The organism is Neobacillus phoenicis, from assembly GCF_047302305.1.
Lineage (GTDB): Bacteria > Bacillota > Bacilli > Bacillales > Cytobacillaceae > Neobacillus.
In genome coordinates, this window is the sequence record NZ_CP154847.1 from 4,611,906 (window position 1) to 4,727,248 (window position 115,343).

Sequence of the window (115,343 nt, forward strand, 5' to 3'; positions counted from 1 at the left end):
GATAGTTCAACAAGGAATTCACTTGCTCAGAAACGAACAGCGCTCTATAGACTTTCGTGTTCATACGAATAAAGACGAATTTGGGAAGTGGCATATGACTGCGATTGCTGCAAAAATTGCTGGGCCGGGCAGCGTGACAACGCATACTAGGAGTGGCGGAGAAATTAAAACAATGGAAGAGATTTTTCCGAAAGAAGAATGCAATTTATACACAGAAAAGTTGTCTACCGCCGCTCTGATGCTCAGTTCTGCCCTTGATCAAGTAATAGAAGGAATAATTGGTGAGATTGGATTTGATTTAGGGATTGATCGGAATGGAGAGGTTTGGCTTTTTGAAGCAAATTCAAAACCAGGCCGTTCCATTTTCAGTCATCCTGAATTAAAGGAGTTTGATTTGCTAACTAGTAAGCTTTCCATTGCATTTGCCGTTTTCCTTACCGAACAATCCTTATTACACCCTGAGGAACTGTTCAAATGATTTCTAAAAATGAACGTCCACTGATTGGAATTATGACTGCAAAGAAAGCAAATGGAACGTTAGCAGGTAATGGACTCCTTTTTATAAAATTACAAAAAAAGCTTATTTCATTAAACGGAATAAGCTTTGTTTTTACTCCTGAAGATGCAGATGAAGAACAAATCATTGGCTATTCCTACTCCCCTGATAAAAAATGCTGGAGAAAAGAAACATTCCCATATCCAGATCTGGTTTATAATCGTATTCCCTTTCGAAAATCAGAACAAGAATTATCAAGCCAAAGATTTTTTTCTAGGTTAAAAGAAAAAAAAATTCCGTATTTTAATCCTTGTTTTATTGATAAGTATGAGCTCTATGAGCTATTTAAAAATCATGATGTCCTTCGCGGCTACCTTCCACAAACTATGCAGGTCAATCACAAGAATGAATTGGCTTTATTCTTAAACAAACATACAAGCATTTATTTAAAACCAGCACAATCTGCTAAGGGTAAAGGCATCTTTCGCTTAAAACGGATTGACTCGGAACAGCTTCAGCTTGATTCCGTCCAAATGACAGAAAACTTAAGTTCCTTCGACGACTTTTGGGAACAATGGGGTAAAAAACTGCTAGAAAAAAACTATTTGGCACAGGAAGAAATACAATCTGCGAAACATGAAGGGGCTCGTTATGATTTTCGTATTTTAGCCCACGCAGAATATGATAACTATATCCTTACTGGGGTTGGCATTAGGCAATCCTACAAACAAATCATTACCACGCATATACCATCAGGAGGAAAACTCCTTCCATATAAGTTACTGCAATCAGATGAACATGATCAATTCTTTCAACTGATTGTCCCTTTTATTGGTAGCGCATTGTCAACCAGGTTTGGCTATTTTGGTGAATTTTCTATTGATGCCTGCATCAGTGAAGATGGTGAGTATTATATTTATGAGGTAAACTCTAAGCCGATGAGTTTCGATGAAATCCATATTGAAGATAGAAAAATAGAACAGCTTTGCCGCCTATTTCTCCAGTTGATAAAAAACTAACAGAAAATTTTATTTAAATACTCATTCAATAGAGGTAATCTATAATTAAGGGAACTTTAATGAATGGGGGCTATTAGCTTGATTATGCACTTTCAGTTCAAACCGTTATTTGAAAACAAGAATATTCCTGGTTGGAATTTTTCCTTTTACTATAAAAAACAAAGATATTCTGGTATATATCATCAGACAGGAAAGATAGAATGGACGACAATGACTCCAGAACAAGAAGAGATTGAGTCCCTAACGAGCCAAATTCATGAGTTAATGCTTTATCATGTGTACGAATAATTCTGTATGAAAATGTTTCCTTTCCATAAACTATTGTTAGAAATGTGGAAGGGATTGGTGAAAATGAAAGGAAGAAAAAAGAATCCAGCAGACCAGGGTTCTGCCTATGAAGGTCGAGATCAGGCATTTGTTGATGTAGACCGGATGATTAATGAGGGGCTCTCAGGTGGGTCCGTGCATTCTCGCTATGAATCAACCAATATTGAAGAAGCACGTGAACTCCCTGAAGAACAACCACCATATGAGTGCGAATAAATTAGAAAAGCGCAAGCGCCTTGTTCAGCCCCGACAGGCAAATGTTCTTCTGCAAGAAAAGTCGCTCTTTGACTTTTATTGCAGAAGGTTATTTGACCCGAGGGGCTAGGCGCTGGAGCTGGACAATTCTCGAAGTCGAATTTTATACATTCTCATTAAATGAAAGAAAAAGCTGACCTGACATTTAATTAGGTTCAGCTTTTTTATTGTCCAGCTCCCTTTGATATAATAGAAGGAATGAATAGAGAAAAAATTTAAATAAAGGGAACTATACTATGTTGAAAAAATTATTGTTACTTTATGAAAATTCCATTCTGTATACTGAAAATCCAGAGACATCCCCTGAACATTTATATGTTTTTTATCATGATGCGGAGAATGAATGGATTGGGATTCCTAAGACTGAGGTTAGCGAAAAAGAATTAACTTTATTAAAAACTATCTATACGATAGTGGAGGAACAACCTTCCATTAGCTCGTCGTCTACGAATGGTTGGTATGATTTTTTATTGTTAGACGGACCACCCCCAAAATACCCTTCTGATTCTCATTTTCGTTTGATTCAATTTAATCTTAACAAGAATGATGCAAGCCAAATTGAAATGGAATCAGCATTAAAAGGATTTTTCACAAAAGAAGTCAGTATCATTTGGGAAAGCAGCAGGCGTGGAATTGTCATTGAAGAAAAGAAACAGGTATCTTTATCAGAAGATGAATTAATATCTATGTCTGAAACATTGGAAAGTGATTTTTATGTAAAAACCTCTTTCTTTATTGGGAAATTCCACCCCATTTCAGAACAGCTCCGGTTAAGATTTCTTCAGGAGAAGGAATATTTTTCTTTTGGAATGTCCTATTTAGGAACACAAGATATCTTTGCTTTTGAGCATATTTTCCCAGCGTATTTAGCTGCCCACTTGCCAATTGAATTGAAGAATAGAGGCATTCAAGGAATCTCAGATGTATTTACTGAAGACCAAGACTTGTTCTCGACTATAAAAGTTTTTCTAGAAAGCAATTTAAATGCGAGTTTGACGGCAAAAAAATTGTATATTCACAGGAATACGCTCCAATATCGTATCGATAAATTTCACGATAAAACAGGGATAGGTTTAAAGGATTTTTATGGTGCCTTTACGGTTTTCTTAGCCTGCCTCCTTTTTGAACAAAACCAAAAATCTTAACAATGTGCCTAAAAAAGCGTTTTCATCTTTGTGCAACTTGTCTATTCTGAATTATTCATTTTACCTGTAAACTAGGTTTATCAATAGTACTAGGAGGAATCACTAGTGGCAGAACTTAAATTAGACCATATTTATAAAATTTATGATAACAAAGTAACCGCAGTTCAAGATTTCAATTTACACATTGAAGACAAGGAATTTATCGTATTCGTTGGACCATCTGGTTGTGGTAAATCAACTACACTTCGAATGATTGCAGGACTTGAAGATATCTCTAAAGGTGATTTTTTCATTGATGGAAAAAGAGTTAACGACGTAGCTCCAAAGGATCGTGACATTGCGATGGTTTTCCAGAACTACGCTCTTTATCCACACATGACTGTATATGATAACATGGCGTTCGGTTTAAAGCTACGTAAATTCCCTAAAGATGAAATCGACCGTCGTGTCAAAGAAGCAGCAAAAATTCTAGGATTAGAAGCTTACTTAACTCGTAAACCAAAAGCTCTTTCAGGTGGTCAGCGTCAGCGTGTTGCTTTAGGTCGTGCGATTGTACGTGATGCGAAAGTATTCTTAATGGACGAACCATTATCAAACCTTGATGCAAAGCTTCGTGTACAAATGCGTGCCGAAATTGCAAAGTTACACCGCCGTTTAGATACAACAACTATTTACGTTACTCACGACCAAACAGAAGCAATGACAATGGCAACAAGACTAGTTGTTATGAAAGACGGAATCATTCAGCAAGTAGGTTCACCAAAAGAAGTGTATGAAAAACCTGAAAATGTGTTCGTAGGTGGATTTATCGGTTCTCCTGCTATGAACTTCTTTAATGGTAAGCTTGAAGACGGTAAGTTTGTTATTGGAAAAAATACAATTGCTGTTCCAGAAGGAAAAATGAAATTCCTTCGTGAACAGGGCTATGTAGGGAAGTCAATTACCCTTGGGGTTCGCCCAGAAGATATTCATGATGAGCCAGTTTTCATTGATGCATCTGCTGGTACAAAAATCTCTGCAACAATCGATGTAGCTGAATTAACAGGAGCAGAGTTAATGGTTTACTCAAGTCTTGGTGACCAAGACTTTGTAGCTCGCCTGGATTCTCGTGCAGATGTTCACCCTGGCGATACAGTAGATCTAGCTTTCGATTTAAATAAAGCTCATTTCTTTGATGCAGAAACAGAAGTTAGAATTCGTCCATAATGTTATATATCAGGAGGCTGACTCATTAGGGTCAGCCTCTTATTCTTTTATGAAAATAAGTTCATCGTTATCACAAACTGGACACCGGTATAGATGAGGGCATTTCTGTCCAGAATGGGAATCGGGGTACCCATCTTCCATTTTCATTAAATCTATCTCCATATACGGGCTATAATCATCGTAATAATCACTTAGCCTCCCACTTTCCATCATTGGATTTCCACATTTTGAACACAGTAAATAAACATCCCTTAAGCCATTACACACCGGGCAGATCGACATATGCTTCACCCTTTTGATTATGAATTAATCTTAGTTTGCGTTAGATTAATCACCCTATGTAGTGGAATAAATTACTAATTAATATTTCGAATAAGTCCTTAAGAATGATTCATAATAAACATTACAAAGCAACACAAACACAGCAGTTGATGAAACAAACAAACATTTCTAATATGGGTTAGGCCTAAGGTGGCAATTATATGGTTCAATTCCATACTGACCCCAAAATTATTAAGAGGAGTGTTATTCAACTATGGCAAGTAACAACAACTCTAATCAACTTTTAGTACCAGGCGTAGAACAAGCATTAAGTCAAATGAAGTATGAAATCGCATCTGAATTTGGTGTAAACCTTGGTGCTGATACTACTTCACGTGCAAACGGATCTGTAGGTGGAGAAATCACTAAGCGTCTTGTAGCAATGGCTGAATCTCAACTTGGCGGATTCCAACGCTAATTTTTTGTAAAACCAAAACAAATTAATAATATGGCTAAGCCCTCTCCTTTCTGGAGAGGGCTTTCACGTTATTTTAAACCATATTTTCAGGTTTCATCCATTCCTCAAACTGTTCTTCAGTGACATAGCCTGTTCTAATTGCAGCTTCTCTTAAGGAGCTATTTTCATTAAAGGCAAGCTTGGCTATTTCTGCCGCCTTTTCATAGCCGATATGAGGGTTTAAAGCGGTAACTAGCATAAGTGATCGCTCTACATGTTCCTTTATAGCAACTTCATTTGCTTCTAGCCCAACCACGCAATTTTTGTTAAAGGATCGAAGCCCATCGCTCAGCAGCCTGATGGATTGGATTACATTATAGATAATTACTGGCTTAAATACATTTAATTCGAAATTCCCTTGGCTTGCTGCAAAGCCAATTGTTGCATCATTACCAAATATTTGGCATGCAATCATAGTTAAGGCTTCACTCTGAGTAGGATTTACTTTTCCAGGCATAATCGAACTCCCTGGCTCATTGGCTGGAATGCTGATCTCCCCTATACCACTTCGTGGCCCACTTGCCAGCCACCGGACATCATTGGCAATTTTCATTAAGTCGGCTGCTAAAGCTTTTAAAGCTCCATGGACAAATACAATTTCATCGTGACTAGTTAAGGCATGGAATTTATTTTCTGACGAACGGAATGAATATCCTGTTAGTTGTGTTAGCTGCTCAGCTACCAACTGACCAAATTGAGGGTCTGCATTAATTCCCGTACCTACTGCGGTACCTCCTACTGCTAAGTCAAGCAAATATTGATTTGCTTCCTTAATCATCTTTTCGTTTTTCTCAAGCATGAATCTCCATCCACTAATCTCTTGCCCTAATGTTAATGGGGTTGCGTCTTGTAAATGGGTTCTGCCAATCTTAACGATCTTTGCAAAAGCTTGTTCTTTCTCTATTAATGTATTTTTCAGTTCAATTATAGTCGGTAAAAGCATCTCGGTAATCATCAAATAAGCAGCAATATGCATGGCTGCAGGGAAAGTATCGTTTGAACTTTGTGACATGTTAACATCATCATTTGGGTGTATTTTCTCTAGGATTCCGTTCTCTTCTAACCACTTGTTCCCAAGATGAGCTATTACCTCATTAACGTTCATGTTGGATTGAGTTCCGCTACCTGTTTGCCAAACAACCAATGGAAAATGTTCATCATAAGTGCCTTTAAGTATTTCATCACATACATAACTAACTGCTTTTTGTTTTGCCTCGATAAGCTTTCCTAACCTAAAGTTGACCATTGCTGCTGCTTTTTTAATAAAAGTGAGCCCATAGATTTGTTCTAGTGGCATTTTCTCGTTACCAATTTTAAAATTTTCTTTGCTCCTTTGTGTTTGAGCCCCCCATAACTTTTCAACCGGGACCCGCACTTCACCAAGTGTATCCTTTTCTATTCGGAAATCCTCCATTACCTTCACCCCTCTATATTTACTCTTCCATTATGTATACCCAATTTTACCCAGTTTATTATCATAAAAAAAACTGCGAACATTTAGTTCGCAGCCTATGCTTTATAAATCGTATATCCGATATAATAAGAAAGAATTAAAAAACTACCAATTAATAGTACAACTGAATACTCACCCATATCCATCCCACCTTACATAATAATTTACATACCTAAACATTTTTAAGTTATCATAGAAATCCGGTTGAACAAGTGATAGAAGTTACACTTTAGTGAATAAGGAGTGAATTTTTTGTGAACATTTGCCTTTTAGGTGCAACAGGTAGAGTTGGATCTGTAATTCTGGAGAATGCCCTGGAAAACAAGTTATCTGTAAAAGTACTCGTTAGAGACCAATCTAAATTACAAGTAACGTCTGACGGCTTTACTGTGAGGGAAGGAAATGTTTTAAATGAGAAGGATCTTGCCTTAACCATGATGGGAAGTACCGTGGTTATAAGTGCATTGAATACAGATAAAAGTACAACTCTTTCAGAATCGATGCCACTAATTATTAAACAAATGAAGCACCATGGAATTAAGCGAATAATCACAGTTGGTACTGCTGGGATTCTTCAAGCACGTTCTGCTCCACATCTCTACCGCTTTCAATCTTCTGAGTCCAAGCGAAAGAGCACTCGGGATGCAGAAGAACATCTGAAGGCATACTTATTACTCAAGGATTCCGGCCTTGATTGGACCATTATCTGCCCTACTTATTTACCCTTAGGAGAAAGGGTAGGACAGTACAGGTATGAACAGGACTTCCTTCCGGAGAATCCATCTTCCATCTCGATTTATGACACCGGGGATTTCACCTTTCAGCAGCTTTTTTCCAATGAATTTATTGGAGCACGAGTTGGACTTACCTATTAAGAAAAGCGCAAGCGCCTTGGTCAGCCCCTACAGGCAAATGTTCTTCTGCAAGAAAAGTCGCTCTTTGAACTTTTATTGCAGAAGGTTATTTGATCCGAGGAGCTAGGCGCTGGAGCTGGACAATTCTCAAAGTCGATTTTTATACTTTCTGATTAAGTAAAAGAGGAGTAACCAAATTTGGTTACTCCTCAGATTCACGAGAAAAGGTATTTCCTCAGCAATTTTTATATTTTTTGTTTAAATCTAAATTACTGATTTATTAATAACTACTTGTACCTGCTATACGGTCTGTTGATTTCCGCACCGAACACTCGCTTTCCGCAGTAGAAACGAGAAGTTCAATCAAGCGTAATAGGTGATTATATGGAACTAATTCACCTTTAGAAACAAATTCATATTCATGTCTAGACTCTTTCGGCTTAGACATTGAATAGAAGGGCTTTATTTGGACACACCTGTTGATTGGCGCGGAAGGCACGAAGACTCCTGCGGGAGTACGGGGCAGGGGAGACCCCGCAGGAGCGCAGCGACGAGGAGGCTCCCCGGCACGCCCGCGGAAAGCGAAGTGCCTGGAGCGCCAATCAACAGACTTGTTAAAAAACAAATATTATTCTAACAAGTTAACGCGGTGATTTATTAATGAAATTGAATAAAAAAAGGATATCGATGGTTTTTCGACAGCCTGAGGAGAAACTGACTTGGTTACTCCCCCTTTACTTATGTTATCCTGCTAATTCCGAACTTCCCTGTTGAAGTTGATACATCTGATAATATTTCCCTTTACTTGCCATCAACTCATCATGGTTCCCTTTTTCCACAATGACCCCTCGATCTAATACAAGAATCTGATCGGCATTTCGAATGGTTGATAGACGATGCGCAATGATAAAGGTTGTTCTTCCCTTCTTAAGGACATCCATTGCTTCTTGAATGAGTGCTTCCGTTTCAGTATCAATACTTGAAGTCGCCTCATCAAGGATAAGAATGGCGGGATTAAATGCTAATGCCCTGGCAAAGGATATTAACTGCCGCTGTCCACTTGAGAGAGTGCTTCCCTTTTCAATCACTGGTTCATCAAAACCATGTTCTAGATTTCTAAATACTTTATCCGCACCAACATCTCTAAGCGCTTTTTCCACCGTTTCCCTTGAAATGTAAGGATCGTTTAGGCTTACGTTTGAAGCAATAGTTCCAGTAAACAAATAAGGGTCCTGTAGGACAATCCCCATATGATTCCTAATAGTTTGGCGAGGAATAGTCTTAATATCCTTCCCATCTATAGTTATCTGCCCTTTCTGAACATCATAAAAGCGGAATAGTAAGTTCATAATGGAGCTTTTTCCGGAACCTGTATGACCTACTAGGGCAATCGTTTCACCTTGGGTTGCCTCGAAATCAATGCCTCTTAATACATATTCACCTTCTTTATACCCAAAAGAAACATGATCGAACTTTACATTTCCTTTAAAGCGGTCAGTCCTCTCCTTGCTAACATCTTCCCCAGATTCATCCATTAATTTAAATACCCGTTCTCCTGCAACTAATGCCTGTTCTAAGTTTGCTAACTGATTGACAATCCCTTGAACTGGCTGGAACAAACGGTTAATGTAATCAACAAAAGCATATAACATCCCTAAGGAAATAACGTTGGCTGGGAGCAGTGCTTGTGCACCAAAATACCAGATGAATGCCACAAATACTAAATTCCTTAAAATCCCGACTAAATTATGTGAGGTTAAGCTATTCAAGCTTAATAATTTATTTTGATAGTGAAAATGCTCATGGTTAAGCTTTTCAAAATCTTCTTTTGTATCCCTTTCTTTACTAAATGCTTGAATGATACTCATTCCCTGGATAGATTCATTAATCATCGCATTTATATCACTATTTCGAGATCGTATGACACGGTTATATTTAGAAGCATACTTTCTGTAAAGAATTGTCCATGCATATAGGATAGGTAATAACAATAAACAAATCGCTGCAAGCTTCACGTTCAGGATGAACAAGGCTGCATAAATACCTGTAATATAAATGGCACTTGTAAAGAATGTAGCTAAAACCGTGACGTAAAGCTCTCTGATGGCTTCTGTATCATTTGTAATACGTGCCACCACTTTACCAGCTGGAAGGGTATCAAAGTATTGAATAGGTAATCGTTGAATCTGCCCAAAAACATCCTCACGCATCTTTTGAATAATACGGTTGGCTGATTTTTTCAAAAAATAGCGTTCACCATATTGAAAAATAGCTGAAAGTACTAAAAGACCAAAATAGAGAGCTAATAATTGAAAAATACTTGGAATTTCTGGCTGATAAAATGCTAATAGTTCTGAGCCATTCAGGATAGTCGCTTGATATTCAGCCTTTTTGCTCCCTTTTTGAATAGTAAGCAATTCTCCCTTTAAGCTTCTTTTTCCATCAAATTCAAGCTTTTGGTCTACAAATACAAATGTTGAATTCACCTGCAAAATACGAATTGGTTTCCCTTTTTCTTGATTGTCAGTGTGGTATTTTTCTCTTATATAATATTTCCCATTATATTTGACAGCCTTTGTGCCTGCTTTTGTTTCATACCAGGTGGATTCAATCCCTAAAATATGCTGATCAATTATATTCTTTGCAATAAATGGTCCAGCCAGATCAGTTACAACCGAGATGGTCAGCATAAACAAAGCAGCAAAAATAATCTTCTTATATCCCATAGCATAATTAACTAAACGACGTCCCGTTGTCATGCTGACACCTCACTCTCTACTTTACTTTCAATCTGCTGGCGTAAAAATTGCTCCTTATACCACCCGTCTTTTTCTAAAAGCTGTTCATGTGTTCCTTCTTCGATAATCCGGCCTTCATCCAAGACTAAAATATGATCGGCATGCTGTACTGCTGACATTCGATGAGTAGTAATAATAGTCGTTTTTTCTTTTCTTACTTTACGTATATTCTCTATGATTCTTTTTTCGGTTTTTGCATCTACCGCTGACAAGGAATCATCTAGGATAAGAATTTCTGGATTTCTAATTAATGCCCTCGCAATGGAAATCCTTTGTTTTTGCCCACCAGATAAAGCCACTCCTTTTTCACCAACAAGAGTATTTAGACCATCAGGAAGCATATCTAAGTCTTTACGAAAGGCTGCTAAATCTATGGCAGTTTCTAAATCTTGCTCACTCGCCTCTCTTCTTCCAAAAAGGATATTTTCTTTCACGCTTTTTGAAAAAAGTACATGATCCTGAGGCACATAGCCTATCCAATGGCGAATCTGGTTAAGCGTTTGTTGCTCTAACGAAACATCGGATATGGACAACTCCCCTGCCCCTAACGGGTATTGCCGTAATAATTGTTTAATAAAAGTGGTCTTTCCGCTACCTGTTTTTCCAACGATTCCTAGTGTTTGCCCTTGGAACAGCTGAACATTTACATTGATAAGATTAGCTTCCTTAGAAGATGGATAACGGAACGTAACCTCTTTATAGTCAATCCGACTAGGTTTTGATACTTCAACCGCTTGAACTGGATTTTCCACATCCTCTTTGTAACTGAGCGTCTCATTAACACGATCCAGCGAGGCATTTCCACGCTGCATGACATTAATTAACTCTCCTATTGCAAACATCGGCCAAATTAGCATTCCTAAGTAAACATTAAAAGAAACAAGATTTCCTAATGTAATCGATTGGTGGAAAACTAGATAGGCTCCAAACCCAAGTCCAATTAAATAACTAATTCCAACAAGCACTTTAATGGTTGGATCAAACAATGAATCAATCTTTGCTACTCTGATATTTTTTTCATACACATCTTCCGTTAATTGGTGGAATCGCTCACAATCAGCCTTTTCTTGAACATAAGCCCGAATCACCCTTACTCCAGCGATTGATTCCAGGACACTGTCATTAAGCTCACCAAAAGAATCTTGGGCTTCCATAAAGCGAGTATGCAATCTTTTTCCATACATTTTCATCAATAGTGCCATTATGGGGAGTGGAATAATGGCGGCTAATGTTAGCTTCCAACTAATCATAACTCCCATAGTGATAAGCAGAGTCAACATCCAGACACTCGAATCAACAAGAGTTAATATTCCAAATCCAGCTGTAATCGAAATGGCCTTTAGGTCATTAGTAGCACGTGCCATTAAATCACCTGTACGGTTTTTTTCATAAAATGCTGGTGTCATCTTTAACAAATGGTTCATAAATCGGGACCTTAGCTTTCGCTCAACTAAAAAGGCTCCCCCAAACAACTGATACATCCATATATAGGTAATTGCATAAGAGCTTACCATGATGACTAGAAGAATCGTAAGATAGCGTAAGATTTTTTCTTTATTCATTACACCGATATGAATGTCATCGATTGCCATACCAATTATTTTTGGCGGTATTACGTCTAGAAGACCTACTAAAATCAATAGCGTAACAGCAACCACATATCGTTTCCAATTCTCTTTAAAGAACCAGCTTAATTTTTTTAATACCGAAAACATTTTCGATTTCCTCCTTTTGATAAACTATCCGCCTTCTGTCTCCTTTATTGTGTGTGCTAGTCTCACTTCTGAAATGATTAACATCGTTCATTCCTCCTATAGATTAATATTTATAAAAAAAGGCATACTGCAAATGGTGCAGTATGCCTCCTTTAAAATGGGACAAAAAAACACAAGTTGCGCAGCGAAGTAAACGCAACCTGTGTTTGGTTTAATCAGGTCAAACAGAAAATAATTAACAAATAACGTTTGATGGTAAGGTTACATTCACATATTCAGTTGTTGAATTTAAATTGTTCTTTTTCATGTTGTAACCCTCCATTTCCTTTTTTTCTTCTTTGTTAGATTATCATCGACGCTTTTTAAAGTCAATTCCCATTTTTCAGAATCATTTAAATTTCTGATTAATGCCCCTTACCTTTTCCTTTATGCTTGTTCTTTTTATCCCACTTTTCTTTTTGTTTATTCCATTTATCTTCCCATTTTTGGACTTCATTATTAAACTTCTCTTGGATTCCCCGTTTACTCTCTTCTTCTTTCTTCTTCTTCTCAATTAAAGTAGAAATATGGGTAACTTTAAAGCTTTGATTAGGTTGGTTGCTAAGTGCATCTGTCATCACTTCACGGAATAACACCGCTGAACCAGTACCGCTTGTTGGAGTTATATAATGGCTGGCATCTGTTTTGTCATAGCCAACCCAAAACGCTCCAACTAATTGAGGGGTATAGCCAACGAACCATTGATCTTTCAGACCATTGATCCCTTTAATTGGCACCTGAGTAGAACCTGTTTTCCCTGCTGTTTCCCTACCAGGTATTTGAGCCGCTTTTCCTGTTCCTTGTTCAACTACACCCAGGAGCATGGTTGTCATATTATCCGTAACTGATTTTGTTGTCACTTTCACTTTCTTTTCTTTCCACTCAGCAACAACCTGACCATCTGCATCAACAATTTTTTTGATTACATGTGCTTCTATACGGACGCCATTGTTAGGGAACACCGAAAAGGCTTCCGCCATATTGAGAGGTGAAACACCCTTATGCAATCCACCAAGAGCAAGTGATAAATTACGATCAGCTTTATCCAAGGAAATGCCAAACTTTTTGATTGAATCCAACCCTTTTTGAATCCCTAATTGATTTAGAAGCCAGACCGCAGAAACATTTTTTGATTCTTTTACTGCCTCATACATAGGTACTTCGCCTTCATATTGATGGTCATAATTGCTCGGCTGATAACTTCCGAACTTCATAGGCTCATCCTTTAACATATCAGTAATTTTCCAGCCTTCTTCAAGTGCAGGAGTATAGACTGCTAAAGGCTTAAATGAAGAACCTGGCTGTGCTTCCAATTGTGTCGCACGATTATAGCCTCTGAAAGTGTGTTCTCCTCTTCCACCAACAAGTGCCCTCACACCGCCAGTTTTTGGATCAACGATAACCCCTCCACTTTGAACAAAACGATCGTTTCCTTTAGGGAAGAAAGTATCATTTTCATAAGTCTTCTCCATAACTGCTTGCACTTTGGGATCAAGCTCCGTGTAAATTCGGTATCCCCCTGTTAATAAATCATCTTGTGATAAACCATATTGTTTAATCGCTTCTTCTAACACTTGATCAACATAATAAGGGAATTTGCCACGAAACGGATCTCCACCCTTATCATTTAAAACTACTTCCTCATGTAATGCTTGTTCATATTGCTTACTCGAAATGTATCCTTGTTTTTTCATTTGTAATAAGACGATATTACGACGTTCCGTTGCACTTTTCATGTGGTCATACGGATTTAAAGCAGAAGGAGCTTTAATTAAGCCTGCAAGTAATGCAGATTCACTAACTGTTAAATCTTTCACCTCTTTAGCAAAATATTTACTCGCTGCTTGTTTAATTCCATATGCTCCATTTCCAAAATATATTTGATTTAAATACATTTGGAGGATTTCTTGTTTTGAATATTTTCTTTCAACCGCAAGGGATAAGAAAACTTCCTGTATTTTTCTGTTCAATGTTTTTTCAGATGTAAGTAGTGTGTTTTTTGTTAATTGTTGGGTAATTGTGCTACCCCCTTCAACCATTCCGCCTGCTTTAAGATCCCGGAAGAGAGCTCTCGAGGTACCTATCAGATCGACACCATTATGTTGATAGTATCGATGATCCTCGATGGCAACAACAGCATTTTTCATTGACACGGGAACTTCCTTGATAGGAACTCCTTCATTCTTATTAGCTGAAACTTTACTTGCCACTTTCCCGTTAACATCATAAAAAACGGTTGGCTGTGGAAGCTCATTTTTCAATTTTGAAATATCTGCACTGTTTGCAAAATAGGAAATCAGTCCAAAAAAGCTCAGGATTATTATCAAAACAAATAAGACGATAAATTGAAGCAGATGCCACTTTTTCCAGTTCTTAAAAATATCTTTGAGTATCATTTGATGACTTCCTTCTCTGTAAATTATGACAGGTATAATTTTCGATGATTGCTTCATTTTTATGACGGTTTCTAAAAAATAAGCTGTGTTTAACAAGTCTGTTGATTTCCGCTCCAGGTGCTTCGCTTTCCGCGGGCGTGCCGGGGAGCCTCCTCGTCGCTTCGCTACAGCGGGGTCTCCCCTGCCCCGTACTCCCGCAGGAGTCTTCGCACCTTCCGCTCCAAACAACAAATGCAAAAAATCAACATTATTCTATAACATAGCCAAAAAATAAAAAAGATGGGCGTGTGCCATCTTTTTTCATTCGTCCGTATTACTAGCTTTTTGTTATTTCTTTAAACCGTTGTTTGCTATGCTTTTCATCGAAACTACTAAAAATCCTATAGTTTTTCTCATCTAGTATTCGAAAATGTTTACTAAGTATATTTTGTTGAAGAATAAATCCATTCTTCTTATTTACTACTTTCCACCAAATACGGCCGCCGAGCGTCTTTGTTTTGCGAAAATCTATTCCTTCCCGTGCGACAGTTTCCAATACTTCCAGAGGCTCATTTCCAAATAAGAATTGAACTGTTTCCGTTTCACGAAAAAGAGCACAAATGGAAACAGCTGTGGACCAGTTGGCAAGAACTCTTCCCTTCTCAATTTGTACAAGTGTTTTTTTGGAGACACCGATAATTTCTGCCATTTTATCCTGAGTATATCCCGCTTCCGTCCGAATCAGACGAAGCTTTTCAGAAACCTGCATAATAATTTCATCCCTGGTCACATTAAGCCCTTCCTTCACTAGCATCTAGTGTAATTTTACACAACTTCCGTCTCTCGTTCAAATATTATGAAAAAAACTGCTATCCATTAGACAGATAGCAGTTTTTTAATAGGCTATGTTAAACGTGCCTGTTGTTTTCCACTCCAGGCACTTCGCTTTCCGCGGGCGTGCCGGGGAGCCTCCTCGTCGCTTCGCTCCTGCGGGGTCTCCCCTGCCCCGTACTCCCGCAGGAGTCTTCGTGCCTTCCGCTCCAATCAACATTGTCTATAAAACAACATAGACCTTTAACACAGCTTTTTCATAAGTTATTTAATTATTTATTTATGTTTGGCGGAAGCCCGCACTGACTAGAACAGGAATTTTTAAGTTCACATGCTGCACATTTCCCTTTTTTGGATTTATTTATGAACTTTACTAAAGCCCATGTTGCATATCCAAAAATCGCTGCACCAATAATAATATTGGCTATCATAGCTTTTCACCTCTTTTTAAAATTAACCAATCCCCAACAGCAAACCACCTTGGTATATGATTAATGACAATACATAAGCAATGACAAAGGCATAAATCATTGAAAAAGCTGTCCATTTTTTGGAGTTTGTTTCTTTGTAAATAGTGGCTACTGTTGCTAAACAAGGTATATAGAGCAAAATAAAGACCATGAAACTATACGCAGCAAGCGGCGTATAATAATTAGACAGTAGTGCTTGCAAGCCAGCATCATTCGGAACAAAATAAATGATATTCATCGTTGAGATAATTGCTTCTTTTGCTAGAAATCCAGTAATTAACGATGCCGAAGCCTGCCATGTTCCAAATCCAATAGGATCAAAGATTGGAGCAATTATGTTTCCAATGGCTGCTAAGAAACTATGATCCATATCTACATTTAGTCCTTTTGGACCCGCATAAGATAACAACCAAATAAATACAGAACCTGCAAAAATAAATGTTCCGGCCTTTCTTACAAACCCTTTTCCTTTATCCCATGTACTTCTCCAAAGAGATTGAAACTGTGGCAACCTATATGGTGGCAGTTCAATAACAAACAAGGAAGTTTCAGATTTTAGTAAGGTAGTAGAGAATACTTTCGCCAATACTAAAGCCACAACAATCCCTAGAACATAAAGACTTAACACAACAAATGCTTTATGTGCCGCAAAAAATGCTCCGACAAATAACGCATATACAGGTAATCGTGCAGAACAAGACATTAACGGGGTGAGCAGGATCGTTAATAACCGCTCACGTGGTGTTTCAATTGTCCGTGCGGCCATGATTCCAGGTACATTACAACCAAAACCAATCATCATCGGAATAAATGCTTTTCCGTTTAGTCCAACCGATTCCATAATTCGATCCATTACAAGTGCAACACGAGCCATGTAACCAGAGTCCTCTAGTAATGATATGAAAAAGAAGAGAATAAAAATTTGTGGTACAAACACAAGTACCCCACCGACACCTGCTACCAAGCCTTCAATAATTAAGGCATGGATAAACGCAGATGCATGAATGGCTCCTAACACTTTCTCAAAGCCTGCAGTTACAGGTCCAGTTAATAATGTATCTAAAGCACCTGATAATGGAGTACCTAGCCAATCAAACGTTAGCATAAACATAAAATACATTAATAATAAAAAGATTGGCATTCCAAGGTATCGATTTGTAACGATAGAATCTATCTTTTCAGACAAAGGTATAACGGTATTACTTTTTCTAGCCACATCAGCAATGATTTTTTCAATAACTTCTTTTCTTTTTAGATAAATAAAGTTTGTTAATGATTTAAAGTCGGTCTGCTTTTGTAACTTCGATTCTAATTTCTCCAAAATAGCTTTAAGCTTTTGGGGGTTGGTTAGACCATTAACATAGTTTTTTACATATTCATTGCCTTCAAAATATTGGATTGCTAGAAACCGTAGAGAGTGATTTGTTTTTCCATTTAACTCCCCTGAAAATGCAGTTATGGCTTCCTCGAGCTCTTTACCATAATAAGTAAGATTCTTTTTAGTCGGTTGGATGGATTTCGTTCCGATAACATCTACAAGCTTATCGCACCCTTTCCCACTTCTTGCCACAACAGGTACCACCGGAACACCGAGAATCTCCGAAAGTTTCGTATAATCAATTTGAATGCCTCGTTTATTAGCTACATCCATCATATTTAATCCGATCAGTGCAGGCTTTTCAAACTCAAGCAGTTGGAGAGTTAAATGGAGATTCCGCTCCAATTGTGAGGCATCTAAAATATTCAATAAACGATCCACAGATTCATTTAAAAAGAAGGAAGTGACAACCCCTTCATCTTTTGACAATGGGTTAAGTGTATATACACCAGGTAAATCTATTAAATGTCCAAGGTTTTTCTTAAATAGTCCAACCTTTTTTTCAACTGTTACACCGCTCCAGTTCCCAACATATTCATAGGAACCTGTTAAGTTATTAAACAATGATGTCTTTCCTGTATTTGGGTTACCTATTAGAGCAATTTCCATTAGATTCTTTCCACCTCAATTTGAACAGCTTCCTTGCGGCGGATTCCAACGCATTGTCCGCAGGACTCTATCATAATTGGACCACCGAATGGCATGACGCATTTTACACATACTTCCGAGCCTTCTGTGATTCCTAAGTCAAGCAATCGTCTTTGAACTAGGTGACCAACATGAGAAAGATCTAATATTTTCCCTTTATCTCCCGCTTTTAATGAACCAAACATGTATATCACCCTTATCTAGGTTAATTGAGAATGATTATCTTTCTATATTGCCATTTTAACACTTTTTTTAGGTAATAAGCATATTAAATTTGACAAAGTTTCGAAAAAATTTCATAAAAAAAAGGAAAAGCACCTGTTCTTTTCCTTTTTTTGGTTCTTGTTTATTTTGTTGTATAGGCTTTTTTTAAATTGCCCGTTAATTTCCGCTCCAGGCACTTCGCTTTCCGCGGGCGTGCCGGGGAGCCTCCTCGTCGCTTCGCTCCTGCGGGGTCTCCCCTGCCCCGTACTCCCGCAGGAGTCTTCGTGCCTTCCGCTCCAACCAACGGGTGTTTCAAATCAACATAATGCTTTTACGTTGTCATTATCTAAACAATCTTTTTGGTAATGCACTGATAACTAGAATAATGATAATGGCACTGATAATGAAGCTTGGGAGCATATAGGTTCCATTGTATAGGAGAGAGTAAACAGCTACTGGCTGCCCTTTTGGAGCATATTCTCCAAAAAATACAATCCCAGATACGACATGGCAAAGGTAACGAAGAACACTTCCTAAGAAAGCTCCAAATACTACGTAAGTCATCCATTTTCCTTTATTCTGTTCATTAATTGCATTCTTTATTTGTGCTGCAAAAATACCAGCGAAACCTACAACAGTAAAGGCAATAAAGTAATCAATAATTCCTTGAATCAGGGTATAAATTTGTGAATATCCAAGAATAAATTGTAACAGGCCTAGTAAGAATCCTGTAAGGACCCCACCTTTAATTCCCCAGCGGTAAGCCATAAGAAAAACCGGGACCATGGCAATCGAAATTGATCCCCCTTGGGGCCAAATTTTAAATGAAAGGATATTCCCAACATAATCTAATAAATAGGCAAGTGCGGTAAACACCGCTACTTCTGTAATAAAAAGCGTGTTACTCCTGTTCTTGTTCATTTCTCTTTCCCCCTCTGATTTGTAAAGGCAATAAAACAATCCACAAAAAAAAGCAATGCATGACAATTAGGAATGTCTGCATTGCTTTGCTATCGGCAAACCACATCCCTACGCTAGCGTTAACTAACAGGTTCATAGGGTCAGAACTCTACCGTTCACTCTCAGCCGCACAAAAGCAGCTCCCCCTGTGGAAATATTCTATTGTTTCCATACAAAATATACTACTCTCTACTTATTTTTACAAGATATATTTACACGTTAACTAACAAGAGAAAAATCCAAACAGTATAGAAATTATTGGAAAATATTTTTTATTCATTTTTTAGAGGATTTTGGCCGTTACCCTCGAATTTACTTGTTAATCAGTTTTGTTAATACCATAGGGGGAAACAAGAATGTTTACGGGAGAACAAACGGATTTAGTTGCTTTTTTTCAAAAGAATAAAAAGAAATTAGTACAAGAGTGGGAAGATTCCATTGTGATTAATCACGAGGACCCCTTCAAGTTGAAAATTAGGGAAAATGGGGAAGCCCTACTTAATGTAATCCTTTCTATGCATAAGGTATCTAGTGAGGAACTTATAGAAATCGTAAAAAAGATTGCCATAGAAGTTTCAGAAGAAAGGGTACTGGCTAATATCAATATTGGTGATTTTGTCTATAATGTTAATCTCGGTCGGACCATTCTATACAGTTATCTGAGTAAAACAGGAATTTCTTGGTCAGATTTGCAGGAGTCCATAAATAAAATCAATTTTTGTTTTGATAAATTTTTATACTATGCGGTGTCCCATTATTCAGAAGCTAAAAACAAGATTATTGAAGAAAAGACGATGTTCATTGATTCTACACATCAGGACCGATTAACCCTTCTCGGTCAAATGACATCAAGCTTTATTCATGAATTCAGGAATCCGCTCACTTCTGTACAAGGATTTATCCAATTGCTTAAGGCAGATTATCCAAATATGAGATATTTAGATATCATTTCAGGTGAATTGGACCAACTTAATTTTCGAATATCACAGTTTCTTCTGCTTTCAAAAAAGGAACTGATAGGGAAAGAAAAAATTAATTTCAAATTAAACCAACTCATTGATGAAGTATTAAATTTCCTCTACCCAAGTATACTGGATGGAAAAGTGAAAATTAAAAGAGATTTGAGCAAAGATTTCACCTTGAATGGTTATGCTGATGAAATTAGACAAGTCTTTATTAATATTATTTTTAATGCAATTGATGTTCTAAACCATCATGAAGTGGATCTCCCTACAATAGAAATAAGCAGCTGGTTGGAAAATGAAGAGTTGATTAAAATCAGTATATCTAATAACGGACCTGCCATCCCGGCGGAATTAAGAAAAACCATTTTTGAGCCTTTTTTTACAACTAAAAAGCTAGGTACTGGTCTTGGATTATTTGTTTGTAAAGAAATTATTGAGAAACATAAGGGAGAATTAACGTGCGATTCCTCAATGGATAAAACGACTTTTTCTATCTGCTTACCTATACAGTCTTAATAGGAACCGACCCTACCTCCTTTCAAATCCCACTTTTAAAAAGCAGGGATTTTTTTATATCTTCCAAATATATATCTTCCGCAATAAAACCAATTTGCATATGATGTACTAAAAATTTTGGGAGACTAGACGCATGTTTACTTTAAAAGTTGATAATGAAATTGAACTTCAGTTGTTTCAACACCATCACGCTCTAAAACTTTATCAGCTGGTTGAACGGAATCGAGACCATTTACGGGAATGGTTGCCTTGGGTGGACACCATGAATTCCTCATATCAATTTGAATCCATTATCCCAATCTGGCTTAACCAATTTGCTGAAAACCAAGGATTCAACGTTGGAATTCTTTTTAAAGGAGAACTCGTCGGTTCTATTGGCTTACACCAGATTGATTGGCATAACAGAACGGTTAGTATCGGCTATTATCTTTCCAAATCCGCTGAGGGATATGGCGTCATGACACGATCCGTTCAAGCTTTACTAAATTATGCTTTCTTCGATTTGGGGTTAAATAGGGTGGAAATACGCTGCGGAGTAAATAACAAAAAAAGCCGTGCCATCCCTGAAAGGCTTGGTTTTAAAAAGGAAGGCACAATAAGAGACGGTGAACAACTGCGCGGTAAATATCATGACCTCATTTGCTATGGCATGCTTGCTCGCGACTGGAATGGTTTGATCTCTAGTTAGGTTGTTCTCTTTATGGATTGATTCACCTTAAAAAATAGACAAATTAAAATAATTTGGACAATCGGATAAAACGGAAAAGAATAGAAAATCATATATCCTTCTCTATAATGATATACACCAAGTTCATGGGCGAACCATTCAAGCGTAACCCCAAAAAGTGACCAGCAAAGAATGTAGAAAAAGCAATATTTGAATGGGATCTTAAACCTGTCCCAAAGATAAATAAAAAAATATGAAGAAGGGCCAAACATAGTATAGGAGAAAAAATCAATCAACTGAAAGGAAGAATTATCATTTACATTGTAAAAATTGAAAGGTTCAATACTAATGGTATGATCGAAAAAGAAACCAACAAAAATTCCAAATAACACTAAGAAGAGGCTTACACTAAATGAAAAGCGCTTCTTCATCAAAAAAATGGCCCCGAATCCAACAATATTCATAATGATGACAAACCATTCATTTTGATTGAATGAATGATCATATGTGGTCATATTTCCTCCTCACTTTCTTTATACTCAAGAAATTTAAGAACATAAACCAAGATGACAAAAAAACTGGAGTAAAGAAGTACAGATAATATCAAATGCCAATGTATATAAACTAAAAGCTTTGCCCTAATGGCTGTAAATTCAATGACAAAGAATGAAGCTAACATCCCTAAAACGAGGAGTGTTTTCACCTTGTTTTTTTTTATTTGTTTATAAGCATTAAGAAATATTAAAAAAAGGAGTGGAAATACCCCATCACGAAAGAGAATAAATGCAAAGAATCCTTCCTTTTGTTGTGTATATTCAATAAAATGCTTATTTAACGAAAGGATAGTCATTGAATTAATCAGCAGCATCGAAGAAAGTAAGAAAAGATTAAACTGATTCACAAAGGATATTTTTTTCGATTGAAAGGTAAAAATAGAAGCTAAAATTAAGGTCATTAGTGTTGTAAAGAAAATAATCATTTTGCCCCCACTTGGCACTAGAAAATTTCCTTTATTATTCCACATTGTAAAGAATTTAAGCATAATAATATTCCACGGGAACCGATTAAAAGTTTATTGCCTCTCCTCAAGTAGAAATACTGAGTTAGGGTTATAATGAAAGAAAAGTAATCGTAAGTGAGGTGGCAACCCTTACTATTGTAAGGTGAGATATGATTGGGATAAATGTAGGGATTATTGTTATCCTAGTTGCTTTTACCGCATTTTTTGTGGCCTCTGAATTTGCAATGGTAAAGGTACGAACAACAAGAATTGATCAATTAATCGCAGAAGGCAATACAAAAGCAGACAAAGCGAAGAAAATACTCTCCAATTTGGATGGATATTTATCCGCTACCCAAGTAGGAATTACTATTACCTCCTTAATACTCGGCTGGCTGGGGGAGCCAACCATAAGAGTATTACTTAGTCCCCTATTTGAATGGATTCAATTACCCTTTTCAATTAAACAGATTCTCTCGTTTATAGTGGCCTTTGGTGTTATCACTTATTTTAATGTTGTGGTTGGAGAACTCGCTCCTAAAACATTCGCTATCCAGAAAGCGGAACAAATCATTTTGCTATTTGCTCCAGCACTTATTTTGTTTTATAGACTAATGTATCCTTTTATTTGGGCCCTCAATAGATCAGCACGCTTTGTTACCGGTCTTTTCGGAATTGACCCAATCTCTGATCAAGATATGGTTCTTTCCGAAGAGGAACTAAGGATGATCCTTTCCCAAAGCTATGAGAGTGGAGAAATTAATCAATCAGAATATCGCTATATGAACCGAATTTTCGAGTTTGATAATCGGATTGCGAAAGAAATTATGGTACCAAGGACAGAAGTGATTACCCTTTCTAAAGATGCTTGTATGGAAGAAATTATTAATATTGTAAAGGAAGAAAAATATACAAGATATCCATTAATTGATGGGGATAAGGACAATATTTTAGGAGTAGTAAATATTAAAGAAGTACTAACGGATTGTATCCAGCAAAAATGCAGTGGGAAGGAGCCCCTCCTTCCATACTTGAAACCAGTCATTCATGTGATAGAAACGATTCCCATTCAAGAACTATTAGTAAAACTGCAAAAAAACAGAAGCCATATGGCAGTATTATCAGATGAGTATGGTGGCACAGCCGGTATTGTAACTGTTGAGGACATACTTGAAGAAATTGTGGGAGAAATACGGGATGAATTTGATTTGGACGAGCTCCCTCTTATTCAGAAAAAAGGAGAAAACAACTACGTGCTGGATGGAAAAGTATTAATTAGTGAGGTAAATGATCTTTTAGGTACCAACCTCGAAGAAGAAGAGGTTGACACGATTGGAGGCTGGTTCTTAACGCAAAAATTTGATGTACAAGAAGGAGATATCATTGAAATGGAAGGATTTGTTTTTCAACTAAAAGATATTGAAGGGCACCATATATTATATATTGAAGTTAAAAAAGCACCAACGTCTTCTGTTCAGTAGGAGGCGTTTTTTTGTGCATTTTTTTATTATAAACCTACATTATATTATTCATATTTACATTGCTTTCCCATAAAATGTTGATAACAACTACTAATTAACCAGAACGTTTGACTGTATAGTTTAAATTATTTATAATTATTGTAATTTTAATTATGTTGAGGTGGTATGATGGGGCTGTCTATCGAATTGGCGAAATAGCAGAAATAGCGCATGTGTCAAAAAGAACGATTGACTATTACACGTCTATTGGCTTATTAAAAGCAGAACGCTCTAAGTCAAATTACCGCATCTATTCGGATGATTCATTAGAGGATCTAAAATTTATAGAAGAATGCAAGAGTCTGCATTACCCTTTAGACGAGATTAGAAGAAAGCTAGAAATGAGAAAGGCAAAGAATATTCGTGAATCAGAAGTGGATAGACATGTTAGTGCAGTAACACAACAAATGAAGCAGCTTCATAGCGATTTATTTGATCTCTTACCAGTTTTAGAAAACTTGGATGAACATCAGAAGGAAAAATTAATGAACAACTTAAGCCTGCTCAGAAATGCACTAAAGACTTCACTGATGAAAGTAACGAGTTAATTTTTTTATTATATTGGGAGGTGACTCCTTACTCGTCTTACAACGGGTTAAGGGAACTTATTTGGACATATTTAACTTGGTTATTATAGCCATTTTAATTGCTTTAACTGCTTTTTTTGTAACTTCAGAATTTGCAATTGTAAAAATAAGAAGTTCAAGGATAGACCAGTTAATTGAGGAAGGAAGTTCGAAGGCAGTTTCTGCAAAAAAGGTGATTTCAAACCTGGATGAATATCTTTCTGCCTGTCAGTTAGGAATTACAATAACAGCCTTAGGTTTAGGTTGGATTGGGGAATCAACCATTGAGCATATGCTAAATCCTCTTTTCCATAAAATGAACATTCCTGAGAGTGCAACGCAAGTATTATCGGTAGGAATTGCGTTTGCAGCCATTACCTTTTTGCATGTAGTGGTTGGAGAGCTCGCACCTAAGACTTTGGCCATTCAAAAGGCTGAATTAATTACCTTAATTGTGTCACGTCCACTAATCCTCTTTTATAAAATCATGTATCCTTTTATTTGGGTACTAAATGGGGCTGCACGGGTTGTTTCCAGTATGTTTGGACTAAAGCCCGTATCAGAGAACGAAATTGCTCATACAGAGGAAGAACTTCGAATTATCCTATCTGAAAGCTATAAAAGTGGTGAAATTAACCAATCAGAGTTTAAGTATGTAAATAAAATATTTGAGTTTGATAATCGAATTGCTAAAGAAATAATGGTCCCTCGGACAGAAATGGTTTCTTTATCAAAGGATGACTCGTTAGAAACATTTCTACAGGTGTTACGAGAAGAGAAGTTTACAAGATATCCTATTATTGATGGAGATAAAGACCATATTATCGGATTAGTGAATATTAAAGAAGTGATGACTGATTTAATAGGTAATGAAAGTCTTTCTTCTCAAACATTAGAAAACTATACTCGACCAATCATTAGAGTTATAGAGACGATTCCTATTCATGACCTACTTGTAAAAATGCAAAAGGATCGAGTCCATATGGCTATATTAATGGATGAATATGGCGGTACTTCAGGCCTTGTAACTGTTGAAGATATACTCGAGGAAATTGTAGGGGAAATTCGTGACGAATTTGATATGGATGAAATTCCAGAAATCCGTAAAATAAAAGAAAACCATTATATCATTGACTCTAAGGTTTTAGTTACCGAGGTTAATGATTTATTGGGAATTGAAATTGATGATGAAGATATAGATACTATTGGCGGGTGGATCCTAACTGAAAATTATGAAGCAAAAGAAGGAGACACCATTATTCACGACGCCTTTACCTTTAAAATCCTGGATATGGAGGAACATCATATCCGGTATATTGAAGTCACAAAAATCTCCAATGATGGTGAAGCTGTCATTCAGCAAATGGCAGTGCCGAACTCAGAAGTACTGTCATAAAATAGACCGAATTAATGGTCTATTTTTTTTGCCTTGGGTGTATAAAGTTCAATGCTGATTTATAGGACTTTCGGCTCAAAAATGGAGTATTGGGACATATACCCAACCACTTCCTCCTTTTATTACATATCCTGCTCTTAAAGGAGGGATAAAACAATGAATCATGTATCAGTGTTATTTTTAGCTTGTATTTTAGCTGGGTTTGCCCTAATGAAAGTGGCAACAGTTGGATTCTTATCAAGTTTGTCATCATTTATTGTTATTGTTGGTGCACTAGTAGTTATCGTTTTTGCTCTAGCTATTATTTACCTTGGCCTTAAATCACTTACAAAAATGTAAGCGCTTAAGATTTTATTAGATAAAAAGATCATATAATATTCATCTGATTAGGCTGTCGAAAAACTCTCGGCAGCCTATTATTTTATCTACAATCTTCAACAATTCACCGCGTAAGCATTTTATAATAATTAGATTATTGGCTTCCAATTTGTCTGTTGATTGGCGCTCCAGGCACTTCGCTTTCCGCGGGCGTGCCGGGGAGCCTCCTCGTCGCTTTGCTCCTGCGGGGTCTCCCCTGCCCCGTACTCCCGCAGGAGTCTTCGTGCCTTCCGCACCAATCAACATTGTTTGTTAAAACACCAAGGACCTTTACAAAGTGAAATAAAAAGGTCAGATGAAATTCATCTGATCTTTTTTTGTATCAATATTCAAAAATTATCTGTCTTTTAATATGATGAGCTCCTCTTCCACTTTAGCAATTTTAACTAAATGTGAATCAAGCCTGCGATTAATGTGCTGAATTTCTTTACTCTGTGTGTCTTCTATTCTCTGTAGGGAATCTTTAATATCAGATAAGTCAATTTGATTGACCTCTACTCTATGTTCAATGCTATCCATCTTTTCTAGTCTGGAAAGCCTCTTTTCAATGTTCTCTAAAGTTGTATTAAATGTATGAATTAAACTTTTAATATCCGTGATATTTTCCGTTAATTTTTCAAGTTCCTTTTCCATCTCAAACACTCCTTTTACTTTACTTTTCTTTTTATTTAATTTTATCATCGTTTTCACTATCAACATGTTACAAAAACAGCAACAATAGATTTTTAGCACGAATGTGAACAAAACAAATCCAAAAAATGAACATTTTTTTAAATACATAACAGTTAATAACTGACCGTGAATTTTATCACAGGCAAAGCAATTGAAAAGTTATACTCTTTCAATATAAGGAAAAAGACAATTAATCAATCATTCTTTGCCTTTAAGGTTAAATTGATAATCAACTAGGAAAAGGTTGGTGTATAATATGTTTATTTCAATCGACGAAAAAGCTACCTCATGGTTTACGAAAGAATTTGAATTCAATAAACCATTCAGTATTCGTATGTTTCCTCAATACGCAGGATTTGGTGAGAAGCATAAAGGTTACAGCCTAGCTTTTTCTGCAGAGATTCCTGCAAATGCTGGATTTGTAAAAGAAATCAATGGAATTACCTTTTTTGTAGAAGGAAATGATGTGTGGTTCTTTGAGGATACCGAAACATACCTATCAGCTGATGACTTGGTGGATGAGATTTTAGTTACGTTTAAGGAAGAAAATAAAACTACAATTAATTAACGTTCTTGATAAAAACAAAAGGTATCCACGTTTTTAATAGTGGATACCTTTTGTTTTTATCTAAATTAATTTACTTGCTTATCTAGGCTTGGTGCCATTAGTTTTGCACTTTCAAATACAGTTTTAAGTTTTTCTTCGCCTTGTGCAAAAGTAGCATCTGATGCATCTAATGATGGTGCATCCTTTTTCAGTTCGTCCGCTTTTGCTTGGTATGATGCTGCATAATTCTTCACAGCCGCCTCAAGATCCGCTTTTTGATCTTTTAACGCATCAGGTACTTGCACACTATTTAAATCAGCAGCAACAGCTGCTGCTGCTTCACTGGCTTTTGCTTTTTCTTCAGCAGTTGGTGCATCCTCAGGTTTCGCATCTGGTGCAGCAGCCTTTGCAGCCTTTGCTAAGTATGCATTTAAATCCCCATCTTTTGCATTAATTCTCTTTCCAAGGTCCATATAGAACTTAACTAATTCTTTTTTAACATCAACTTTCGGTGCTTCTGCTTCTTTTGTTACTTCTTTCTTTTCTGTTGTTTTTGTTTCATCAGAACTTGAACATGCTGCAAGTCCAATGGCCATTGCAAATGCTGATACTACTAATAAAAACTTTTTCTTCATTCTTATTTCCCCCAATTTCTCTTTTTATGCATTGTTAATTCTACAACAACTTATCTGACGAGGAAAGTTTATAAAGGTTACAAAAAAGTGTACTTTTTTTAAAAATTTTTTCAATAAAAAAATAGATGTAACGTAATTTAGTTTTTTATATTTGTTACGTTATTAGTTTTATTTTTCAGAAAATTAGCAATAAATTGTGAACTATCTTACAATAATAACAAATTTTGATTATAATATAGATGATATAAATATTCTTATTTTCTCCACGTTCCACACTAAAGTCCATTCATTTTTTTATAAAAGGGGGTTGGACATCTTGGAACACACAAGGCCACAAATAACATTGTTTTATTTAACGTTTGATTTATCCATTCTTCTTACCACAACAATTGTTGCTATTATTGTTTTCCTCATTGCCTATCTACTGACAAGAAACTCTTCCTTACACACTCCAAATAAATGGCAGAATCTCATGGAATGGATTGTAGAGTTTGTAAAGGATATTATGAATAACTCAATTGGAAACTCTAACAATTTATTCATCTTATCCACTGGTGTAGTATTACTAATGTATCTTTTTATTTCAAATCTTTTAGGAGTACCATTTTTAATTGTTACTGTTGAAGATCATCCTGTGTCATGGTGGAAGTCTCCAACTGCAGATGCACATGTAACCATGACATTGGCAATAATGATAATAGCCTATACACATTTTATTGATATCCGTATGAATGGATTTAAACATTTTACTCTTAGCTTTTTCAAACCCTTTAAGTTCTTTTTTCCTATCAATGCTGTAGAACAACTAGCAACAACCTTAACCTTAGGGTTACGCTTGTTTGGAAATATTTATGCAGGGGAAATCCTTCTTACCCTGTTAGCTAATGCGGTAAACCATGGTTTTATTGTAGCTGCTCTTGCATCCGTCCCTATGTTGATTTGGCAGGCTTTTTGTATCTTTATTGGCGCAATACAGGCTTATATTTTTGTCACGTTAACAATGGTTTATATTGCTCACCGATTAACATAATATTTTGAAGGGAGTTGATTATTTTGGGCGACTTTTCATTATTCGGACTTCCAGTTTCTTTAGGGACGATGATTTATCAAGCTATCATTTTTACCATACTTGTCTTTATATTAAAAAAGCTGGTTTTTAAAAAGATGGTGGATACTCTTGAGAAGAGGAAACACCACATCGAAAAACAGCTACTTTTAACGGAACAGTATAAGCAGGAAGCTGAAAAAAACTTAGAAGCGAGCAAAGACGTTCTTAAACAGGCAAAAAAAGAGGCCAGAGAGATCCGAGCGTATACTGAGGATGAAGCAAAACTAATTATTCATGACGCCAAAGAAGAGGCCAAAGATATATTAAAAAAAGCAAAAGAAGAAGCCTTTTTGCAGCATGCCCGACCCTTTTCACACTCAGCTCAAATAAAAGAGGGGGCATAATGTATGAAACACAAATTTACTAAATATTTTGGTAGAATTACGGAAATCCTAGAAATTGGACTTGAAGAGAAATGGATTTATGTTCATTACACAAAAGGTTCTATTGAAAAAACAGCGTGTCTTTTAAAGAATGAAAATAAATCAGAGGAAGCATATCTTGAGGCTTTTCTCGATGAAAATAAGGTGTCTGAGGAAATGAGAAAAGAAATTAAAGCATTTTTTAAAAATGGACAGTCACATGGAGATACACATTGGAATGAATCCACAAACTTTCTAATGAAAGCCGTATCCTTGAATATGGTTTTTGGTATAGCTATTGCTATCTCCATTTTTGCTGGCTATAAGTTAGGTGATGTATTAGATAGTCGTTATGATATCTACCCAGTTTTTACTCTAATTGGGATATTTCTAGGCATAGGTGTTGGTGGGGCTACCGTTTATTCATTGGTTCATAAATATTTTCAAACCTCACCAAAAAAAGATGTATCAGAATCAAAATCGGCACAAAATAAAGACTATCCTGTTATTGAGGTTAGTATTGATGAGGTTCGAAAAGCCGTTAGAACCTTTTCGGATAATTTACCAAAGGGTGTCTACAGGACCATTATTGTTCAAGAGGATAACAGTATTGACTTTAACCAACTTGCTCCAATCCTCGGAGGTATTCCATCTAAAAAGTACTACATGTCTAAAGAAACCTATGATTTATTTGAAGAAAATGAAAAACAAATCCCTATCGAAATGGACATGGTGCAAAAAGCTGTTGATCAATATGTAAAGGACCATAAGGAGTTTCCTATGTTAAAATTTGATCCCCAGCACAGAGTGAATTATTATCAGTTATTACAGGACCACTATTTAAAGAAAGCACCCGAAATTCAGTTTTATCTCACAGACCTAGATGGATTAATCACTCATATAAAACCACAGAAAAAAAACTCCTCTCTTACTTGAGAGGAGTTTTTTCTTCTTAAATCCTTGTAATCATAAATATCGAATGTTTTTTTTTGCTTTTTTTTCTGCTAAATTGAGATAATAGCAATAGATAACTATTTATAAAGGGGTACAAGTATGCAAAAACAGAAAAACAAATCGCAGCATTTAGCAACAATTTCTCTCGCTGTGATGGGAGTAGGTTTTCTAGCTACCCTTCCATTACAGCATTCAATATGGGGTATGATTTTACAGGGAGGATTTGAAGCGGGGCTTGTAGGTGGTTTGGCTGACTGGTTCGCTGTGACTGCTTTATTTCGGCACCCGTTAGGTATTCCCATTCCACACACAGCGCTTCTGCCAAAAAATCGAAAAAGAATAATTGCTGGAATTATCTCCATGCTAGAAAATGATTGGTTAACCAAAGAAAGTATACGAAGTAAAATTGAGACCATTCCTTTTACTGAAAAATTATTTGCTCTTGTTAAGAAAGAAATTACCTCTCAAGGGGTAAAGGACAATCTCATTACACTTATTCAGCATTTTATTATGAAAGTCGATAGTAAAAAAATAGCGCCAATGATTGAAAAAGAAATAAAGCAGCATTTAATTAAACTAGATAGTAAAGACTATCTTCCACTTCTGATAGATCAAGTGATGGTCAGAAAATATGATGAAAAAACACTTGATTATATACTAAAAGAAATTGACGAATGGGCTCAAAAGGATAGTACAAAATATAGGCTTGGCGGAATGGCAGTCGATGCCGTTGAAAATATTAAAGCAGATGGATTTATGCAGTTCGCTTTAAAATCCTTTAGCAGTCTGGTAAATGAAGAAAAGCTAGGTAATATTATTCAAAACCTTATTTTAAAAGGGGTTGATAGCTACCGTGACCCTTCTAATCAAAATAGACAATCGTTAATTAGTCATATTCACACCAAACTGCATTCGATAAAAAATGATGAACAGTTGTATGGTGAACTAAATAACCTCAAAACACATCTAATTGATAAATGGGAACCACAAGAACAAATAACTGAAATTCTAAATCAGTTTCAGAAAAAGGCCCTTGATTTTGTATCAGAACCTACCTTTTTCAATGAATACCTGCTTCCCATTATAAAAAATAGTTTGGAACAACTGGAGGCAAATCCAGAAAAGATTAGTCAGCTTGAGGGATGGATTAATACGCAAATTTCTAATTTTGTAGATAAAAATCACGAAAAAATTGGCAAGTTGGTAGAAGAAAACTTAGAAAAGCTCGATGACAAAACACTCATCAGAATGGTGGAAACAAACGTCGGTAAAGACCTTCAATGGATCCGTGTAAACGGGGCTGTATGTGGGTTTCTGATAGGACTAGTATTAGTGGGAATTAAAGCCTTTTTCTAAGGAAGAGCAACCAAAATGGTTGCTCTTTTTCATTCAAAAAACCTCCTTTGTCCCTAAAATTCAAAGTTCTTTTTCACATTTCTGTCACATATTTACTACTGTAGGTACTATTTTTAGGTAAAAGGAGGCAGGAAAATGGGCATAAAGTTTATTAAAATATCTGTCTGTTATTTTGTCGTTGGGGTATGTTTAGGCATGTTTATGTCAATGACCGGGAAGTTTGATTTTACTCCTGTCCACGTTCATATTAATCTATTAGGATGGACGGCCATGACTCTTGCTGGACTTATTTATGTAGCTTTTCCTAACGCAGCGGAAACAACTCTAGCAAAGGTTCACTTTTGGCTCCATAACATTGCATTGCCAATCATGATGATTGGGCTCGCCCTTTTACTTTCTGGAGTAAAAGCTGCAGGGCCTGCAGTTGCGGTCGGTGGAACCCTAATGGTATTAGGCATTATCCTTTTTGCTATTAACATTCTTAAGAATGTGAAGAACTAATTGTCTTTGTTATCATACTCTAATTCAAATTTCCTCTATTAAAATAAGAAGACACCGAAAATCTGTGGATTAGGCTGTCGAAAACTTTCGATAGCCTTTATTTCACATGAAATCTCTATCGATTCACCGCGTTAATTTTCTATGATACTATTATTATATAGGGCTTTCAATAAGTATGTTGATTTCCGCTCCAGGCGGCTTCGCTTTCCGCGGGGTCTCCCCGCGGAAAGCGAGTACCCAGAGCGGAAATCAACAGGCCCGTTAGCATGGACAATCTTATAATAATCAGTATTTCAGGTCGGATATAAATGAAAAATTGCCGAGAAAATATAATCTTTCTCGACAATCTGAGACACCGGAATATCTGGTGTCTTTTTAATATCCTCTAAAAACATATTGTTCTTTTGGAGCCGTGGTCTTTGACCATTCTTTAACCTTTAAATAAGGAATATTCATTTTAAAAGGTTGATAATAAATCGTTGAGACTTCCCCTTTTACTCGGATCCACTCATCATTTTTTAGAGTGGTTCCCTTTGGCATGTCAACAAGCATCCCGAACACACCTGAGTCAGCAATACAATGAATGACTCCGAAACGGAAAACAAAAAGCTGATTCTTTTCTACTGTTTCACTATCCTTAAAAACAAAGCCTTTAAATTCTATTTCTTTCCCAAGAAAATCTCCTGAGTAATTATAAATGGTTTCCATTGCCTTTAAATAGTTTTCATCATTTATAACAATGGTCTCTTTATTGATATACTTCTTTTTTTCTTTTTCCATTAGCACATCGTACGTATCTTTTCCATAATAGACACTCGTATCAGGACGTAGGAATTGTTGCTGCATGAACGAATCCCCTTTTCCTTCATCATAAATAGGAAAATGAAACCCTTTCGCCTTAACAATATTACTATCAAGTGTGGCTATCGGAAAAAATAGGCCAGAGATAATGGGAAAAGCAAAAATCGGATAAATGATTAGCTTTTTGTACCATTTGTCTTCCTTCGCATGATTATGTCCACAATGTTCATGGCCACACTCATGCTCTTTTGACTGATCCTTGTTCTGCATGAATATTTGAACAATCGTTAAAACCAACAGGGCATAGCCTGCCGTTGCAGATAAATAGGAATATTTCATATTAATATACTTATTAATATCTCCAGTTATATGCAAATGAAATAAAAAATAAGTAAAACCAATGAGTATTAAGCTTCTTATCATAATAATCACTCCTTAAAACAATAAAGAGTATAGAAAAACAATGACTGTCACGCCGGTCACTATCATAAATACCAACCGCTTTTTAAATGTTGCCAACATCATCATTAAATTTTTGATATCAATCATAGGTCCAAATACTAAAAAGGCTAACAGTGATCCTGTAGAAAAAGTTGTTCTGAACGACGATGCAATAAAGGCATCCGCTTCTGAACATAGAGATAGAATGAATGATAGTGTCATCATCACGAAAGAAGATGAAACTGGGCCTTGACCTATAGAAACAAGTGTAGCTGTTTTAACATACGTTTGTACGGCTGCAGCAATTAAGGACCCAATAATTAAATACTTTCCCATTGAGAAAAATTCTTCTACTGCATGCTCAAGTGTTTGCCAAATTTTCTTTAACAAACTCTTCTCTCGATGTACATGATGGTGATGAAATTGTTCTTTAAATGGTGAATCCTTATAGCCATAAGCGATTAATATACCTACCAGAATGGAAACAACGATGGCCCCTATTGCACGATAAATCGCTATTTTCCAATCGCTTCCGAATGCGATATATGTCGCAAACAAAACAACCGGATTAATAATCGGCGCAGTTAACATAAAAGCAATCCCAGCTGAGATGGGTACACCCTTTGATACTAAACGACTAACAATGGGAACAATCCCGCATTCACATGATGGAAATAAAATCCCTAGAAAACAAGCAAAAATGACCGCTAGGATTTTATTTTTTGGCATAATCTTCGCTATCATTTCTTCTGTAACAAAAATTTGAATGATACCAGAAATCAGAACTCCCAGCGTCACAAAAGGCAATGCCTCAATCAGGATTGAAATAAATATCGTGTTCATTTGCAAGAATGATTGCGGTAATGTTATTCCAAACATAGTAGTCCTCCTATTACCCATAATCATGAAGTCTACTATACTCTTATTTTATTAGGACGTCCAACGAAAAATATGGTCTTATGTGATAAATTTTCCCAAAACAATGAGGCTGATCTCTTTAGCAATAAGTCAGCCTCTTTGTGAGCTATCTTGTCTCAAGGATTTCTTTCCTTAGTTTTACCTTTTCTTCATCCCTTTTCCTATAATCATAATTATAAATAGCTTCTTCCCAATCTCCGTACATTGGATTAGGTAGCATGATGAATTTACTCCCCCAACTATCTTTGTATTTCTCAGTTTTCTTTATTCTTTCTGTAACGGATAGTCCTTCAAATTCACTAAAATCACCTAAATTATCACCAAATAATAGAACAATGTCATGTGTTTTGGCTACATATTTACGTCTTGACTCTTTCCCTTTTTCACCAGGTTGAAGTAAAAGGACATGTTCTCCATCTGCTTGTGGAGCGCCAACCTTTTGTAAGTTATTAATTGTTGCCTTCTTTTGTGCTTCGAAACGGTTTGTTATGTAATATATCTCAATTCCTTTAGAATCAGCATAGTTTAAGAATTCAAGTGCACCGGGAAGAGGTTTGTCTTCTGCGCGGTCAAACCACTTGCTCCAATCAAAGGGATTTCCATTCCCTGAAACAGCATACGAAGCCAAGTATGGACTATTGTCTAATATCGTTTCATCAATATCCAGAACAATAGCAGGCTTTAAGTTAGTGCGGTTCTTCTTTTTGCTTAAGTATTCATCTAATCTTAGTTTTCCTAAGTTATACCCTTGATAATATAAAGCTTTAGCTTCACCAGATTTTTGAAACCATAATACAGACATTGTATTTTGTTCATGCAGCTTGACTGGTGTCCCTTGGACAGTTTGGGCCTTCGAATAGCTGCAGCATCCTAGATATACTGAAATTGTTACGCAAATCGAAAACCATTTTTTCACTGAGGTCCCTCCACATTTTTTTCTTGTTAGTATGGAAAAAAAATTCTTTTTTACTCACTTTACATTTTCCTATTTTTTCTATATAGTTTACTTATCAACTGATAAGTATTTTATTTGAAAGGACCCGCTATCTAAAATGGGTAAAGATTCTAAGTATACTGGTGAAATAAATCCAAAAGAAACCTATCAACTCATAATCAAAACTGCTGAGCGTTTATTTATGGAATATGGGTATCGTGCTGTATCCACTAGACAAATTGCAGACCTTTGCGATATTACCCAACCCGCTTTATACCATCACTTTAAAAACAAACAAACACTCTATGTAGCGGTAATCGAGCATGTACTCCACCATACGGAAAAGGATCTAAATGGTATTCTTGCTCAATTTACAACGTTTCAAGAAAGGCTCATTCAAATCACCACCTATATGATGGATCAATTCGAAATGGATATGTCGCAAATGTTTCATGATATGCATCATGAGCTGAGTCTTGATGATCAGCAGCGAGTTCATCAGCTTTGGGTAAAAGGATTTCTTATGCCCATTGTAACGATGATTAATGATGGAGTTTCCAATGGAGAAATAAAGAATCCAGAAGAGCTTGACTCGAATTCAACTGAAATGGCCTTTTTAATACTCAACATTATTAAATCCATTCTGCAGCCTTCCAATATGGGGAGCTTGCCAAAGCATGAACAAACTGCCATGGTCAAGCATAAAGCCAGTCTCATTGTTGAAATATTTTTAAAAGGGATTAGTCGTTAAAAAGAAGGCTGAATATAACAGCCTTTTCTCTTTACTTATCGCTTATCAATTGATAAGGAAAATTTACGATTGGAGTGAACATCTTTGGAGAAAAAATGGATAGAAAGATATGGCAATGCCGTCAGTGGTAAGAAAGGAAGATGGATTGTCCTTTTGGCTTGGCTCGTTCTTGCCGCCGTGCTAAACGTTACTCTTCCTCAAGCCAATTCTCAAAAGAATGAAATGGCACCAAATTTAGAGAAGGAAACTTGGTCGGAGCAAGCAAACATAATTGCCGAGAAGGAGTTTCCAGCAAGTTCAGGGACTCCTGCGCTCCTAACCTGGTACCAAGCTTCAGGGATAACGGACAATGATCTTTCCCTTATTCAGCAATATACAAAGGACTTAACGGATAATCCAGTTTCCTCGCAGGATACAATTGTTCCTTTTTATCAGTTTCCATTGCCTGTTCTAAAGGAACAGTTATCTAAGGATGGAACAACGCTCATTTTGCCCATTACCTTTAAAAAGGGATCAGACAAGGAAAAAATTGCAGAAGGAATAAAACAATTAAAAGAAAGATCTGCTTCGATATTTTCAACAGATCCAACGAAAGCAAAAATCAAAGATGCAAACAAGTTAATACTTCGCGTAACAGGTCCCGCTGGTATCGCGCAAGATGCAACAGAGCTTTTTAGTCAGGGTGACCTTTCCCTACTTCTTGGTACAGTTGCAATTGTTCTAGTCCTATTACTAGTCATTTACCGCTCTCCTATTTTAGCTTTTATTCCTTTACTTGGAGTAGGTATTGCCTATGGTGTCATAAGCCCGATACTTGGTGGAATTGGTAAGGCAGGCTGGGTTGTTTTTGATTCACAAGCACTTTCTATCATGACCGTCCTCCTTTTTGGAGCTGGTACAGACTATTGCTTATTTCTCATCTCTAGATTTAGAAGCTATTTAGAAGTGGAAAAAGATAAACGTGTGGCAATGATCCGCTCCTTAAAAGGTTCGTCAGGAGCCATTGCTATGAGTGGTCTAACGGTTGTCTTTTCATTGTTAGTGTTATTGTTATCCAAATACGGGGCCATCCATCGTTTTGCTATTCCTTTTAGCATATCAATATTAATTATGATGATTGCCAGCTTAACCTTGATTCCAGCTTTATTAAGCATTTTTGGCAGAGTCTCCTTCTTCCCGCTCATCCCACGTACAACAGAGATGCAAGAAGAACGTGCACGTAAAAAAGGAAAATCCATCCCAGTAAAAAGAAAGAAAGAAGGGTTTGGATTAAAGCTTGGAGATTTCATTATTAAAAGACCGAAGCTTCTAATGACGGCTACCATTCTCTTTCTATGTGTATTCGCTTTATTCTCAACTAAAATCCAATATACGTACGATACCTTATCTTCTTTTCCAAAGGATATGCCATCAAGAGAGGGATTTGATTTAATTGCTGAGCACTTCAATCCTGGTGAGCTTGCCCCTGTTCAAGTGATCCTGCAAACAGACGGGAAAGAAAGTTCAGTTAAAACTGGTGTAGAAAAGCTGCCATACGTAGTACATGTCTCTGATCCAAATCAAGGAGCCAAAGATCAAAATATCGTTAGCTACAATGTGGAATTAGACGTTAATCCATACTCAAATGAAGCCATGGATTATATCCCTGACCTCCGTAAGAAAATTGAATCTATCATGAAACATGATGGTATTGCTGATTCTTCTAAAAAAGTTTGGATAGGTGGTCAAACTGCCGTGCAATTTGATACCAGACAAACGACAACAGATGATGCATTTGTTATCATCCCCATCGTCATTGGTATCATTGCCTTACTTTTATTAGTCTATCTTCGCTCAATTACTAGCATGCTTTATTTAATTGGAACGGTTCTGTTATCATACTTCAGTGCGCTTGGCCTTGGTTGGGTCGTTTTGCATTATCTTTTTGATGTAGACGCAATCCAAGGATTTATTCCTCTTTATTCTTTTGTATTTATTGTCGCATTAGGGGAAGATTACAATATCTTTATGATTTCGAGTATTTGGAAAAAGAGCAAGGAAATGCCCCTTCTTCAAGCCATTAAAGAAGGAGTGGCTGAATCCGGTGCTGTGATTACCTCTGCAGGATTAATTCTCGCAGGAACCTTTGCCATTCTAACTACTCTTCCAATTCAAGTACTAGTCCACTTTGGCACGATCACAGCAATCGGCGTCTTGTTAGACACTTTTATTGTTCGTCCATTACTTGTTCCAGCACTGACAGTACAGCTCGGTAAATGGGCATTTTGGCCCTCTAAACGAAATCTGTTGGCGGTTGAACGAAACACTGAAAAATAAAGTCATATCAAAAAGCAGTGGAGAAAAAAATTAGCGATTGGCATCATTATTATGAAAGAGGATCCTCACTTATCGGCTGGGGGATCAGGTTATGCACCCGAGCTGATAAATAGACGGAAAAATTCCGCTTAATTAGAAATTTGTATTAAAAAAAGCGTAAATAGGCGGAGAAATTCCGCCTATTTACTCGAAAAGTGTGAAAAAGGGGAGGTTTTTCTTTGCATAAGCGGAAAAATTCCGCTTATTTACCCCGAAACGAGCTCCATTTTTAAATTTAAGCGGAAAAACTCCGCTTATTTACTTTTGCTGGTTACTCGTTTAAGAACGAAACATCTTACTTTTAAAAGGCAGTGAGTATCTCTCAAAAATCCAAGAGAACCGTATCACAAGTAAGTGAGGTTTTATATAAATAAGGTTATTGTATTCCTAATAAAGAAACTCGCCAATTACTATGGCGAGTTATACTTTTTTATATACCAATTACGATGCCAATATGACTGTCATTTTGGCACATATTTTAAGAAAAGCACTTTAAAACGGAATCTTTAGAAAAAAATCCACTGCTTCTTTTTTATTCACCATATAAATATTAGCTAACGCGTTTATTAACTGATGATGGATTGGACTCTTTTTTATGAAATCCTTTTAGATAGTAAACTGCCACCAGGAATACTAAAAATAGCGGCCCAATAACCAAGGCAATTCGAGTATCTGGATTATATGCCATCAGACCAATAACAAATGCTAAAAACGCTAATGAAATATAAGAAGTATAAGGGAATAACGGCACCTTATATTTTAATGTTTTTACTTCACTTGGTTTTAACGTTTTACGGTAACGAATTTGCGATAAAAGGATAACTGCCCACGTCCAAATCGCTCCGAATGTAGCAATACTCGTAACCCATGTAAAGACTTTTGCCGGAACGATATAATTTAAGACAACACCGATTAACAAGGCACCAGCAGAGGCTATTACAGCCATGCCTGGCACACCATTTTTCGTTACTTTCCCAAAATTCTTCGGTGCTTCTCCATACTCTGCAAGGTTAAACAACATTCGTGCCGTACTAAAAATCCCACTATTACATGAAGAAAGAGCTGCCGTCAGTACAACAAAGTTAATAATCCCTGCAGCACCAGGAATACCGATTTTTTCAAATGTAAGAACAAACGGACTTCCTTTTGTTCCAATCTCTTCCCAAGGGTAGATGGACATAATAACAAACAAAGCTCCTACGTAAAAAATAAGAATACGCCAGAACACAGAATCAATGGCTCTTGAAAGAGATTTTTCGGGATTTTTCACTTCACCTGCCGTGACACCAATCATTTCTATGCCAAGGTATGCAAACATAACCATTTGTAAGGACAGTAATACACCCTTTATTCCATTGGGAAATAAACCGCCATGTTGCCATAGATTATGAATACCTGTAGCAATTCCGCCATTACCTAACCCCAAGAAAATCATCCCTGCCCCGACAACAATCATCGCCAGAATCGTAACAATTTTAATAAGGGCAAACCAGAATTCAAGCTCTCCATATGCCTTTACTGCAAGGAAGTTAACGGTTGCCATGATGACAAGTGCCGCTAGCGCCCAAATCCAGCGTGGAACATCCGGATACCAGTATTCCATATAAATTCCGACGGCAGTAATCTCTGCCATACAAGTAACTACCCATAAGAACCAATAGTTCCAACCTGTGATGTAACCTGCAAGTGGCCCTAAATAGTCTCGTGCATACTTACTAAATGACCCTGCAACCGGTTTTTGAATTGCCATTTCACCAAGGGCTCTCATAATAAAAAACATAATTAAACCACTAAATGCATAACCAAGCAGAATTCCAGGTCCAGCCATTTTAATCGCTGTTGCAGACCCCAGAAATAGACCAACCCCAATAGCTGCCCCTAATGACATCAGCGTTATGTGTCTTTCTTCTAATCCGCGATGAAGTTCTTTCCCATGAGTGTTTTTGCTCATATCATAACCTCCCCTTGATAATCAAACCTCTAATTTTCCCATTCGACACTTTGTTAATACTCACAATTCCCTCCTAATATCAGGAACATCTCATAATAATAAACTTTCTTAAAATATAAATAATACTATTAATTTTAAGGAAATTCATTATTTTTTTTAGCTATAATCCTCCTTTTTAGAACATGTTAGCGCTTACAAATTAGTATTTGCGAAAATAAATACTATTGTGAAAAATACATGAAATTATCTTAACATTTTTGTGAACAAAGTTTTTTGTAGAAATACGAGAAATTTCTACACTTTTTTTGTAAAATTAAACAAAGATAAAATAATCACCGCTCAAATAATTTACTATTTCTCATAAATTGTGGAGGAAACGATTTTGAATACAAAACATCATCATGATCCATTTAAAATAGCCTTTGAAAGTCTGGATGAATTTGCTGATATCATAAGTCAGGTTCTTCAATGTCCTATCACTATTGAAGACGCAAATCACCGCCTTCTTGCTTATAGTACACATGACGAACGGACAGATCCTGCCAGAATATCTACCATTATTGGTCGAAGGGTACCTGAAAAAGTAATCAATCAATTATGGAAGGAAGGAACTATTCCTGCCCTCTTAAAAACGGATGAACCTATTCGTGTAAAAAGCATGAATGACATTGGTCTTGGCGATAGAGTCGCTATATCGATTTGGAAACAGGATGAAGTATTAGGGTTTATTTGGGCCATTGAAATTGATAAAACATTAACGGATAAGGACTTTACTCTGTTAAAAAAGGCTGCAGATGCAGTAAAGAATAAACTTTTACAGCTCCAGACCAGAAAAAATAAAAAGGAAGAACGCTCCCAAGAATTCTTTTGGAAACTATTAACTGGTCACCTACAAGAGAAAGAAGAGATTATTCAGCACTTTCAAGCATTGCAAATTACTCCCCCATCCTCATTTGCTGTATTTGTTTTTCAGTTTCAACAAAATATCACAACTAAAGAAGAACATGAAATTTCGTACCTATTAAAGACAGCTCAGCGAATGAAGATTTTACTAAATACCATTGACTGTAACCAACTTATCTTATTAGTACAAGCATCTCATATCGAGAATCCCTTACAAGAACTCGATTATTTTGCCGAAAACTTCCTCTTAAAAATGAATGACCGCTATGGAATGAAGAATATCCATCCCGTCTATAGCAGTATTTATGATGACTTTCAAAAAATAGGAAAAGCCTATAAGGAAGCAATGGTTGTTTTATCTATAAAAGAAAAATTCCCTACAGAAACTAAGGAAATCTTTAGTTATCAACGATTGGGAATCTATCAACTCTTTGAAATGATCCTAGAAAATAGAAAAATGGAAGCGTACGAAAATTACGCATTAAAAAGAATCCAAGAATATGATCAAAAACATAAAAGTAATCTCATTGAAACGTTAGAGGTCTTTTTAAATAAGGATTCAAACATTAATGACGCAGCAAAGGAATTAAATGTACATGCCAACACGCTAAATTATCGACTCAAGCGCATTACAGAGATTGGTGAGGTTAATTTCAAGGATCCCAATCAAAAAATAATGCTTTTTCTCGATTTGAAGCTAGCTAAATACCAGGGGATTTGAACATTTTGTGAAAATCCCCAAAAAGAATGAAAATCTTTCTCCTTTCTTAACAAAGAAATTCTTTTGTAAACGCTTTATACTTTAGCCATAGCAATTCAATTAATAGTTTTTTAGGGGAGGAAATAAAATTATGTTTATTGGGGTTCCTAAGGAAATTAAAAATAATGAAAATCGTGTAGCACTTACTCCGGCTGGAGTTGTTTCATTTTTAAATGCTGGTCATAAAGTTTTAGTGGAAAAAGATGCTGGAATTGGAAGCGGTTTCACTAATGAGGATTATGCCAAAGCTGGTGCTGAAATTATTGAAACAGCTGAACAAGTTTGGACAACATCTGAAATGATCATGAAGGTTAAAGAGCCTTTATCAAGCGAATATAAGTACTTCCGTCCAGGATTAATTCTATTTACTTATTTACACCTTGCTGCAGAGCCTGCATTAGCTGAAGCATTAAAGCAATCTGGCGTTATTGCCATTGCCTATGAAACTGTATCAGTAAACAGAACGCTTCCACTTCTTACACCAATGAGTGAAGTAGCAGGACGTATGGCTGCTCAAATCGGTGCACAGTTCTTACAAAAAAATAACGGCGGACAAGGAATCCTACTTGCAGGTGTACCAGGTGTTAACCGTGGTAAAGTAACCATTGTTGGTGGCGGTATTGTTGGCACAAATGCAGCTAAAATGGCAATTGGCCTTGGTGCTGATGTAACTATTATCGATTTAAGTGCGGACCGTCTTCGTCAGCTTGATGATATTTTCGGAAACCAAATCAAAACATTAATGTCTAATCCATTCAATATCGCTGAGGCTGTAGCTGAAGCTGACCTCTTAATTGGTGCGGTATTAATTCCTGGTGCAAAAGCTCCTAAACTAGTGACTGAAGAAATGGTTAAAGCAATGAAGCCTGGTTCTGTAATTGTTGATGTAGCTATCGACCAAGGTGGAATTGTAGAGTCCATCGATCATGTAACAACACATGATAACCCAACATTTGTTAAACACGGTGTCGTACACTATTCTGTTGCTAATATGCCTGGAGCAGTTCCAAGAACTTCTACTATTGCTCTAACAAACGTTACTGTACCATATGCGTTGCAGATTGCTAACAAAGGGGTATTCAAAGCTATTTCTGAAAATGCTGCATTATTGCTTGGCGTGAACGTGGCAAACGGAGAAATCACTTACGAAGCAGTGGCAAAAGATCTAGGCTATGACTATGTAACAGTAGAAAAGGCATTAGAGAAAGAACTAGCTGCTAACTAATAGTACTCATCCCCTCAAGGATTTTCTTGAGGGGATTTTTCTTTAAGGGGGATGGTATAGATGCACCAATATAGTTACCGTGATACATGGGCCGAAATATCACTTGACCTTATTCAAGAAAATATGACCCAGTTTAGACAATTTGTACAACAGCAGTCTAAATTAATGGCAGTCGTGAAAGCAGATGGATATGGTCATGGGGCAATAGTAGTCGCAAAGGCTTCCATTTTAGCAGGTGCGGACTATTTAGGGGTTGCCTTATTAGATGAAGCTATCCAGCTGAGAGACGCTGGAATATCCACACCTATTCTCATTCTCGGTTATACACCTCCGAGCTCTGTCAAAGAGGCCATTTTGGCCAACATTACCTTAACCGTATTTGACCATGATGTATTGGACGAAGTTATTGTCCAATCGACTCAATTATGTAAAACTGCTACTGTTCATTTAAAGGTAGATACCGGAATGTCCAGAATTGGTGTAAGCTCCCCTATCGAAGTAATGAGACTGGTCAAAAAAGCTCTATCAGCTGAATACATCTATCTTGAAGGGATATTTACCCATTTTGCTAATGCGGACAGTGAAGATCCCACATATACTTATGAACAATTCAGCAAGTTTCAATCTATTTTGGAATATTTGGTTAGTAATAATATACATGTGCCTATTAAGCATTGTTGCAACAGCGCAGCTACAATGAATTATCCAGATATGCATCTGGATATGGTTAGAATCGGGATTGCCTTGTACGGATTATATCCAGACAAATCATTAAAAAATCACCCGATTCGACTTAGGCAAGCAATGAGCTTTAAAACCAGAATTGCTGCTATCAAAAATGTTGTGGCCTCTCAGCCCATTAGCTATGGATGTACTTTTAAACCGGATATAGAAAGTAAAATTGCCACTCTACCAGTTGGTTATGCTGATGGCCTTTCCCGTCTCCTGTCTAATAAAGGAAAGGTTCTAATTGGTGAACATCTAGCTCAAATTACAGGACGAGTTTGTATGGATCAAACTATGATTAATGTATCGGATGTAGAAAATTGTTTAGTCGGTGATGAAGTCACCATTTTTGGGTCTAATCATTCCTCCTTTCAATCTGTAGATCAATTCGCAGATTGGATGGGCACCATTAATTATGAAGTCGTTTGTTTAATTGGGAAACGTGTACCAAGAGTGTATTTTAAGCATGAACAACAGATTAATAATGCTAACAAGGGACAGGAGTTCCTTAAGATAAAAAAGGAGAGCAGCTATATTTTTTAGCTGCTCTCCTTTTTTATTTACCAATTGGTAAAATTACTTCTACATTGGTTCCTGATCCTTCTTTGCTAACTATTTTAATGTCACCTTTGTGTAGTTTTATAATACTTTGGGCAATATGAAGACCTAATCCAGAACCTCCCGTTTCCCGGCTTCTGGCTTTATCTACTCGGTAAAATCGTTCAAAAATATTATCTATCTCATCATTAGGTATTCCAATTCCATAATCTTTTATATTAATAATTGCATATTGCTGATCCTTTTTTAAGAAGACTTCAATTCTGTCATTGCTATATTTAATTGCATTATCAAGCAAAATGATGAAAACCTGCTTAATCTTTAATTCATCTGCACGAATGATGATGGGAATTTCCTCATAATGTAATGTTATTTCCCGTTTATAAACATCTTTTAGTTGGTTTAAAATATCTTTGCATAAATTAATCAAATTTACTTCGTTCATTTCTAATACAATTTCTTTCTCCAATGTGGCTAATTCTAAAAAAGTTTCAGTCATTTTTTGTATTCGGGTTGCCTCTGAATGAATGGCTTTAAGTGCTTCTTCCGCCATTTCATTATTTTCTAATCCGTGTCTCCTTAGAAGATTAGCGTAGCTCTTAATGACTGTTAATGGTGTCTTTAATTCATGTGATGCATCAGAAACAAACTGTTTTTGTCTTTCCATATTTATTAGAAGCCTATTAATCATCCGATTAAATGTTCTCGCCAACGTTTGGAGTTCATCTTTTGTCTTATTTTGAACGGTGATGGTCTTAGGAACACCGCTTTTTTCTATTTCCTCCATCGTTTTAATCATATTTGAAATCGGTTTCATAATCATATTAGCTAGCCATCTTCCTCCCAACAAAGATAATAAAGCAGCTAATACCGTACCAATAATTAAGATTGCCCTAAGCATTTCTTTTCTGGCTTCTAGACCTCGTAAACGTTCACCCATTTCCAAAGTTTTATCTCCATTATTAAATGGAACACGAACAATTAATACTTCTTCTTCTCCATGTTCAGTAGAAATTAAATGGGTTGTAGCCTGTTTTATTAAGGTATGTTTTCCTTTCATTTTTTTTGAAAGGAACTTGTCATTTGTCACCTCATAAATCAGCTTATTCTTTTGATCCATAATTCTGATATAGGAATGTTCTGTTAAATAATCTTCCAATTCCCCTTTCATCCTACTTAAAGGTTGGGTTGTATTAATTTCTTTTACAATATCCCCTGCTTTTTGAAAAAGTATATCTTTTTCCATATTTACTGTTGTTTTCATAAATAATAAAAACACAACAAAATTTATAAGGATTAATATGCATAGCATCCAAGCGGTCGTTAAAAGATTAATTTTTGTTGTGATCTTCATCATTAATCTCCCTTATGGTAAAACCAATTCCTCTTATAGTAGTAATTAATTGAGTAGGGAAGTCTTCATCTATTTTTTTTCTTAGATGTCTAATAAAAACATCAATTACATTCGTTTCACCCTCGTATTCATACCCCCATACCTTAAGAATAATGTTATCTCGTGTAACCACTTTATTTTTATTGATTATTAGATACACCAAGAAATCATATTCCTTGGGGGTTAATGTAATTGATTTTCTCCCTCTTTTTACTTCTCTTGTTTCTGTGTTTATGATTAGATCAGCCACTGTCAAAATAGAGCCCTCTCCGTTGGATTCCCCTTTTTTAGGAGAATTCCGAAGGCATGCACGTATTCGTGCTAATAATTCTTCTATTTCAAAAGGCTTTGTGACATAGTCATTTGCTCCCTGATCCAATCCCGCAACTTTATCAAAAGTAGTATTTCTGGCTGTTAGAAGAATGACGGGCGTATTACAGATTTCCTTTCTTAATCTTCTTAAAACATCTATTCCGCTTAACCCTGGCAGCATGACATCCAACAAAATCAAATCAAAATTCGATTGTAAGGCCGTTTCCAATCCTGCCTTACCATCATGTTCCACTGTCACTTGATAACCCTCGTATTCTAATTCCACTTTTAAGACGCGAGCAATCTGTACCTCATCTTCAATGACAAGAATATGTCTACTCATCTACACTCATCCCTTCTAACCAATATGAAAAGAACAATCATCGTTAGCTTCATTTACAATGTACCACCATTTTGGATTGAATTTTATTTTTTAATGGATTCTTAATGTTTTATTAAGAGTACAAAAAGGTTAATAGATAAAATAAAAAAGCTATTTCCCTTCGAAAAGGTTGTTAGCTTTTTTGGGATTATAGATTAAAGTTTTTTAACCCTGATGGGACTCACCATTAAAAGAGAGAGAATTAAGGTAATCCATGCATTGCTATATGAAAAGAACCCCATTGCAGCTAGCGGCAATCCAGCTGCTGGTATTGGCAATCCGCTAAAGTAGCCAATCGTTGGTTTAACATTAAACTTCGCTAATCTTAACGCACCCATTATTGGGAAAAGGATAAATGCCAAAGAAGTTAAAAGGGACGGTGATGCAATGGTATGAAATAGAAGCGCAGGAGCAACACCAAAACTAACAATATCCGCTAAGGAATCTAATTGTACACCTACTTCACTGTTAACTTTTAATCCTCTTGCAATCCTCCCGTCAAGAAGATCAAAAATTGCTGAAAAGAAAATTAATACGGAGGCTACTTCTAAAAAGCCACTCATATTACAGGTAATTGACAGAAGACCACACAATAAGTTTCCCATTGTAAATAAATTCGGTACCACTTTAGCTACTTGACTAAACAAGGTAGTTCCCTCCCTAATCACCTGTTTTTTAGGGTTATGAATTTTAATGAAATATTAATGATTTGTTAAGGAAATAAAACAAGTTAATTTTATATTATTAGAATGTCCAATTGATCGAAGAAGAAACATTCTTGAATTCACGACTTAAAAGCATAAAAAGTTATTTTGTTATAAATAAATTAAAAAGATTGGGATGAAATAGGAATGAATTATCAGATATTTCAAGCGATCAACCAGCTTGCTGGTCATCATCCTTTTATTGACAAGGTAATGATTTTAACAACGCAATACGCATTGATTGTTTACGCCATCGTTTTATTACTTATGTGGTTCTTTGGCAAAGAACCACATAAATATTCAGTTGTGTATGCATCAGTAACTGGTGGATTAGGATTAATTATAAATTTTGTCATAGGTCATATTTATTATGAACCACGTCCATTTGTAACTCATAAAGTTCATCTACTAATACAGCATGCAAAAGATGCTTCGTTTCCGAGCGACCATACAACAGGGGCGTTTTCCCTTGCCCTTGCGATATTGTTGCGCCACCCGAAAATTGGTTTAAGCATGATGTTGTTTGCAATAGTAACAGGAATTTCTCGTATTTATGTAGGACATCACTATCCATTTGATGTACTTGGCAGCATTTTTGTGGGTGTATTTGTAAGTATACTTATTTACAAATTAAGTTCCTTTTTAAACCCAATCCCTAAAACAATCATCTATATTTATAATCAAATCCCTTTAGTTCCGAAAACTAAACAAAAAACAAGTCATTATTAAAGGGGCAGCAAAAACTTAGCTGCCCCCCGTTTTTTATAGATACTTTCGATGAACTCCTTTACCATCATAAGAGAATAGCATTCTTCTTTCTTCAATCATCGTTTCCATGTGTACTGGTCTTCCCCAAAGTTGCTGAATATAGGGAAGTACTTTTTCAAGGTATTTTACGTCTAGTTCGATTCCCTCATACCAGTGTTTAATATAGAGCTCTCCATTTTTCATATAATCACCGTCAATCACGGTAAGGTATGGAAATCCACCATTTACACGCATGTTAACTAGCTGGTCACGGATATGCTCCCATGCTTTATCCACTACTTTGTACTCACGACCTTGCTTTTGGAAAAGATACATATCCTCTCTCATCACAAGATCTTTATTTAAATAATTGCGGAGGAAGGATATATCAGACTCTACTTCACGGACCTCAAACATTTTTTCTCTGCCTGACCCTGGTTTTACCCCTCTGCGTTTCATTTCTTCTGTTGGGTTATTATACCGTTCTTCAATGTCCTCAAAGATTTTGATTCCAAGATAATATGGGTTAATTCCAGTCTTTGACGGCTGGACAACCCCCGCATTTAATTTCGCAAACTCAATAGCTTCCCCACTAGTTAAATCCATTTCCCTTAAAATCCGTTGGTGCCAATACGATGCCCAGCCTTCGTTCATGATTTTTGTTTCAAGCTGTGGCCAAAAGTAGAGCATTTCTTCCCGCATCATTGTTAAGATGTCGCGCTGCCAATCTTCCAGCTCTCTGCTGTAGGTTTCTATGAACAATAATAGATCCTTTTCCGGGCGTGGAGGGAATTTCTTTTTTCTTGATTGGGTAGTTTCTTTCTTATCCTTTTCATCCAATTTCCAAAGGTCATCATATGGAGTAGCAATGATTGGATTTCCCTCCTCTTCCTCATCATCTCCAATAGACCAGCTAAGTTTTGGTCTCATAAGAGAAGGGTCAATATGTTCATCAATCGCTAATACGGCATCGAGGAAGGTTTCTACCTCTTTTTTTCCATATTGAATTTCGTATTGGTGGATTCTTTCAGCTGTTGCTGCCATACTCTCAACCATATCCCGTTTCGTATTTTGGAAACGGACATTATTTTTAAAGAAATCACAATGCGCTAATACGTGCGCGACGATTAACTTGTTCTGGATTAGCGTATTGGAATCAAGTAAAAACGCATAACATGGATTAGAGTTAATGACAAGTTCATAAATCTTACTTAGGCCTAAGTCATAATGAAGTTTCATTTTATGAAATTGCTTTCCAAAGCTCCAATGAGAGAATCGAGTTGGCATTCCATATGCCCCAAATGTATAAATAATCTCAGCCGGACAAATTTCATAACGCATTGGATAAAAGTCTAGTCCAAAGCCGCTTGCTATTTCGGTAATTTCACTAATCGCATACTCTAGTGATTTACGCTCTTCCGCATTCATTGCCATTCCCCCTTTTCCTCTTACCACAATGTATGAAGAAAAGCTGGGATTGATGAAAAAGAAGGCAAAAAACAATAAGCCAGATCGCTTATTGTTTTTGAGATTCAACCGTTAAGTTGATTAGTTTTTTGTTAGTAAGATCATGATTTACCTTTATGATAACAAAAAAGTTCTGATTATTTTCTTGTACTTTAAAACGGAAGCTGTCCTCCGCCTTTGAGGCATCTATATTTTTTCGACCTAAATATTCATACTCCCTGATAGGGGCGCCTGAAAAATCCGCCTGTACCACCGCCATCGCAATTTTGCCGTACTTTTCATAATCTGGCTTCTGGGCATGGCTTGAGTCAGTAAAACTGACTAGAAAAAAAGCCATCATCAAAATAGAAACAATCGTTTTTTTCATTTGTTATCCTCCTGTTTATGTAGTTATTCTATTTTGCCCAATCATGATTCTCTTATGAGTTAATCATGGATTTTTCTAGCTTCTGTAGCTAGCTTAAGGCCCACCATTCGATTTCGTTTCCATTCTGTCTTAAACACGGATAATGGAGGACTCGTTTCACCCACAAGGTAACTTATTTCTATGGTCATGGCTGGACGATGGTAGGTTGTAATAAACCAATCAGTAAACCCGCCCCCTATTGCTTTTTTAGGTGGCTTTCCTAATTTATAGCCTGTTAATTTAGAGATTTTTTTTGCAATCTTTTTGTCCCGCTTGAGATGTTTTCCATTTTTATAGTTCCAGAAAATCTCTCTTCCCGCTGAATGATAAGCCACTGCAATTGAAGGGTTCACCTCTTGAATAAAATGGGTTAGTGCAATGACTTCATTAGCCTCAAGTGGCTTTTTCCCTTTATAAAATTGATAGTGTGGTGTTGAAGGCTTCTTAGGAAGCTTAGTCCAACCGGCAGGGTATTGCCTATTTAAGTCAATCCCCACCCCATTTGCTTTCCATCTTGTAAAGTCACTGGAGCCTTTATTCATGCTTTTAATACGGTCTCGTTGATCTTTTGGTATACCTTCGAAATGGTTTTGCTGAATTTCTGCACCATCTGGATTTAACATGGGGATAAACCAAATAGAAACATCATTAAGTATTGAGGTAGAGGTTAAAGGGTATTTCCTTGATTCCTGATAAGCATCCGCATAGGAATCCAGCATCTTCATTAAAAGCATGCATGTGATCCATTCCCGTCCATGATGGGTACCAACTAAAACGATATTCTTTTTCCCTTTACCGAGCTTGATTGCCCAAATATCTCTTCCAAAATGAGTGGTTCCAATGGATTTTACTTCTAATTTCCCTTTATGTATTTCCCTTAATTGATTGATGTCTCGTTCTAATCGTTCAAAGCTGTATGGTTTATTCGTTTGAACCACTTTAGCTTCCCCAACCGTTACAAAGGAAAATAGCATCAACATGATAATGCAAAGAATTTTTGCCATAGGACCTCCATTTATACAAGTAACGAATGATTTATACAGGTAAAAGTTGAAAACCTTATTAACAATGGGTGTCCAACATTTTCTGTGAAAGTTATCTGCAGAATGTCATACAATAATCTCAACTCCTAATAAGGAGGAGATAAAGGAAATGAATAAACTGGATTATGATCGGGCGTTATATTATACACACCGGTCTGAATGGGATAACTTGCTTATTTTAATGGTTCGGACAAAAGACCAATTTTTGTCCAAAAGAATTGAACAATTTCTTCATGCGTACAACTTTGAACGTGACTACACTGTAATTGAAACGAAACTCTATAATTTGCTTCGTTACATCGACCATGCAAACGAAACAATAGAAGCTGATCCAAATGAGATACCGATGTATAGTCTTTCCTGAAATAACAAGTGGATACAGATTAAAATGTGAGAATTTTTTACAACCGGACCAAAGAATTCCACCAAAAAAAACGGCTTCCATTTATGGTAGCCGTTTTTTACAGTTTTTTATCCTATCTTATCATTTTTAATAACTCCATTACGTACGGCAAAAAGAGCAGCCTGTGTCCGGTCAGCTAGCTCAAGCTTTGCTAAAACGTTGGAAACATGGGTTTTAACCGTCTTTTCTGTAATAAACAGCGATGAAGCAATTTCTTTATTACTTTTTCCGCTAGCTATCTCCTTAAGGACTTCCATTTCTCGTTTGGTCAACTCATCCAAATGGTTCCTGCCCTCATTTTGTTTCGAGGTGATATGGGTTAATAAATGAGTCGTTGCTTTTGGGTGCAATTGATTTTCGCCATTCATTAACATTTTTATTGCCCTTACTAGTTCATCGGGTTCTATATCCTTCAATTGATAGCCTGAGGCTCCCGCTTCAATAGCAGGTATTACATGATTCTGGTCCGAAAAACTAGTTAGTATCATTACCTTCATACTTGGATGCTTCGCTTTAATCTTCTGTGTTGCTTCAATCCCGTCCATTATTGGCATGACTAAATCCATTAAGACTAGGTCAGGCAATAATCGGTCTACTAACTCAACCGCTTCTTCCCCATTTTTTGCTTCTCCTACAATTTCAATATTCTCTTGTGTCTTTAAGAAAAACACCAAGCCTCTACGTACGACATGATGATCATCAGCTATTAGTATTCGAATACTCAAAATAATTCCCCCCTTAAAACGGAATACTGACCCGTAGCTTTGTCCCTTTATTTAGCTCACTTGCTAAATAAAAAGTACCGCCTAAAGACTCCGCTCTGTTTCTCATGCTTTTTAGACCGAGCGATGGAAGTTCTGCACCTTCATCATAAGTAAATCCACACCCACTGTCTTTTATTTCTATGGTTATTCTGCTATCACTTCCATGAACAAATAATTGAACATCAGATTGCTGTGAATGTTTTTTACAATTAGCTAATGCTTCCTGGCTAATTCGAAAAACAGCCTCTTCAATTCTGCTTGGAAGATTAATGACCCCGTTTATTTTTATGTTTGTATTTAATCCTAGCATTTCCCCGTAACTAGATAGTGCACTAACAATGCCTTGCTCTAACCCCTTTGGGCGCAACTGCCAAATAAGCGCTCTCATTTCATTTAATGCCTCTTGCGCTAAATCTTGAATATAACTAAAGGTTTCTTTCACTTCGTGGTCCTTTGTCATTTCTTTCCCCCCACGGGCAGTCAGGCTTAAGGAGAAAAGGAGTTGATTAACAGAATCATGTAGGTCTCTTGCTAATCTATTTCTTTCTGCCGTTAATGCAATTTCTTGTTCTTTTTGTGTTAGATTAATCCTTTTTAAGGCAGAGCCTATTTGCAAGGCAACAGATTCTAATAGTGCTAGCTCTTCATTGTTAAAGCTTGTTTTATTTGGTGAACCAACATTTAATAACCCAAATTTTTCTTTTCCTGCTTTAAGAGGGACAGTCGCATGATGGGTTAAACCCCATGTATCTCCTAACTTATGTTCAATTGCATCTTCCAATCGCATACATTCAATAATATTGGTTGCCTTATCTATCCGACCTTTATTGTAGCGGTTAATGCACCAGCAATCTCCACTGCACATGGGGGCATACTGGTTGACGGATAATGCTGGGGGGAGATTTTCTTTCGCAGCAAGTGTAAAGGAGCCGTCATCATCAATAAGAAAGATCCAGCCAGTTTGTAAGCCGGTTACATGTAAAAGCTTCTTTAGAACTTCTGAAAGTACATTTTTTACGTCTGTTCCTTGGTTCAGTAACTCGGCAATTTCTTTTAAAATTTGTAAATCGGAATGGTGACACGTACTCATAAACAATCCCCCTGAAAATTCCAACTCTTGCAATTATTATAACTCTTTTCTTCTGCTGATTCCTTAGAAAAAAGTATGTTTTCTTCTACGACTTAAGTCGGAAAGAATAGAGGCTGACATTGTAAGTAACGGGTTCCAATTCAATGTAAAGGTATTTTGGATATCGGGAGATTGGCTATTTACTTTTGATGAAGGACAAAAACCTAAAGGAAAATAAATAAAATTGTCCTTCATCACACCGATGAAGGACAAAACCTGAGAAAATTTCATAAAATTGTCTTTCATAACACCGATGAAGGACAAAACCTGTGGAAATTTCCTAAAAATTGTCCTTCATCACACCGATGAAGGACAAAACCTGTGGAAATTTCCTAAAAATTGTCCTTCATCACACCGAAACCTGAGAAAATTTCACAAAATTGTCCTTCATAACTTCGATGAAGGACAAATCTCTTCTTTCATTTGAAAATACTTCTATGAGCCAGCCTCTAATATTATGCTATTGGATATTGCTGTGCGAATGGATGGATGACAATTTCATCAATTAACATATGTTTTGGTGCAGACGCCATGTAAACAACTGCGTTTGCTATATCTTCGACTTTTAACCAATCTTTTTTCTCTGGCAAACCTTGGGTAGATTCCGCAAAGTATGTATCCACCATACCAGGATTAATGGTTCCAACTCGTATTCCATATTCCCGAACTTCCTGGGCAACTGATCCTGAGAAACCTTGTACAGCATATTTCGTTGCTGTATAGGCAGCTCCATTAGGAATCGTATAACGAGCAACGTCAGATGAAATCGTAATAATGGTTCCGGCCCTTCTTTCCTTCATATGTGGAAGGACAGCCTTTGTCGCTAAGAACACCCCTTGAACATTTACCTCAAATACCTTTTTCCATTCTTCAAGAGTAACTTCCTCTGTTAATTTAAAGAAGCCCATACCTGCGTTATTTACTAGTAGATCAACCGATCCGTAGACTTCAATTGTCTTGTTGACTACATTCTCCATATCCTCTTCTTTCGAGACATCGGCTTGGACAGGAGTAATATCTGAAAAGCCCATTTCCTTTAATTCCTCTGCTGTTTTTAGAATTTGGGAAGAGCTTCCAACAATAGTTAATTTCATTCCTTGTTCAGCTAGTTTTACGGCAATTTCCCTGCCAATTCCACGCGATGCACCGGTTATAATAGCAATTTGATTTTGTAGCATGATTATTTCTTCCTTTCGTGATGAGTTTCATCGTTGTTTTTTACTCTTAACGTTCTTGAATCATTTTCATTTTTCTTTCCACTACATCCATAAAGTCTTTTTCCACTGCTTGGAGTTTCAGCTTACTATCCTCCAGTCGATCACTGTTTACACCAAAGTAGAATTTAACCTTTGGTTCAGTGCCTGATGGTCTTAAGCAAATCCAAGTACCGTCATCAAAGGTATATTTTAGCACATTAGATTTAGGTAGTTGAATCTTTTCTTCTTTCTTATTAGTTAACCGAATACCAGTTAAATAATCCTCCGTTGAGGCGGTCTTTAAGGAACCTAGATTAGTTAATGGCTCCTGTCGGAAGGAGGCTAGTAGACTTTGAATCATTTCTGCTCCTTCTTTCCCCTTTAATGTTAACGAACGAAGGCCTTCCTGATAAAAACCGTATTTTTCAAACACCTGCATCATTCCATCATAGAGGGACAAGCCTTGTTTTTTATAAAAGGCACAAACCTCTGTGGCTAAGAGCGCAGCCTGAATGGCGTCCTTATCACGGGCAAAGTCGCCGATAAGGTACCCATAGGACTCTTCATAACCAAATAAGAAGCTATGGTCACCTGTTTCTTCATACTCTTTTATTTTCTCAGCAATAAACTTGAAACCTGTTAAAACGTCAATCGTTTCAAGGCCATACGCCGTGGTAATTCTTCTTCCTAACTCAGAGGTAACAATCGTTTTTAAAACTACACCATTTTGTGGCAATGTACCTTTTTCTGTTTTCTGAGATAGGAGATAATCAAGCAATAATGCCCCTGTTTGATTTCCCGTCAGAACGACATACTCACCTTCTTCATTACGTACCGCGATTCCAAGACGGTCTGCATCTGGATCGGTTGCAATTAGTAGGTCAGCTCCCACTTTAAAACCATCGCGAATAGCTAATTGGAAAGCAGCATGTTCTTCTGGATTAGGACTTTTCACTGTAGAAAATTCGGCGTCAGGAAGCTCCTGTTCCTTTACAACTATTACATTTTTATACCCTAATGCAGAGAGTGCAGAGCGAACCGGCTTATTGGCTGTTCCGTGTAATGGGGTAAAAACCACTTTAACCTCGGCTTCTTCTGAGAGATTGGGATTCTCAGAAATCGTTTTGAGCTTTTCTATATAAGCTTGGTCTATTTCTGAACCGATTGTTTTAATTAATCCAGCTGCTCTTAATTGATCTTCACCGTAGACTTCGATCAATAGTTCGTTTTCTATTTCATTGACCTTTGAAATGACCTGATCAGCACGATTGGGTGGAAGCTGACCACCATCTGCCCCATACACTTTGTACCCATTATACTCCGGTGGATTATGGCTGGCAGTTATGACAATACCAGAAAAGGCATGTAGGTACCTTAAAGCAAAGGAAAGTTCCGGGGTCGGTCTTAATTCATCAAATATATAGGTTTGAATTCCTTTAGTTGCCAGTGTTTTGGCAGCCTCCAAGGCAAATTCAGGAGACTTATGACGTGAATCATAAGCAATAACCACTCCTCTTTGTTTCGCTTCTAATCCTTGTTCCTCTATGTATGCAGCTAAACCTGCTGATGCTTTACGAACTGTATAGATGTTCATTCGATTTGTACCAGCACCAATCTCACCGCGCATTCCGCCTGTTCCAAATTCTAAATTCTTATAAAAAGCCTCTTCAAGTTGTTTTTCATCATTCTTCCACTCTTCTAGTTGAGCTTGTAATTCAGCATCTAAGCCATCGAACTCCATCCAGCTTTTTGCCACTGTTTTCCAGTCCATTTGTTCCCCTCCTTCATCTATTTACTATTGTTTCTAAGTCATCGCTTGATACTCCTTTAAAAATCACTCGAAATAAGCCGACAAATTTTGCGAAAAAGAAAAAAAAGCCTGATTTCCATCAGGCTTAATTCGTTCGTACCTATATTATTAATTCATTATCCGCTTTTGTGTAAATACTAAGCATTGTTTGTCTCATGCTCTTCACACTGAGAAATTGTTCGAAATCAAAAGGAAAGGATAATCCAAATTCCTCAAGAGTAGCTACATTCTTATCGTATAGTGCAGCATATTGTTCATCCAGTGGAGAAGATTCAAGAATGGAAATTAATGTTTGTATACATGTCATTACCTGAAAAGCATCTTTTAATGTGCTAAAATCTTCAGTAGGACGTAAAATTCCTAATTGTTCAAATTGACAAATCTCTTCGTCACTAAAATAGAGGGGAAAAATATTAGAGTAAATGTACCTCACCAGTTCATTGATTTCTTCTTCTTGACTTGGTGTCGAGGCAAAAACAATTTTCACTTATAACCCACCTTTGCCATCGCTATATTCTATCGTCTTTTATAAAATAAGAATAACATAATTTACGAGGATAATCGGTGGTAATTGTAACCACATAGAAAAGCGGATGCGCCTTGGTCAGCCCCGACAGGCAAATGTTCTTCGGCAAGAAAAGTCCGTATTTTGACTTTTATTGCCGAAGGTTATTTGACCCGAGGGGCTAGGCGCTGAAGCTAGACACATAGAAAAGCGGAAGCGCCTTGGTCAGCGCCGAAATAAGGAGATATATATGCTTAAAACAATGCGTAAGGGTGAATGGTTTCATATCGTTGTCCCTAATGAATGGCAAGGAAAAACACCAGAAGAGGTTTTCCGTCAAATTTGGGAAGCTCCTAAGAAATTAACTCATAGCTTTAGAATGGAGAATTCGGTGCTTTTAGATGGTAGCCGGATCAATTGGACTTTACCATTACATGCTGGTAACGTATTACAACTTAAACTGTTTGTTGAAGAACCGCTTACTGTTATCCCTCAATTCCATGATATTGACGTACTCTATGAGGATGACCATTTACTGGTAGTAAATAAGCCCCCATTTATGAATACTCACCCAAATGATATTTCGACCGACCACACTACACTGATTAATGCTCTTGCTTTTTACTTACAGTCAAAGGGTGAAGATAGAAATATCCGTCAAATCCATCGGTTAGATCGTGATACTTCAGGGGCAATTTTGTTTGCCAAGCACGCCTTGGCAGGAGCAATTTTAGACAAGATGCTTGAAAAAAGGGAAATAAAGAGAACATATATAGCTGCTGTTCACGGTCTGGTAAGACCAAAAAAAGGACGAATTAATAAGGCAATTGGCCGGGATCGCCACCATGCGACGCGAAGAAGAGTGTCCGATTCTGGACAGGAAGCTATTACTAATTATCAGGTACTAGCAGAGGATAAAAATAAACAATTTTCGATTGTAAGATGCTGGCTTGAAACTGGGAGAACCCATCAAATAAGAGTCCATTTAAGCCATTTAGGTCACCCTTTAATCGGTGATACACTTTATGGTGGCGGGGAAATGGTGAATCGGCAGGCACTGCATGCCGCGAAGCTTGAATTCCATCATCCTCTAACCCAGGAATTAATTACATGCCATGCCCCTATTCCAGATTTACAAAACCTGTTTCAATCCATCGATATTTACTCGTTGTAGTTCAAAAAATAATAAGAAGAAAAGCCTCCCAATTTAGGAGGCTTTTCTAGATCCAGGTATTTTTTGTATTAATCGGCTTTTCTGAAAGCTCTCATTACAAAGCTTAAAAGAAGAACTAACACTGCAGCTCCAATTATTGCGGGAATTATAGCAAAGTCAGCTACATGCGGACCCCAGTTTCCTAAAATTGCTGTCCCAATCCATGCACCAACAAAACCAGCAATAATGTTACCTATAATTCCACCAGGGATATTTCTTCCAACAATAAGCCCAGCTAACCAACCAATCACTCCGCCTACAATTAATGCCCAAATAAAGCTCACTTTAGAACACTCCTTTTTAGTATTCATCATTTCACTTATTTATTAGCATTTCCCACTTCTCAGGCAGTAGTGGAAAGTTAATTCTTGCTGCCTGTACTAATAAAGTACCCATTTTTATTTTTTATACTCCTCGAAGAACAAAACAAAAATAAAATAAACAAACTTTATACATAAATTATTAAACCTAGGCAAAAGTAAAAAAGAACTTTATTCAGCAAAACTTAGTTATCAGAAAATTCTAATGTTAAGTTTTTGTAAATTTCGTAAAGATGGTTTCTTTTTTCGACATATTTCATATAAAATATCATAGGGTTGTACATATTTAATTTAATGGGGGTCATCCACATGGCATTAAAGAAAACTGATAAGTTCTCAGTATTACTTAGCAAAATTTCCGCTAACTTAAAAGAAAGTACAAATTTCTTTACAGAATACAAATTAAAAAACGTAAGTGACTTGAAAATCTTCTCTGAGAAAATGAAGGAATTAGAAACTAAGGGTGACTCTTTTGTACATGAAGTCATTAAAGAACTGAATGATGCCTTCATTACTCCAATCGAACGCGAAGACATCCTACACCTTGCTATGAGTATGGATGATGTCCTTGACGGTCTTGAAGGATGTGCGGCACTATTTGAAATGTATTCAATTACAAATGCTGATAACTTCATGATTCAATTCGTAGATGCCATTCAAGGAAGTGTCCATGAAATTGATAAAGCTGTAGAATTACTTTCCAATAAAAAACTAGCTCAAATTCGTGAACATGCAATCAAAATTAAGGATTTTGAATCAAAATGCGATAATATCCTGCGTCAGTCTATTAAGAATTTATTCACTGTTGAAAAAGATCCTATTCGTATTATTCAATATAAAGAAATTTATGAAGAACTTGAGGATATCGCGGACTTCTGTCAAACGGTTGCTAATACTTTAGAAACCATCATTATGAAAAATGCATAAGGAGCAAAAATATGAGCCTTGTTTTAATTTTAACCATATTAATCGTTATTGGCGCTCTTGCATTTGATTTTATTAATGGTTTCCATGATACTGCAAATGCGATTGCTACCTCTGTTTCAACAAAAGCATTAAAACCACGCCAAGCTATCTTGTTGGCTGCCGTAATGAACTTTGTAGGTGCCCTTACATTTACGGGTGTTGCAAAAACAGTTTCTAAGGATATTGTTGATCCATTCATGTTGCACAATGGTTCTGTTGTTATTCTCGCGGCATTACTTTCAGCTATTTTTTGGAACTTACTTACTTGGTATTTTGGAATCCCAAGTAGTTCTTCCCACGCAATTATTGGTTCAATTGCTGGTGCAGCAATTGCAGCAGAAGGCTTTAATGTCTTAAACTATACTGGGTTTATAAAAATCTTAGAAGCACTTATCATTTCACCGTTATTAGCTTTTGTGATTGGTTATATCATTTATAGTATTTTTAAGGTTGCATTTAAAAACTTTAACTTAACGAAAACCAATCGAAATTTCCGATATATTCAAATTGCCACTGCGGCATTACAATCTTATTCACACGGGACAAACGATGCTCAGAAATCAATGGGTATCATCACTCTCGCTTTAATTGCCAACAACTATCTGAATCCAGAAGCAGGAATCCCATTCTGGGTTCAATTATCCTGCGCCATTGCAATGGGATTAGGTACTTCTATTGGTGGATGGAAAATTATTAAAACGGTTGGCGGTAAAATCATGAAAATCCGTCCAATTAACGGTGTTGCAGCAGATTTAACTGGAGCAGCGGTAATTTTTGGTGCTACTTTTGTCCACTTACCTGTAAGTACTACACATGTTATTTCTTCAGGGATTTTAGGGGTTGGTTCTGCTCACCGCCTAAAAGGAGTTAAGTGGGATACTGCACAGCGTATGCTGATTACTTGGGTCATTACCCTTCCTATTACTGCACTTATAGCAGGAATCAGTTATTTTATTCTAAATTTATTCTTTTAAGATTGAAAAGCGGCTGAAATCTTTCAGCTGCTTTATTTATTGTTTCTACTTCTAAATGATGAACTCCCACATATTTTAAATGTAAAAGGACAAGTTTGGGGCTGATCTAATATATGAAACAAAAAATCGCTGCCATGCTACTTGGGAGTTTATTACTAAGCCTTGGAGTAAATGGCTTCTTAGTTCCATACCAACTCTTAGATGGTGGTGTCATCGGGTTAGGGTTAATTATTCACTACTTTTATGGCTGGCCAACTGGACTGAGTATCATTTTATTAAGTTTACCTCTCTATGTCCTTGCGTGGTTTTTCGAGAGACGTTATTTTTTTTATAGCCTCCATGGGTTAATTATTTCATCCTTTTGTATCGATTTATTTTCTTTTATTAATGGAAAGATTCATCTTGATATACTGCCAAGCACAGTTATAGGCGGGATTCTCGTTGGAATAGGTATTGGCCTTATGCTTCGTTATGAAACAAGTACAGGAGGTACAGATTTATTAGCTCAAATATTAACTAAATTCACTTCAATCAATATCGGTATTATTATTTTTTTAATTGATGGTCTAGTTATTACAAGCGGCATTCAAGTCGTTGGACTAGAAAAATTTTTCTACTCCCTTCTTACCATCCTATGTGTTGGCTTAATGACAACTGTTACGGTTTCTCGAAGACCCGAAACAAATTAACCTACTTTACCTCAGGAAAGAGGCTGGCTCCATTGTTTGGAGCCAGCCTCTTTTCACTGCAAATTACTACTTGACCGTCTATTTTTGAAGTTTGGGAATACAACAATAAAAGTGCTTCCTTTTCCTAGTTGGGATTGAACAGTTATTTCACCACCATGAGCAAGTACAATCTCTTGGGCGATGGCTAAACCTAAACCAGTCCCCCCAATTTTCCTTCTATCCGAGTTATCCACGCGATAAAATTTTGAAAATAACTGGTCAATTGAATCTTCTGGAATGCCCAATCCGTTATCCCTTACGGCAATTTTTAATTTCCTATCACTTTTAAAGACTTGAACTTTTATATTCCCGCCTTCTGGAGAATATTTGATAGCATTATTTATTAAATTAGTAAAAACTTGAATGATCTTTGTCTGGTCACCCCGTATGACGGGATGGGCTACAAAAGCTTCAAGCGTAATATCATGGTATGTGGTTGTCATTTGCTGAACCTCAATTACATTCTCAAGGAGCGGTACGATTTCAATATATCTTTTCTCATACGATTGTTTACCTGACTCCAAACGCTGCAGGTCGAGGAAATCGTTGATTAAGGCAGTGAGTCGCTTGGCCTCATTAAAAATAGTGCTTAGATATTTTTCTTTCCTCTCTGGTTTTAATTCACGATGCAGCATTAATTCGGAAAAACCTAGAATACTTGCTAATGGGGTACGTAATTCATGGCTAACCGTGTTAACCAATTCTGATTTCATTTTCACAAGTGAATCTAATTCCTTATTTCTTGCAATCAATACCTGCTCATTTTCTTGAACCTTTTCAACCATTTTTTGAAAGGCATATGATAATGCACCAATTTCATCCTCACGATTCAAATAGGTAGGTATGACCGCATCTTTTCCATCAGCAATATCATTTGCAGCAAAGGTAAGTTGGGTTAAAGGCTGTCCTACCTGCTTTAACATTAATCGAATAATCCTTAACAATAACAACAGAATGAAAAATATAAATAAAACAAAACCAATTTGAATATATGTTTTAATTCTTATTAGTTTTTGATAGAGAGTCTCACTCTCTTGATCGATATCATGCAAATAAGCAGTCATCAACTGTCTGAATTGAATAACTCTCGCTGTTCCTTGTTTATTTGCTATGTTTGCCACTTCTTCTTTATTTCCCGTTTCATATTCGTGAATGACTTTGGGAAGCGTGTCTTTAAAATAATATTGTGTAAAATCATGAATAGTAGCAAGTAGTTGTCGATCTTGCTTAGTTGTTGCATGTTTAGTTAGTTCAATGACCTGACTCTTTATTTTAGGCTCTTGTGCCAGTGCATTATCTCTCAAAGTTGGATTATCATAGGCAATATACCCTCGAATATCGAATAATGCTTGATTAAAATAATCATTTACTTCCACTGCAATTTTCTGTTTTGCTTTTAGTTCATCACGCTTTGTAATATAGGAGTTATTTAAAAAGTTTTGTGTTGCCAATAATAGCGTTGAACCGATAACAAAACAAACAAGAAAGAGTCTTGTGAGTGTGACGAATCTTTTTACTAAACTTCTTTTAAAGACTTTACTTTTCATTAAAGATTTCCTCAACCATTTGCAAAAGCTGACTTGGGATAAATGGTTTTGTCATGTAATAATCAGCGCCTGCTTCAAACACCTTCTCTTGTTCGAATTGCTGACTTTTTGCAGATAACATCAAAATTTTTGTATCGGTATGTTCAATCACCGGCTTAATCTTCTGAATGACTTCGAGACCCGTTAAAAAAGGCATCATATAATCCAATATAATTAGATCGTATGAATTCCGTTCAATGAATTCTAAAGCCTCTAGACCATCTTCTGCTTCATCTACTTGATAATCCTTTTCCTCGAACGTATCAATAATCAGCATTCTTAATATTTCTTCATCTTCAGCTAATAAGATTCTTTTCACTTCAAACCATCCTTTATGTCTGTCTTAAGGAACGTGTCTGCCATGATTTGATAGGATTTCTTCAACCGTTCAAAATAGAGAGGTGAATCCCATGGCTTCCAACTATACAAATAACTATCTTTTTGACGGACAAGATTTCCATTTGCTTTCGGATATGTTTGTTGAATTTTCTCTTCTTTTGTTGTTACAATGGCTGCTCTAATTCCTTTTGTTTCTACACTACCGGTTAACCCTTGTTTCCAAAAATCCCCCATTACTTCTCTTAAGCTTGGATCTTTAAAGTTTAATAGCTGCCAAGGAATACGCAACTCAATATTTTTGTTATTACTACTAATACTAACATCCGTTAATGAATCAAACTTTTTATTTGTAGGGTTAGCATTTCCAAAGCGTAGTACACCTGTTTCATAACTCTGAAATGGAATAACCGTATTCGTTGTGGGAATGGTTAACTTCTTGTTTAACGCCAAACGAATAGGATGAAAGATGCCATTTTCCTTCTTGTTAGCATAAGGCTCTTTTGGAACCATATGTAAAAGTGCAGCATACTTAAAGTAGAATGTGTCATAATAGCTATCTACCATTACACGTGAATCATTAGGTCCTAAAATTTTAACTAAAAAATCAATTCCATAGTCTGAATGGATCTTGGAATCCTTCGTTAACGAAATAGTAGACTGGCCTTGGTTATCTATTGTATCTAATAACAAATAAATTCCATCCTGTTGAAAGTCCACTGGCTGATTATACTTTAATTGAAAATAAACATAGCCACTGTTAGTGGTCATACGTACTTCACTTAAAGAGTCCTCCCTGTTGCTTGAATGATAAATAGGTTTAACACCTGCTAAGTCCCAATCATGGGTTTCACCATCAACAATAATCTCTGTTTCCTTCTTCCCAGGTTCAAAGCCAAGTAATCCAAAGTGCTGTTCATTGGTTTGTTGGTTATCCCAGTAAGGCCTGCGATCCGGATTATCAAAATCCATGGTATTCCACGTTCGCTTAAACCACTCATCCTGCCAGGTAAAGACAAGACCGCCCGCATAACCTTCACTTACAATGGACTGATATAACTGGCGATCAATCTTTCCTTGGTCTTCTTCTGAATGAAATCCTTGATTCATTCCATTTGTATTCTTGTGTGTTAAGCCTCTGGAGGAGGGCACCCCGAACTCTGCTACTAATACCGGCATGTTATGGGCTTCACGCAGTTCATGTAAATATCCTGCATAATTGCTTTTCTTCCCACTTGAATCAACATAGCTGAAATATTTCGGTTCATAGTTAAGAAAGTCAGGATAATATGGATAAATATGATAGGAAGCAAACAATCCTGCATGAAAATTATTCGTTGCTACAATATGATTGGGATTGATTGAAACCATATCTTCTGTCTCAAGCGGCTCACTCGGATGACTCAACATGTCTGTCGTTACCCAGTTGGTAAAACTAAGAGAGTGCTGCCATTGATAGTGCTTTGACTCATAATCTGAAGAATAATCAAGTAACCCTGCAAGCCATATTTCAAAAGGATTGCCTTTTTCCGTTTTGAAGTATTTTCCACTGTATTGTCCAATAGCAGCATGCTTTGCATTTGTATTGGTTACCATGGAAGGGTCCCACTCGGTTCCTATAATCATTCCAAGTACATATTTAGAAATATCATATTTATAAACGCCCGAGGCATGTCCTGGACGGGACGGCAATTCAGCGTTTCCATGAATAATATCAATCATATTTTTAATTTCTAATCTTGCATCCTCAACGTTCTCGTTTGCAAATGCATCTTGAGTACGAATCAGACTTTCCTCATTCACCCATGTTCCATGCATGATATACAGCGGTTTTTTTGCCATCAGGTTGTATTCGTAAAAGGCTTCATAAAACTGAGGGGGATGGATGGTATACACCCTGATTGCATTCGCATTCATCGCACCTATTTCTTTAAACCAGCGGAAGTATTCCTCTTTTGTAATGGCTGTTTCCCCAGGGAAATACCCTGGCTTACCAATCCCCATATTGACCCCTTTAATCAAGAAATCCTGCCATTTTCCATCTTTTTGTATTTGAATATAGGAATCTCCTGTTTTTGAATTAAAACTTATTCCGTCTTGTTTAACCAATGATACTTTTTCTTGCGTGCTAACTTGATGTAAGCCATTTTGAAGAATATCCTTCATCAATGGCACATAGGTTCTCCAGTAGAAGGAATCCCTTGCCCCAATCGTTCTTTTCCAAGTATCAAAGCCCTTTGTTTGATAAATTTCTGGAACCTCTGCTTCATCAGCATAATCCCCGGAAAAATAATAAGACGAATATCTAGCATTTTTGTGATAAATGACAGCAGGGAACGTGGAAGGTATACCGTAACCTTGTAACTGCTTTTTGGCTTCCTTTGTTACTGGAAGGCTGTAATTGGCTAATACTTCGGTATGATTTTTCGGGCTTATAATATCAAACCAATACTGATAAGTGCCTTTCAAATTACTTGTGAAATGTTTTTTCCCATTTTTCGTCAAACTAAAGAGAAGACCATCATCCTTAATCTCTTCTTTACTAATAACCACAATAAAATTACTTTTACTTACAAAAACAAATCCTTCTCCACTAAATGTCCATTTCTTGTTTTGTTCTTTATAATGTGTTTTCACCCATTCAGGAACTTCTGACCCGCTAAGTTCTGAAAAATAACGGCCAATCCATCCTGACCATTCTACGTTTAATAAATTGGAGATTTTGTCCTTAGCCTGCTCTGATGTTGGACTAGCAAATGTATTAAACTCTGCTATTAATGTTTTACCTTTAGAACTTAATAGTGCCCTTTCAATTTGATTGATTTCGCTTGATGTTAATCCTCCATAGATTTTTTCTGATTTTTCACCTGAAGGATTTTGAGCAAAAAAATCTTTCTCATATACTCCATATTGGTCGGTTAAATAAAATACATCATATGGGTTTAAGTTTTTCGGTAAAGAGGAGATTGAATATTTCTGATCTTTTTTTGGTTCGAACCCTTTGTAATCAGTAGCCTTTGAATACGGTTGAAGTCCGTTTTTAAAGTATTTCGCATTATTTAAAATCCAGACTAACCCCTTATGCTCCCGATACGATTGGTTGGGAACTGTTTTATCTAAAATTAGTACATTTAACTTGTTTGGGGGCTGAATCTTCCATAGCCAAAAGGGGCTAGTTATAATAATGATCAATGCTATGGTATAGATGATAAGATACGTTTGTTTTTTCATTCTGAAACACCTTTTCTTTTCATTTCTCCCCAGCTTTTATCACCTATCACCATCTGCCATATTCCTTCACATCTCCAAAGTACGGTTAGTGGCCGATACCATAGCGTCTCTGTTAGAGAATATAGAAAAAGCTTGATTATATCTGACACTTTCGGGTATTTTGTTAAACTCCACTCTTCTAATAAAACGGCAGCCATTGAAAAAATGGATCCGTATAAACAAGATAAAAGAAATAGTAAAATAGAATATTCAATGTAGATTCCCCCGAGGAATATACATAAAATCATAAAAATATAGCCGGATAATTCCACAATCGGCCCAAAAAACTCAACAATCCAAAAGTACGGAAAAGCTAGGAACCCTATTGAACCATATTTAGGATTAAAGGTTAATTTTCTATGTGTCCATAGGCTCTCAAATAACCCTCTGTGCCAGCGTCGTCTCTGTCTCCGTAAATAGGTAAAGTCTTCTGGAACCTCAGTCCAACAAACAGGGTCAGGGACATATACAATTTTCTTTTTTTGCCCTTTCTCCTTTAAAAGACGATGCATTCGTACAACTAATTCCATATCTTCACCAACATTATCCACCCGGTACCCACCCGCAGCAATCACCCAATGCTTTGAAAAAACACCAAATGCACCTGAAATGATTAAAAGAAGATTATGCCTACTTAAACCTATTCTGCCCATTAGAAATGCACGTAAATATTCAATGATTTGCATCACCACTAGAGGCTTGTCAGATAGCCCAATTTTATGAATATGACCATTTTGAATTTGGCAGCCATTTGCTATTCTCACGCTTCCACCTGAAGCAATGACCTCTTCATTTGAATCAATAATAGGCTTCATAACCTTTAAGAAGGCATCTTGTTCCAAAACAGAATCACCATCTAGTGAGCAAAAGTAGGGATAATGAGAAAAATTCAAACCTACGTTTAAGGCATCTGCCTTTCCTCCGTTTTCCTTATCAACAAGAAAAAGATTCGAAAGGATATCAGATTGGTATATTCTTTTAATCGGTTTCGAGTCCACTTGTTTTCTAATGACTTTTTTTATTTCCTTCATTTCATAATGCTCAATCATCTTTTCAAGTGTGTGATCGGTAGACCCGTCATTTACAACAATGATTTCATAGGTTGGATAATTAACACTTAATAAAGACCGAACGCTCTGGATAATCCCTGCCTGTTCATTATAAGCCGGGACTATAATGGATACGGGCTTCGTATAAAATTCATCCATATAATCTTCGTAGGCCTGTACTCTGTCCAGCTGGTATTCCTTCCTTAGTTGAAATAAAGAAATAACCAAAATGGCTGTGTAAAAAACAATAACGATTACCATATAAACGGCTATAAACCAAGCAAAAACCGCTACAATATCTCCCCAATGAAAAATCATGGTTATACTCCTTTATGAAGCCATTCCCAGGCCATATCTTTCGCGAAAACATCATTCGATGTTTCTAAGACGGAACGCAATATTTCTTTTCCATCAGTAAATTGATCAATTGCTTGTCCAGCTTGAGAACGGACCCACCAGGATTGATCATGCAACAACTCAATTAATCTTTGGATTCCTCTTTCTTCCTTTAAAGAACCTATTAATTTGGCTGCTACCATTCTTTCTTCCCACTTATTGGAGTATAAAAGTTCTAAGTACGGCTCAACGTCTTTTACATAGCCGATTTCCGCCAATGCCTTTAATGCCCTGAGTTTAATTTCCCCTGTATAGCTTTTAAAAATCCTCTCTAAAAAAGAGAGATACATCATATCTCTTTTCAGGGAAATGATATCAAGAATAGCCTTCTGTAGGGATATACTGCTTTTATGAAAATGGAGAATAAATTGATCGAATTGTCTAGGTTCCGTACGAATTAAAATATTTCGGTAATCATATTCAGATAAATGGTCATACTCCTTTGTAAGGAATTCAAATATCTGCATGGAGTGAAACTTGGCAAGAATTCTTAACACATGGACAAGTTCCTCACGAGAAATTCGTTTCCTACTTAATAATCTTGATACGTCTTCTCGAAGATGACTCATTTGAAAATCCTCAATATGATATAGCGTATTCATCCGTGTACTCCATCTTTTGCTTTTCAGTTGTCTTCTATAATATTCCGTTAAATATAATGAAGCGAGTTCAGACAAACGCGATTTTTCCTCTTCCCCTTCAAGTACCGTAGAATACCTGCTAAGCAGCTCCTCTATCGCCTTTTGCTGCAGTGCTGTTTCTGGAGTAAGTCCCCTCGCATAACTTCCTTCTGTTAACATACTAAAAAGGAGAGGATTATATTGTTCTTTGTAATGACTAATCCTCTCCCTTCTCTTTATATCAACTGCTTTTCGAATAGTTAAGTATCCTAACAAAATGAACAACATGCCAAAGATGGAGAACATTAAGATTGAAAGGAAAAACAATTCAAGATTTTGCATCCTATTTCATCCTTTTGATAAGCCGCTGTATTCTTGCTTGTAGTTCTTTTATACTGAATGGCTTGGTTACATAGTCATCGGCACCAAGCTTTAGTGCTCTCTCAATATCGGACTCACTTTTTCTTCCAGTTAACATTAAGACATGCAATTTCTTATCCTTTTTTTGTCTTTTCACCTTTTGAAGTATTTCTATCCCGTCCATTACAGGCATCACACCGTCTAAGATTAAAAAGTGCTCCCCTGATTCTTCAATCCGTTTCGATTCAAAAAATTGAATTCCATCTTCGAATGCTTCTAGGTCTAATTCAAAATGCTCAAAATCCATAACCTTAAGGATTCGTAACAACATCGTTCGTATGATGGCGTCATCATCAATAATCGAAACATACAATGTTTTTTTCGAAAGTTCGATTGATGATTGATTAATCACTTCAACTCTTGCTCTACCATTTTTCTTCGCTTGATATAAAGCTTGATCCGCTATTTTTAAGGCCTCTTCTAGCAGAATTTCTGGATTATGAATGGTAAATACTCCAGCGGAAAAAGTAACGGTAAACATTGATCCATTTTTTTCAAAATTGATCATACTAAACTTTTTTAATAGACGGGTAACAATCTCAACAGCATCATTTTGAGCAGTGTCTTGAAAAAGGATGATAAACTCTTCTCCTCCATATCTAAATACAATATCCGAACTTCTTGTATGCTCCCTTAAAAAGTCAGCAAATGTGGAAAGAACATAATCCCCTGTGAGATGGCCGAATGAATCATTGATCTGTTTAAAATGGTCAAGGTCTATGATGGTCATACTAAATAGTTGTTTATTCCGAATTAACTCCTTCATATTCCTGTTAAAAACATCATTTAGAAATTTCCGATTGTAAAGTTTCGTAAGCTCATCTAACATCACGGATTGGTCGTACAATTTCTTTCGTGTTAGAAGCCGTTCTACCCGGACGGTTAATTCCTCTAAATCAATTGGTTTTTCAATAAAGTCATCTGCCTCCATCTTGTAGGCCTTCAATCTTGTTTCCCGGTCATTTAAAAGACTGATCATAATTTTAGGAACAAATTTCTGCTTGTTATGCTCATTCAAATCATGGAGGACTTGAAACCCACTGACGTCAGCTAAATTTATGTCAATAATTACACAATCAGGATTTAAATCATAGTAATGAGCTATTGCCTTCTCTGGAGTGGTGTTTGCTGCAACCATCCAGCCTTTTTCCTCAAACGTATCCTTTAACAAGATAAGCATAGAAACATCATCATCAATAATTTGGATTAGAGGGAGATGGTCTTCGTGACGAATTTCTTTGTTTTGTCCTATTTCATAGAAGTTTTCAAATTCATAGGAAAGATTAATTAAATCACCAAGAAAATTCATTAACTCCTCTTTTTCCCATTGTTTATGATCTGTTTCTTCTATTTGTTCAATTAGTCTCCCTGAAAGTTGGTGAAGCCCTCCCAGTTGAAGGGTTCCTGAACTTCCATGGACCGAATGTAGAAATCGATATACCTCTGAATTGGAAATATGTGATTCTTCCTTTACTTCAAACCACATGGAAATTTGACTCTTTATCTTTTGAAAAAGTAAATTCTTATATTTTGTAAAATCCATATCCTCTACACCCTACAATCCATAAATAGTTCTATTCGTGTTCAACTATTATTCCCAATATCTTTGTTCCTTGTGTATATTGAGTTTATAATTTTTTGATTAATGATACAACGAATACCTACAAAAAAACGAAAAAAATGACAATTAAGGAAGAATTTTGTCGATTTTTTCGTTTATAGATAAAAAAAGACCCATTTACATGGGTACTTGATGTTTTCTTACTTTAGATTACGAATCTTATTTGTACAACTCTCCATTGCAGTGAGGATAGCTCCTCGAAATTGTTCTCTTTCGAGTGCTGCAACGGCTTCGATTGTTGCCCCACCTGGAGTACATACATTATCTTTCAATTCTCCAGGATGTTTACCTGTATCTAGAACCATTTTAGCTGCGCCAAGAACGGCCTGAGCTGCGAGACGATAGGCCTTATCCCTTGGTATTCCCTGTCTAACACCTCCATCAGCCAATGCTTCTATGAACATATATACGTACGCTGGCGATGATCCACTTATAGCAGGAATGGCATCCATTAGTTTTTCCTCGAGGCGCTCACTTTTACCAAAACAGTGAAATAACCTTTCCACTTCTCTGATTTCTTCCTCGTTAAGGACATCATTTGGACATAAGGCACTCATTCCTTCTCCCACTAGAGATGGGGTATTCGGCATTGTCCGAACGGCTTTTACTCGATAACCAAACCATTGTTTTATATCTGAAAGTGTAATGCCTGCTGCAATCGTTACAATAATAGCATCTTTCTGGATTTCCTCTTTAATTTCAGAAATAACCAATTCATGAATTTCTGGTTTAACTGCTAAGATCAGTATATCTGAAAATCTTGCTACCTCTTTATTATCTAGGGATGTGAGGATCCCATATTTATTTTCCACTTGTTTAATGGTTTTTTCAGACACAGCACTAGCCATTATGTTTCGTTTAGCAATTACATTTGAAGTGACTAACCCTTCCATCATTGCTTGCGCCATTTTCCCCGCTCCGATAAATCCTATGTTTTTATTCATTTCACTCAGCACCTATCTTCTACTTATACATTTCATTTTCCAATATAATAACTTTCTCTGAAAAATTGGTCCTACCAATTTCTTTTGTATTTTCTACTAACCGATAAATATTGTCACAACACTGTTTGGCACCTCTCACTAATAATGGAACGCCAATAAAATCAATATGTATACCTCTAGAAAAAAAGCCTCCCATTGACATAGCAAAGGGAACGGTTGGTGATGTATTGGAAAATATAATTTTCTCATCAAATTTAAATTTCTCTTGTAATAATAAACTAATAGCCTTCATTGCGGGAACAACATATTTATTTCTTTTCCGTCCTATCGAATAAACGGAGTGGCCTTCCTCATCAACTCCGTGGAAAATAAGCTTTCCAAAATCCTCCTTTGTTAATTTATTAAAATATTTTACATTTAAAATTTCTTCCGTTGTTAGTTTTCGTTCAGATTGAGGTAACTGCTTTAAGTGATAGGCCGCAGCCAATGAAGTCGTATGTGTCCCGCCATAATCATTATAAATATAAATCATCATATCATCCCTTAATTATATTACATAATAGTATGTTTATTTTTTTCATACTCAATGCGGGACGGACGACAAAAACAAAAAAAGAGAAGCTAATCTATCGATTAACCCCTCTTTTGTCATTATTTTACTTTTGTAAATCTTTTGGAGAAAACGCACCTGGAAGTAGGTCTCTTACTTGAATTTTTTGGACATCGCCTCTTAAATTCGTAAGAACGACTTCCATTTCAGGGTCACATAGCTCAGAAATCACTTGACGGCAAGCCCCACAAGGAGAAACTGGTCCCTCGGTATCTGCAACAACTACTAGTGAATCAAATTGGGTAACACCCTCTGAGTAAGCTTTAAACAATGCTGTACGTTCAGCACAATTGGTCATGCTGTAAGCTGCATTCTCGATGTTACAGCCATGAAAAACCTGACCATCTTTTGCTAATAAGGCTGCACCAACTTTGAAATTTGAATATGGCACATAAGCAAACTCTCTTGCTTTATTCGCTTCTTGGATAAGTTCTAGTTTTACCATCCTATTCACTCTCCGCCAGGGAATTTTAATGTTGAATTAACTTTGTAATCCAGTCAAGAACAATACCACCAAAATACACACCGAATACCCCAACTACAGCTGAAAACACAGGAGGTGCAGGTAAAGGTAATTTTAAAAACTTAAATAGCATACCAACAATTAAACCAGCAATTAATGCCATAATGACTTCTTTCATCTCGGTACCCTCACATTATATATTAGTAATTACTATAAGAAAGCTCACCTTTACTGATTGACACACCAGAACTTGCTCCAATTCGAGTTGCTCCTGCTTCCACCATTGCCAACGCATCTTCACGACTGCGGACACCACCAGATGCCTTTACACCGATTTCTGGGCCTACTGTTTCTCTCATAAGACGGATATCTTCCACTGTTGCTCCACCAGTTGAAAATCCTGTAGATGTCTTCACAAAATCTGCTCCGGCTTTAACAGATAGCTCACATGCTCGTACCTTTTCTTCTTTTGTTAACAGGCATGCTTCAATGATGACCTTAACTATAGCTTTCCCTTTTGCTGCTTCAACAACCGCACGAATATCTCTCTCAACCAATTCATCTTGTTGATCTTTAAGCGCAGCAATGTTGATAACCATATCAATTTCATTTGCCCCATTTTCAATTGCATTTGTTGTTTCAAATGCTTTTGTTTCTGGAGTAGATGCTCCTAGTGGGAAACCAATTACAGTACATACTTTTACTTCTGGAGTGTCTGCAAGCAATTCTGCAGCTGTACGAACCCATGTAGGGTTTACACAAACGGATGCAAATAAATATTCTTTTGCTTCTTCTACTAATGTAACAATCTCTTCCTTTGTTGCATCTGCTTTTAATAATGTATGATCAATCATTCTTACGACATTTTGTGTCATTTTAAAATCCCCCATATCTTTTTAATGAAATTTATATAAAAGATTAATAGTTTTTTATCACAATGTAACTATAACAAGTCCGTGAACATTTGTAAATACTTTTATGAACAAATGTAAAGAAATGTTCAAATTCTCGACCGACAACAAAAAAAAAACTGCCTCTATTGGCAGTTTTTTCACATTTACTTATCGAGTAGGAATTTTGCTGTAAATTGATCCGTAATGAGAACATTTGCATATTTTCCTTTTAATGCCCCGTATATTCCATCTATTTTATTTGGTCCCCCAGAAACAAGAATGGAATACTCCTTCTTCCTTAACTCATCAAGATTAACTCCAAGCGTTCTTTCATTTAAGCTTTCATTACAGATTTCCCCATTCTTATCAAAGAAACGAGAACAAATATCTCCGACTGCCTTTCCATACAGTGATTCCAAGTCGCTCTCTGTGAAATAGCCCAGTTGGAATAGTAATGAATCTGTTTTTATGGGACCCATTGTAAATAAGGCAATATTCGATTGCTTTCCTAGTTCAAGAATCTTTCGAATATGGCGGTCTGCTTCCATTGCTTGTTTAACAACTACATGGTCTACAATAGCTGGTAACGGAAGATTGTGGGGTGCTGTATTATAGGCCTTCCCAAATAGATATAGAATTTCAGAAGCATACGTATTTGTTTCAGCGTAGCTTACTCCACCTTTTAATTGAACTACTTTTACATTTTTTACAAACTTCTGTTTCAGTTCTGTAGCTACATGATAGATAGTTGTTCCCCAAGTGACCCCGATTATGTCATCATCCTTGACTATTTCATCAAGATACCCAGCTGCTATTTCACCCAGATAATTTTTTATAATATGATCATCATATTGAGGAATGGAGGCTACAACAGCCTTTTTTAAATTAAATCGCTTCTCTAATTGCGTGCCTAAATTTTCAACATCCTCAGTAGGATCCATTATATTAATTTGAACAATCCCATCACTTTTCGCTTGTTGTAGTAATCTAGAGACAGTAGGACGGGATACGCCCAGTATTTTAGCAATTTCATTCTGATTATAATCCAATAAATAGTATAATTTAGCTGCTTCAATGACCTTACCTATCTTTTCTTTATCCACCTTCATCACCTAAATAGTTAAATATTTTCTTTATTGTAACAAAAAATAGGAGTAAGTTCACTATTACTTTACATTTGTAAAACTCCGTTTGAACATTTTATCGCGAAATGATAACGACTAAAGTAGGAAATAGTATGATAAAAGGAGGTTAACCCATGGAAAAATTAGGAGGACTTCTATATGCCTATAGAAAGTGGGTCCTATTAGGATGGACTTTAACCATCGTCTTTTTTGGCATTTTCGCCTCTAAGTTGCCCTCTGTTTTAAGCGGAAATGGATTTGAATATAAAGGTGAATATAGTGAAACAAGAAAACTGCTTGAAAGAGATTTCGGACAAGCTAAATCCTCCATCATCCTTGTTTTTGAAAAGGAACAAACAGTCAGCAAAGTAAGCTTTCAAGCATTCATCCAAGACACTTATACACATTTAAATGACTTTACAGCTGCTTCGCAGAAGACATCTCCCTTAGAAGGAGTTGGGATGATAAAAGAAAATGTTGCCTACGGTCTTCTAACGTTTAACAAAAAGGCAGAAAATCTTGGAAATGAGATTCATCAACTAAAAGGCATTCTCCACAATGAAAAGGGCGTAAAGGTAACAATGACTGGAGAACCCATTATTGTTCAGGACCTGAATGTGGCGAGCCAAGAGGACTTAGAAAAAGCTGAAATGATTGGACTTCCTATTGCCTTGCTCGTGCTGATCCTTGCTTTTGGTGGTCTCGTTGCTGCTTCACTACCGATTATCATCGGGATTGTCTCCATCTTAACCACTATGGGTGCGGTCTTTTTTTTTAGTTATACTGAAGATTTATCCATTTTTATATTAAATATTGTTCCTATGATTGGACTAGCCTTGAGTATTGATTTCGCTTTGTTGTTCATCAACCGATACAAGGAAGAAGTAGAAACTAAACCCGTTCAAGAGGCTATAAAGATTACAGTTGTTACAGCTGGCAGGTCCATTATCTTTTCAGGCTTATGTGTGTTCATTGGATTGTCTGGCCTTTGGTTTATAAAGATTGATATTTTTCAGAATGTTGCCCTTGGCGGCATGACAGTCGTATTTATTTCTGCTTTTTGCGCGTTAACCTTCCTTCCTGCCCTACTGGCCATTTTAGGAAAGAATATAAATAAATTAAGCATACTGCGGGTAGCCAACCACAAAAGAAGCATTTGGCATAGCTTTGCAAAATTTGTCATGAAACGACCGTTTCTTATGACAGGTTCAGCACTTGTTATTCTATTAATTGGACTGATTCCAGTGAAACAAATGATATTAGCCATTCCGGGGACAGAATCCCTTCCGCCAAAATACCCTTCAAGGGTAGCTTTGGAAACCTTTAAAGAACATTTCATTGCAGAAGAAAAACGGGATGAGAAAAAAGTGATGCTGGTGCTTGAGTCAAAAGAAAACATTCTTAAAACTCACAATTTAGAAACTGTGAGCCACGTGATACAAAAATTAGAAAAGGATCCTCTTGTCAATGCAGTAGATTCACCTTTTTCAGTCACTGGTGTTTCGGATTATGTTCAACTTCAGCAGTTTCTTACCCATGGGGATCAAAGAAAAGTAGCACCAATCGTAGATTATTTTATAAGGGATAATAAAATGCTGTTAGAAGTGTACTTAAAGACAGGTGAGCATTCAGCAAAAGCACGGCAATGGGTACGTAACTGGTCCAACAAGGATTTAGGAATGCAAGCCTCATTTGGTGGTCCAATTAAATTTGAGGAGGAAATATTCTCTGAAATATTTCAAAAAGCTCCCTATGGATTACTATTAATTGTTGTTTCAACATTCTTTATTCTAATGGCCGCGTTCCGTTCGCTCCTTATACCAATCAAAGCAATACTAATGAATATATTAAGTCTTGGTTGTACGTTTGGAATTCTCGTGTGGATTTTCCAGCTTGGACATTTGGGAGTAGCTCCTGTGGAAATTGCCTTAATATTACCCGTATTTGTTTTCACACTTGTTTTCGGTCTTTCCATGGATTATGAAGTTTTTTTAATCTCAAGAATTCAGGAGTTTTACTTAAAGACAGGTGACAATAATGAGGCAACCATTTCAGGGTTGACCTACACAAGTAAGATTATTACTTCTGCAGCAGCTATCATGATTGTTGTAACAGGAGCGTTTGCATTTACTGGTGTTATGCCTGTGAAACAATTGGGAGTAGGAATAGCTATCGCCATTTTTATTGATGCTACAATTGTCAGGATGGTGTTAGTTCCTGCCTTAATGAAGTTATTAGGGGATTGGAATTGGTGGTTTTTTGGGTTAAAAAATAATAAACAGGAAAAGAAAAGGAAAAAGCCAGCCTAGTAATGTAGGCTGGCCATTTTTAAATATTTTTAGCGTAATTTTCGTTAGGATATTTGCTTAATACAACATACAAGCTTACTGGCTCTTTGCCGTTATTGTTGAAGGACATTTCTTCTTCACTTTACATGGATCAAGTCTGCCACGGTCACTTCAGAATCTTTCCCATCAATGACGATTGTTCCCGTTCCTGTTACAACAAAAATGTATACCTCCGTACCTGGATGCTTATGAATAGGGAGCTGTTGGCCAGGCAGGAAGTTTAAGACAAACGCTGTGGTTTCACCTTTTTTATAGATCACTCTAACAAAGGCTGTGTTAGAGAACAGTGTTGAGTTTTACACCCTGTTGATTGGAGCGGAAGGCACGAAGACTCCTGTGGGAGTATGGTTCAGGGGAGACCCCGCAGGCGCAAGCGCCGAGGAGGCTCGCCGAAACACCCACGAACCGCTCGTGCCTGGAGCGGAAATCAACAGGCAAGTTTAACAGAGCCATAACAAAAAATCAGCCGTTTAGAACGACTGATTCTCGTTTTAAGAAATATTGACCTCCACAAGAGATGCACCCTTTTTCAATGCCTGCTCATTAATTTCTATTAAATGATGTTTATCAGCTGATAGGACTTTCTTCACCTTTTCTATCTGTTCAACCGTATACAATGCTCCATCTAACTTGCTGACATATAGACGATTCCCATTTAGAACAAAGAGAAGTTCCGGGTTTAAGTCCTTCCATTCGTGATAATATTGCCCCAATGCAGTAGCACCGTCCTTATCTCCACCTGCGTCTACAATTAACCTGTATCTATAGTCATGCAATACACGGTACATTTCACCTGAAACGATTGGCAGGTCGGATGTGGTCAAGTGACTCTTGGGCGAAATCAATTCAATGCCATGTGCCTGAAAAATAGGTGCAATATCCCGGGAGCGATAATATGGATTTATGATATCTAAATCATTAATAGCCACCCTTTCATGGATCCGCCTCTCAGTTAAGGCTAAATTGATAGCAATCTCTGTTTTCCTGCTGCCAAAATGGCCAGAGATAATGGTTATTCTTGTGTTAGGGTTCATTTAAAGAGTCCCACCTACCTTTAAGTTGTAAGCGTTTCCGAAAATATAACTTTGGAAAATTTTTCAACACCTTCACTTCTCATTATAAGGTACCTTTTTTCTTCTTTGCTTTGACCAATGTCACACTTCACATTATTGTCATAAAGAGCCACAAAAGGCACAGCAATAATAAATCTCATATTTCTTAAAAGAAGGCAAATACTATGTTTAATAAAAACAGACATTTGAAGGAGGTAGTATTGGTACAAATGAATAGATTCACTACTATGCTTCTATTTTCACTTTCACTATTTATGCTTACTAGTTCCTCACTTACTCACGCAGCTGAAGCCATTCCAACCAATCAAGATATTGTCCGGTTGAGAATCCTCGAAACCACTGACCTGCATGCTTCACTTCTCAATTATGACTATTACCAAACAAAAGTGGACAATCGGATTGGACTCGTTAAAACTGCCACTCTCATCCGTAAAGCAAGGAAAGAAGCTGATAATTCCTTATTATTTGATAACGGTGATCATTTAAAAGGAAATCCCCTCGGCGAGTACCTTGCAAGAATTAGAGGAATTAACAGAGGAAAGACACACCCAGTTTATCGTGCCTTTAATTACCTTAAATATGATGCCATAGCTATCGGAAACCATGAATTTAATTATGGACTAAAATTTTTAAACGCCGCCTTAAAAGGGACAAAGATGCCTGTCATAAATGCCAATGTTTATTCAGTTAAAAAAAATACTCCTTACTTTACTCCTTATGTAATATTAAAAAGAAATGTAGTGGATCAAAATGGAGTAAAGCATGAACTAAAGATTGGGGTTGTTTCGTTCATGCCCACACAAATTATGAAGTGGGATAAGGCAAACCTAGAAGGAAAAGTATTCGCAAAACCTATTGTTGATTCTGCTAAGGAGTATGTCCCTATCATGAAAACAAAGGGAGCCGATATCATAATTGCCCTTGCACACACAGGTATCAGCAATGAACCCTATGATCCTGAATCAGAAGATGCCGTCTACTATTTAACAAAAATACCTGGTATCGATGCCGTTTTAGCGGGCCATTCACATAGTGTGTTCCCTGGTCCTGTATATAAACAACTCCACAACACTAACATGGAAACAGGAACAATTAATGGAAAACCTGTTGTCATGGCAGGTGCATTTGGTAACCGACTTGGGATTATTGACCTAAAATTAAAGAAAGTAGCAGGCAAATGGGGTGTGATTGATGGAGAGTCTAAAACTGTCCCTATTGCTGATGAATCGGGGAAATCTCTTGTCCCAATTGATAAGGGTTTATATCATTTGATGAAACCAGAACATCAGGAAACAGTAGATTTCATTAAAAAGTTAGGGCTATAAAAGTCTTTAACGCAATTTTTAGACAAATCGTCCCTTTACTTTCATAGTATACTTTAATAAAATAAAGGTAATAATATATTCGGTGAATTTTAGGTGGAGTCTGTCAAATACGGGCTCCTTTTGTATTTTTTTCACCAATGGATAAAAAATTTGGGAGAAGAGGTCGATCATGTCAACACAAGCAATTATCGCAATTGGCGTATTTCTTATCACTTACGCCTTCATAGTCACAGAAAAAATCCACCGAACAATCATTGCCATGGCCGGCGGTATCATGATGGTTTTACTCGGAATTGTCGGTCAAGAAAAGGCCCTGCACCATATTGATTTTAATACTCTCGGACTACTTACAGGAATGATGATTATTGTCGCTATTACCTCCGAGACAGGTCTTTTTAAATACATAGCCATTTGGGCGGCAAAAAAAGTGAAAGGGGATCCATTAAAGATACTACTTGCACTTGGCATTATTACTGCCTTGGGATCAGCCTTTCTAGATAACGTAACTACCGTCCTTTTAATGGTACCAGTGACTTTTAGTATTACTAGACAATTACGGGTTAACCCGATACCTTTTTTAATTACAGAAATCATTGCTTCCAATATTGGAGGAACGTCGACTCTTATCGGGGATCCTCCTAATATCATGTTAGGAAGCGCAGTTAAAGAATTAACGTTCATGGCCTTTATCGATAATCTTACAGCGATTTCATTTTTTATCTTATTTGTAAATATTGCTATTTTAGCGTTAATTTATCGGAAACAGCTTCGGACATCTGCCGAATTGAAGGCCAGTTTAATGGACTTGGACGAAAAGGAAGAAATCACAGACAAATCGCTTTTAATCAAGTCCTTACTTGCCCTTTCTTTAACCATATTAGGATTTTTCCTGCACCAGCTGTTTCATATTGAATCAGCCACTGTTGCTTTAGCAGGTGCTTTTCTATTACTTCTTTTAACAGGGGAGAAATATTTAGACAAGTCCTTTGCAAAGGTTGAATGGACAACCATTTTCTTCTTTATTGGTCTATTTGTACTCGTTTCTGGGTTAATTGAAACAGGAGTAATTTCATTACTAGCAGATTACTCCGTTCATCTAACTGGGGGAGATGTAACCTCTACCTCGATCTTAATTTTATGGGTTAGTGCGATTGCGTCAGCGTTTATCGATAATATTCCGTTTGTCGCAACAATGATTCCGATGATTAAAGATATGGGCGAACTAGGAATAAATAATTTGGAACCCCTTTGGTGGAGCTTATCACTAGGAGCTTGTTTAGGGGGAAATGGAACATTAATCGGTGCAAGTGCCAATGTTATTGTAGCCGGACTTGCGGCAAAAGAAGGACATCACATTACATTTGGGAAATTCCTTTTAATTTCCTTTCCGTTAATGATTCTATCGATTGTAATTGCTACTGTATACGTTTATTTAAGATATCTAATGTAGGAGGCGTATGATGAAAGTAGAATATAAGTATGATCCACAGCTTCTCAATATAAAGGAAAACGCTAATGGCGACGATATTGAATTTACAATCACATTATTGGACAGCCAGTTAAAAAAAGGCCTTAAACAAGTACGAGAATACTTTGAAGATAATAAAGTATTAACAGATATTCATTATTACATCCACCCTAATAACAACTATCAAATCATCGTAAGATCAGATTTTTATAATGAATTTTTAATCCAATTGTTCAGACAAGAATTATTGCAAGAGATTAAGTGGGTTTAGAATTGAAAGGCTGTCTCTCAAGAGAGACAGCCTTTCATTTTTTTTATTCCATCCAATTGGTATGAAATACTCCTTCCTTGTCCACACGTTGATAAGTGTGTGCGCCAAAATAGTCACGTTGTGCCTGCAACAGATTGGCTGGAAGGGTCTCTGTACGATAACTATCGTAGTAGGCAATGGCACTGGCGAAGGACGGTACAGGAATTCCTTGTTCAATCGCTAAAGAAATCACTTGTCTCAACGATCCCTGGTAATTTTCAACAATCTCTTTAAAGTAAGGGTCTAATAAAAGATTCGCTAGTTCAGGATTCTGGTCATATGCATCTTTAATCTTTTGAAGGAACTGAGCTCGAATGATACAGCCACCTCTAAAAATCATGGCAATATCCCCATAGCGAAGATTCCAATCATATTCTTGTGATGCTACACGCATTTGTGCAAAGCCTTGTGCATAGGAGCAAATTTTACTCATATACAAAGCTTTACGGATTGCTTCAATTAGCTCCTCCTTGTCACCCTCAAATGGACGAACGCCAGGTCCATTCAAAATTTTACTTGCTTTTACCCGCTCGTCCTTCATTGCAGAAATAAAACGAGCAAATACCGATTCTGTAATAATTGGCAGTGGCACCCCTAAATCTAAGGCATTTTGGCTTGTCCATTTGCCAGTTCCTTTTTGACCAGCAGTATCAAGTATCACATCAACCAGTGGTTTCCCTGTCTCTTCATCAACCTTTGTAAAAATATCTGCTGTTATTTCTATTAAATAGCTATCCAATTCCCCTTTATTCCAATCAGCAAAAACCTGGTGAAGTTCTTCTGCACTTAAACCAAGGACATTCTTCAGAATAAAATAGGCCTCGGAAATTAATTGCATATCACCATATTCGATTCCATTATGTACCATTTTTACATAATGCCCCGCACCATTTGGTCCAATATATGTACAACAAGGGTCACCTTCTACTTTAGCTGAAATGGCTTCGAAGATTGGCTGTACTAGTTCATATGCCTCTTTTTTTCCACCTGGCATGATAGCCGGACCTTTTAATGCCCCTTCTTCACCCCCAGAAACACCTGTCCCTATAAAATGGAAACCAGCCGACTCGAGTTCTTTGTTTCGTCTGATTGTATCTTGAAAGAATGTATTTCCTCCATCAATGAGGATGTCGCCTTCTTCTAAATATGGTTTTAATGAATCAATGGTTGCATCTGTTGCTGTTCCTGCTTTCACCATTAATAAAATTTTCCTTGGTTTCTCTAACAAATTTACAAATTCTTCAACTGAGTGAGCACCAGCAAAATTTTTCCCTTCAGCTTCATTCTTTAAAAATGCTTCTGTTTTATCATAGGAACGATTAAAAACAGCCACAGAATATCCTCGACTTTCAATATTTAACGCAAGGTTTTTTCCCATAACTGCTAAACCAATTACTCCGATTTGTTGTTTTGTCATTCTAACGCCCTCTTTCTATTCGTTCTATTTTAATAATTTAGTTCTACCCTCTATAGTTTGGCTTTCTTTAAAAAGTATAACACTTATTAAATTTTTATATAAAAGAAACAGCCTCCATACGTTCTTCTATTTGCTAATGCTCTGTTCCAAAATTACCTGTTGATCTCCGCTCCAGGCACTTCGCTTTCCGCGGGCGTGCCGGGGAGCCTCCTCGTCGCTTCGCTCCTGCGGGGTCTCCCCTGTCCCGTACTCCCGCAGGAGTCTCCGTGCCTTCCGCTCCAATCAACAGGGTATAAAAATCAACACTTTTCCTTTACACAGACTAAAGTTGACACTTAATGTTCATGAACGTCACTGTTTGTTCAATGTTGAGCAAAGGTATTTTTTCTATAATGAGAGTAAGAAATTAAATACATTCAGATAGGTTGTGTTTTAGTGAAAAAACTACTTTATATAACTGCAAACCCCAAAGGACTTGAAAAATCAAAGGGATTACAAATCGGTGAAGCTTTCCTTGAGGTCTACCAACAGCAGCGCCCCGATGTTGAAATTAAAAGAATGGATTTATTTTCATTAGACTTTGCTCAAATGGATGCTGACTTAGTGTTTGCTAGGGGGAAATTAGCTGGGTATGGATATACATTAGATCAATTGTCCGAAGTGGAAAGAGAAAAAATATTAAAGATGCACGCCCTTGCGGATGAATTTATCTCCTATGACTATTACGTTTTTGTGTCACCTATGTGGAATTTAAATTCCCCCGCCGTAGTAAAAGCCTTTTTAGATAACCTATTTATTGCAGGCAAAACCTTTGCCCATACATCAAATGGACCAAAAGGACTTTTAACAGATAAAAAAGCCATTCATATTCAGACCAGAGGAGGACAATATACTGGAACCCCACTTCAAGACATGGAATCAGGTGACCGATATTTAAGAATAGCCCTTACCTTCCTGGGCATAAACGTAATGGATACACTCGTGGCTGAAGGGTTTGATCTTTATCCACAAAGAGTACCTGAAATCTTAGCCAATGCAAAGGAAAATGCAAAATTAGCTGCAATAGAATTTAGCCGTGAACCAATCACCGCACTAAACTAAAAAGCTTCCTTAGGAGGCCTTTTAGTTTTGCTTGTTAAAGCATATTGTAGAATTTTTTCCGTTCTGTTGATTGGAGCGGAAGGCGCGAAGACTCCTGCGGGAAAAGCGTGTCAGGGGAGACCCCGCAGGAGCGAAGCGACGAGGAGGCTCCCCGACCGCCCGCGGAAAGCGAAGCGCCTGGAGCGGAAATCAACATACAAGATTAAAGCCCTTTTCTTTAGACCTTACTTTTTGTATAACTTTCTAAAAATTTCGCGAATTTTGTTGTATAATAAGGGAAATACCTGTAAAATTTTCCTATCAGCCCTAATGGACGGTGATGTTTATGGAAATTACGAAACACCTTTTCTTAAATCTCTCCCTTTTAATTATACTGCTTTTCTTTGGTTTGCTTATTCTTGAAAAAAGTAAAAAATTCACCTTTTCTAAACCCTCATTAGTCTTAATCTTTAGCGTCTTGCTATTGTTATGTATTCAATTCTCCTATAATCCAGTTCCCTATGCCCGGTACGATTTAAGGATTATTCCATTAGTACTTGGTGGCCTTTATGTAGGAATCGGACCCATCCTTGTATTATCAGTAATAATCCTAAGAAGTTTCTACGGATTAAATTTAGGTTTTCTTCAAACAACCATCCTTTATGCACCACTTATTATTATTTTTTGCCGTATGTACCCATGGTTTTGGAAGCAGGTTCCCGTTCGACGAATATTTACCACTGTTTGTATGGGTATGATCCTTTCCATCATTACAGTCCTGGGCATGAGCTTTAGCAATACTCAAACAAACTGGTTCGATGCTTGGTTTGCCTATTTGGTCATTCCTTCCCTCGGTATCGGCATCCTTTCTTACTCAATAGAATTTGTTATAAAAAATACAGAGATGCGCCAACAGCTTATAAAGGCAGAAAAATTAAAAGCAGTTGAACAAATGGGGGCTGCAATTTCCCATGAGATTCGTAATCCTCTAACGGCAGCCAGCGGTTTTGTTCAACTTTTACAGGATGATTATCTACCAAGACAGAAAAGGAAGGAGTATTTATCCATTGTAAAGGAAGAGTTACATTCTGCTGAAAGGGTCATCCAAGATTATTTAACCTTTGCGAAACCAGACTTAGAAACCTTTGAAGAATTGAATGTAAAAAGTGAACTCCGACAAATTATCAATATTCTTCAGCCTTTAGCCAATCAGAATTCGGTTGAGATTAATACCGATTTCTCAGTCATTGGATTCATTAAAGGGGACAGACAAAAATTTCGACAATGCTTTATTAATGTCCTAAAAAATGCAATTGAATCAATGCCTCATGGCGGCCACTTAACATTATCATCTGAATATAACCAAAGCTGTATCACCATTAAAGTGACAGACACAGGAGTTGGTATGACTAAGGATCAGCTTGATCGATTAGGGGAACCTTTTTACTCCACTAAAGGGAAAAATGGTACTGGTTTAGGCATGATGGTCGTGTATAGTATTGTTCGTGCCATGGATGGTGAAATTTGGGTAGATAGTGAAGTAGACAAAGGAACAATCTTTCAATTTGTATTCCCTGCTCTGACGAATTTCATGAAAATGAATGATTCTAAAGCGAATGAAGGCTGACTCACGGTGAGTCAGCCTTGTTTGTTTTTTTACTTTATTTCCCAATAAACATTTGTGTCCAATGCTTCCCAGTCTGTTCAAATCCAACTCCAATGTGAGTGAAATTTGGACTGAGGATGTTTTTACGATGTCCTTCGCTGTTCATCCACGCAGTAACTACTTCTTGCGGTGTTTGTTGTCCTTGAGCAATATTTTCACCAGCAGACTTATAAGTCACGCCAAAATCTCTCATCATGTCGAAAGGAGATCCGTACGTTGGACTGGTATGTGAAAAGTAATGATTTTGCTGCATATCTTGTGATTTTTTCTGAGCTACCCCACTTAATTGGGTATCAGCTTTCAATGCTGGAAGTCCATTTTTACTTCTTTGAGCGTTTGTTAGGTTAATGACTTGTTGTACATATTGGCTAACTGTTCCACTAGTTGGTGCATTCGTTGCCGGCTGCTTTGGTGCTGGTTGTGCAGGCTGTGCCTGCTTTGGTGCTGGTGCTGGAGCCGTTGGTGCAGGCTGCGTCTGCTTCGGTGCCATTGGTGTGGTTTGCTTAGGCGCCGGTTGAGTCTGCTGTGGTGCCGGCTGACCCGCAGGTGCTTGACCAGTTGGCAATTGCTGCTGAATATACGGCTGGATTTGATTCATGATCCCTGCCCAACCCTGTTTTGGGTCAATTTGAACAAATTGGTACTTGGCGTCTCGAACCAATACAGCACTAGTATGAGGATATTGATTACTGTTCAAATTGGTTTGGTAAGCGGAAATCATATCATCATTATTTCTATTTATTTTCCGTTTATTATTAAACCAATTACGATCGGTATCACTTTGGCTGTTGTTAGTATTTGTATAATCCTCTGTAAGCGGACCATTATGGTCAATCCCATCATCTCGTCCATTTCGAACATCAAGAATGTGGTCATTGCGGTTTGTGTTCATTCCCACTCGGTCTCGATCGTTGATATCATTACGAGCATTGTTGTTACAAGCTGCTAACCCCATTGTGAGGACCGCTGTTAGAAGAATTCCTGCTGGTTTTTTTATCAATCGAAAAACCCCCTTTTTTCAAAAGTTTTCTTACCTCCTTATTTTTTATTTTTTGTGAAGAACTATGAATGGTAATAAACGTCTGAATGAAAAGAAAAAGGATTTTAGGGAAATAAAAAACAACAGATGGAAATTCCATCTGCTGTTCTACCAATTCAATTATTTACTTACAACTCCGTGTCCGCCAAATTCATTTCTTAAAGCAGAAACCACTTTTCCTGAGAAAGTGTCCTCTTCTAACGAACGATATCTCATCATAAGAGATAGAGCAATTACTGGGGAAGCCGTTTGAAGGTCTAAGGCTGTTTCTACAGTCCATTTTCCTTCCCCTGAAGAATGCATGATTCCTTTAATTCCATCAAGCTTTGCATCCTTTGAAAAAGCATTTTGTGTCAATTCCATTAACCAAGAGCGAATCACAGACCCGTTACTCCATACCCTTGCAACCTGCTCAAAATCATAATCATATGGACTTTTATCAAGCAGCTCAAAACCTTCAGCAATTGACTGCATCATTCCATACTCAATTCCATTATGTATCATCTTTAAATAATGACCGCTTCCACTTTCTCCTGCATAAAGATAGCCGTTTTCTACACAAATATGTTCAAAAATTTCTTCTACATGCTGGAATGCTTCTTTGTTTCCACCAATCATGGTACAAGCACCATTTCTTGCACCTTCCACTCCTCCACTCGTACCAACATCAAGGAAATGGATGCCCTTTTCAGCAAATTCTTTTCCGCGTGCGATTGATTCTTTATAGTGAGAATTTCCACCTTCTATTACGATATCTCCCTCGGCAAGTAATTCTTTAAGTTCTTGAAGTACGTTATTTGTAATTTGACCCGCTGGTACCATTACCCATACAACTCTCGGAGATGGAAGAGATGAAACTAATTCTGTTAATGAGTTAACGCCTTGTCCACCTTTTTCAGAAATTTCTGTAACTGCCTTTGTATTTACATCAAATGCTGCAACCTCGTGTTTATGGTCTAATAAATTTAAAGCTAAACTATATCCCATTTTTCCTAAACCAATTAATCCAATTTTCATTTGTATGTTCCCTTCATGAAATATTTTTTCATCTTTTACTACTATAGTCAAAAAAATTTCTTTTATCAATTGTTTTGAAGAAAATTTTTTTCACAAATTCTTTTTATGCTATAATTTATGTAATTCAAAAAAAATGAGGGTTGCAGATGAGCTGCATAAGTAAAATACGCTCTTACTATGCCAGATTTAGTGAAAAGGAAAAACAAATTGCTAATTTTATATTAGACAATCCTGAGAACATTCTTCACAGCACGATTAACGAAGTCGCTGAAGATCTCGGGATGGCTGACGCCACGGTTTTCCGCTTTTGCAAGCGAATTGGATTTAAAGGGTACCAGGCAATGAAGATTGCACTTGCCTCAGAAATCATTACCCCCATCCAGCAAATTCATGAGGAAATTACCGAGGGTGATAATGAAAAGGCTGTAACTGAAAAAGTATTTCAATCAAATATAAGAACCTTAGAAAATACCTTACAGCTCCAGGACAGCGATTCGATTCAAAGGGCAGTTAAGATGATTCATACGGCTGAAAGAGTTCATTTTTACGGAACTGGTGGGTCGGCTGTAATTGCAATGGACGCATTCCATAAGTTTATTCGAACAGGAATTAAAGCGTTCGCATTTATTGATTCCCACTTTCAACTCATGTCCGCTTCACAGTTAACAGAAAAGGATTTGGCTGTTGTCATCTCTCATTCTGGAGCAAATAAAGATACAATTGATATTTTGAATGTAGCCAGTGAAAATGGAGCAAAATCCATTGGGATCACCAGTTTTCCAAAATCACCAATAAGTCAAAAGGTAGATGTAGCGATCTTTACCAGTTCAGAAGAAACAGAATACCGCTCTGAAGCGTTAGCATCACGGATTGCCCAATTAAGTCTCATCGATGCCTTATACGTAAATATTATGGTCTTAAACAAAGAACATGCCAAAGCATCTCTAGGTAGAATAAGGTCTGCCATTTCAGACACTCGAATAGAATCATGATCAATGTTTTTATGCTCCTATAATTATTATTCACATTTTTTCATTTTACATTACGGTCTTTTACACAAATAAACGACAGGTGTCCACCTGTCGTTTAACGATTATGCGTATTGTTTGGATTCTTCCTTCTGAAAAAAGCTCTTCATGGCATGGAATACATCTGCTTTTTGTTTGAGGATATAATGTCTGAAATGTTCATCCTTGATATTCTTGTATGCGGACATGAGAGTTGAATGTCGGTTATACTGATTAACCTCACCATATCCAAACATGTTGGATACCTTCATCAACTCTTCTACAAGCTTCACACAACGAGCGTTATCCGATGTCAGATTATCACCGTCTGAAAAATGGAATGGATAAATGTTGAACTTTCGTGGATTATACTTACTGTCAATGATTTCTAAGGCTTTTCGATATGCAGAGGAACAAATGGTTCCACCGCTTTCACCTTTTGAAAAAAAATCTTCTTCCGTCACAATTTTGGCTTCGGTATGATGTGCGATAAACTCAATTTCAACTGTTTCATACTTGGTTCTTAAAAAGCGTGTCATCCAGAAGAAAAAGCTGCGGGCCATATACTTTTCCCAAATTCCCATACTTCCACTGGTATCCATCATGGCAATAACGACGGCTTTTGAATCAGGTTTCACCACTTCATTCCAAGTCTTAAACTTTAAATCGTCTTTGTAAATAGGATGAAATGCCGGTTTCCCACTCATGGCATTACGTTTAAATGCCGACATCATGGTACGTTTTTTATCAATATTACCCATTAATCCTGTTTTTCGGATATCGTTGAACTCAATATTTTCAACAAGATGTTCCTGCTCTTCTTTTCTTTTTAAGTTCGGAAGCTCTAATTGTTTAAATAATGCTTCCTCGAGCTCCATCAATGACACTTCTGCTTCAAAATAGTCTTCTCCGGCCTGATCCCCTGCTCCTTGGCCTTTGCCCGGACCTTTTTGCCCACTAGAACCGTCACGTGCTACAACATCACCGACTTGACTGTCACCGTCACCTTGGCCCACGTGTTTGTTTTTGTCATAATTATAGCGAATTTTATATTCGTCCAACGAACGAATTGGAATTTTTACCACATCTCGACCATTAGACATGATTATGCTCTCTTCAGTAATGAGATCGGGAAGATTGTTGCGAATTGCCTCCTGGACTTTTTCCTGATGCCGCTGCTGGTCATCGTGGCCTTTACGGTGGAGGGACCAATCTTCTCTTGAAATGACGAATTGATGATTGTTAACAGACAATGTAAACCCCTCCTTATGAAATTATTTAAATCCATGTTGCACACTTTTTCTTATAAATACATAAAATAATCCGATTAAAAAGTTCAATTAAAATATGGATTACTTTATCCTATGCAAGAGTGACAAATAATTTACTAATAATTTTGACAATTGGGTTTTCGCCTAGTAAATTGGACGAGTTACAAAGAAAAGCGCAAGCGCCTTGGTCAGCCCCGACTGGCAAATGTTCTTCGGCAATAAAAGTCCGCCTTTTGACTTTTATTGCCGAAGGTTATTTGACCCGAGCTGTAACAATCATCGCTTTATCAAGCCATGATTGTTACAAGATACTCAAGGAAGATTATTCAGGATGAAAACTGGCTAGGCGCTGGAGCTGGACAATTCTCGAAGTCGAATTTTATACATTCTTTTCTTATTTTGAAAAAAAGAGACTGACAGATTCTCTCTGCCAGTCCTTCCTATTTTAATCCTAGTTATCGGTTTAATAAACTACCAACATAACGTAGTAATTCATTAGCTGAAGTTGAATTATATCCATGTTCATCTACTAAACGAGCCACTACATCATTGATCTTCTTCAACTGCTGCTCATCTGGAGTTTTTGAAGAAGTAGTAATTTTTACAACATCCTTTAAATCAGCAAAGAGCTTCTTCTGAATAGCTTCACGTAGTCGGTCATGCGAATTATAGTCAAACCGTTTCCCTTTTCTTGCGTAAGCAGAAATACGGATTAATACTTCTTCTCTGAAGGCTTTCTTCGCATTTTCCGATATCCCTATTTGTTCCTCTATTGAACGCATAAGCTTTTCGTCCGGATTGATTTCCTCTCCAGTTAATTGATCCCGGAGCTTATTCTTATTGCAGTATGCTTCTACATTATCCAAATAATTGTCCATGAGTGTTTTTGCAGACTCTTCATACGAATACACAAACGCTTTTTGAACTTCTTTCTTTGCAATATTATCATACTCTTTTCTTGCTAAAGAAATATAATTCATATAGCGTTCACGCAGTTCTGCTGTAATAGAAGGGTGTTGGTCCAACCCATCCTTTAACGACCGTAACACGTCTAAGGCATTAATTGAAGGTACTTCTTTTCTAATAATAGTAGAGGAAATTCTATTGATCACGTAACGTGGGTCAATACCGCTCATGCCCTCATCAGGATATTCCTTTTTGAGTTCTTCTATATCGGCTGTATTAAAACCTTCCACGCTTTCCCCATCATAAAGGCGCATTTTCTTCAGTAAATCAATATCCCCTTTTTTAGGCTCCTTTAAGCGGGTTAAAATAGTGAACATCGCTGCCACCTTTAACGTATGTGGAGCAATATGAACATCGGAAACATCACTTTCATTTATCATTTTTTCATAAATTCTTTCTTCTTGAGAAACCTTAAGGTTATATGGAATTGGCATAACGATAATCCGTGAATGCAATGCCTCATTCTTCTTATTGGAGATAAAGGATCGGTACTCGGTTTCGTTCGTGTGAGCCACAATTAATTCATCAGCAGAAATTAACGCAAATCTTCCAGCTTTAAAGTTCCCCTCTTGTGTCAAGGAAAGTAAATGCCAAAGGAATTTCTCATCACATTTTAGCATCTCTTGGAATTCCATCATCCCTCGATTAGCTTTATTCAGCTCACCATCGAAACGATAGGCTCTAGGGTCAGACTCGGAACCAAATTCGGCAATGGTTGAAAAATCAATACTTCCTGTTAAATCGGCAATATCCTGTGACTTAGGATCGGATGGACTAAATGTTCCGATTCCTGTTCTCTTATCCTCTGAGAAAAAGATTCTTTCTACTTGAACATCTTCAATCCTGCCGCCATACTCCTGCTCAAGGCGCATCATATTGAGCGGTGAAAGATTTCCTTCAATTCTTATACCATATTCCTCAAAGAAATCTCTACGTAGATGATGTGGAATTAAATGCAGCGGGTCTTCATGCATCGGACAGCCTTTAATGGCAAATACAGAACCCCTATCGGTATGCGAATAGGCTTCTAATCCTCTTTTTAACATAGTAACAAGTGTTGATTTCCCGCCACTTACTGGACCCATCAACAGTAAAATCCGCTTTCTGACATCCAGTCTTTTAGCTGCAGGATGGAAATATTCTTCCACTAAACGCTCCAAAGACTCTTCTAGACCAAATAATTGATTGCTGAAAAAGTTGTACCTTTTCGTCCCTTTTACCTCTTCAATCCCTGCATCTTTAAGCATATTATAAACTCGAGAATGTGCAGATTGTGCTACCCATGGCTTTTCCTTTAGCAACAATAAATAATCAGCGAATGATCCTTCCCAACGAAGTTTTTCCTCTTCTTCTCGATACATCTCGATTTTTTTTAAAATATCCATAAGGCCCTCCCCCTGTAGCTTAATCAGAGACGATTAATATACTCTATGCACCAATGAACTTGAACATGCGTGTGAGAGTGACTCTTTATCTTTTTTATTCGTACAGGAAATCTTACACTTTTCATTTTTTAAAGATAGGATATAATAAAATCATATGGGTAAAAAATGAAAATACGTAAGAAGAAGGGGGCAATACATAACATGAATACTTTCATCGTTGTTTTAGTAATGATTACATTTTTGGCAGCAATCTTCACTGCAGGTTATAATGACAAGCCCGGTTCAACAAAATAGAAAAGCGGAAGCGCCTTGGTCAGCCCCGACAGGCAAATGTTCTTCAGCAAGAAAAGTCGCTCTTTGACTTTTATTGCTGAAGGTTATTTGACCCGAGGGGCTAGGCGCTGGAGCTGGACAATTCTCGAAGTTCGAAGATTATCTTTCTTAAAATGTATAAAAAGGCTGCCATGTAAGGCAGCCTTTTACCGTATATCTAATTTATTTTTTTGAATAAACTCCTTCATATACATCCTACTTTGTTTTTCCAGCATAGTGCCCATCTGCTCAGTCCAGCGATCCTTTCTTTTCCCGCCGGTCCTTTGTTCATAATAGTCTGAGATAAGTTCGTCGTACTCCCTAAGCTGTTTCAAATATACCTCCATATCTTGTTCGTATTCATTTTCATGATAAACATGTTCAAAAGGTAATCTTGGCTTTCGGTCTGTCATTTTGGTAGGATACCCCACGGCAAGTCCAAACAAAGGAATGACACGGTCTGGTATTTTTAAAAGCTTTTTCACCTCTTCTAAGTTGTTTCGGATCCCTCCAATATAACAAATGCCTAATCCAAGAGATTCAGCCGCAATAGCAGCGTTTTGAGCCGCTAGGGAAGCATCTATCAGCCCCACCATAAATTTTTCTGTGCTTTCTATTGATGGGTTGACTTCTTTTTGTTCTTCTTTCCCTATGATGCTATGACGATAAAGATCTGCACAAAAAACAAAAAAATGGCCATTTTTTTCAACATATTCCTGATTGCCTGCTAATTCGGCCAACTTTTTCTTTTTCTCTTGATCCTTCACACCAATAATGGAATAGGCTTGAATATAGCTTGACGTAGAAGCCGCCTGCGCACTCAATACAATGGTCTTAATCTGCTCTTCTGTTAAAGGCTTGTCCTCAAAATGCCGTATAGAGCGATGGTTTAGAATGGTCGTGATGATTTCATTCATGGTAAGGTCCCTTCCTTTTACAAAAAGAGACCCAAGAATCTGGGCCTCCTTCACTTAATCTAGATTTGGATAGTTTTGCTGACGAAGTGCTTCATAAATAAGGATAGCTGCAGTATTAGAAAGATTTAACGAACGAATATTTTTGGTCATCGGGATCCTTAGGCTTACCTCTTTATTATTATCAATGACGTCCTTCGGTAAACCGGTTGTTTCCTTTCCGAAAATAAAATAATATTCCTTTTCTAGGTTACTGTAATCGAAACTGCTATGAGGCTTTTGCCCAAATTTCGTTAAGTAAAAGAATTCACCGCCAGCATTTTTTTCGTAAAATTCTTCTAAGGAATCATAATACGTGATATTTACATGCTCCCAATAATCCAGACCTGCTCTTTTCAACATCTTATCATCAGTTGAAAAACCTAACGGACGGATTAGATGTAAATGGGTATTAGTACCTGCACAAGTCCTTGCGATGTTTCCTGTATTAGAAGGTATTTGTGGTTGATATAGTACTACGTGTATAGCCAAAAACCTCACCCCAGTTGAAAAAACTACAAAAGCAATTATACCACTCTCATTCCTTCTTTTAAACAATCACACACCAAGAAAAGGCAGACATAGAAGTAGAATAGTGTGGACTTATGAATCGGTAATGCTAAAGAACTTATATTTAATATTTGGGGTATATGCTGAGGAATCCTCATATGCCCAATAGCGCTTACGACTATTATAGGTATGGGCATTTACTAAAGGCATTCCATTGGCATCTTTTCCGGTTACGATGGTGTTGTGATTGTAACGGCCATCTCCCTCAAAATCATAGCAAATAACGTCTCCCAGTAATAATTGATCCGGACTGCTGACTTCCCTAGCCCTTAAACCCGCCTTTGAATTCCCTAAGTATACCCTAAGTGAATTAGCTACAGCCCAGCTATAGCTCCAATTGCTACTTTGCAGCCACCAACCAGTCCCGCGATTGGGATATCCTCTCATGGGGGCTCCTCCTGTATGAAGGCATTGTGAAATAAAGTTAGTACAATCTACTTCGAATTTCTTGTACGCAGGGTTGTAGCTATTCCACCAGCGCTCCGCATATTGTACTGCCTTCAAGCGATCGTATTGATAGCTTAACCTTTCATCTGGTTCATCAGTCACTGCTTCTATTGTCCCTTGGTGAGAGTATACATCTTCCTTTGGAATTCTTTCTTCGTCCATGACTAAAGCACCTTTGTAGAACTTCGCCAATCTTTCTTCCATCTCTTCTTCCAAGTAGAGGATTCCTTTTTGCTTAATTAAGTATTGATAATGCGCAAGGTATTTTACCGTTTGAAATTCCTCTTCCGGAACTTCCTCAATAATTTTGCCTGTGGCTTTCACCTTTACAATTTCTGCCGACCTTTTGGCTAATGCTGCCTGTTTTTTCTCAGCTTTCGGAAAAAATACTCTATGGCTTCTTTTATCGGTAACAAATTGATCCACTCTTTTTTCAAACAGGTCCTGAAGCAATTCAAACATTATTTCTTCACCCCTTTCTTTCATACATATGAAGGAAAGTTGGATTTAATATAAAAAAGAGCGAAACCATTTGGTTCGCCCTTCACTTATTGAATTTGAGTTAAACTTTTGTCAATTTCTAGTTGAACTTCGCTCTCTGTTTCTTTCTCTTTTGCCCTTAAAAGAGCAGCGCGAGCGGATTCACCACCTATTTTCCCAAGCGCCCATGCAGCCGTTCCCCTCGATACCGGACTTGCTTCCTTTTCTAATACTTCGATTAAGTCAGGAATAGCTGTATCATCTTTAAAATGAGCAAGGGCAATTATGGCATTTCGTTGAATTGGCTTTTTTCCTCTCCAAGATCCAGCCACCGAACCAAATTGGTTTTTAAACTCGCGGTTACTCAATTTTAAAATCGGCTTTAATAACGGCTTGGCTACTTCTGGATTAGGATTCATTTCTTCGTGGAAATGATAGTTTTTCCCTTTGTTCACTGGGCATGCGGTTTGGCAGGAATCACATCCATAAATGCGGTTTCCAATCTTGTCGCGAAATTCATCTGGAATTAGCTCTTTTGTTTGTGTTAAAAAAGAAATGCAGTGCTGTGCATTAATCTGTCCCCCTTGGACTAATGCACCCGTAGGACAAGCATCTAGACACCTCGTACAAGTACCACACTGGTCCTCAATAGGTGTATCCGGTTCAAATGGTATACTTGTAATCATTTCCCCTAAATAGACATAAGATCCAAACTCTGGAGTAATTATGGCACAGTTCTTCCCACTCCATCCGATTCCAGCTCGCTCGGCAACGGCCCTGTCAGAAAGCTCGCCCGTATCGACCATTGATTTTAACCTTGCCTCTGGGACCTTTGTTAAAATAAACTCTTCAAGTTTCTTTAGTCTGTCACGTAAAACATGGTGATAATCGAGTCCCCAAGAAGCCCTGCTGAAGAATCCTCTTCGTTCACCCTTCTTTCCTGCTACACGTTCATTCATTTTTGATGGATAGGCAAGGGCAATCGCAATAATGGAACGTGGTTCCTCCATTAAAAGAGCAGGTGTCACGCGTTTCTCTATATCTGGCTCTTCAAAACCCGAATGATAGCCTAGTTCTTGTTGTCTAATTAATCTATTTTTCAATTCACTGAATACGTCTGCGGTTGTAAAACCGATCTTATCAATCCCAATTTCCTTGCTGTAAGCAATTAGGTCTTTTTTTAATTGTTTGACATCCAAATGGGTTCCTCCTTCCCCCAAAGTTTCTTTATATTAGTTGTGGTCCGATTGTTTAAATTATTGGTTGCACTTCTATTTATGATAAACTATTTTAAATGAAATTTGGAGGTGGAATCGTTGGAAATTCAACTCTCACAAGAAATAAAGAAACAAATTCCTGACTTTAAACTAGGTGTTATCCAATATAAAAATATAATGGTCGGAGATTCACCTCAAATGTTAAGAGGCAGGCTCCAGCTATTCCAGGAGTCTATTTATTTTGATTTAGAAAATACACCTGTTACAGAGCTACCTGGGGTTAAGGAATGGAGGACGCTTTTTAAAAAGAATGGTAAGGACCCGAACCGATACCGGCCATCTGTCGAAGCTTTATACAGAAGGATACAGAAACAGAATTATCTTTCGTCTGTACAAAGTGCAATCGATATTAATAATTTTTTCTCTCTACAATACCAAGTACCTATCGGTATTTACGACCAAGAATGTTTGAATGGTCCCGTTAGTATTCGCTTTGGGGACGAAGAAGAGGAATACGTGGGCTTAAATGGGCGTTTAAATTCTTTGGCGCATCTTATTGTATCAGCCGATGAGAACGGCCCATTTGGAAGTCCTTTTGTGGATTCTGATAGAGCCCCTGTTTCGGTAGAAACAAAACATGCTCTTCAACTTATCTATTTAAGACCATCCACTGATCATCATAACGCAGAGAAGCTAACAGAATCTTTAATGAATATGTTTGTTCAACTACATGGCGGGGAAGCATCCTACCACATTCTTACATGATGCCAGTCAGGCATCTTTTTTTCTGTAAAAAGAAAAAAACGCAATGCATCGTTCTCTTTGTAACGATACACTGCGTTAGTTAATATGTATGGAGCGGGTGATGGGAATCGAACCCACTACATCAGCTTGGAAGGCTGAGGTTTTACCAGTAAACTACACCCGCATATATTTTGTGACAACTTATTGTACGAATTGAACGAGTTGACCCTTACAATAATACACACTTTTTTTGGACTCGTCAAGAGGATAACGCAAATTTTGTCGAATAACATCAAAAAACATATGACTGATTTATTCCCATTTTAAATGACATCATTAAAAAAATTTGCTACTCTATATTAAAATCTTTAACTACTATTCTAGTGAGGTGAGCTTTATTCGAAGGAAACCGATCATTCTCTCTACAATCTTATTCATAGCTATAGTGATTGGTTCCGCTGTTACGATTTATTTCAAGTCTTACCAAGCTGCCTCAAATGAATTGCCTGTTCAGCAGCTAGTACAAGCGAATGTAAACGAAGCGGATATTGGGGAATACATTAAAATTAATCATAATTATTGGAATGAAGAGTTATGCTGGGGAAGAAGTAAAGATTTTAATTTTTCTCTTTTTCATAACAAATATAAAGACTACATAGAGAACTTGAATAAAATGATTGAATCGGTTGTTGATCCAGATTTAAAATCGGATTTTATGGTAACTCATGATTTATTGGAACAGGCAGATGAAACAAAGGATGTTTCTTATTTGATTGATGTACATCGGATGTTTCATGATTTAGATGTTAAATATAACAAATACGCAACAAGTGATTATTTCGGCGTAACCAAATATGGAGAAAACAATTAACGGGCAATGCTCGTTTTTTATTTTATATGGTTACTTTATTCTTGCTTGTGGGCAATTTTGTACTACTACCTGTTGAAGGGCTTTGGCGTGTTTACGTAACGTTTTCCCTGTTTGTTACTGATATTGGTAACGTTGATCGTTTCTACGTTACCATTTTCTTTATCAATCATTGGGGGCACGTAGACAGTCAAGTCCATTTAATTGTGTAAAAGTGTCTACAATGGTTTCTACTAATAAAAAAATTAAGTAAGGTGAATTACATTTTGAGTTTACATTGTGAGGCTGGCATAATTTCCTAGAGGTGGAAGGCAAGCAAGGTGTTTTTGTTTCTCCATCAGGCAGTTCGGCTCGTAGAACCCTTCTATGCGACCGTAACCCTTCTCTATCAAGCAATTTGGGCTCATAGAACCCTTCTATGCGACCGTAATCCTTCTCCATCAAGCAATTCGGGCTCATAGTGCCTGTCTATGCGACCGTAACCCCTTCTCTTTCATGCTATTCGGTTTCATAGAGCCGCCTATGCGACCGTAACCCTTCTCCATCAGGCATTTCGGGCTCATAGAACCCTTCTATGCGACCGTAACCCCTCCTCTTTCATGCAATTCGGGTTCATAGAGCCTGCCTATGCGACCGTAACCCTTCTCCATCAGGCAATTCGGGTTCATAGTGCCTGTCTATGCGACCGTAACCCTTCTCCATCAGGCAATTTGGGCTCATAGAACAGTCAAGTCCATTTAATTGTGTAAAAGTGTCAACAATGATTCCGATCAATAAAAAAATTAGTAAGGTGAACTATATTATTTCGAATTTACATTGAGAGGCGGGCATGATAGCCTAGGAGGGCAAGCCAGGTGTTGTTAAACTCCTGGCTTCCTGGCGTTACATCATGCCCGCTGGAGGCTCGATGTCAATTCGAAATTAGGCTTTTCCACTCCACTTGAGTAGAGAGTTATTTTTCATTTGTTTTCTTGAGGTAAGGAACATTATTTTTGTTCCAATCTTTTTCAATATCCATTAATACGGATCCAATTATTCGGATAGCGGAAAAATCATTTGTAAAAATACGTATGACTTTTTCTCTTCTCCGTACTTCTTGGTTTAAGCGCTCTAGCATATTCGTTGTGCGTAAGTGCTTATGATACTGGACCGGCTGTGAATGAAATTGGATTGCATCTTCAAAGCCATTTTCTAATGTTTCAATTACTTTTGCGAATCCCTTGGTATCTTGATACTTCTCTACAAAGCGATTTTTCAAGTCTCTTACCACACTTAAATCTGAGTTTTGAAAGAGGTCTTTTAATTCCTGACGAGCCTCAGCAGTACCTTTTTTCGGCATAGTATCCATGATATTTCTTAAAAAATGAACACTACACCTCTGCCATGAAGTTCCTAAAAATGATTCTTTAATGGAGGTAACTAAGCCACCATGAGCATCAGAAATCACCATTTTAGGGGATTGAAGACCTCTGGACTTTAAGTATTCGAAGAAGGAAGTCCAGCTATCAGTGGATTCGGTGTGATTGACTTTGAGGCCAATGATCTCTCTATGACCGCTTTCACTAACTCCAACCGCAATATGAACACTTTTAGAAACTACTCTATCGTTCTCACGAACTTTAATGTACATAGCATCCACGTACACATATGGATAATAATGAACGTTAAGTGGACGGTTTCTCCAGTCGTTGATGATGGGGTCTACGGTCTTCATTAGATTGGAAACAAGTGATTTGGACACACTCTTCCCGCATAATTCCTCTACAATTTTTGTGATTTTACGTGTAGAAACACCATTTACAACCATTTCAATCATAGAAAGAATTAGAGCTTGATCGCAGCGTTTAAATTTTTCAAAGATAGAAGTAGAAAATTCACCGTCTCTGGTACGAGGAACTTTTAGTTTGAGAGAACCTACACCAGTAATGAGTTCACGCTCATAGTAACCATTTCGATAGCCCCTCCGATCTTCGGTTCTTTCATGAGAAAGAGCATTAATATATTCATCTCTTTCTTTTTCCATTAAAGAATTTAAAATGAGTGATAAAGAAGCCTTAACTGGTGATTCTAATGAGCTGCTTTCAACTTTTTCTTTGAGATCTTCTAAGTTTATAGTAATATTGATTTGGGTCATCATCATGTCCTCCGTTTATGGTTTTCTTGGTCGAAAACATTGTAACACGGGTCATGATGATGACCTATTTTCTTTTTACACAATTATATGGACTTAATCCATAGAACCCTTCTATTCGACCGTAACCCTTCTCTTTCATGCAATTCGGGTTCATAGAGCCTGCCTATGCGACCGTAACCCTTCTCTATCAAGCAATTTGGGCTCATAGAACCCTTCTATCCTTCTCCATCAAGCAATTCGGGCTCATAGTGCCTGTCTATGCGACCGTACCCCTTCTCCATCAGGCAATTCAGGCTCATAGATCCCTTCTATGCGACCGTACCCCTTCTCCATCAGGCAATTCGGGCTCGTAGACAGCTTTTCATTACCCTTTTCTCTGTTTATCACTCATTTGTGGCACATAGATCTTTTCTACCTTACCCTGTTTATCATTTGCCGCATATAGACCCTATGCTGCTTCGTTGAATATCATTTACAAAAACAAAAAAAACACTTCTTATAATGAAATAAGAAGTGTTTTTTCATGATACCGGTGGTCGGGGTCGAACCGACACTCCAGAGGAACACGATTTTGAGTCGTGCGCGTCTGCCAATTCCGCCACACCGGCATATTAAAATGTTGTTGTAAATCAGTGCCGAGGACCGGAATCGAACCGGTACGGTAGTCACCTACCGCAGGATTTTAAGTCCTGTGCGTCTGCCAGTTCCGCCACCCCGGCGTATATAAAAAGTAGAATATGCACTGTATAAATTTTATGGAGGCGGCAACCGGATTCGAACCGGTGGTAAAGGTTTTGCAGACCTCTGCCTTACCACTTGGCTATGCCGCCGTAAATTATGGAGCGGAAGACGGGATTCGAACCCGCGACCCCCACCTTGGCAAGGTGGTGTTCTACCACTGAACTACTTCCGCAAAATGGCTGGGCTAGCTGGATTTGAACCAACGCATGTCGCAGTCAAAGTGCGATGCCTTACCGCTTGGCTATAGCCCAATGCTCAAATAAGTTAAAATATTATGGGGCGACTGATGGGAATCGAACCCACGAATGCCTGAACCACAATCAGGTGCGTTAACCACTTCGCCACAATCGCCACAATATATAATTGGCAGGGGTAGTAGGAATCGAACCCACACCAAAGGTTTTGGAGACCTTCGTTCTACCTTTAAACTATACCCCTAGATATGGTGGAGGGGGACGGATTCGAACCGCCGAACCCGGAGGGAGCGGATTTACAGTCCGCCGCGTTTAGCCACTTCGCTACCCCTCCACATATAAAGTGTTTCATAGAAATAAATGGTGGCTCAGGACGGAATCGAACCGCCGACACAAGGATTTTCAGTCCTTTGCTCTACCGACTGAGCTACTGAGCCAACATTTTATGGCGGTCTGGACGGGACTCGAACCCGCGACCTCCTGCGTGACAGGCAGGCATTCTAACCAACTGAACTACCAGACCATATTGCGGGGACAGGATTTGAACCTGCGACCTTCGGGTTATGAGCCCGACGAGCTACCAGACTGCTCCACCCCGCGACAATAAAAAATATTTATGTTGTTCATGCCCATAGTTTGTATGGACTGTATCAATCTCAATTAGCATATTCAAGGAGCAACTCTATTGATACAACTAACAGATTATTAATGGTGGAGGATGACGGGATCGAACCGCCGACCCTCTGCTTGTAAGGCAGATGCTCTCCCAGCTGAGCTAATCCTCCATAAATGGTGACCCCTACGGGATTCGAACCCGTGTTACCGCCGTGAAAGGGCGGTGTCTTAACCGCTTGACCAAGGGGCCATATCTTAAAATTTAATGGCGGAGAGCAAGGGATTTGAACCCTTGAGACAGGGTTACCCGCCTACACGATTTCCAATCGTGCTCCTTCGGCCACTCGGACAGCTCTCCAAAATAATGGCTCCGCAGGTAGGACTCGAACCTACGACCGATCGGTTAACAGCCGATAGCTCTACCACTGAGCTACTGCGGAATATTTTAAAACAGCCTGGCAACGTCCTACTCTCACAGGGACTTTCGTCCCAACTACCATCGGCGCTGAGAAGCTTAACTTCCGTGTTCGGTATGGGAACGGGTGTGACCTTCTCGCCATTATTACCAGACCATTTATTCGACACTATTTTATTATAATGTCTTTTTCATATTTTGCAAGAGGAAATTTTTTTTTTTCATTCCCTCAAAACTAGATAATGCAGAAGAAGTGTTTGTAAAAAACGAGTTCGCTTAAAACTTGGTTAAGTCCTCGAACGATTAGTATCAGTCAGCTCCACATGTTACCACGCTTCCACCTCTGACCTATCAACCTGATCATCTTTCAGGGTTCTTACTAGCTTGACGCTATGGGAAATCTCATCTTGAGGGGGGCTTCATGCTTAGATGCTTTCAGCACTTATCCCGTCCGCACATAGCTACCCAGCGATGCCTTTGGCAAGACAACTGGTACACCAGCGGTGCGTCCATCCCGGTCCTCTCGTACTAAGGACAGCTCCTCTCAAATTTCCTGCGCCCACGACGGATAGGGACCGAACTGTCTCACGACGTTCTGAACCCAGCTCGCGTACCGCTTTAATGGGCGAACAGCCCAACCCTTGGGACCGACTACAGCCCCAGGATGCGATGAGCCGACATCGAGGTGCCAAACCTCCCCGTCGATGTGGACTCTTGGGGGAGATAAGCCTGTTATCCCCGGGGTAGCTTTTATCCGTTGAGCGATGGCCCTTCCATGCGGAACCACCGGATCACTAAGCCCGACTTTCGTCCCTGCTCGACTTGTAGGTCTCGCAGTCAAGCTCCCTTGTGCCTTTACACTCTACGAATGATTTCCAACCATTCTGAGGGAACCTTTGGGCGCCTCCGTTACTCTTTAGGAGGCGACCGCCCCAGTCAAACTGCCCACCTGACACTGTCTCCCACCCCGATAAGGGGTGCGGGTTAGAATTTCAATACAGCCAGGGTAGTATCCCACCGACGCCTCCACCGAAGCTAGCGCTCCGGTTTCTATGGCTCCTACCTATCCTGTACAAGCTGTACCAAAATTCAATATCAGGCTACAGTAAAGCTCCACGGGGTCTTTCCGTCCTGTCGCGGGTAACCTGCATCTTCACAGGTACTATAATTTCACCGAGTCTCTCGTTGAGACAGTGCCCAGATCGTTACGCCTTTCGTGCGGGTCGGAACTTACCCGACAAGGAATTTCGCTACCTTAGGACCGTTATAGTTACGGCCGCCGTTTACTGGGGCTTCGATTCAGAGCTTCGCTTGCGCTAACCCCTCCTCTTAACCTTCCAGCACCGGGCAGGCGTCAGCCCCTATACTTCGCCTTGCGGCTTCGCAGAGACCTGTGTTTTTGCTAAACAGTCGCCTGGGCCTATTCACTGCGGCTCTTCGAGGCTATTCACCTCAAAAAGCACCCCTTCTCCCGAAGTTACGGGGTCATTTTGCCGAGTTCCTTAACGAGAGTTCTCTCGCTCACCTTAGGATTCTCTCCTCGCCTACCTGTGTCGGTTTGCGGTACGGGCACCTTTTATCTCGCTAGAGGCTTTTCTTGGCAGTGTGGAATCAGGAACTTCGGTACTAAATTTCCCTCGCTATCACAGCTCAGCCTTCACGGAAAGCGGATTTTCCTACTTTCCAGCCTAACTGCTTAGACGCGCATATCCAACAGCGCGCTTACCCTATCCTCCTGCGTCCCCCCATCACTCAAACGATAAAGAGGTGGTACAGGAATATCAACCTGTTGTCCATCGCCTACGCCTTTCGGCCTCGGCTTAGGTCCCGACTAACCCTGAGCGGACGAGCCTTCCTCAGGAAACCTTAGGCATACGGTGGATGAGATTCTCACTCATCTTTCGCTACTCATACCGGCATTCTCACTTCTAAGCGCTCCACCAGTCCTTACGGTCTAGCTTCAACGCCCTTAGAACGCTCTCCTACCACTGACATCTAAGATGTCAATCCACAGCTTCGGTGTTACGTTTAGCCCCGGTACATTTTCGGCGCAGAGTCACTCGACCAGTGAGCTATTACGCACTCTTTAAATGGTGGCTGCTTCTAAGCCAACATCCTGGTTGTCTAAGCAACTCCACATCCTTTTCCACTTAACGTAAACTTTGGGACCTTAGCTGGTGGTCTGGGCTGTTTCCCTTTTGACTACGGATCTTATCACTCGCAGTCTGACTCCCACGGATAAGTCTTTGGCATTCGGAGTTTGTCTGAATTCGGTAACCCGATGAGGGCCCCTAGTCCAAACAGTGCTCTACCTCCAAGACTCTAACTACGTGAGGCTAGCCCTAAAGCTATTTCGGAGAGAACCAGCTATCTCCAAGTTCGATTGGAATTTCTCCGCTACCCACACCTCATCCCCGCACTTTTCAACGTGCGTGGGTTCGGGCCTCCATCCAGTGTTACCTGGACTTCACCCTGGACATGGGTAGATCACCTGGTTTCGGGTCTACGACCACATACTCATTCGCCCTATTCAGACTCGCTTTCGCTGCGGCTCCGTCTCTTCAACTTAACCTTGCATGGGATCGTAACTCGCCGGTTCATTCTACAAAAGGCACGCTATCACCCATTAACGGGCTCTAACTACTTGTAGGCACACGGTTTCAGGAACTATTTCACTCCCCTTCCGGGGTGCTTTTCACCTTTCCCTCACGGTACTGGTTCACTATCGGTCACTAGGGAGTATTTAGCCTTGGGAGATGGTCCTCCCTGCTTCCGACCGGATTTCACGTGTCCGGCCGTACTCAGGATCCACTCAGGAGGGAACGAAGTTTCGACTACAGGGTTTTTACCTTCTCTGACGGGCCTTTCCAGGCCGCTTCATCTACCCCGTTCCTTTGTAACTCCATGTTGAGTGTCCTACAACCCCAAGAGGCAAGCCTCTTGGTTTGGGCTATGTCCCGTTTCGCTCGCCGCTACTCAGGGAATCGCGTTTGCTTTCTCTTCCTCCGGGTACTTAGATGTTTCAGTTCCCCGGGTATGCCTTCAATACCCTATGTATTCAGGTAAAGATACTGTTCCATTACGAACAGTGGGTTCCCCCATTCGGAAATCTCCGGATCAAAGCTTACTTACAGCTCCCCGAAGCATATCGGTGTTAGTCCCGTCCTTCATCGGCTCCTAGTGCCAAGGCATTCACCGTGCGCCCTTTCTAACTTAACCTAAAAGGTTTGTTTCTCTAAATTAATAGAGAGAAAACTAAAATGGCGATTACTCGATGTTTTACTTGACTTCTTCATTACGATTATCTAGTTTTCAAAGAACGATGTTTTGAGAGAAAATTGCACTCTCAAAACTAAACAAACAAGAAACAATCAAACAAACATGTTTTGTCTGGCTCATATGTCCAGCTTATATCCTTAGAAAGGAGGTGATCCAGCCGCACCTTCCGATACGGCTACCTTGTTACGACTTCACCCCAATCATCTGTCCCACCTTAGGCGGCTGGCTCCTTACGGTTACCCCACCGACTTCGGGTGTTACAAACTCTCGTGGTGTGACGGGCGGTGTGTACAAGGCCCGGGAACGTATTCACCGCGGCATGCTGATCCGCGATTACTAGCGATTCCGGCTTCATGTAGGCGAGTTGCAGCCTACAATCCGAACTGAGAATGGTTTTATGGGATTGGCTAAACCTCGCGGTCTTGCAGCCCTTTGTACCATCCATTGTAGCACGTGTGTAGCCCAGGTCATAAGGGGCATGATGATTTGACGTCATCCCCACCTTCCTCCGGTTTGTCACCGGCAGTCACCTTAGAGTGCCCAACTGAATGCTGGCAACTAAGATCAAGGGTTGCGCTCGTTGCGGGACTTAACCCAACATCTCACGACACGAGCTGACGACAACCATGCACCACCTGTCACTCTGTCCCCCGAAGGGGAAAGTCCTATCTCTAGGAGTGTCAGAGGATGTCAAGACCTGGTAAGGTTCTTCGCGTTGCTTCGAATTAAACCACATGCTCCACCGCTTGTGCGGGCCCCCGTCAATTCCTTTGAGTTTCAGCCTTGCGGCCGTACTCCCCAGGCGGAGTGCTTAATGCGTTAGCTGCAGCACTAAGGGGCGGAAACCCCCTAACACTTAGCACTCATCGTTTACGGCGTGGACTACCAGGGTATCTAATCCTGTTTGCTCCCCACGCTTTCGCGCCTCAGCGTCAGTTACAGACCAGAAAGCCGCCTTCGCCACTGGTGTTCCTCCACATCTCTACGCATTTCACCGCTACACGTGGAATTCCGCTTTCCTCTTCTGCACTCAAGTCCCCCAGTTTCCAATGACCCTCCACGGTTGAGCCGTGGGCTTTCACATCAGACTTAAAGGACCGCCTGCGCGCGCTTTACGCCCAATAATTCCGGACAACGCTTGCCACCTACGTATTACCGCGGCTGCTGGCACGTAGTTAGCCGTGGCTTTCTGGTTAGGTACCGTCAAGGTACCGGCAGTTACTCCGGTACTTGTTCTTCCCTAACAACAGAGCTTTACGACCCGAAGGCCTTCATCGCTCACGCGGCGTTGCTCCATCAGACTTTCGTCCATTGTGGAAGATTCCCTACTGCTGCCTCCCGTAGGAGTCTGGGCCGTGTCTCAGTCCCAGTGTGGCCGATCACCCTCTCAGGTCGGCTACGCATCGTCGCCTTGGTGAGCCGTTACCTCACCAACTAGCTAATGCGCCGCGGGCCCATCTGTAAGTGACAGCCGAAACCGTCTTTCAGCTTTTCCTCATGAGAGAAAAAGGATTATCCGGTATTAGCTCCGGTTTCCCGAAGTTATCCCAGTCTTACAGGCAGGTTGCCCACGTGTTACTCACCCGTCCGCCGCTAACCACCGAAGTGGTTCGCTCGACTTGCATGTATTAGGCACGCCGCCAGCGTTCGTCCTGAGCCAGGATCAAACTCTCCAAGAAAGTTGATTAGCTCATTTTGTTACGTTGGCTTAGCTTCACTAAGAAGCTAAATATTATTGTTTGTTGACGTTTTTGTTTGTTTAGTTTTCAAAGAACAATCTTCGATATCGCTCGTAAGCGACTTTATTAATATAACATAAAGTTATTTACGATGTCAACATCTTTTTAAAAGAAAAACCGTCACCGGCGAAAGCTTTAATTATTTGTTTCGCAGCGACGGTTATTAATATACCAAGTAATAAACAAAAGGTCAATAGGAATTAATGTTTTTTTACGATAATTTTTTCGCCACCTGATAACAACGGTGATAAACCCCATGACCCTTGGTTTCAATATTAACGATATCTATTAAATGTTTCTCAATCAGATACTCAAGTAAGACCACTAGATCCACAGAATAAGGAATTAATTCTTTCTCGTTCATTATCTCATTAAATAACCAGTGTTCCTTACCACTAAGAACCTCTAATAAATGAACACTACAAATCGAGGTTCTTGAATGAATCATAAATTCACTTGCCAAGAATAAAAGTTCTAATCGTTTCTCTAGTGTTTCTTCACTGTTAACTAGTTCTTCATATAATTTATATATTTCAGGTTCAATTTTTTTCACTTGATGCCACACTGTCAATTCTGGATGTAGACCATTTTCTATTACTGCTAACCTCGCTAGATGATGCAAGGAGTGAACCACATGATTATACGCATCCAAAAACTGTTTACTTTCAAATAGCGCTTTTCCATCTACGTAGCGACGAATCAACTTGGTAAACTCTAAGCCCATTTTAATTTTCCGTCCATTAAAAGGGAACTCTCGCAGTTCTGTCTTTAAATTGGCTACATATTCATTACGATCAAAGAGAATTTTTGCATCATGGAGCCATTCGAATATCTTCCGATTGGTACCTAGTAAGAGCCATTCCTGCAGTTGCTCTTCTGCAATGATGTGCATCGCAGCCTTTTTATTGTCATAGGTATAATGCTTAATAAACACAGGCCGTTCTGCTTCTTTGACAACCACTAGTAATATGACATCAAAGGAATCAGTAATATGACTTAACTTTTGTTTTTTTTCAATCAATAAAACTCCAAGGGTATTTGATTGGCTCGCCCTTTCTTGATAAATAGGCCGAAGGATGTCTTCCATTCATCATTCCTCCAATTTTTTCGGGTATATATAGGTTCGACAGTGAAAACGGATTTCCTTCTTTCTCCAAAGACAAATTTCGACATTCTTCTGCGTAACCTTTTTTCTCCATAGATAAATATGATATAGTTTCTCTAGGAGGGAGTAACATGGCTAAATATTCGAGTAAAATAAATAAAATTCGCAGCTTTGCACTATCTTTAATTTTTATTGGCTTTATTGTTATGTATGGGGGCATTTATTTTCGTACCTCACCAGTTATTATGACCATCTTTATGCTTTTAGGTCTTATTTTTATTATCGCAAGTACTGTCGTTTATTTTTGGATTGGGATGTTGTCAACAAAAACCATCCAAGTCAAATGCCCTAGCTGCGGGAAACCTACGAAAATGCTAGGCAGAGTGGATATGTGTATGTATTGTCGAGAACCTTTAACCCTTGATCCTAAACTTGAAGGCGAAGAGTTCGATGAGACCTATAATAAAAAGCAATAAAAATAAATAGAGGATGACTGAGACCTAACAGCTTTTCAAGCCGTAGGTTCAGGCACCCTCTTTTTTATTGTAAAAAAGAGCCATATTCTAAAATTAATGAACTTCTTTACTTGCACATTCAGGACAAGAGCCGTAGATTTCCATTCGGTGATTCTCTACTTTAAATCCTGTTACATGTGAGGCAAGATGCTCTACTTCATCAAGTCCCGGGTAATGAAAATCAACTATTTTTCCGCATTGCTCACAAATTACATGATAGTGATGAGACGTAACAAAGTCAAAACGACTTGATGCATCACCATAGGTTAATTCCTTAACAAGACCGACTTCACGAAATACTCGTAAATTATTGTAAACTGTTGCCACACTCATGTTTGGGAATTTACCTTCTAATGCCTTATAAATATCATCAGCAGTAGGATGTGACATCGAGTTTATTAAATATTCAAGTATCGCATGACGTTGTGGAGTAATTCGTACCCCAGTTTCCTTTAAGGTATCCAACGCTTCTTTTAACTGATTCATCGCCATGCACCTCTTTTCCAAAAATATTCTTAGATTATAATTGTTATAATTAATTTTACTAACATATTTATACTTTTGTCAATATTGCAACCTCACAAACCCCTATGATTATTTACTTTTTTCATGCAAGGTTTGTTCTTCTGCCCCTAACCTGTTGTTAACATACCGGGCGGTAATAAACAATAAGTCTGAAAGTCGATTTAAATAGGCTAATACAAGTGGGTTTACGTCCTCACCTAACGAAACCGCACACCTTTCAGCCCTTCTTGCCATGGTCCGAGCTACATGAAAAGCCGCTGCTGCGGGATGGCCTCCAGGCAGGATAAAATTGGTTAATTCGGAAAGCGAGTTATTCCAATCATCAATTTGCTTTTCCATTTCCTCCACATCAAGAGAAGTTAGTGACCACTTAACTTCTTTACCTTTTGGAGTTGCCAGCTCAGCCCCCACATGAAAAAGGTTCGTTTGTATTTTATGATATACATTTTCAATTATTTCTTTCTCTTGAAAGTTTTCATTTCTTAAATGACTAAGGGCCAGACCAATCATTGAATTTGTTTCATCACAGGTTCCGTACGCTTCAACCCTCGCATCATTCTTCGATACCCGTTGACCATAAATAAGAGACGTTGTCCCCTTATCTCCTGTTTTTGTATAGATTTTCATACCCTATTCCTCCCCTATGTAATGGAATGTTACCTTCAACTTTTATACACATATATTCCCATGATATCAGACATTATGATAGTATCGTTTTTTAGACATAAAAAAAAGGGTCACTATGGACCCAAAATTTATCTGAGGAGGTATGCCCTAATAAAATGATATTCAAAATCACGCTTCTTGCATTGGACAAATGCCTTTCCTAAAGAAAATAGGCTAGAAATCTTTTAATTAGCTAAGGTGTTCACGTATGTATGTTAGCGCGTCCTCAACATGACCTTTAACTTGAACTTTTCTCCATTCTTTAACGAGTTGACCATCCTTATTGATAATAAACGTAGACCTTTCAATCCCCATATATTCTTTACCAAAATTTTTCTTTAACTTCCACACTTCGTAAGCTTCTGCAGCTTGTTGATCTGTATCTGCTAGAAGAAGAAATGGCAATCCGTATTTATCAATAAACTTTTGATGACGAGAGGTTGGGTCCGGACTTACACCTAAGATTACTGTATCCAAGTCATTAAACTTTTCAATCTGATCTCGAAAATCACATGCTTCTGTTGTACACCCAGGAGTCATATCTTTAGGGTAAAAATAAAGGACAACATTTTTTCCGCGAAAATCAGAAAGTTTAACTACCTCACCATTGCTGGCTTCAAGCTCAAATTCAGGGGCTTGTTTTCCCGTTTCAATTGTCATATGAATCACTCCTATTGTAAAAGATTCCTTATCTATAGCGTAACGAATCTCTCCTTATAATACAAATAATCCACCGATCTGACCTACTTTTCCCTATCTAACATCACTTTTGCGACAAATGCAGCCGGTAGCGTATACCCTATTAATGCTTCAATCACTGCAATTATTCTCCCCACTCCATTCGGCAGGACGTCCCCGTTTCCGACAGAAAAAAGGGTCATCGCGCTAAAATAAAAACTGGTCTCAAAGATATTATTTTGAGAATCTTGATTTACTTCTTTTAGTAGTGGCAACCCAATCAGGTAAAACAAAAGATAAATCAGTCCAAATCCTATAATAACGGTTAAGTAGACCGAGCCTAGATAAAGGAAGTTTTGAACAGATGCAAACTTCCCACTTAGTGTATTAGGGATAAATAATGTTCGCAAACTCATAAAGATACAAAAGATGACAATCGGAAGTAAGAAATAAAACATGTTTAACCACCCCTACAATCCATGAGAGTTATTCTATTCCTATGCGGGCTTGGTCAATAAAATAGCAAAAAACCAGGCAAAAGCCTGATTTCGAATAAATTCTTTAATTCCCTGCTCCCCTATACTTCTTTACCCCTTGATTCCAGAGTAGAATGGAAAGAATAAAAAAGACGACACCAATGACTGGCGTTAAACAGGAATACCACAACCATTCCTTTTTCCCAAGAAAAAAGGCAGCAGGATACACGCCAACAAAAGCAAATGGGATGATCCAAGTTAATACAAAGCGAATTAACTTATTATAAATGTTAACTGGATACCTACCGTAACTGCTGATATTGTACATCATCGGCATAAGTGAAGTTCTTGCATCTGCCCAAAAACTAATGCATGCAATCATGATGAAGATTCCACCATAGACAAGCGCACCACCAATAACAAAAATGACAAATAAAAATGGGTCATACCAATGCACTTCAAGGCCCAATCGACTCCCTGCATAGAACATGACAGCAAGTCCGGTTATGGCTCCTAATAGGGACTCCAGTTCAATTCGCTCGAGAATAATTTGAAAGAGACTATGAATGGGTCTTGTAAGTATTCGGTCAAGCTCTCCCTTTACAATATATCGTTCGTTAAAATCCCATATATTAAAAAAGGCAGAAAACACGGCAGAAGGTACTAGAAAAAAACCATAAATAAAGATAATTTCATCTCTGCTCCAGCCATTAAGTAAACTCGTATGGCCAAAAACTACTAATATAAAAACAAGATTAATCGCTTGGGACAGTAAATCTGAAAAGAACTCTACAAACAAATCTGCCCGATATTGAAATCTAGTTTTAATGTACTGCGATGTGTATTGAAAAAACATAGATAAATAAAACAACCCTTATCCCCCCTGAATAATCAACTGTTTCCTCGCCAAGTACCACAGAATTTGAATAGGCACAATTAATACAATAACCCAAACAATTTGCTGCATAATCGCATCGATTGCCTGCTGGTGTGAGAAACCTTTTGTCAAAATCATACTTGGAAAGTAGCTGATCCCTTGAAAGGGAAGAAATTTCATGATTTCTTGAGCCCAGCCCGGAAAGAAGCTAATGGGCAAAAGAAGTCCTGAGAACAAATCAATAACGACTCGTTTCGCCCGGATAAGTCCTGCATTATTATATAAGAAGAAAGTGGTTATCCCTGTTAATAAGTTCAACTCTGTATTGATAAAAAAGCTTAATAAAATGGATAGTCCAAACAATCCCCAAACACTGGGTTCCCAAGTAAAATGGATGGGGAAAATGAAATAAACAATGATCATACCAGGAGCTGAAAAGAAAAATAACCGAAAGATCCCTTCTCCAAGTCCTTGCATGGTTTTCATCGTCAGATAATTATAGGGGCGGATTAACTCGATTGCTACTTTACCTTCCATTATTTCTAACGCCATTTCACGGTCCAGATTATTAAAATAAAACGCACGAGCCATCCAGGAAACAGCGACATAGGTGGTCATTTGAATAACCGAAAGCCCGACAATTTGTTCTTTTGACCCATAAATCGCATTCCATAGGAAGTAGTAGGCTCCAATGTTGATACTATAAATTAGAATCCCCGTGTAATAATTAGTCCGGTAAGCGAGCATCATTAAAAAGCGGATTCTAATCATTTCTAAGTATTTATCCACTTACACAGCACCCTTCTCATATATATTTCGAATAATCTCTTCTGTGGACGTCTCGTTAATTTTAATGTCCTTTATTTTAAATCCAGCTACCACCATAGCAATAACCTGAGAGATTAATTCGTCGTTCTCCTCTACAACCGCAATGAAAACTTGGTCCTTTTCATCCAACTCCCATTTAACAGGCATCCCGCTTGTCAGATTTCTTACAGCAGCTAAGTCTACTTTTTCAAGAAATTGAAAACGTAGTTCCTTCCCTTCGCCCCATTTTTCCTGAAGATTCTTAAGGGCACCATCATAAATCACTTTTCCTTCATCAAGCATAATCACGCGCTCACATAATGCCTCGATGTCTGATAAATCATGTGTTGTTAACAGAATCGTTGTATTATATTTCTCATTTATTTCTTTTAAAAATTCACGGATTCTTAATTTAACTAGCACATCTAAACCAATGGTCGGTTCATCCAAAAATAATAAAGGGGGATTGTGAATGAGTGCGGCCGCAAGCTCACAACGCATCCGTTGGCCAAGGGATAATTTACGAACTGGTTTATCTAAGAGTGGTTCAATATCCAAGGTTTTTATAACATGGTTCATGTGATCGTCGTATTGTTCATCTGATACTTTATATACCTTTTTCAGTAGACGGAACGACTCCTGTACGGCAATATCCCACCACAATTGCGACCGTTGGCCGAAAACAACGCCAATGGTTTGGACAAACTTTTCTCTTTCCCTATGAGGATTCATACCATTTACAATGATGTCGCCAGACGTAGGGGTTAATATGCCTGTCAGCATTTTAATGGTGGTGGATTTCCCCGCTCCATTTTCTCCAATATAGCCAACTATCTCCCCTTGCGCCACTGAAAAATTGATATCGTTAACGGCAGGAATCACCTTATAATTTCTAGTGAACAAATCCCTAAACGCACCCTTTAGTCCAGTTCTACTCGAATAGGATTTAAATTCTTTCCTTAAGCTTTGTACTTCTATAATATTCTTCATCAAGTACCTCCCAAAGCATGGTTCCTACAGCATTCCTAAAACATTAGTTTAGCCAAATCAATTAGTTAAAACAACTAACCTGCACTCAAACAGAATTTTCTAAAAGTTGAAATAGATTATAGACAATTAAAAAAGTGATAAAATAGGGTAGATATAAATGAAGGAGGAAAAATAGTGCAATTTACAAATTCTGAAACAATACATAATGAAGCAGTTCAGCACATTGTTGGTGGAGTAAACAGTCCGTCCCGGTCTTACAAGGCAGTTGGCGGTGGCGCACCGGTAGTAATGGAACGTGCACAAGGCGCATACTTTTGGGATGTTGACGGGAATCAATACATTGATTATCTTGCAGCCTATGGTCCAATCATTACTGGTCATGCTCACCCACATATTACAAAAGCCATCACACGTGCTGCAGAAAGTGGCGTTCTTTACGGAACACCCACTCCACATGAAGTGAAATTCGCCAAAATGATTAAGGAAGCGATGCCTGCTTTAGATAAGGTACGTTTCGTTAACTCAGGAACAGAAGCGGTTATGACTACAATCCGTGTTGCCCGGGCTTACACAGGAAGAGATAAAATCATTAAGTTTGCTGGTTGCTACCATGGCCATTCTGATCTGGTTCTTGTTGCCGCTGGATCAGGTCCTTCTACTCTAGGCACTCCTGATTCTGCGGGAGTACCAAAAAGCATTGCCCAAGAAGTGATTACGGTACCATTTAATGATATTGAACCATTTAAGGAAGCTTTAGAAAAATGGGGAGACCAAATTGCTGCAGTTTTAGTGGAACCAATTGTCGGGAACTTTGGGATTGTTGAACCAAAGCCTGGGTTCCTTCAACAAGTGAATGACCTAACACATGCTGCGGGTGCACTTGTCATTTATGATGAAGTGATTACAGCCTTTCGTTTTATGTACGGTGGTGCCCAGGACTTATTAGGAATTAAGCCAGATTTAACAGCGCTTGGAAAAATTATCGGCGGAGGCCTGCCAATTGGTGCATACGGCGGACGGAAGGAAATTATGGAAAAGGTTGCTCCACTAGGGCCTGCATATCAAGCAGGAACCATGGCCGGTAATCCAGCCTCCATTCTTTCAGGAATTGCCTGCCTAGAAGTTCTGAAGCAAGAAGGGGTATACGAATACTTGGACCAACTTGGCGCTATGCTCGCGGATGGAATATTAGAAGCAGCTAAAGAGTTTAATATTCAAATTACGATTAACAGACTTAAAGGAGCATTTACCGTTTATTTCACAAATGAAACAATAGAAAATTATGAACAAGCGGAGAACACAGACGGAGAAATGTTCGCTAAGTTTTTCAAACTCATGCTTCACCAGGGAATTAATTTAGCTCCATCTAAATATGAGGCGTGGTTCCTAACCATTGCTCATACAGAAGAAGACGTGGAAGCTACTTTACATGCGGTAAGAAATGCATTTTCCCAACTAAACAACGAATAAATATACACTTTTTATGCACGAAAGGGAGTAGGAATCACTCCCTTTTATTTTTCGAAACCAAATGAAAACGTTTACAATAATATATTCCTCATTTATCCAATCCCCTTTTACCGGTATTTTTGTATCCAAACTTTTGTATATTTATTTGATTTCTGAAAATTCATATGATACTATAAGATTATTATTATTTTTAATCCTTTAACCAAACACCCCGTTAAAGTATCAAATAGATTACAAACTACGAATAATAAAATATTCTCTAATTTAAAGTTTCATAGGAGGTGACTAGGCTTCAGCGGACCAACCCGCTAAGCCCTACAAAATGACACAAAAATGGAGCCCTTCCCTTTTTAAAGAATTCCATAAACAAGAACATGATGCCTGTGGTATAGTGGCTTGTCTTGAAAAATCAAAACAACCAACTAAAAAGAATATTTTCGATTGTATTGAAGCCCTTGTTACGATGAATCACCGTGCCGGCTTTATTAATGGTGAAGGTGACGGAGTTGGAATTCATACCGATATCCCTATCGATCTCTGGAAAGAAAAATTATCACAGGCTGGTCTTGACCCGTTGCTTGTGGAGAAAGAGGATTTTGCAGTTGGCCATGTTTTTGTCAGCCAAAAGGTTAACTGGGAATCTACTAAACAGGAATTACTTACTAAGCTTGCTAAGTATGAGTTTGAATTAGTTTATGAGTCAGATGAAGTAACAGACCCTTCTGCACTAGGGCCTATTGCCATTCAAGAAAATCCTGTGTTTTGGCAGTTTGCCTGTGTATCTAATAAAAAAGGGCAGGAATTAACGAAAGCTCTTTTCGAAACATTAGTTGATTTTGAAACAAATGACGAAGTTCATGTAGCATCTTTAAGTCAAAATCATGTCGTCTATAAAGTAATGGGTGCAGGAGATATCCTCCCTCGCTATTACCATGATTTAGCG

General features: G+C 37.9%; 105 protein-coding genes, 16 tRNA genes, 3 rRNA genes and 1 riboswitch (2 of these 125 cut by a window edge). Of the genes, 43 read left to right on the top strand and 81 right to left on the bottom strand.

What is annotated here, in order from left to right; genetic code table 11:
- The 6 genes from AA0X95_RS23620 to AA0X95_RS23645 form a co-directional block, all read left to right on the top strand.
- Positions 1-478, top strand: partial view of a YheC/YheD family protein gene (locus tag AA0X95_RS23620; RefSeq protein WP_413302283.1) — the final stretch only. Its footprint begins 887 nt before the window's first position; only the last 478 of its 1,365 coding nucleotides appear in the window; its start codon lies beyond the left edge, outside the window; it ends in the stop codon at positions 476-478.
- Positions 475-1,515, top strand: a complete 1,041-nt coding sequence (locus AA0X95_RS23625; protein ID WP_413302285.1) for a YheC/YheD family protein — start codon at positions 475-477, stop codon at positions 1,513-1,515. Before AA0X95_RS23620 ends, AA0X95_RS23625 begins: the two co-directional genes overlap by 4 nt.
- 78 nt (positions 1,516-1,593) lie before the next feature.
- Positions 1,594-1,803, top strand: coding sequence for a YheE family protein (locus AA0X95_RS23630; protein WP_413302288.1), 210 nt, complete (start codon positions 1,594-1,596; stop codon positions 1,801-1,803).
- A 63-nt stretch (positions 1,804-1,866) separates the two neighbouring features.
- Positions 1,867-2,058 (top strand): hypothetical protein, encoded by a 192-nt coding sequence (locus AA0X95_RS23635; RefSeq protein ID WP_413302291.1) that lies wholly within the window; start codon positions 1,867-1,869, stop codon positions 2,056-2,058.
- A gap of 275 nt (positions 2,059-2,333) precedes the next feature.
- Positions 2,334-3,242, top strand: a complete 909-nt coding sequence (locus AA0X95_RS23640) for a PucR family transcriptional regulator (protein ID WP_413302294.1) — start codon at positions 2,334-2,336, stop codon at positions 3,240-3,242.
- A gap of 105 nt (positions 3,243-3,347) precedes the next feature.
- Positions 3,348-4,448: an ABC transporter ATP-binding protein gene (locus AA0X95_RS23645; protein ID WP_413302297.1), complete on the top strand. Its 1,101-nt coding sequence runs from the start codon at positions 3,348-3,350 to the stop codon at positions 4,446-4,448.
- A 39-nt stretch (positions 4,449-4,487) separates the two neighbouring features.
- Here AA0X95_RS23645 and AA0X95_RS23650 read toward each other — a convergent pair whose 3' ends face one another.
- Positions 4,488-4,661, bottom strand: a complete 174-nt coding sequence (locus AA0X95_RS23650; RefSeq protein ID WP_309866058.1) for a hypothetical protein — start codon at positions 4,659-4,661, stop codon at positions 4,488-4,490.
- A 322-nt stretch (positions 4,662-4,983) separates the two neighbouring features.
- Here AA0X95_RS23650 and AA0X95_RS23655 point away from each other — a divergent pair, with 322 nt between their 5' ends.
- Complete coding sequence (locus AA0X95_RS23655; RefSeq protein WP_026566044.1) at positions 4,984-5,187, top strand: alpha/beta-type small acid-soluble spore protein; 204 nt, start codon at positions 4,984-4,986, stop codon at positions 5,185-5,187.
- A 73-nt stretch (positions 5,188-5,260) separates the two neighbouring features.
- Here AA0X95_RS23655 and fumC read toward each other — a convergent pair whose 3' ends face one another.
- The gene (gene fumC, locus AA0X95_RS23660) at positions 5,261-6,640 is read right to left on the bottom strand and encodes a class II fumarate hydratase (protein ID WP_413302301.1); all 1,380 of its coding nucleotides are present in this window, start codon (positions 6,638-6,640) and stop codon (positions 5,261-5,263) included.
- A gap of 293 nt (positions 6,641-6,933) precedes the next feature.
- On the opposite strand from fumC, the gene AA0X95_RS23665 reads away from it, so the two are divergent.
- The gene (locus AA0X95_RS23665) at positions 6,934-7,554 is read left to right on the top strand and encodes an NAD(P)-dependent oxidoreductase (protein ID WP_413302304.1); all 621 of its coding nucleotides are present in this window, start codon (positions 6,934-6,936) and stop codon (positions 7,552-7,554) included.
- Positions 7,555-8,276: 722 nt separating this feature from the next.
- On the opposite strand, the gene AA0X95_RS23670 is transcribed toward AA0X95_RS23665, so the two are convergent.
- From AA0X95_RS23670 to thiT, 8 genes are all read right to left on the bottom strand, one after another.
- The gene (locus AA0X95_RS23670; RefSeq protein WP_413302307.1) at positions 8,277-10,292 is read right to left on the bottom strand and encodes an ABC transporter ATP-binding protein; all 2,016 of its coding nucleotides are present in this window, start codon (positions 10,290-10,292) and stop codon (positions 8,277-8,279) included.
- Entirely contained in the window at positions 10,289-12,046 is a 1,758-nt protein-coding gene (locus tag AA0X95_RS23675; protein WP_413302310.1) for an ABC transporter ATP-binding protein, read from the bottom strand. Before AA0X95_RS23675 ends, AA0X95_RS23670 begins: the two co-directional genes overlap by 4 nt.
- Positions 12,047-12,450: 404 nt before the next feature.
- Positions 12,451-14,481 (bottom strand): transglycosylase domain-containing protein, encoded by a 2,031-nt coding sequence (locus AA0X95_RS23680; protein ID WP_413302312.1) that lies wholly within the window; start codon positions 14,479-14,481, stop codon positions 12,451-12,453.
- Positions 14,482-14,797: 316 nt separating this feature from the next.
- Positions 14,798-15,250, bottom strand: coding sequence for a helix-turn-helix transcriptional regulator (locus AA0X95_RS23685; protein WP_413302315.1), 453 nt, complete (start codon positions 15,248-15,250; stop codon positions 14,798-14,800).
- Between the two features lie 313 nt (positions 15,251-15,563).
- Positions 15,564-15,722 (bottom strand): FeoB-associated Cys-rich membrane protein, encoded by a 159-nt coding sequence (locus AA0X95_RS23690; protein ID WP_308080658.1) that lies wholly within the window; start codon positions 15,720-15,722, stop codon positions 15,564-15,566.
- 22 nt (positions 15,723-15,744) lie between these two features.
- Positions 15,745-17,748, bottom strand: coding sequence for a ferrous iron transport protein B (gene feoB, locus AA0X95_RS23695; RefSeq protein WP_413302318.1), 2,004 nt, complete (start codon positions 17,746-17,748; stop codon positions 15,745-15,747).
- Positions 17,748-17,972: a FeoA family protein gene (locus AA0X95_RS23700; protein WP_307289639.1), complete on the bottom strand. Its 225-nt coding sequence runs from the start codon at positions 17,970-17,972 to the stop codon at positions 17,748-17,750. Before AA0X95_RS23700 ends, feoB begins: the two co-directional genes overlap by 1 nt.
- A gap of 361 nt (positions 17,973-18,333) precedes the next feature.
- A complete protein-coding gene (thiT, locus tag AA0X95_RS23705) occupies positions 18,334-18,912 on the bottom strand; it encodes an energy-coupled thiamine transporter ThiT (protein WP_413302322.1) in 579 nt (192 codons plus the stop codon).
- 88 nt (positions 18,913-19,000) lie between these two features.
- A riboswitch (TPP riboswitch) is annotated at positions 19,001-19,108 on the bottom strand.
- A gap of 199 nt (positions 19,109-19,307) precedes the next feature.
- On the opposite strand from thiT, the gene AA0X95_RS23710 reads away from it, so the two are divergent.
- Together AA0X95_RS23710 and AA0X95_RS23715 are read left to right on the top strand one after the other, a co-directional pair.
- Positions 19,308-20,432: a histidine kinase N-terminal domain-containing protein gene (locus AA0X95_RS23710; protein WP_413302325.1), complete on the top strand. Its 1,125-nt coding sequence runs from the start codon at positions 19,308-19,310 to the stop codon at positions 20,430-20,432.
- A 133-nt stretch (positions 20,433-20,565) separates the two neighbouring features.
- On the top strand, positions 20,566-21,120 hold the full coding sequence (locus tag AA0X95_RS23715) for a GNAT family N-acetyltransferase (protein ID WP_413302328.1): 555 nt from the start codon (positions 20,566-20,568) through the stop codon (positions 21,118-21,120).
- Here AA0X95_RS23715 and AA0X95_RS23720 read toward each other — a convergent pair.
- Both AA0X95_RS23720 and AA0X95_RS23725 read right to left on the bottom strand, forming a co-directional pair.
- A complete protein-coding gene (locus AA0X95_RS23720) occupies positions 21,117-21,614 on the bottom strand; it encodes a hypothetical protein (protein ID WP_413302330.1) in 498 nt (165 codons plus the stop codon). The genes AA0X95_RS23715 and AA0X95_RS23720 overlap by 4 nt on opposite strands.
- Entirely contained in the window at positions 21,611-22,078 is a 468-nt protein-coding gene (locus tag AA0X95_RS23725) for a hypothetical protein (protein ID WP_413302332.1), read from the bottom strand. Before AA0X95_RS23725 ends, AA0X95_RS23720 begins: the two co-directional genes overlap by 4 nt.
- Before the next feature lie 191 nt (positions 22,079-22,269).
- On the opposite strand from AA0X95_RS23725, the gene AA0X95_RS23730 reads away from it, so the two are divergent.
- The 4 genes from AA0X95_RS23730 (at position 22,270) to AA0X95_RS23745 (ending at position 25,920) form a co-directional block, all read left to right on the top strand.
- Positions 22,270-23,580, top strand: coding sequence for a hemolysin family protein (locus tag AA0X95_RS23730; protein WP_413302334.1), 1,311 nt, complete (start codon positions 22,270-22,272; stop codon positions 23,578-23,580).
- Positions 23,581-23,732: 152 nt separating this feature from the next.
- The gene (locus AA0X95_RS23735) at positions 23,733-24,167 is read left to right on the top strand and encodes a MerR family transcriptional regulator (RefSeq protein WP_413302336.1); all 435 of its coding nucleotides are present in this window, start codon (positions 23,733-23,735) and stop codon (positions 24,165-24,167) included.
- 61 nt (positions 24,168-24,228) lie between these two features.
- Positions 24,229-25,581 (top strand): hemolysin family protein, encoded by a 1,353-nt coding sequence (locus tag AA0X95_RS23740; RefSeq protein ID WP_413302339.1) that lies wholly within the window; start codon positions 24,229-24,231, stop codon positions 25,579-25,581.
- 156 nt (positions 25,582-25,737) lie between these two features.
- On the top strand, positions 25,738-25,920 hold the full coding sequence (locus AA0X95_RS23745) for a hypothetical protein (protein WP_413302342.1): 183 nt from the start codon (positions 25,738-25,740) through the stop codon (positions 25,918-25,920).
- Positions 25,921-26,295: 375 nt separating this feature from the next.
- On the opposite strand, the gene AA0X95_RS23750 is transcribed toward AA0X95_RS23745, so the two are convergent.
- Positions 26,296-26,592 (bottom strand): hypothetical protein, encoded by a 297-nt coding sequence (locus tag AA0X95_RS23750; RefSeq protein WP_413302345.1) that lies wholly within the window; start codon positions 26,590-26,592, stop codon positions 26,296-26,298.
- A gap of 295 nt (positions 26,593-26,887) precedes the next feature.
- Here AA0X95_RS23750 and AA0X95_RS23755 point away from each other — a divergent pair, with 295 nt between their 5' ends.
- The gene (locus AA0X95_RS23755; protein WP_413302348.1) at positions 26,888-27,199 is read left to right on the top strand and encodes a HesB/YadR/YfhF family protein; all 312 of its coding nucleotides are present in this window, start codon (positions 26,888-26,890) and stop codon (positions 27,197-27,199) included.
- 65 nt (positions 27,200-27,264) lie between these two features.
- Here the strand turns inward: AA0X95_RS23755 and AA0X95_RS23760 are convergent, their stop codons facing one another.
- Entirely contained in the window at positions 27,265-27,813 is a 549-nt protein-coding gene (locus AA0X95_RS23760; protein ID WP_413302351.1) for a hypothetical protein, read from the bottom strand.
- A 316-nt stretch (positions 27,814-28,129) separates the two neighbouring features.
- Here AA0X95_RS23760 and atpB point away from each other — a divergent pair, with 316 nt between their 5' ends.
- The 5 genes from atpB (at position 28,130) to AA0X95_RS23785 (ending at position 32,094) form a co-directional block, all read left to right on the top strand.
- Positions 28,130-28,843, top strand: a complete 714-nt coding sequence (gene atpB, locus AA0X95_RS23765) for a F0F1 ATP synthase subunit A (protein ID WP_413302353.1) — start codon at positions 28,130-28,132, stop codon at positions 28,841-28,843.
- A gap of 23 nt (positions 28,844-28,866) precedes the next feature.
- Positions 28,867-29,265 carry an ATP synthase F0 subunit B gene (locus AA0X95_RS23770; RefSeq protein WP_413302356.1) on the top strand — a complete coding sequence of 133 codons (399 nt, stop codon included), beginning with the start codon at positions 28,867-28,869 and terminating at the stop codon, positions 29,263-29,265.
- A gap of 3 nt (positions 29,266-29,268) precedes the next feature.
- Positions 29,269-30,219, top strand: coding sequence for an AtpZ/AtpI family protein (locus tag AA0X95_RS23775; RefSeq protein ID WP_413302358.1), 951 nt, complete (start codon positions 29,269-29,271; stop codon positions 30,217-30,219).
- Positions 30,220-30,336: 117 nt separating this feature from the next.
- On the top strand, positions 30,337-31,593 hold the full coding sequence (locus tag AA0X95_RS23780) for a DUF445 domain-containing protein (protein WP_413302360.1): 1,257 nt from the start codon (positions 30,337-30,339) through the stop codon (positions 31,591-31,593).
- 135 nt (positions 31,594-31,728) lie between these two features.
- Positions 31,729-32,094 carry a cytochrome-c oxidase gene (locus tag AA0X95_RS23785; RefSeq protein ID WP_413302363.1) on the top strand — a complete coding sequence of 122 codons (366 nt, stop codon included), beginning with the start codon at positions 31,729-31,731 and terminating at the stop codon, positions 32,092-32,094.
- A gap of 375 nt (positions 32,095-32,469) precedes the next feature.
- On the opposite strand, the gene AA0X95_RS23790 is transcribed toward AA0X95_RS23785, so the two are convergent.
- The 3 genes from AA0X95_RS23790 to AA0X95_RS23800 all read right to left on the bottom strand — a co-directional run bounded on the left by AA0X95_RS23790 (position 32,470) and on the right by AA0X95_RS23800 (position 35,170).
- On the bottom strand, positions 32,470-33,318 hold the full coding sequence (locus AA0X95_RS23790) for a TIGR03943 family putative permease subunit (RefSeq protein WP_413302366.1): 849 nt from the start codon (positions 33,316-33,318) through the stop codon (positions 32,470-32,472).
- Positions 33,319-33,330: 12 nt separating this feature from the next.
- A complete protein-coding gene (locus tag AA0X95_RS23795) occupies positions 33,331-34,215 on the bottom strand; it encodes a permease (RefSeq protein WP_413302369.1) in 885 nt (294 codons plus the stop codon).
- A gap of 145 nt (positions 34,216-34,360) precedes the next feature.
- Positions 34,361-35,170 (bottom strand): 5'-nucleotidase, lipoprotein e(P4) family, encoded by an 810-nt coding sequence (locus tag AA0X95_RS23800; RefSeq protein ID WP_413302373.1) that lies wholly within the window; start codon positions 35,168-35,170, stop codon positions 34,361-34,363.
- 136 nt (positions 35,171-35,306) lie between these two features.
- Here AA0X95_RS23800 and AA0X95_RS23805 point away from each other — a divergent pair, with 136 nt between their 5' ends.
- Positions 35,307-35,939 (top strand): TetR/AcrR family transcriptional regulator, encoded by a 633-nt coding sequence (locus tag AA0X95_RS23805; protein WP_413302376.1) that lies wholly within the window; start codon positions 35,307-35,309, stop codon positions 35,937-35,939.
- 84 nt (positions 35,940-36,023) lie between these two features.
- The gene (locus tag AA0X95_RS23810; RefSeq protein WP_413302379.1) at positions 36,024-38,255 is read left to right on the top strand and encodes an MMPL family transporter; all 2,232 of its coding nucleotides are present in this window, start codon (positions 36,024-36,026) and stop codon (positions 38,253-38,255) included.
- A 589-nt stretch (positions 38,256-38,844) separates the two neighbouring features.
- On the opposite strand, the gene alaP is transcribed toward AA0X95_RS23810, so the two are convergent.
- Complete coding sequence (gene alaP / locus AA0X95_RS23815) at positions 38,845-40,245, bottom strand: alanine permease AlaP (RefSeq protein WP_413302382.1); 1,401 nt, start codon at positions 40,243-40,245, stop codon at positions 38,845-38,847.
- A gap of 382 nt (positions 40,246-40,627) precedes the next feature.
- On the opposite strand from alaP, the gene AA0X95_RS23820 reads away from it, so the two are divergent.
- The 3 genes from AA0X95_RS23820 to alr all read left to right on the top strand — a co-directional run bounded on the left by AA0X95_RS23820 (position 40,628) and on the right by alr (position 44,402).
- Positions 40,628-41,869: a PucR family transcriptional regulator gene (locus tag AA0X95_RS23820; protein WP_413302385.1), complete on the top strand. Its 1,242-nt coding sequence runs from the start codon at positions 40,628-40,630 to the stop codon at positions 41,867-41,869.
- Between the two features lie 130 nt (positions 41,870-41,999).
- Positions 42,000-43,133: an alanine dehydrogenase gene (ald, locus tag AA0X95_RS23825; protein WP_413302388.1), complete on the top strand. Its 1,134-nt coding sequence runs from the start codon at positions 42,000-42,002 to the stop codon at positions 43,131-43,133.
- Positions 43,134-43,193: 60 nt separating this feature from the next.
- Entirely contained in the window at positions 43,194-44,402 is a 1,209-nt protein-coding gene (gene alr / locus AA0X95_RS23830) for an alanine racemase (RefSeq protein ID WP_413302391.1), read from the top strand.
- 13 nt (positions 44,403-44,415) lie between these two features.
- Here alr and AA0X95_RS23835 read toward each other — a convergent pair whose 3' ends face one another.
- The 3 genes from AA0X95_RS23835 to pssA form a co-directional block, all read right to left on the bottom strand.
- Positions 44,416-45,774: a sensor histidine kinase gene (locus tag AA0X95_RS23835; protein WP_413302393.1), complete on the bottom strand. Its 1,359-nt coding sequence runs from the start codon at positions 45,772-45,774 to the stop codon at positions 44,416-44,418.
- The gene (locus AA0X95_RS23840) at positions 45,749-46,465 is read right to left on the bottom strand and encodes a response regulator transcription factor (protein ID WP_413302396.1); all 717 of its coding nucleotides are present in this window, start codon (positions 46,463-46,465) and stop codon (positions 45,749-45,751) included. Before AA0X95_RS23840 ends, AA0X95_RS23835 begins: the two co-directional genes overlap by 26 nt.
- 194 nt (positions 46,466-46,659) lie before the next feature.
- Positions 46,660-47,151, bottom strand: coding sequence for a CDP-diacylglycerol--serine O-phosphatidyltransferase (gene pssA / locus AA0X95_RS23845; RefSeq protein WP_413302399.1), 492 nt, complete (start codon positions 47,149-47,151; stop codon positions 46,660-46,662).
- Positions 47,152-47,355: 204 nt separating this feature from the next.
- Here pssA and AA0X95_RS23850 point away from each other — a divergent pair, with 204 nt between their 5' ends.
- On the top strand, positions 47,356-47,937 hold the full coding sequence (locus AA0X95_RS23850; protein ID WP_413302402.1) for an undecaprenyl-diphosphatase: 582 nt from the start codon (positions 47,356-47,358) through the stop codon (positions 47,935-47,937).
- A 33-nt stretch (positions 47,938-47,970) separates the two neighbouring features.
- Here AA0X95_RS23850 and AA0X95_RS23855 read toward each other — a convergent pair whose 3' ends face one another.
- The 3 genes from AA0X95_RS23855 to AA0X95_RS23865 form a co-directional block, all read right to left on the bottom strand.
- Positions 47,971-49,383, bottom strand: coding sequence for a SpoVR family protein (locus AA0X95_RS23855; protein WP_413302405.1), 1,413 nt, complete (start codon positions 49,381-49,383; stop codon positions 47,971-47,973).
- Positions 49,384-49,471: 88 nt separating this feature from the next.
- The gene (locus AA0X95_RS23860) at positions 49,472-49,789 is read right to left on the bottom strand and encodes a DUF3889 domain-containing protein (protein ID WP_413302407.1); all 318 of its coding nucleotides are present in this window, start codon (positions 49,787-49,789) and stop codon (positions 49,472-49,474) included.
- Positions 49,790-49,848: 59 nt separating this feature from the next.
- Positions 49,849-50,832, bottom strand: a complete 984-nt coding sequence (locus AA0X95_RS23865; RefSeq protein WP_413302410.1) for a M14 family zinc carboxypeptidase — start codon at positions 50,830-50,832, stop codon at positions 49,849-49,851.
- Positions 50,833-50,980: 148 nt separating this feature from the next.
- On the opposite strand from AA0X95_RS23865, the gene AA0X95_RS23870 reads away from it, so the two are divergent.
- On the top strand, positions 50,981-51,235 hold the full coding sequence (locus tag AA0X95_RS23870; protein WP_307289698.1) for a YhdB family protein: 255 nt from the start codon (positions 50,981-50,983) through the stop codon (positions 51,233-51,235).
- A 107-nt stretch (positions 51,236-51,342) separates the two neighbouring features.
- Here the strand turns inward: AA0X95_RS23870 and AA0X95_RS23875 are convergent, their stop codons facing one another.
- The 5 genes from AA0X95_RS23875 to AA0X95_RS23895 all read right to left on the bottom strand — a co-directional run bounded on the left by AA0X95_RS23875 (position 51,343) and on the right by AA0X95_RS23895 (position 56,660).
- Positions 51,343-51,999 carry a response regulator gene (locus AA0X95_RS23875; protein WP_413302413.1) on the bottom strand — a complete coding sequence of 219 codons (657 nt, stop codon included), beginning with the start codon at positions 51,997-51,999 and terminating at the stop codon, positions 51,343-51,345.
- Positions 52,000-52,012: 13 nt separating this feature from the next.
- Complete coding sequence (locus tag AA0X95_RS23880; RefSeq protein WP_413302416.1) at positions 52,013-53,128, bottom strand: GAF domain-containing sensor histidine kinase; 1,116 nt, start codon at positions 53,126-53,128, stop codon at positions 52,013-52,015.
- A 494-nt stretch (positions 53,129-53,622) separates the two neighbouring features.
- Positions 53,623-54,345, bottom strand: coding sequence for an SDR family oxidoreductase (locus tag AA0X95_RS23885; RefSeq protein WP_413302418.1), 723 nt, complete (start codon positions 54,343-54,345; stop codon positions 53,623-53,625).
- A gap of 46 nt (positions 54,346-54,391) precedes the next feature.
- Positions 54,392-56,134: a phospho-sugar mutase gene (locus AA0X95_RS23890; RefSeq protein ID WP_413302421.1), complete on the bottom strand. Its 1,743-nt coding sequence runs from the start codon at positions 56,132-56,134 to the stop codon at positions 54,392-54,394.
- Positions 56,135-56,273: 139 nt separating this feature from the next.
- A complete protein-coding gene (locus AA0X95_RS23895; RefSeq protein WP_413302424.1) occupies positions 56,274-56,660 on the bottom strand; it encodes a YhcU family protein in 387 nt (128 codons plus the stop codon).
- Between the two features lie 268 nt (positions 56,661-56,928).
- On the opposite strand from AA0X95_RS23895, the gene AA0X95_RS23900 reads away from it, so the two are divergent.
- Positions 56,929-57,852 (top strand): RluA family pseudouridine synthase, encoded by a 924-nt coding sequence (locus AA0X95_RS23900; RefSeq protein WP_413302426.1) that lies wholly within the window; start codon positions 56,929-56,931, stop codon positions 57,850-57,852.
- 68 nt (positions 57,853-57,920) lie between these two features.
- On the opposite strand, the gene AA0X95_RS23905 is transcribed toward AA0X95_RS23900, so the two are convergent.
- Positions 57,921-58,175 (bottom strand): GlsB/YeaQ/YmgE family stress response membrane protein, encoded by a 255-nt coding sequence (locus tag AA0X95_RS23905; protein WP_413302429.1) that lies wholly within the window; start codon positions 58,173-58,175, stop codon positions 57,921-57,923.
- A 345-nt stretch (positions 58,176-58,520) separates the two neighbouring features.
- Here AA0X95_RS23905 and AA0X95_RS23910 point away from each other — a divergent pair, with 345 nt between their 5' ends.
- The 3 genes from AA0X95_RS23910 (at position 58,521) to AA0X95_RS23920 (ending at position 60,840) form a co-directional block, all read left to right on the top strand.
- A complete protein-coding gene (locus AA0X95_RS23910) occupies positions 58,521-59,138 on the top strand; it encodes a DUF47 domain-containing protein (protein ID WP_413302432.1) in 618 nt (205 codons plus the stop codon).
- Positions 59,139-59,149: 11 nt separating this feature from the next.
- Positions 59,150-60,151, top strand: a complete 1,002-nt coding sequence (locus AA0X95_RS23915; protein ID WP_413302435.1) for an inorganic phosphate transporter — start codon at positions 59,150-59,152, stop codon at positions 60,149-60,151.
- 113 nt (positions 60,152-60,264) lie between these two features.
- Complete coding sequence (locus AA0X95_RS23920; RefSeq protein ID WP_413302438.1) at positions 60,265-60,840, top strand: YitT family protein; 576 nt, start codon at positions 60,265-60,267, stop codon at positions 60,838-60,840.
- A gap of 53 nt (positions 60,841-60,893) precedes the next feature.
- Here AA0X95_RS23920 and AA0X95_RS23925 read toward each other — a convergent pair whose 3' ends face one another.
- From AA0X95_RS23925 to AA0X95_RS23980, 12 genes are all read right to left on the bottom strand, one after another.
- Positions 60,894-62,426 carry a sensor histidine kinase gene (locus tag AA0X95_RS23925; RefSeq protein WP_413302440.1) on the bottom strand — a complete coding sequence of 511 codons (1,533 nt, stop codon included), beginning with the start codon at positions 62,424-62,426 and terminating at the stop codon, positions 60,894-60,896.
- Positions 62,416-62,784 (bottom strand): response regulator transcription factor, encoded by a 369-nt coding sequence (locus AA0X95_RS23930; RefSeq protein WP_413302442.1) that lies wholly within the window; start codon positions 62,782-62,784, stop codon positions 62,416-62,418. The genes AA0X95_RS23925 and AA0X95_RS23930 overlap by 11 nt, the downstream gene beginning before the upstream one ends.
- Positions 62,781-66,032 carry a hypothetical protein gene (locus AA0X95_RS23935; RefSeq protein ID WP_413302444.1) on the bottom strand — a complete coding sequence of 1,084 codons (3,252 nt, stop codon included), beginning with the start codon at positions 66,030-66,032 and terminating at the stop codon, positions 62,781-62,783. The genes AA0X95_RS23930 and AA0X95_RS23935 overlap by 4 nt, the downstream gene beginning before the upstream one ends.
- On the bottom strand, positions 66,029-67,438 hold the full coding sequence (locus AA0X95_RS23940; RefSeq protein ID WP_413302447.1) for a glycosyltransferase family 2 protein: 1,410 nt from the start codon (positions 67,436-67,438) through the stop codon (positions 66,029-66,031). The genes AA0X95_RS23935 and AA0X95_RS23940 overlap by 4 nt, the downstream gene beginning before the upstream one ends.
- Before the next feature lie 2 nt (positions 67,439-67,440).
- Positions 67,441-68,478 (bottom strand): HEAT repeat domain-containing protein, encoded by a 1,038-nt coding sequence (locus AA0X95_RS23945; protein ID WP_413302450.1) that lies wholly within the window; start codon positions 68,476-68,478, stop codon positions 67,441-67,443.
- A gap of 1 nt (position 68,479) precedes the next feature.
- On the bottom strand, positions 68,480-70,099 hold the full coding sequence (locus AA0X95_RS23950; protein WP_413302452.1) for a diguanylate cyclase: 1,620 nt from the start codon (positions 70,097-70,099) through the stop codon (positions 68,480-68,482).
- Positions 70,100-70,317: 218 nt separating this feature from the next.
- Positions 70,318-71,121, bottom strand: a complete 804-nt coding sequence (gene proC / locus AA0X95_RS23955) for a pyrroline-5-carboxylate reductase (RefSeq protein ID WP_413302455.1) — start codon at positions 71,119-71,121, stop codon at positions 70,318-70,320.
- Positions 71,122-71,140: 19 nt separating this feature from the next.
- A complete protein-coding gene (locus tag AA0X95_RS23960; protein WP_413310211.1) occupies positions 71,141-71,653 on the bottom strand; it encodes a DUF3189 family protein in 513 nt (170 codons plus the stop codon).
- A gap of 124 nt (positions 71,654-71,777) precedes the next feature.
- Complete coding sequence (locus tag AA0X95_RS23965; protein WP_335547894.1) at positions 71,778-72,176, bottom strand: cytidine deaminase; 399 nt, start codon at positions 72,174-72,176, stop codon at positions 71,778-71,780.
- A gap of 25 nt (positions 72,177-72,201) precedes the next feature.
- Positions 72,202-72,372, bottom strand: coding sequence for a XapX domain-containing protein (locus AA0X95_RS23970; protein WP_413302460.1), 171 nt, complete (start codon positions 72,370-72,372; stop codon positions 72,202-72,204).
- 22 nt (positions 72,373-72,394) lie between these two features.
- The gene (gene deoC, locus AA0X95_RS23975; protein WP_413302463.1) at positions 72,395-73,069 is read right to left on the bottom strand and encodes a deoxyribose-phosphate aldolase; all 675 of its coding nucleotides are present in this window, start codon (positions 73,067-73,069) and stop codon (positions 72,395-72,397) included.
- 182 nt (positions 73,070-73,251) lie between these two features.
- Positions 73,252-74,196: a sugar-binding transcriptional regulator gene (locus AA0X95_RS23980; RefSeq protein ID WP_413302465.1), complete on the bottom strand. Its 945-nt coding sequence runs from the start codon at positions 74,194-74,196 to the stop codon at positions 73,252-73,254.
- Positions 74,197-74,345: 149 nt separating this feature from the next.
- Between AA0X95_RS23980 and AA0X95_RS23985 the strand changes: the two genes are divergently transcribed.
- Positions 74,346-76,520: an MMPL family transporter gene (locus AA0X95_RS23985; RefSeq protein ID WP_413302468.1), complete on the top strand. Its 2,175-nt coding sequence runs from the start codon at positions 74,346-74,348 to the stop codon at positions 76,518-76,520.
- Positions 76,521-76,636: 116 nt separating this feature from the next.
- Here AA0X95_RS23985 and AA0X95_RS23990 read toward each other — a convergent pair whose 3' ends face one another.
- Together AA0X95_RS23990 and AA0X95_RS23995 are read right to left on the bottom strand one after the other, a co-directional pair.
- Entirely contained in the window at positions 76,637-76,819 is a 183-nt protein-coding gene (locus AA0X95_RS23990) for a cupin domain-containing protein (RefSeq protein ID WP_413302470.1), read from the bottom strand.
- A gap of 231 nt (positions 76,820-77,050) precedes the next feature.
- Complete coding sequence (locus AA0X95_RS23995; RefSeq protein WP_413302472.1) at positions 77,051-77,593, bottom strand: hypothetical protein; 543 nt, start codon at positions 77,591-77,593, stop codon at positions 77,051-77,053.
- Positions 77,594-77,841: 248 nt separating this feature from the next.
- Between AA0X95_RS23995 and AA0X95_RS24000 the strand changes: the two genes are divergently transcribed.
- From AA0X95_RS24000 to AA0X95_RS24010, 3 genes are all read left to right on the top strand, one after another.
- Entirely contained in the window at positions 77,842-78,957 is a 1,116-nt protein-coding gene (locus tag AA0X95_RS24000) for a metallophosphoesterase (RefSeq protein ID WP_413310215.1), read from the top strand.
- A 169-nt stretch (positions 78,958-79,126) separates the two neighbouring features.
- Positions 79,127-80,407, top strand: a complete 1,281-nt coding sequence (locus AA0X95_RS24005; RefSeq protein WP_413302475.1) for an ArsB/NhaD family transporter — start codon at positions 79,127-79,129, stop codon at positions 80,405-80,407.
- Between the two features lie 7 nt (positions 80,408-80,414).
- The gene (locus AA0X95_RS24010) at positions 80,415-80,696 is read left to right on the top strand and encodes a hypothetical protein (RefSeq protein WP_413302477.1); all 282 of its coding nucleotides are present in this window, start codon (positions 80,415-80,417) and stop codon (positions 80,694-80,696) included.
- A gap of 43 nt (positions 80,697-80,739) precedes the next feature.
- Here the strand turns inward: AA0X95_RS24010 and gndA are convergent, their stop codons facing one another.
- On the bottom strand, positions 80,740-82,152 hold the full coding sequence (gene gndA, locus AA0X95_RS24015) for an NADP-dependent phosphogluconate dehydrogenase (RefSeq protein WP_413302480.1): 1,413 nt from the start codon (positions 82,150-82,152) through the stop codon (positions 80,740-80,742).
- A 435-nt stretch (positions 82,153-82,587) separates the two neighbouring features.
- On the opposite strand from gndA, the gene AA0X95_RS24020 reads away from it, so the two are divergent.
- Together AA0X95_RS24020 and AA0X95_RS24025 are read left to right on the top strand one after the other, a co-directional pair.
- The gene (locus AA0X95_RS24020; RefSeq protein WP_413302483.1) at positions 82,588-83,253 is read left to right on the top strand and encodes an FMN-dependent NADH-azoreductase; all 666 of its coding nucleotides are present in this window, start codon (positions 82,588-82,590) and stop codon (positions 83,251-83,253) included.
- Between the two features lie 325 nt (positions 83,254-83,578).
- A complete protein-coding gene (locus AA0X95_RS24025; RefSeq protein ID WP_413302485.1) occupies positions 83,579-84,859 on the top strand; it encodes an ATP-binding protein in 1,281 nt (426 codons plus the stop codon).
- A 34-nt stretch (positions 84,860-84,893) separates the two neighbouring features.
- Here AA0X95_RS24025 and AA0X95_RS24030 read toward each other — a convergent pair whose 3' ends face one another.
- Both AA0X95_RS24030 and gnd read right to left on the bottom strand, forming a co-directional pair.
- Complete coding sequence (locus AA0X95_RS24030; RefSeq protein WP_413302488.1) at positions 84,894-85,898, bottom strand: CAP domain-containing protein; 1,005 nt, start codon at positions 85,896-85,898, stop codon at positions 84,894-84,896.
- A gap of 159 nt (positions 85,899-86,057) precedes the next feature.
- Positions 86,058-86,954, bottom strand: coding sequence for a phosphogluconate dehydrogenase (NAD(+)-dependent, decarboxylating) (gene gnd, locus AA0X95_RS24035; protein ID WP_413302491.1), 897 nt, complete (start codon positions 86,952-86,954; stop codon positions 86,058-86,060).
- A gap of 146 nt (positions 86,955-87,100) precedes the next feature.
- Between gnd and AA0X95_RS24040 the strand changes: the two genes are divergently transcribed.
- Positions 87,101-87,946 carry a MurR/RpiR family transcriptional regulator gene (locus tag AA0X95_RS24040; protein WP_413302494.1) on the top strand — a complete coding sequence of 282 codons (846 nt, stop codon included), beginning with the start codon at positions 87,101-87,103 and terminating at the stop codon, positions 87,944-87,946.
- A gap of 101 nt (positions 87,947-88,047) precedes the next feature.
- Here AA0X95_RS24040 and yhbH read toward each other — a convergent pair whose 3' ends face one another.
- The 6 genes from yhbH to queG all read right to left on the bottom strand — a co-directional run bounded on the left by yhbH (position 88,048) and on the right by queG (position 95,544).
- Positions 88,048-89,214, bottom strand: a complete 1,167-nt coding sequence (gene yhbH / locus AA0X95_RS24045) for a sporulation protein YhbH (RefSeq protein WP_413302497.1) — start codon at positions 89,212-89,214, stop codon at positions 88,048-88,050.
- Between the two features lie 473 nt (positions 89,215-89,687).
- The gene (locus tag AA0X95_RS24050; RefSeq protein WP_413302500.1) at positions 89,688-91,583 is read right to left on the bottom strand and encodes a PrkA family serine protein kinase; all 1,896 of its coding nucleotides are present in this window, start codon (positions 91,581-91,583) and stop codon (positions 89,688-89,690) included.
- Between the two features lie 479 nt (positions 91,584-92,062).
- Positions 92,063-92,812, bottom strand: a complete 750-nt coding sequence (gene nfsA, locus AA0X95_RS24055) for an oxygen-insensitive NADPH nitroreductase (protein ID WP_413302502.1) — start codon at positions 92,810-92,812, stop codon at positions 92,063-92,065.
- A gap of 54 nt (positions 92,813-92,866) precedes the next feature.
- Positions 92,867-93,340 (bottom strand): tRNA (uridine(34)/cytosine(34)/5-carboxymethylaminomethyluridine(34)-2'-O)-methyltransferase TrmL, encoded by a 474-nt coding sequence (gene trmL, locus AA0X95_RS24060; RefSeq protein WP_413302504.1) that lies wholly within the window; start codon positions 93,338-93,340, stop codon positions 92,867-92,869.
- Positions 93,341-93,451: 111 nt separating this feature from the next.
- The gene (locus tag AA0X95_RS24065) at positions 93,452-94,327 is read right to left on the bottom strand and encodes an amidase domain-containing protein (protein ID WP_413302506.1); all 876 of its coding nucleotides are present in this window, start codon (positions 94,325-94,327) and stop codon (positions 93,452-93,454) included.
- An 86-nt stretch (positions 94,328-94,413) separates the two neighbouring features.
- Positions 94,414-95,544 carry a tRNA epoxyqueuosine(34) reductase QueG gene (gene queG / locus AA0X95_RS24070; protein ID WP_413302509.1) on the bottom strand — a complete coding sequence of 377 codons (1,131 nt, stop codon included), beginning with the start codon at positions 95,542-95,544 and terminating at the stop codon, positions 94,414-94,416.
- Positions 95,545-95,661: 117 nt separating this feature from the next.
- On the opposite strand from queG, the gene AA0X95_RS24075 reads away from it, so the two are divergent.
- Complete coding sequence (locus AA0X95_RS24075; RefSeq protein ID WP_413302512.1) at positions 95,662-96,327, top strand: B3/4 domain-containing protein; 666 nt, start codon at positions 95,662-95,664, stop codon at positions 96,325-96,327.
- 89 nt (positions 96,328-96,416) lie between these two features.
- On the opposite strand, the gene AA0X95_RS24080 is transcribed toward AA0X95_RS24075, so the two are convergent.
- Positions 96,417-96,490 (bottom strand) — tRNA-Gly (locus AA0X95_RS24080).
- Positions 96,491-96,694: 204 nt separating this feature from the next.
- Here AA0X95_RS24080 and AA0X95_RS24085 point away from each other — a divergent pair.
- Positions 96,695-97,177: a hypothetical protein gene (locus tag AA0X95_RS24085; protein WP_413302514.1), complete on the top strand. Its 483-nt coding sequence runs from the start codon at positions 96,695-96,697 to the stop codon at positions 97,175-97,177.
- 949 nt (positions 97,178-98,126) lie between these two features.
- On the opposite strand, the gene AA0X95_RS24090 is transcribed toward AA0X95_RS24085, so the two are convergent.
- The 20 genes from AA0X95_RS24090 to AA0X95_RS24185 form a co-directional block, all read right to left on the bottom strand.
- A complete protein-coding gene (locus AA0X95_RS24090) occupies positions 98,127-99,308 on the bottom strand; it encodes an IS256 family transposase (RefSeq protein WP_413309800.1) in 1,182 nt (393 codons plus the stop codon).
- A gap of 527 nt (positions 99,309-99,835) precedes the next feature.
- Positions 99,836-99,916, bottom strand: a tRNA-Leu gene (locus tag AA0X95_RS24095).
- Between the two features lie 25 nt (positions 99,917-99,941).
- Positions 99,942-100,027: transfer RNA gene (locus AA0X95_RS24100), tRNA-Leu, on the bottom strand.
- 37 nt (positions 100,028-100,064) lie between these two features.
- Positions 100,065-100,138: transfer RNA gene (locus AA0X95_RS24105), tRNA-Cys, on the bottom strand.
- Positions 100,139-100,146: 8 nt separating this feature from the next.
- A tRNA-Gly gene (locus AA0X95_RS24110) sits at positions 100,147-100,221 on the bottom strand.
- A gap of 4 nt (positions 100,222-100,225) precedes the next feature.
- A tRNA-Gln gene (locus tag AA0X95_RS24115) sits at positions 100,226-100,300 on the bottom strand.
- A gap of 24 nt (positions 100,301-100,324) precedes the next feature.
- Positions 100,325-100,400: transfer RNA gene (locus tag AA0X95_RS24120), tRNA-His, on the bottom strand.
- A 13-nt stretch (positions 100,401-100,413) separates the two neighbouring features.
- A tRNA-Trp gene (locus AA0X95_RS24125) sits at positions 100,414-100,487 on the bottom strand.
- 5 nt (positions 100,488-100,492) lie between these two features.
- Positions 100,493-100,577: transfer RNA gene (locus AA0X95_RS24130), tRNA-Tyr, on the bottom strand.
- 27 nt (positions 100,578-100,604) lie between these two features.
- Positions 100,605-100,680: transfer RNA gene (locus tag AA0X95_RS24135), tRNA-Phe, on the bottom strand.
- Between the two features lie 9 nt (positions 100,681-100,689).
- Positions 100,690-100,766, bottom strand: a tRNA-Asp gene (locus AA0X95_RS24140).
- Between the two features lie 3 nt (positions 100,767-100,769).
- Positions 100,770-100,843 (bottom strand) — tRNA-Met (locus AA0X95_RS24145).
- Between the two features lie 109 nt (positions 100,844-100,952).
- Positions 100,953-101,028, bottom strand: a tRNA-Val gene (locus AA0X95_RS24150).
- Positions 101,029-101,033: 5 nt separating this feature from the next.
- Positions 101,034-101,108, bottom strand: a tRNA-Glu gene (locus tag AA0X95_RS24155).
- 16 nt (positions 101,109-101,124) lie between these two features.
- Positions 101,125-101,216: transfer RNA gene (locus tag AA0X95_RS24160), tRNA-Ser, on the bottom strand.
- A gap of 7 nt (positions 101,217-101,223) precedes the next feature.
- A tRNA-Asn gene (locus AA0X95_RS24165) sits at positions 101,224-101,298 on the bottom strand.
- Between the two features lie 13 nt (positions 101,299-101,311).
- Positions 101,312-101,428, bottom strand: a 5S ribosomal RNA gene (gene rrf / locus AA0X95_RS24170).
- Between the two features lie 128 nt (positions 101,429-101,556).
- Positions 101,557-104,492: ribosomal RNA gene (locus AA0X95_RS24175) — 23S ribosomal RNA — on the bottom strand.
- Positions 104,493-104,693: 201 nt separating this feature from the next.
- Positions 104,694-106,231: ribosomal RNA gene (locus AA0X95_RS24180) — 16S ribosomal RNA — on the bottom strand.
- Together the 16S, 23S and 5S rRNA genes with 15 tRNA genes alongside form the textbook arrangement of a ribosomal RNA operon.
- 271 nt (positions 106,232-106,502) lie before the next feature.
- Positions 106,503-107,378: a nucleotidyltransferase-like protein gene (locus AA0X95_RS24185; RefSeq protein ID WP_413302517.1), complete on the bottom strand. Its 876-nt coding sequence runs from the start codon at positions 107,376-107,378 to the stop codon at positions 106,503-106,505.
- Between the two features lie 149 nt (positions 107,379-107,527).
- On the opposite strand from AA0X95_RS24185, the gene AA0X95_RS24190 reads away from it, so the two are divergent.
- Positions 107,528-107,872 (top strand): YgzB family protein, encoded by a 345-nt coding sequence (locus tag AA0X95_RS24190; RefSeq protein WP_413302519.1) that lies wholly within the window; start codon positions 107,528-107,530, stop codon positions 107,870-107,872.
- 93 nt (positions 107,873-107,965) lie between these two features.
- Here the strand turns inward: AA0X95_RS24190 and perR are convergent, their stop codons facing one another.
- From perR to AA0X95_RS24225, 7 genes are all read right to left on the bottom strand, one after another.
- Positions 107,966-108,403 (bottom strand): peroxide-responsive transcriptional repressor PerR, encoded by a 438-nt coding sequence (gene perR / locus AA0X95_RS24195; RefSeq protein ID WP_413302521.1) that lies wholly within the window; start codon positions 108,401-108,403, stop codon positions 107,966-107,968.
- A 102-nt stretch (positions 108,404-108,505) separates the two neighbouring features.
- Positions 108,506-109,063, bottom strand: coding sequence for a cob(I)yrinic acid a,c-diamide adenosyltransferase (locus AA0X95_RS24200; RefSeq protein ID WP_413302523.1), 558 nt, complete (start codon positions 109,061-109,063; stop codon positions 108,506-108,508).
- Positions 109,064-109,291: 228 nt separating this feature from the next.
- Positions 109,292-109,762, bottom strand: a complete 471-nt coding sequence (gene bcp, locus AA0X95_RS24205) for a thioredoxin-dependent thiol peroxidase (RefSeq protein ID WP_413302526.1) — start codon at positions 109,760-109,762, stop codon at positions 109,292-109,294.
- A gap of 83 nt (positions 109,763-109,845) precedes the next feature.
- A complete protein-coding gene (locus tag AA0X95_RS24210) occupies positions 109,846-110,238 on the bottom strand; it encodes an ion channel (protein ID WP_335533285.1) in 393 nt (130 codons plus the stop codon).
- A 103-nt stretch (positions 110,239-110,341) separates the two neighbouring features.
- The gene (locus AA0X95_RS24215; RefSeq protein ID WP_413302529.1) at positions 110,342-111,127 is read right to left on the bottom strand and encodes an ABC transporter permease; all 786 of its coding nucleotides are present in this window, start codon (positions 111,125-111,127) and stop codon (positions 110,342-110,344) included.
- Positions 111,128-111,130: 3 nt separating this feature from the next.
- Positions 111,131-111,922, bottom strand: a complete 792-nt coding sequence (locus tag AA0X95_RS24220; protein WP_413302532.1) for an ABC transporter permease — start codon at positions 111,920-111,922, stop codon at positions 111,131-111,133.
- A complete protein-coding gene (locus AA0X95_RS24225; protein WP_413302535.1) occupies positions 111,923-112,930 on the bottom strand; it encodes an ATP-binding cassette domain-containing protein in 1,008 nt (335 codons plus the stop codon).
- Positions 112,931-113,104: 174 nt separating this feature from the next.
- On the opposite strand from AA0X95_RS24225, the gene AA0X95_RS24230 reads away from it, so the two are divergent.
- Both AA0X95_RS24230 and AA0X95_RS24235 read left to right on the top strand, forming a co-directional pair.
- Positions 113,105-114,400, top strand: a complete 1,296-nt coding sequence (locus tag AA0X95_RS24230; RefSeq protein ID WP_413302537.1) for a glutamate-1-semialdehyde 2,1-aminomutase — start codon at positions 113,105-113,107, stop codon at positions 114,398-114,400.
- Between the two features lie 322 nt (positions 114,401-114,722).
- Positions 114,723-115,343 carry the start of a glutamate synthase-related protein gene (locus AA0X95_RS24235; protein WP_413302540.1) on the top strand. Its footprint extends 3,849 nt past the window's final position, so 621 of the gene's 4,470 nt are visible here — the first part of the coding sequence; the start codon lies at positions 114,723-114,725; its stop codon lies off the right edge, out of view.

Bases quoted from the DNA above. Each gene is read 5' to 3' on its own strand.
- AA0X95_RS23625 (WP_413302285.1), top strand. From the start codon at position 475: ATGATTTCTAAAAATGAACGTCCACTGATTGGAATTATGACTGCAAAG.
- AA0X95_RS23635 (WP_413302291.1), top strand. From the start codon at position 1,867: ATGAAAGGAAGAAAAAAGAATCCAGCAGACCAGGGTTCTGCCTATGAA.
- AA0X95_RS23640 (WP_413302294.1), top strand. From the start codon at position 2,334: ATGTTGAAAAAATTATTGTTACTTTATGAAAATTCCATTCTGTATACT.
- AA0X95_RS23650 (WP_309866058.1), bottom strand. From the start codon at position 4,661: ATGATGGAAAGTGGGAGGCTAAGTGATTATTACGATGATTATAGCCCG.
- AA0X95_RS23655 (WP_026566044.1), top strand. From the start codon at position 4,984: ATGGCAAGTAACAACAACTCTAATCAACTTTTAGTACCAGGCGTAGAA.
- fumC (WP_413302301.1), bottom strand. From the start codon at position 6,640: ATGGAGGATTTCCGAATAGAAAAGGATACACTTGGTGAAGTGCGGGTC.
- AA0X95_RS23670 (WP_413302307.1), bottom strand. From the start codon at position 10,292: ATGACAACGGGACGTCGTTTAGTTAATTATGCTATGGGATATAAGAAG.
- AA0X95_RS23675 (WP_413302310.1), bottom strand. From the start codon at position 12,046: ATGTTTTCGGTATTAAAAAAATTAAGCTGGTTCTTTAAAGAGAATTGG.
- AA0X95_RS23680 (WP_413302312.1), bottom strand. From the start codon at position 14,481: ATGATACTCAAAGATATTTTTAAGAACTGGAAAAAGTGGCATCTGCTT.
- AA0X95_RS23690 (WP_308080658.1), bottom strand. From the start codon at position 15,722: ATGATAGCCAATATTATTATTGGTGCAGCGATTTTTGGATATGCAACA.
- feoB (WP_413302318.1), bottom strand. From the start codon at position 17,748: ATGGAAATTGCTCTAATAGGTAACCCAAATACAGGAAAGACATCATTG.
- AA0X95_RS23700 (WP_307289639.1), bottom strand. From the start codon at position 17,972: ATGTTTGGTTCATTAAAAGCGGGAGATAAAGGGAAAATATTAGATCTT.
- thiT (WP_413302322.1), bottom strand. From the start codon at position 18,912: ATGAACAAGAACAGGAGTAACACGCTTTTTATTACAGAAGTAGCGGTG.
- AA0X95_RS23710 (WP_413302325.1), top strand. From the start codon at position 19,308: ATGTTTACGGGAGAACAAACGGATTTAGTTGCTTTTTTTCAAAAGAAT.
- AA0X95_RS23715 (WP_413302328.1), top strand. From the start codon at position 20,566: ATGTTTACTTTAAAAGTTGATAATGAAATTGAACTTCAGTTGTTTCAA.
- AA0X95_RS23720 (WP_413302330.1), bottom strand. From the start codon at position 21,614: ATGACCACATATGATCATTCATTCAATCAAAATGAATGGTTTGTCATC.
- AA0X95_RS23725 (WP_413302332.1), bottom strand. From the start codon at position 22,078: ATGATTATTTTCTTTACAACACTAATGACCTTAATTTTAGCTTCTATT.
- AA0X95_RS23730 (WP_413302334.1), top strand. From the start codon at position 22,270: ATGATTGGGATAAATGTAGGGATTATTGTTATCCTAGTTGCTTTTACC.
- AA0X95_RS23735 (WP_413302336.1), top strand. From the start codon at position 23,733: ATGTTGAGGTGGTATGATGGGGCTGTCTATCGAATTGGCGAAATAGCA.
- AA0X95_RS23745 (WP_413302342.1), top strand. From the start codon at position 25,738: ATGAATCATGTATCAGTGTTATTTTTAGCTTGTATTTTAGCTGGGTTT.
- AA0X95_RS23750 (WP_413302345.1), bottom strand. From the start codon at position 26,592: ATGGAAAAGGAACTTGAAAAATTAACGGAAAATATCACGGATATTAAA.
- AA0X95_RS23755 (WP_413302348.1), top strand. From the start codon at position 26,888: ATGTTTATTTCAATCGACGAAAAAGCTACCTCATGGTTTACGAAAGAA.
- AA0X95_RS23760 (WP_413302351.1), bottom strand. From the start codon at position 27,813: ATGAAGAAAAAGTTTTTATTAGTAGTATCAGCATTTGCAATGGCCATT.
- AA0X95_RS23775 (WP_413302358.1), top strand. From the start codon at position 29,269: ATGAAACACAAATTTACTAAATATTTTGGTAGAATTACGGAAATCCTA.
- AA0X95_RS23780 (WP_413302360.1), top strand. From the start codon at position 30,337: ATGCAAAAACAGAAAAACAAATCGCAGCATTTAGCAACAATTTCTCTC.
- AA0X95_RS23785 (WP_413302363.1), top strand. From the start codon at position 31,729: ATGGGCATAAAGTTTATTAAAATATCTGTCTGTTATTTTGTCGTTGGG.
- AA0X95_RS23790 (WP_413302366.1), bottom strand. From the start codon at position 33,318: ATGATAAGAAGCTTAATACTCATTGGTTTTACTTATTTTTTATTTCAT.
- AA0X95_RS23795 (WP_413302369.1), bottom strand. From the start codon at position 34,215: ATGTTTGGAATAACATTACCGCAATCATTCTTGCAAATGAACACGATA.
- AA0X95_RS23805 (WP_413302376.1), top strand. From the start codon at position 35,307: ATGGGTAAAGATTCTAAGTATACTGGTGAAATAAATCCAAAAGAAACC.
- alaP (WP_413302382.1), bottom strand. From the start codon at position 40,245: ATGAGCAAAAACACTCATGGGAAAGAACTTCATCGCGGATTAGAAGAA.
- ald (WP_413302388.1), top strand. From the start codon at position 42,000: ATGTTTATTGGGGTTCCTAAGGAAATTAAAAATAATGAAAATCGTGTA.
- alr (WP_413302391.1), top strand. From the start codon at position 43,194: ATGCACCAATATAGTTACCGTGATACATGGGCCGAAATATCACTTGAC.
- AA0X95_RS23835 (WP_413302393.1), bottom strand. From the start codon at position 45,774: ATGATGAAGATCACAACAAAAATTAATCTTTTAACGACCGCTTGGATG.
- AA0X95_RS23840 (WP_413302396.1), bottom strand. From the start codon at position 46,465: ATGAGTAGACATATTCTTGTCATTGAAGATGAGGTACAGATTGCTCGC.
- AA0X95_RS23850 (WP_413302402.1), top strand. From the start codon at position 47,356: ATGAATTATCAGATATTTCAAGCGATCAACCAGCTTGCTGGTCATCAT.
- AA0X95_RS23855 (WP_413302405.1), bottom strand. From the start codon at position 49,383: ATGAATGCGGAAGAGCGTAAATCACTAGAGTATGCGATTAGTGAAATT.
- AA0X95_RS23860 (WP_413302407.1), bottom strand. From the start codon at position 49,789: ATGAAAAAAACGATTGTTTCTATTTTGATGATGGCTTTTTTTCTAGTC.
- AA0X95_RS23865 (WP_413302410.1), bottom strand. From the start codon at position 50,832: ATGGCAAAAATTCTTTGCATTATCATGTTGATGCTATTTTCCTTTGTA.
- AA0X95_RS23870 (WP_307289698.1), top strand. From the start codon at position 50,981: ATGAATAAACTGGATTATGATCGGGCGTTATATTATACACACCGGTCT.
- AA0X95_RS23880 (WP_413302416.1), bottom strand. From the start codon at position 53,128: ATGAGTACGTGTCACCATTCCGATTTACAAATTTTAAAAGAAATTGCC.
- AA0X95_RS23885 (WP_413302418.1), bottom strand. From the start codon at position 54,345: ATGCTACAAAATCAAATTGCTATTATAACCGGTGCATCGCGTGGAATT.
- AA0X95_RS23890 (WP_413302421.1), bottom strand. From the start codon at position 56,134: ATGGACTGGAAAACAGTGGCAAAAAGCTGGATGGAGTTCGATGGCTTA.
- AA0X95_RS23900 (WP_413302426.1), top strand. From the start codon at position 56,929: ATGCTTAAAACAATGCGTAAGGGTGAATGGTTTCATATCGTTGTCCCT.
- AA0X95_RS23910 (WP_413302432.1), top strand. From the start codon at position 58,521: ATGGCATTAAAGAAAACTGATAAGTTCTCAGTATTACTTAGCAAAATT.
- AA0X95_RS23915 (WP_413302435.1), top strand. From the start codon at position 59,150: ATGAGCCTTGTTTTAATTTTAACCATATTAATCGTTATTGGCGCTCTT.
- AA0X95_RS23920 (WP_413302438.1), top strand. From the start codon at position 60,265: ATGAAACAAAAAATCGCTGCCATGCTACTTGGGAGTTTATTACTAAGC.
- AA0X95_RS23925 (WP_413302440.1), bottom strand. From the start codon at position 62,426: ATGAAAAGTAAAGTCTTTAAAAGAAGTTTAGTAAAAAGATTCGTCACA.
- AA0X95_RS23935 (WP_413302444.1), bottom strand. From the start codon at position 66,032: ATGAAAAAACAAACGTATCTTATCATCTATACCATAGCATTGATCATT.
- AA0X95_RS23940 (WP_413302447.1), bottom strand. From the start codon at position 67,438: ATGATTTTTCATTGGGGAGATATTGTAGCGGTTTTTGCTTGGTTTATA.
- AA0X95_RS23945 (WP_413302450.1), bottom strand. From the start codon at position 68,478: ATGCAAAATCTTGAATTGTTTTTCCTTTCAATCTTAATGTTCTCCATC.
- AA0X95_RS23950 (WP_413302452.1), bottom strand. From the start codon at position 70,099: ATGGATTTTACAAAATATAAGAATTTACTTTTTCAAAAGATAAAGAGT.
- proC (WP_413302455.1), bottom strand. From the start codon at position 71,121: ATGAATAAAAACATAGGATTTATCGGAGCGGGGAAAATGGCGCAAGCA.
- AA0X95_RS23960 (WP_413310211.1), bottom strand. From the start codon at position 71,653: ATGATTTATATTTATAATGATTATGGCGGGACACATACGACTTCATTG.
- AA0X95_RS23965 (WP_335547894.1), bottom strand. From the start codon at position 72,176: ATGGTAAAACTAGAACTTATCCAAGAAGCGAATAAAGCAAGAGAGTTT.
- AA0X95_RS23970 (WP_413302460.1), bottom strand. From the start codon at position 72,372: ATGAAAGAAGTCATTATGGCATTAATTGCTGGTTTAATTGTTGGTATG.
- deoC (WP_413302463.1), bottom strand. From the start codon at position 73,069: ATGACACAAAATGTCGTAAGAATGATTGATCATACATTATTAAAAGCA.
- AA0X95_RS23980 (WP_413302465.1), bottom strand. From the start codon at position 74,196: ATGAAGGTGGATAAAGAAAAGATAGGTAAGGTCATTGAAGCAGCTAAA.
- AA0X95_RS23985 (WP_413302468.1), top strand. From the start codon at position 74,346: ATGGAAAAATTAGGAGGACTTCTATATGCCTATAGAAAGTGGGTCCTA.
- AA0X95_RS23995 (WP_413302472.1), bottom strand. From the start codon at position 77,593: ATGAACCCTAACACAAGAATAACCATTATCTCTGGCCATTTTGGCAGC.
- AA0X95_RS24000 (WP_413310215.1), top strand. From the start codon at position 77,842: ATGAATAGATTCACTACTATGCTTCTATTTTCACTTTCACTATTTATG.
- AA0X95_RS24005 (WP_413302475.1), top strand. From the start codon at position 79,127: ATGTCAACACAAGCAATTATCGCAATTGGCGTATTTCTTATCACTTAC.
- AA0X95_RS24010 (WP_413302477.1), top strand. From the start codon at position 80,415: ATGATGAAAGTAGAATATAAGTATGATCCACAGCTTCTCAATATAAAG.
- gndA (WP_413302480.1), bottom strand. From the start codon at position 82,152: ATGACAAAACAACAAATCGGAGTAATTGGTTTAGCAGTTATGGGAAAA.
- AA0X95_RS24025 (WP_413302485.1), top strand. From the start codon at position 83,579: ATGGAAATTACGAAACACCTTTTCTTAAATCTCTCCCTTTTAATTATA.
- gnd (WP_413302491.1), bottom strand. From the start codon at position 86,954: ATGAAAATTGGATTAATTGGTTTAGGAAAAATGGGATATAGTTTAGCT.
- AA0X95_RS24040 (WP_413302494.1), top strand. From the start codon at position 87,101: ATGAGCTGCATAAGTAAAATACGCTCTTACTATGCCAGATTTAGTGAA.
- AA0X95_RS24050 (WP_413302500.1), bottom strand. From the start codon at position 91,583: ATGGATATTTTAAAAAAAATCGAGATGTATCGAGAAGAAGAGGAAAAA.
- nfsA (WP_413302502.1), bottom strand. From the start codon at position 92,812: ATGAATGAAATCATCACGACCATTCTAAACCATCGCTCTATACGGCAT.
- AA0X95_RS24065 (WP_413302506.1), bottom strand. From the start codon at position 94,327: ATGTTTGAATTGCTTCAGGACCTGTTTGAAAAAAGAGTGGATCAATTT.
- AA0X95_RS24090 (WP_413309800.1), bottom strand. From the start codon at position 99,308: ATGACCCAAATCAATATTACTATAAACTTAGAAGATCTCAAAGAAAAA.
- AA0X95_RS24185 (WP_413302517.1), bottom strand. From the start codon at position 107,378: ATGGAAGACATCCTTCGGCCTATTTATCAAGAAAGGGCGAGCCAATCA.
- AA0X95_RS24190 (WP_413302519.1), top strand. From the start codon at position 107,528: ATGGCTAAATATTCGAGTAAAATAAATAAAATTCGCAGCTTTGCACTA.
- perR (WP_413302521.1), bottom strand. From the start codon at position 108,403: ATGGCGATGAATCAGTTAAAAGAAGCGTTGGATACCTTAAAGGAAACT.
- AA0X95_RS24200 (WP_413302523.1), bottom strand. From the start codon at position 109,063: ATGAAAATCTATACAAAAACAGGAGATAAGGGGACAACGTCTCTTATT.
- bcp (WP_413302526.1), bottom strand. From the start codon at position 109,762: ATGACAATTGAAACGGGAAAACAAGCCCCTGAATTTGAGCTTGAAGCC.
- AA0X95_RS24210 (WP_335533285.1), bottom strand. From the start codon at position 110,238: ATGTTTTATTTCTTACTTCCGATTGTCATCTTTTGTATCTTTATGAGT.
- AA0X95_RS24225 (WP_413302535.1), bottom strand. From the start codon at position 112,930: ATGAAGAATATTATAGAAGTACAAAGCTTAAGGAAAGAATTTAAATCC.